The 113576-nt window shown below is 48.5% G+C and carries 115 protein-coding genes, 11 tRNA genes, 2 rRNA genes, 1 pseudogene, 3 riboswitches and 1 other annotated feature (1 of these 133 running past the window's edge); of the genes and pseudogenes, 44 read left to right on the top strand and 85 right to left on the bottom strand.

What is annotated here, in order from left to right; all coding sequences use genetic code 11:
• On the top strand, positions 1 to 361 hold the final stretch of the coding sequence (locus CKW00_RS06095) for a DMT family transporter (RefSeq protein ID WP_095821834.1). 557 nt of this gene lie to the left of the window's left edge; 361 of the gene's 918 nt are visible here — the last part of the coding sequence; its start codon lies off the left edge, out of view; its stop codon occupies positions 359 to 361.
• Positions 362 to 415: 54 nt separating this feature from the next.
• The gene (locus CKW00_RS06090; protein WP_095821833.1) at positions 416 to 1273 is read left to right on the top strand and encodes a DegV family protein; all 858 of its coding nucleotides are present in this window, start codon (positions 416 to 418) and stop codon (positions 1271 to 1273) included.
• A gap of 67 nt (positions 1274 to 1340) precedes the next feature.
• Here CKW00_RS06090 and CKW00_RS06085 read toward each other — a convergent pair whose 3' ends face one another.
• From CKW00_RS06085 to CKW00_RS06070, 4 genes are all read right to left on the bottom strand, one after another.
• A complete protein-coding gene (locus CKW00_RS06085; protein WP_095821832.1) occupies positions 1341 to 2615 on the bottom strand; it encodes an MFS transporter in 1275 nt (424 codons plus the stop codon).
• Positions 2616 to 2751: 136 nt separating this feature from the next.
• A complete protein-coding gene (locus CKW00_RS06080; RefSeq protein ID WP_095821831.1) occupies positions 2752 to 2988 on the bottom strand; it encodes a glutaredoxin family protein in 237 nt (78 codons plus the stop codon).
• Between the two features lie 35 nt (positions 2989 to 3023).
• Entirely contained in the window at positions 3024 to 3656 is a 633-nt protein-coding gene (locus tag CKW00_RS06075) for an SDR family oxidoreductase (protein ID WP_095821830.1), read from the bottom strand.
• 93 nt (positions 3657 to 3749) lie between these two features.
• Positions 3750 to 4214, bottom strand: coding sequence for a MarR family winged helix-turn-helix transcriptional regulator (locus CKW00_RS06070; protein ID WP_076571850.1), 465 nt, complete (start codon positions 4212 to 4214; stop codon positions 3750 to 3752).
• A 138-nt stretch (positions 4215 to 4352) separates the two neighbouring features.
• On the opposite strand from CKW00_RS06070, the gene CKW00_RS06065 reads away from it, so the two are divergent.
• The gene (locus CKW00_RS06065) at positions 4353 to 4985 is read left to right on the top strand and encodes a class I SAM-dependent methyltransferase (protein ID WP_095821829.1); all 633 of its coding nucleotides are present in this window, start codon (positions 4353 to 4355) and stop codon (positions 4983 to 4985) included.
• Here the strand turns inward: CKW00_RS06065 and CKW00_RS06060 are convergent.
• Positions 4964 to 5884 carry a diacylglycerol/lipid kinase family protein gene (locus tag CKW00_RS06060; RefSeq protein ID WP_095821828.1) on the bottom strand — a complete coding sequence of 307 codons (921 nt, stop codon included), beginning with the start codon at positions 5882 to 5884 and terminating at the stop codon, positions 4964 to 4966. The genes CKW00_RS06065 and CKW00_RS06060 overlap by 22 nt on opposite strands.
• A gap of 171 nt (positions 5885 to 6055) precedes the next feature.
• On the opposite strand from CKW00_RS06060, the gene CKW00_RS06055 reads away from it, so the two are divergent.
• The 4 genes from CKW00_RS06055 to CKW00_RS06040 all read left to right on the top strand — a co-directional run bounded on the left by CKW00_RS06055 (position 6056) and on the right by CKW00_RS06040 (position 9803).
• Complete coding sequence (locus CKW00_RS06055) at positions 6056 to 6715, top strand: hypothetical protein (protein WP_233129728.1); 660 nt, start codon at positions 6056 to 6058, stop codon at positions 6713 to 6715.
• A 24-nt stretch (positions 6716 to 6739) separates the two neighbouring features.
• The gene (locus CKW00_RS06050) at positions 6740 to 7975 is read left to right on the top strand and encodes an efflux RND transporter periplasmic adaptor subunit (RefSeq protein WP_095821826.1); all 1236 of its coding nucleotides are present in this window, start codon (positions 6740 to 6742) and stop codon (positions 7973 to 7975) included.
• A gap of 171 nt (positions 7976 to 8146) precedes the next feature.
• Positions 8147 to 9148 (top strand): LLM class flavin-dependent oxidoreductase, encoded by a 1002-nt coding sequence (locus CKW00_RS06045; RefSeq protein WP_095821825.1) that lies wholly within the window; start codon positions 8147 to 8149, stop codon positions 9146 to 9148.
• 4 nt (positions 9149 to 9152) lie between these two features.
• On the top strand, positions 9153 to 9803 hold the full coding sequence (locus tag CKW00_RS06040) for a VOC family protein (RefSeq protein ID WP_095821824.1): 651 nt from the start codon (positions 9153 to 9155) through the stop codon (positions 9801 to 9803).
• 98 nt (positions 9804 to 9901) lie between these two features.
• Here CKW00_RS06040 and CKW00_RS06035 read toward each other — a convergent pair whose 3' ends face one another.
• The 5 genes from CKW00_RS06035 to CKW00_RS06015 form a co-directional block, all read right to left on the bottom strand.
• Positions 9902 to 10219: a thioredoxin family protein gene (locus CKW00_RS06035; RefSeq protein ID WP_076571862.1), complete on the bottom strand. Its 318-nt coding sequence runs from the start codon at positions 10217 to 10219 to the stop codon at positions 9902 to 9904.
• 23 nt (positions 10220 to 10242) lie between these two features.
• The gene (locus tag CKW00_RS06030) at positions 10243 to 11058 is read right to left on the bottom strand and encodes a DUF368 domain-containing protein (protein ID WP_095821823.1); all 816 of its coding nucleotides are present in this window, start codon (positions 11056 to 11058) and stop codon (positions 10243 to 10245) included.
• A 57-nt stretch (positions 11059 to 11115) separates the two neighbouring features.
• Positions 11116 to 11724: a metal-dependent hydrolase gene (locus CKW00_RS06025; RefSeq protein WP_095821822.1), complete on the bottom strand. Its 609-nt coding sequence runs from the start codon at positions 11722 to 11724 to the stop codon at positions 11116 to 11118.
• A gap of 105 nt (positions 11725 to 11829) precedes the next feature.
• Positions 11830 to 12246, bottom strand: coding sequence for an organic hydroperoxide resistance protein (locus CKW00_RS06020; RefSeq protein WP_095821821.1), 417 nt, complete (start codon positions 12244 to 12246; stop codon positions 11830 to 11832).
• A 79-nt stretch (positions 12247 to 12325) separates the two neighbouring features.
• Positions 12326 to 12595 carry a YkvA family protein gene (locus tag CKW00_RS06015; RefSeq protein WP_095821820.1) on the bottom strand — a complete coding sequence of 90 codons (270 nt, stop codon included), beginning with the start codon at positions 12593 to 12595 and terminating at the stop codon, positions 12326 to 12328.
• 93 nt (positions 12596 to 12688) lie between these two features.
• On the opposite strand from CKW00_RS06015, the gene CKW00_RS06010 reads away from it, so the two are divergent.
• Entirely contained in the window at positions 12689 to 13258 is a 570-nt protein-coding gene (locus tag CKW00_RS06010; RefSeq protein WP_095821819.1) for an NADPH-dependent FMN reductase, read from the top strand.
• 121 nt (positions 13259 to 13379) lie between these two features.
• Here CKW00_RS06010 and CKW00_RS13900 read toward each other — a convergent pair whose 3' ends face one another.
• From CKW00_RS13900 to CKW00_RS05990, 4 genes are all read right to left on the bottom strand, one after another.
• The gene (locus CKW00_RS13900) at positions 13380 to 13988 is read right to left on the bottom strand and encodes a lytic transglycosylase domain-containing protein (protein ID WP_374704057.1); all 609 of its coding nucleotides are present in this window, start codon (positions 13986 to 13988) and stop codon (positions 13380 to 13382) included.
• A 96-nt stretch (positions 13989 to 14084) separates the two neighbouring features.
• Complete coding sequence (locus tag CKW00_RS06000) at positions 14085 to 14291, bottom strand: zinc ribbon domain-containing protein (protein ID WP_095821818.1); 207 nt, start codon at positions 14289 to 14291, stop codon at positions 14085 to 14087.
• Between the two features lie 22 nt (positions 14292 to 14313).
• Positions 14314 to 15642, bottom strand: a complete 1329-nt coding sequence (locus CKW00_RS05995) for an FAD-dependent oxidoreductase (protein ID WP_095821817.1) — start codon at positions 15640 to 15642, stop codon at positions 14314 to 14316.
• Between the two features lie 120 nt (positions 15643 to 15762).
• A complete protein-coding gene (locus tag CKW00_RS05990) occupies positions 15763 to 17211 on the bottom strand; it encodes an aldehyde dehydrogenase family protein (protein WP_095821816.1) in 1449 nt (482 codons plus the stop codon).
• Between the two features lie 153 nt (positions 17212 to 17364).
• Here CKW00_RS05990 and CKW00_RS05985 point away from each other — a divergent pair, with 153 nt between their 5' ends.
• Genes CKW00_RS05985 through CKW00_RS05975 form a run of 3 tightly spaced genes read left to right on the top strand, consistent with a single transcriptional unit; the run spans position 17365 to position 19065 of the window.
• Complete coding sequence (locus tag CKW00_RS05985) at positions 17365 to 18258, top strand: cation diffusion facilitator family transporter (protein ID WP_095821815.1); 894 nt, start codon at positions 17365 to 17367, stop codon at positions 18256 to 18258.
• Entirely contained in the window at positions 18251 to 18544 is a 294-nt protein-coding gene (locus tag CKW00_RS05980) for an ArsR/SmtB family transcription factor (protein WP_095821814.1), read from the top strand. Before CKW00_RS05985 ends, CKW00_RS05980 begins: the two co-directional genes overlap by 8 nt.
• Positions 18545 to 18558: 14 nt before the next feature.
• Positions 18559 to 19065, top strand: a complete 507-nt coding sequence (locus tag CKW00_RS05975) for a GNAT family N-acetyltransferase (RefSeq protein WP_095821813.1) — start codon at positions 18559 to 18561, stop codon at positions 19063 to 19065.
• A gap of 42 nt (positions 19066 to 19107) precedes the next feature.
• Here CKW00_RS05975 and CKW00_RS05970 read toward each other — a convergent pair whose 3' ends face one another.
• Positions 19108 to 19533, bottom strand: coding sequence for a pyridoxamine 5'-phosphate oxidase family protein (locus CKW00_RS05970; protein WP_008590999.1), 426 nt, complete (start codon positions 19531 to 19533; stop codon positions 19108 to 19110).
• 158 nt (positions 19534 to 19691) lie between these two features.
• On the opposite strand from CKW00_RS05970, the gene CKW00_RS05965 reads away from it, so the two are divergent.
• The 3 genes from CKW00_RS05965 (at position 19692) to CKW00_RS05960 (ending at position 21272) form a co-directional block, all read left to right on the top strand.
• The gene (locus CKW00_RS05965; RefSeq protein WP_095821812.1) at positions 19692 to 20066 is read left to right on the top strand and encodes a carbonic anhydrase; all 375 of its coding nucleotides are present in this window, start codon (positions 19692 to 19694) and stop codon (positions 20064 to 20066) included.
• A 26-nt stretch (positions 20067 to 20092) separates the two neighbouring features.
• Positions 20093 to 20218, top strand: a complete 126-nt coding sequence (locus CKW00_RS13895) for a hypothetical protein (RefSeq protein WP_257997878.1) — start codon at positions 20093 to 20095, stop codon at positions 20216 to 20218.
• A 151-nt stretch (positions 20219 to 20369) separates the two neighbouring features.
• Positions 20370 to 21272 (top strand): DMT family transporter, encoded by a 903-nt coding sequence (locus tag CKW00_RS05960; protein ID WP_095821811.1) that lies wholly within the window; start codon positions 20370 to 20372, stop codon positions 21270 to 21272.
• Here CKW00_RS05960 and CKW00_RS05955 read toward each other — a convergent pair.
• Positions 21217 to 21906, bottom strand: coding sequence for a class I SAM-dependent methyltransferase (locus CKW00_RS05955; RefSeq protein WP_095821810.1), 690 nt, complete (start codon positions 21904 to 21906; stop codon positions 21217 to 21219). The genes CKW00_RS05960 and CKW00_RS05955 overlap by 56 nt on opposite strands.
• Before the next feature lie 80 nt (positions 21907 to 21986).
• A riboswitch (cobalamin riboswitch) is annotated at positions 21987 to 22163 on the top strand.
• A 131-nt stretch (positions 22164 to 22294) separates the two neighbouring features.
• On the opposite strand from CKW00_RS05955, the gene CKW00_RS05950 reads away from it, so the two are divergent.
• The 4 genes from CKW00_RS05950 to CKW00_RS05935 all read left to right on the top strand — a co-directional run bounded on the left by CKW00_RS05950 (position 22295) and on the right by CKW00_RS05935 (position 28105).
• A complete protein-coding gene (locus CKW00_RS05950; protein ID WP_095821809.1) occupies positions 22295 to 24481 on the top strand; it encodes a ribonucleoside-diphosphate reductase subunit alpha in 2187 nt (728 codons plus the stop codon).
• Positions 24482 to 25098: 617 nt separating this feature from the next.
• Positions 25099 to 26133: a ribonucleotide-diphosphate reductase subunit beta gene (locus CKW00_RS05945; RefSeq protein ID WP_095821808.1), complete on the top strand. Its 1035-nt coding sequence runs from the start codon at positions 25099 to 25101 to the stop codon at positions 26131 to 26133.
• A 220-nt stretch (positions 26134 to 26353) separates the two neighbouring features.
• Positions 26354 to 26695 (top strand): P-II family nitrogen regulator, encoded by a 342-nt coding sequence (locus CKW00_RS05940; RefSeq protein ID WP_095821807.1) that lies wholly within the window; start codon positions 26354 to 26356, stop codon positions 26693 to 26695.
• A gap of 30 nt (positions 26696 to 26725) precedes the next feature.
• Positions 26726 to 28105 carry an ammonium transporter gene (locus CKW00_RS05935; protein ID WP_095821806.1) on the top strand — a complete coding sequence of 460 codons (1380 nt, stop codon included), beginning with the start codon at positions 26726 to 26728 and terminating at the stop codon, positions 28103 to 28105.
• A gap of 122 nt (positions 28106 to 28227) precedes the next feature.
• Here the strand turns inward: CKW00_RS05935 and CKW00_RS05930 are convergent, their stop codons facing one another.
• Positions 28228 to 28887 (bottom strand): uracil-DNA glycosylase, encoded by a 660-nt coding sequence (locus tag CKW00_RS05930; RefSeq protein WP_233129727.1) that lies wholly within the window; start codon positions 28885 to 28887, stop codon positions 28228 to 28230.
• 82 nt (positions 28888 to 28969) lie between these two features.
• Between CKW00_RS05930 and CKW00_RS05925 the strand changes: the two genes are divergently transcribed.
• Complete coding sequence (locus CKW00_RS05925) at positions 28970 to 31072, top strand: MMPL family transporter (RefSeq protein ID WP_095821805.1); 2103 nt, start codon at positions 28970 to 28972, stop codon at positions 31070 to 31072.
• A gap of 117 nt (positions 31073 to 31189) precedes the next feature.
• Here CKW00_RS05925 and CKW00_RS05920 read toward each other — a convergent pair whose 3' ends face one another.
• From CKW00_RS05920 to CKW00_RS05895, 6 genes are all read right to left on the bottom strand, one after another.
• Positions 31190 to 32182 (bottom strand): sodium:calcium antiporter, encoded by a 993-nt coding sequence (locus tag CKW00_RS05920; protein ID WP_095821804.1) that lies wholly within the window; start codon positions 32180 to 32182, stop codon positions 31190 to 31192.
• A 16-nt stretch (positions 32183 to 32198) separates the two neighbouring features.
• Entirely contained in the window at positions 32199 to 33683 is a 1485-nt protein-coding gene (locus CKW00_RS05915) for a phytoene desaturase family protein (protein ID WP_095821803.1), read from the bottom strand.
• A 16-nt stretch (positions 33684 to 33699) separates the two neighbouring features.
• Positions 33700 to 34233 carry a methyltransferase family protein gene (locus CKW00_RS05910; RefSeq protein ID WP_095821802.1) on the bottom strand — a complete coding sequence of 178 codons (534 nt, stop codon included), beginning with the start codon at positions 34231 to 34233 and terminating at the stop codon, positions 33700 to 33702.
• Between the two features lie 320 nt (positions 34234 to 34553).
• Positions 34554 to 34772 (bottom strand): hypothetical protein, encoded by a 219-nt coding sequence (locus tag CKW00_RS05905; RefSeq protein WP_008590973.1) that lies wholly within the window; start codon positions 34770 to 34772, stop codon positions 34554 to 34556.
• A gap of 118 nt (positions 34773 to 34890) precedes the next feature.
• A complete protein-coding gene (locus tag CKW00_RS05900) occupies positions 34891 to 36204 on the bottom strand; it encodes an O-acetylhomoserine aminocarboxypropyltransferase/cysteine synthase family protein (protein WP_095821801.1) in 1314 nt (437 codons plus the stop codon).
• A 105-nt stretch (positions 36205 to 36309) separates the two neighbouring features.
• A riboswitch (SAM riboswitch) is annotated at positions 36310 to 36420 on the bottom strand.
• Between the two features lie 76 nt (positions 36421 to 36496).
• A complete protein-coding gene (locus tag CKW00_RS05895; protein ID WP_095821800.1) occupies positions 36497 to 37639 on the bottom strand; it encodes a trans-sulfuration enzyme family protein in 1143 nt (380 codons plus the stop codon).
• A 579-nt stretch (positions 37640 to 38218) separates the two neighbouring features.
• Here CKW00_RS05895 and CKW00_RS05885 point away from each other — a divergent pair.
• Positions 38219 to 38791, top strand: coding sequence for an SCO family protein (locus tag CKW00_RS05885; RefSeq protein ID WP_095821798.1), 573 nt, complete (start codon positions 38219 to 38221; stop codon positions 38789 to 38791).
• Between the two features lie 41 nt (positions 38792 to 38832).
• Here CKW00_RS05885 and CKW00_RS05880 read toward each other — a convergent pair whose 3' ends face one another.
• Positions 38833 to 39729 (bottom strand): DUF1002 domain-containing protein, encoded by an 897-nt coding sequence (locus CKW00_RS05880; RefSeq protein ID WP_095821797.1) that lies wholly within the window; start codon positions 39727 to 39729, stop codon positions 38833 to 38835.
• A gap of 101 nt (positions 39730 to 39830) precedes the next feature.
• Here CKW00_RS05880 and CKW00_RS05875 point away from each other — a divergent pair, with 101 nt between their 5' ends.
• On the top strand, positions 39831 to 40259 hold the full coding sequence (locus CKW00_RS05875; protein WP_095821796.1) for a DoxX family protein: 429 nt from the start codon (positions 39831 to 39833) through the stop codon (positions 40257 to 40259).
• A gap of 68 nt (positions 40260 to 40327) precedes the next feature.
• Here CKW00_RS05875 and CKW00_RS05870 read toward each other — a convergent pair whose 3' ends face one another.
• From CKW00_RS05870 to CKW00_RS13770, 4 genes are all read right to left on the bottom strand, one after another.
• A complete protein-coding gene (locus tag CKW00_RS05870) occupies positions 40328 to 41470 on the bottom strand; it encodes an acyl-CoA dehydrogenase family protein (protein ID WP_095821795.1) in 1143 nt (380 codons plus the stop codon).
• A 317-nt stretch (positions 41471 to 41787) separates the two neighbouring features.
• Positions 41788 to 42936 carry an AI-2E family transporter gene (locus tag CKW00_RS05865; protein WP_095821794.1) on the bottom strand — a complete coding sequence of 383 codons (1149 nt, stop codon included), beginning with the start codon at positions 42934 to 42936 and terminating at the stop codon, positions 41788 to 41790.
• Between the two features lie 281 nt (positions 42937 to 43217).
• A complete protein-coding gene (locus CKW00_RS05855) occupies positions 43218 to 44015 on the bottom strand; it encodes an SDR family NAD(P)-dependent oxidoreductase (protein ID WP_332889042.1) in 798 nt (265 codons plus the stop codon).
• A 213-nt stretch (positions 44016 to 44228) separates the two neighbouring features.
• Positions 44229 to 44375, bottom strand: a complete 147-nt coding sequence (locus CKW00_RS13770) for a hypothetical protein (RefSeq protein ID WP_008590955.1) — start codon at positions 44373 to 44375, stop codon at positions 44229 to 44231.
• Between the two features lie 320 nt (positions 44376 to 44695).
• On the opposite strand from CKW00_RS13770, the gene CKW00_RS05850 reads away from it, so the two are divergent.
• The gene (locus CKW00_RS05850) at positions 44696 to 46171 is read left to right on the top strand and encodes a catalase (RefSeq protein WP_095821791.1); all 1476 of its coding nucleotides are present in this window, start codon (positions 44696 to 44698) and stop codon (positions 46169 to 46171) included.
• Between the two features lie 163 nt (positions 46172 to 46334).
• Here the strand turns inward: CKW00_RS05850 and CKW00_RS05845 are convergent, their stop codons facing one another.
• The 4 genes from CKW00_RS05845 to CKW00_RS05830 form a co-directional block, all read right to left on the bottom strand.
• Positions 46335 to 47618, bottom strand: a complete 1284-nt coding sequence (locus CKW00_RS05845) for an LLM class flavin-dependent oxidoreductase (protein WP_095821790.1) — start codon at positions 47616 to 47618, stop codon at positions 46335 to 46337.
• An 87-nt stretch (positions 47619 to 47705) separates the two neighbouring features.
• Entirely contained in the window at positions 47706 to 48458 is a 753-nt protein-coding gene (locus CKW00_RS05840; RefSeq protein WP_095821789.1) for a 3-oxoacyl-ACP reductase, read from the bottom strand.
• A 143-nt stretch (positions 48459 to 48601) separates the two neighbouring features.
• A riboswitch (TPP riboswitch) is annotated at positions 48602 to 48702 on the bottom strand.
• 78 nt (positions 48703 to 48780) lie between these two features.
• Complete coding sequence (locus CKW00_RS05835; protein ID WP_198951622.1) at positions 48781 to 49728, bottom strand: ABC transporter permease; 948 nt, start codon at positions 49726 to 49728, stop codon at positions 48781 to 48783.
• A complete protein-coding gene (locus tag CKW00_RS05830; protein ID WP_095821787.1) occupies positions 49712 to 50623 on the bottom strand; it encodes an ABC transporter ATP-binding protein in 912 nt (303 codons plus the stop codon). Before CKW00_RS05830 ends, CKW00_RS05835 begins: the two co-directional genes overlap by 17 nt.
• Positions 50624 to 50752: 129 nt before the next feature.
• Here CKW00_RS05830 and CKW00_RS05825 point away from each other — a divergent pair, with 129 nt between their 5' ends.
• On the top strand, positions 50753 to 51880 hold the full coding sequence (locus CKW00_RS05825; RefSeq protein WP_095821786.1) for a conserved virulence factor C family protein: 1128 nt from the start codon (positions 50753 to 50755) through the stop codon (positions 51878 to 51880).
• Positions 51881 to 51893: 13 nt separating this feature from the next.
• Complete coding sequence (locus tag CKW00_RS05820; RefSeq protein ID WP_095821785.1) at positions 51894 to 52322, top strand: BrxA/BrxB family bacilliredoxin; 429 nt, start codon at positions 51894 to 51896, stop codon at positions 52320 to 52322.
• Positions 52323 to 52451: 129 nt separating this feature from the next.
• On the opposite strand, the gene ileS is transcribed toward CKW00_RS05820, so the two are convergent.
• Positions 52452 to 55541 (bottom strand): isoleucine--tRNA ligase, encoded by a 3090-nt coding sequence (gene ileS / locus CKW00_RS05815; RefSeq protein ID WP_095821784.1) that lies wholly within the window; start codon positions 55539 to 55541, stop codon positions 52452 to 52454.
• Between the two features lie 127 nt (positions 55542 to 55668).
• Positions 55669 to 55886: a binding site (T-box leader), on the bottom strand.
• Positions 55887 to 56062: 176 nt separating this feature from the next.
• Here ileS and glsA point away from each other — a divergent pair.
• Both glsA and CKW00_RS05805 read left to right on the top strand, forming a co-directional pair.
• A complete protein-coding gene (gene glsA / locus CKW00_RS05810) occupies positions 56063 to 57010 on the top strand; it encodes a glutaminase A (RefSeq protein ID WP_095821783.1) in 948 nt (315 codons plus the stop codon).
• Positions 57000 to 57446, top strand: a complete 447-nt coding sequence (locus tag CKW00_RS05805; protein ID WP_095821782.1) for a DUF4385 domain-containing protein — start codon at positions 57000 to 57002, stop codon at positions 57444 to 57446. Before glsA ends, CKW00_RS05805 begins: the two co-directional genes overlap by 11 nt.
• Before the next feature lie 197 nt (positions 57447 to 57643).
• Here the strand turns inward: CKW00_RS05805 and CKW00_RS05795 are convergent, their stop codons facing one another.
• From CKW00_RS05795 to glcP, 3 genes are read right to left on the bottom strand one after another with little or no spacing between them, the layout of a single operon-like run.
• A complete protein-coding gene (locus CKW00_RS05795; RefSeq protein ID WP_095821780.1) occupies positions 57644 to 58498 on the bottom strand; it encodes a PP2C family serine/threonine-protein phosphatase in 855 nt (284 codons plus the stop codon).
• The gene (locus CKW00_RS05790) at positions 58495 to 59514 is read right to left on the bottom strand and encodes a LacI family DNA-binding transcriptional regulator (RefSeq protein WP_095821779.1); all 1020 of its coding nucleotides are present in this window, start codon (positions 59512 to 59514) and stop codon (positions 58495 to 58497) included. Before CKW00_RS05790 ends, CKW00_RS05795 begins: the two co-directional genes overlap by 4 nt.
• An 18-nt stretch (positions 59515 to 59532) precedes the next feature.
• On the bottom strand, positions 59533 to 60912 hold the full coding sequence (gene glcP, locus CKW00_RS05785; RefSeq protein WP_095821778.1) for a glucose transporter GlcP: 1380 nt from the start codon (positions 60910 to 60912) through the stop codon (positions 59533 to 59535).
• Between the two features lie 233 nt (positions 60913 to 61145).
• Between glcP and CKW00_RS05780 the strand changes: the two genes are divergently transcribed.
• From CKW00_RS05780 to CKW00_RS05765, 4 genes are read left to right on the top strand one after another with little or no spacing between them, the layout of a single operon-like run.
• Complete coding sequence (locus CKW00_RS05780; protein WP_095821777.1) at positions 61146 to 62321, top strand: galactokinase; 1176 nt, start codon at positions 61146 to 61148, stop codon at positions 62319 to 62321.
• A gap of 1 nt (position 62322) precedes the next feature.
• On the top strand, positions 62323 to 63312 hold the full coding sequence (gene galE / locus CKW00_RS05775; protein ID WP_095821776.1) for a UDP-glucose 4-epimerase GalE: 990 nt from the start codon (positions 62323 to 62325) through the stop codon (positions 63310 to 63312).
• A gap of 15 nt (positions 63313 to 63327) precedes the next feature.
• Complete coding sequence (galT, locus tag CKW00_RS05770; RefSeq protein WP_095821775.1) at positions 63328 to 64803, top strand: UDP-glucose--hexose-1-phosphate uridylyltransferase; 1476 nt, start codon at positions 63328 to 63330, stop codon at positions 64801 to 64803.
• 23 nt (positions 64804 to 64826) lie between these two features.
• Positions 64827 to 65849 carry an aldose epimerase family protein gene (locus CKW00_RS05765; RefSeq protein ID WP_095821774.1) on the top strand — a complete coding sequence of 341 codons (1023 nt, stop codon included), beginning with the start codon at positions 64827 to 64829 and terminating at the stop codon, positions 65847 to 65849.
• 212 nt (positions 65850 to 66061) lie between these two features.
• Here CKW00_RS05765 and CKW00_RS05760 read toward each other — a convergent pair whose 3' ends face one another.
• Together CKW00_RS05760 and CKW00_RS05755 are read right to left on the bottom strand one after the other, a co-directional pair.
• Positions 66062 to 66631, bottom strand: coding sequence for a histidine phosphatase family protein (locus CKW00_RS05760; protein WP_095821773.1), 570 nt, complete (start codon positions 66629 to 66631; stop codon positions 66062 to 66064).
• Entirely contained in the window at positions 66628 to 67620 is a 993-nt protein-coding gene (locus CKW00_RS05755) for an NAD(P)/FAD-dependent oxidoreductase (protein ID WP_095821772.1), read from the bottom strand. The genes CKW00_RS05760 and CKW00_RS05755 overlap by 4 nt, the downstream gene beginning before the upstream one ends.
• Positions 67621 to 67799: 179 nt before the next feature.
• On the opposite strand from CKW00_RS05755, the gene chrA reads away from it, so the two are divergent.
• Positions 67800 to 68975 carry a chromate efflux transporter gene (gene chrA, locus CKW00_RS05750; protein ID WP_095821771.1) on the top strand — a complete coding sequence of 392 codons (1176 nt, stop codon included), beginning with the start codon at positions 67800 to 67802 and terminating at the stop codon, positions 68973 to 68975.
• 62 nt (positions 68976 to 69037) lie between these two features.
• On the opposite strand, the gene CKW00_RS05745 is transcribed toward chrA, so the two are convergent.
• From CKW00_RS05745 to CKW00_RS05715, 7 genes are all read right to left on the bottom strand, one after another.
• Positions 69038 to 69847 carry a PAS domain-containing protein gene (locus CKW00_RS05745; RefSeq protein WP_095821770.1) on the bottom strand — a complete coding sequence of 270 codons (810 nt, stop codon included), beginning with the start codon at positions 69845 to 69847 and terminating at the stop codon, positions 69038 to 69040.
• Between the two features lie 36 nt (positions 69848 to 69883).
• On the bottom strand, positions 69884 to 70480 hold the full coding sequence (locus CKW00_RS05740; protein ID WP_095821769.1) for a flavin reductase family protein: 597 nt from the start codon (positions 70478 to 70480) through the stop codon (positions 69884 to 69886).
• Between the two features lie 144 nt (positions 70481 to 70624).
• Positions 70625 to 71449, bottom strand: coding sequence for an aldo/keto reductase (locus tag CKW00_RS05735; RefSeq protein ID WP_095821768.1), 825 nt, complete (start codon positions 71447 to 71449; stop codon positions 70625 to 70627).
• A 56-nt stretch (positions 71450 to 71505) separates the two neighbouring features.
• The gene (locus tag CKW00_RS05730; protein ID WP_095821767.1) at positions 71506 to 72345 is read right to left on the bottom strand and encodes an SAM hydrolase/SAM-dependent halogenase family protein; all 840 of its coding nucleotides are present in this window, start codon (positions 72343 to 72345) and stop codon (positions 71506 to 71508) included.
• A 260-nt stretch (positions 72346 to 72605) separates the two neighbouring features.
• Complete coding sequence (locus tag CKW00_RS05725) at positions 72606 to 73094, bottom strand: DUF1189 family protein (protein WP_233129725.1); 489 nt, start codon at positions 73092 to 73094, stop codon at positions 72606 to 72608.
• Between the two features lie 2 nt (positions 73095 to 73096).
• Positions 73097 to 73387 carry a DUF1450 domain-containing protein gene (locus tag CKW00_RS05720; protein ID WP_008591192.1) on the bottom strand — a complete coding sequence of 97 codons (291 nt, stop codon included), beginning with the start codon at positions 73385 to 73387 and terminating at the stop codon, positions 73097 to 73099.
• The gene (locus CKW00_RS05715; protein ID WP_095821766.1) at positions 73350 to 74162 is read right to left on the bottom strand and encodes a riboflavin kinase; all 813 of its coding nucleotides are present in this window, start codon (positions 74160 to 74162) and stop codon (positions 73350 to 73352) included. Before CKW00_RS05715 ends, CKW00_RS05720 begins: the two co-directional genes overlap by 38 nt.
• A 278-nt stretch (positions 74163 to 74440) precedes the next feature.
• On the opposite strand from CKW00_RS05715, the gene CKW00_RS05710 reads away from it, so the two are divergent.
• Positions 74441 to 75103, top strand: coding sequence for a type 1 glutamine amidotransferase domain-containing protein (locus tag CKW00_RS05710; protein ID WP_095821765.1), 663 nt, complete (start codon positions 74441 to 74443; stop codon positions 75101 to 75103).
• Positions 75104 to 75160: 57 nt separating this feature from the next.
• Here the strand turns inward: CKW00_RS05710 and CKW00_RS05705 are convergent, their stop codons facing one another.
• Complete coding sequence (locus CKW00_RS05705) at positions 75161 to 76279, bottom strand: NAD(P)/FAD-dependent oxidoreductase (RefSeq protein ID WP_095821764.1); 1119 nt, start codon at positions 76277 to 76279, stop codon at positions 75161 to 75163.
• 107 nt (positions 76280 to 76386) lie between these two features.
• On the opposite strand from CKW00_RS05705, the gene CKW00_RS13670 reads away from it, so the two are divergent.
• Entirely contained in the window at positions 76387 to 76557 is a 171-nt protein-coding gene (locus CKW00_RS13670) for a hypothetical protein (RefSeq protein ID WP_158221281.1), read from the top strand.
• A 24-nt stretch (positions 76558 to 76581) separates the two neighbouring features.
• Here CKW00_RS13670 and CKW00_RS05695 read toward each other — a convergent pair whose 3' ends face one another.
• Positions 76582 to 76995 carry an RDD family protein gene (locus CKW00_RS05695; protein WP_095821763.1) on the bottom strand — a complete coding sequence of 138 codons (414 nt, stop codon included), beginning with the start codon at positions 76993 to 76995 and terminating at the stop codon, positions 76582 to 76584.
• Between the two features lie 85 nt (positions 76996 to 77080).
• Here CKW00_RS05695 and CKW00_RS05690 point away from each other — a divergent pair, with 85 nt between their 5' ends.
• The gene (locus CKW00_RS05690; protein WP_095821762.1) at positions 77081 to 77599 is read left to right on the top strand and encodes a YiiX/YebB-like N1pC/P60 family cysteine hydrolase; all 519 of its coding nucleotides are present in this window, start codon (positions 77081 to 77083) and stop codon (positions 77597 to 77599) included.
• Between the two features lie 46 nt (positions 77600 to 77645).
• On the opposite strand, the gene CKW00_RS05685 is transcribed toward CKW00_RS05690, so the two are convergent.
• The 4 genes from CKW00_RS05685 to trxB form a co-directional block, all read right to left on the bottom strand.
• The gene (locus CKW00_RS05685; protein ID WP_095821761.1) at positions 77646 to 78569 is read right to left on the bottom strand and encodes an MBL fold metallo-hydrolase; all 924 of its coding nucleotides are present in this window, start codon (positions 78567 to 78569) and stop codon (positions 77646 to 77648) included.
• Between the two features lie 135 nt (positions 78570 to 78704).
• Positions 78705 to 80414, bottom strand: a complete 1710-nt coding sequence (gene cydC, locus CKW00_RS05680; RefSeq protein ID WP_095821760.1) for a thiol reductant ABC exporter subunit CydC — start codon at positions 80412 to 80414, stop codon at positions 78705 to 78707.
• Positions 80411 to 82141 carry a thiol reductant ABC exporter subunit CydD gene (gene cydD, locus CKW00_RS05675; RefSeq protein WP_095821847.1) on the bottom strand — a complete coding sequence of 577 codons (1731 nt, stop codon included), beginning with the start codon at positions 82139 to 82141 and terminating at the stop codon, positions 80411 to 80413. Before cydD ends, cydC begins: the two co-directional genes overlap by 4 nt.
• Positions 82142 to 82314: 173 nt before the next feature.
• Positions 82315 to 83268 carry a thioredoxin-disulfide reductase gene (trxB, locus tag CKW00_RS05670; protein WP_095821759.1) on the bottom strand — a complete coding sequence of 318 codons (954 nt, stop codon included), beginning with the start codon at positions 83266 to 83268 and terminating at the stop codon, positions 82315 to 82317.
• A gap of 143 nt (positions 83269 to 83411) precedes the next feature.
• On the opposite strand from trxB, the gene CKW00_RS05665 reads away from it, so the two are divergent.
• The 3 genes from CKW00_RS05665 to CKW00_RS05655 all read left to right on the top strand — a co-directional run bounded on the left by CKW00_RS05665 (position 83412) and on the right by CKW00_RS05655 (position 86949).
• Positions 83412 to 84620 carry a Bcr/CflA family efflux MFS transporter gene (locus CKW00_RS05665; RefSeq protein WP_095821758.1) on the top strand — a complete coding sequence of 403 codons (1209 nt, stop codon included), beginning with the start codon at positions 83412 to 83414 and terminating at the stop codon, positions 84618 to 84620.
• A gap of 62 nt (positions 84621 to 84682) precedes the next feature.
• Positions 84683 to 85537 carry a dimethylarginine dimethylaminohydrolase family protein gene (locus CKW00_RS05660; RefSeq protein WP_095821757.1) on the top strand — a complete coding sequence of 285 codons (855 nt, stop codon included), beginning with the start codon at positions 84683 to 84685 and terminating at the stop codon, positions 85535 to 85537.
• A gap of 188 nt (positions 85538 to 85725) precedes the next feature.
• Entirely contained in the window at positions 85726 to 86949 is a 1224-nt protein-coding gene (locus CKW00_RS05655; RefSeq protein ID WP_095821756.1) for a carboxylate--amine ligase, read from the top strand.
• Between the two features lie 240 nt (positions 86950 to 87189).
• Here the strand turns inward: CKW00_RS05655 and arsC are convergent, their stop codons facing one another.
• The 6 genes from arsC to CKW00_RS05625 all read right to left on the bottom strand — a co-directional run bounded on the left by arsC (position 87190) and on the right by CKW00_RS05625 (position 92329).
• Positions 87190 to 87609 carry an arsenate reductase (thioredoxin) gene (gene arsC, locus CKW00_RS05650; RefSeq protein WP_180962638.1) on the bottom strand — a complete coding sequence of 140 codons (420 nt, stop codon included), beginning with the start codon at positions 87607 to 87609 and terminating at the stop codon, positions 87190 to 87192.
• A gap of 15 nt (positions 87610 to 87624) precedes the next feature.
• Positions 87625 to 88917 (bottom strand): arsenic transporter, encoded by a 1293-nt coding sequence (locus tag CKW00_RS05645; RefSeq protein WP_095821754.1) that lies wholly within the window; start codon positions 88915 to 88917, stop codon positions 87625 to 87627.
• Positions 88918 to 88935: 18 nt separating this feature from the next.
• Positions 88936 to 89280: an ArsR/SmtB family transcription factor gene (locus CKW00_RS05640; RefSeq protein WP_095821753.1), complete on the bottom strand. Its 345-nt coding sequence runs from the start codon at positions 89278 to 89280 to the stop codon at positions 88936 to 88938.
• A 110-nt stretch (positions 89281 to 89390) separates the two neighbouring features.
• Positions 89391 to 89594 (bottom strand): copper chaperone CopZ, encoded by a 204-nt coding sequence (copZ, locus tag CKW00_RS05635; RefSeq protein WP_008591150.1) that lies wholly within the window; start codon positions 89592 to 89594, stop codon positions 89391 to 89393.
• A gap of 38 nt (positions 89595 to 89632) precedes the next feature.
• Positions 89633 to 92005: a heavy metal translocating P-type ATPase gene (locus CKW00_RS05630; RefSeq protein WP_095821752.1), complete on the bottom strand. Its 2373-nt coding sequence runs from the start codon at positions 92003 to 92005 to the stop codon at positions 89633 to 89635.
• Positions 92006 to 92017: 12 nt separating this feature from the next.
• Positions 92018 to 92329 (bottom strand): metal-sensing transcriptional repressor, encoded by a 312-nt coding sequence (locus CKW00_RS05625; RefSeq protein ID WP_008591145.1) that lies wholly within the window; start codon positions 92327 to 92329, stop codon positions 92018 to 92020.
• Between the two features lie 149 nt (positions 92330 to 92478).
• Here CKW00_RS05625 and CKW00_RS05620 point away from each other — a divergent pair, with 149 nt between their 5' ends.
• Together CKW00_RS05620 and CKW00_RS05615 are read left to right on the top strand one after the other, a co-directional pair.
• On the top strand, positions 92479 to 93135 hold the full coding sequence (locus tag CKW00_RS05620; RefSeq protein ID WP_008591142.1) for a DUF4396 domain-containing protein: 657 nt from the start codon (positions 92479 to 92481) through the stop codon (positions 93133 to 93135).
• A gap of 111 nt (positions 93136 to 93246) precedes the next feature.
• Positions 93247 to 93510 (top strand): hypothetical protein, encoded by a 264-nt coding sequence (locus CKW00_RS05615; RefSeq protein ID WP_095821751.1) that lies wholly within the window; start codon positions 93247 to 93249, stop codon positions 93508 to 93510.
• A gap of 411 nt (positions 93511 to 93921) precedes the next feature.
• Here the strand turns inward: CKW00_RS05615 and dhaM are convergent, their stop codons facing one another.
• From dhaM to dhaK, 3 genes are read right to left on the bottom strand one after another with little or no spacing between them, the layout of a single operon-like run.
• Entirely contained in the window at positions 93922 to 94305 is a 384-nt protein-coding gene (gene dhaM, locus CKW00_RS05610) for a dihydroxyacetone kinase phosphoryl donor subunit DhaM (RefSeq protein WP_095821750.1), read from the bottom strand.
• Positions 94306 to 94308: 3 nt separating this feature from the next.
• Positions 94309 to 94929, bottom strand: a complete 621-nt coding sequence (gene dhaL / locus CKW00_RS05605) for a dihydroxyacetone kinase subunit DhaL (protein ID WP_095821846.1) — start codon at positions 94927 to 94929, stop codon at positions 94309 to 94311.
• Between the two features lie 14 nt (positions 94930 to 94943).
• A complete protein-coding gene (gene dhaK, locus CKW00_RS05600) occupies positions 94944 to 95939 on the bottom strand; it encodes a dihydroxyacetone kinase subunit DhaK (RefSeq protein ID WP_095821749.1) in 996 nt (331 codons plus the stop codon).
• A 449-nt stretch (positions 95940 to 96388) separates the two neighbouring features.
• Here dhaK and CKW00_RS05595 point away from each other — a divergent pair, with 449 nt between their 5' ends.
• Positions 96389 to 97018 (top strand): response regulator, encoded by a 630-nt coding sequence (locus CKW00_RS05595; RefSeq protein WP_095821748.1) that lies wholly within the window; start codon positions 96389 to 96391, stop codon positions 97016 to 97018.
• Positions 97019 to 97100: 82 nt separating this feature from the next.
• On the opposite strand, the gene CKW00_RS05590 is transcribed toward CKW00_RS05595, so the two are convergent.
• Complete coding sequence (locus tag CKW00_RS05590) at positions 97101 to 97331, bottom strand: hypothetical protein (RefSeq protein ID WP_095821747.1); 231 nt, start codon at positions 97329 to 97331, stop codon at positions 97101 to 97103.
• Between the two features lie 196 nt (positions 97332 to 97527).
• Between CKW00_RS05590 and CKW00_RS05585 the strand changes: the two genes are divergently transcribed.
• Entirely contained in the window at positions 97528 to 98481 is a 954-nt protein-coding gene (locus CKW00_RS05585; RefSeq protein ID WP_095821746.1) for a sodium:calcium antiporter, read from the top strand.
• Between the two features lie 76 nt (positions 98482 to 98557).
• On the opposite strand, the gene CKW00_RS05580 is transcribed toward CKW00_RS05585, so the two are convergent.
• From CKW00_RS05580 to rocF, 11 genes are all read right to left on the bottom strand, one after another.
• Positions 98558 to 98914 carry a DUF4870 domain-containing protein gene (locus CKW00_RS05580; RefSeq protein WP_008591125.1) on the bottom strand — a complete coding sequence of 119 codons (357 nt, stop codon included), beginning with the start codon at positions 98912 to 98914 and terminating at the stop codon, positions 98558 to 98560.
• Between the two features lie 82 nt (positions 98915 to 98996).
• The gene (locus CKW00_RS05575; RefSeq protein ID WP_095821745.1) at positions 98997 to 100355 is read right to left on the bottom strand and encodes a hypothetical protein; all 1359 of its coding nucleotides are present in this window, start codon (positions 100353 to 100355) and stop codon (positions 98997 to 98999) included.
• A gap of 107 nt (positions 100356 to 100462) precedes the next feature.
• Entirely contained in the window at positions 100463 to 101218 is a 756-nt protein-coding gene (locus tag CKW00_RS05570; protein WP_095821744.1) for a DeoR/GlpR family DNA-binding transcription regulator, read from the bottom strand.
• Between the two features lie 65 nt (positions 101219 to 101283).
• On the bottom strand, positions 101284 to 102420 hold the full coding sequence (locus CKW00_RS05565; RefSeq protein ID WP_095821743.1) for a thiolase family protein: 1137 nt from the start codon (positions 102418 to 102420) through the stop codon (positions 101284 to 101286).
• Positions 102421 to 102567: 147 nt separating this feature from the next.
• On the bottom strand, positions 102568 to 104370 hold the full coding sequence (gene glmS / locus CKW00_RS05560) for a glutamine--fructose-6-phosphate transaminase (isomerizing) (RefSeq protein WP_095821742.1): 1803 nt from the start codon (positions 104368 to 104370) through the stop codon (positions 102568 to 102570).
• Positions 104371 to 104823: 453 nt separating this feature from the next.
• Positions 104824 to 106173, bottom strand: coding sequence for a phosphoglucosamine mutase (gene glmM, locus CKW00_RS05555; protein ID WP_095821741.1), 1350 nt, complete (start codon positions 106171 to 106173; stop codon positions 104824 to 104826).
• A gap of 18 nt (positions 106174 to 106191) precedes the next feature.
• Positions 106192 to 107151 (bottom strand): CdaR family protein, encoded by a 960-nt coding sequence (locus CKW00_RS05550; protein ID WP_095821740.1) that lies wholly within the window; start codon positions 107149 to 107151, stop codon positions 106192 to 106194.
• Complete coding sequence (cdaA, locus tag CKW00_RS05545; protein WP_095821739.1) at positions 107144 to 107962, bottom strand: diadenylate cyclase CdaA; 819 nt, start codon at positions 107960 to 107962, stop codon at positions 107144 to 107146. Before cdaA ends, CKW00_RS05550 begins: the two co-directional genes overlap by 8 nt.
• Before the next feature lie 91 nt (positions 107963 to 108053).
• Positions 108054 to 108710 carry a zf-HC2 domain-containing protein gene (locus tag CKW00_RS05540; protein ID WP_095821738.1) on the bottom strand — a complete coding sequence of 219 codons (657 nt, stop codon included), beginning with the start codon at positions 108708 to 108710 and terminating at the stop codon, positions 108054 to 108056.
• Positions 108711 to 108723: 13 nt separating this feature from the next.
• Positions 108724 to 109287, bottom strand: a complete 564-nt coding sequence (gene sigW / locus CKW00_RS05535; protein ID WP_008591105.1) for an RNA polymerase sigma factor SigW — start codon at positions 109285 to 109287, stop codon at positions 108724 to 108726.
• Between the two features lie 152 nt (positions 109288 to 109439).
• Complete coding sequence (rocF, locus tag CKW00_RS05530; protein WP_095821737.1) at positions 109440 to 110351, bottom strand: arginase; 912 nt, start codon at positions 110349 to 110351, stop codon at positions 109440 to 109442.
• A gap of 380 nt (positions 110352 to 110731) precedes the next feature.
• Here rocF and CKW00_RS05525 point away from each other — a divergent pair, with 380 nt between their 5' ends.
• From CKW00_RS05525 to CKW00_RS13820, 3 genes and pseudogenes are all read left to right on the top strand, one after another.
• Complete coding sequence (locus CKW00_RS05525) at positions 110732 to 111268, top strand: response regulator (protein WP_095821736.1); 537 nt, start codon at positions 110732 to 110734, stop codon at positions 111266 to 111268.
• Positions 111157 to 111630, top strand: a pseudogene (locus tag CKW00_RS13825) (GGDEF domain-containing protein); the annotation flags it as partial. The gene CKW00_RS05525 and the pseudogene CKW00_RS13825, both read left to right, overlap by 112 nt.
• 72 nt (positions 111631 to 111702) lie before the next feature.
• The gene (locus CKW00_RS13820; RefSeq protein ID WP_332889043.1) at positions 111703 to 112116 is read left to right on the top strand and encodes a response regulator; all 414 of its coding nucleotides are present in this window, start codon (positions 111703 to 111705) and stop codon (positions 112114 to 112116) included.
• 75 nt (positions 112117 to 112191) lie between these two features.
• Here CKW00_RS13820 and CKW00_RS05510 read toward each other — a convergent pair.
• From CKW00_RS05510 to CKW00_RS05450, 13 genes are all read right to left on the bottom strand, one after another.
• A tRNA-Ala gene (locus tag CKW00_RS05510) sits at positions 112192 to 112264 on the bottom strand.
• A 2-nt stretch (positions 112265 to 112266) separates the two neighbouring features.
• A tRNA-Gly gene (locus tag CKW00_RS05505) sits at positions 112267 to 112341 on the bottom strand.
• A gap of 10 nt (positions 112342 to 112351) precedes the next feature.
• Positions 112352 to 112424 (bottom strand) — tRNA-Lys (locus CKW00_RS05500).
• A gap of 40 nt (positions 112425 to 112464) precedes the next feature.
• A tRNA-Gln gene (locus tag CKW00_RS05495) sits at positions 112465 to 112536 on the bottom strand.
• 45 nt (positions 112537 to 112581) lie between these two features.
• Positions 112582 to 112664, bottom strand: a tRNA-Tyr gene (locus CKW00_RS05490).
• A 17-nt stretch (positions 112665 to 112681) separates the two neighbouring features.
• Positions 112682 to 112757, bottom strand: a tRNA-Thr gene (locus tag CKW00_RS05485).
• Positions 112758 to 112763: 6 nt separating this feature from the next.
• A tRNA-Val gene (locus CKW00_RS05480) sits at positions 112764 to 112839 on the bottom strand.
• Positions 112840 to 112848: 9 nt separating this feature from the next.
• Positions 112849 to 112923 (bottom strand) — tRNA-Glu (locus CKW00_RS05475).
• A gap of 16 nt (positions 112924 to 112939) precedes the next feature.
• A tRNA-Thr gene (locus tag CKW00_RS05470) sits at positions 112940 to 113011 on the bottom strand.
• A gap of 4 nt (positions 113012 to 113015) precedes the next feature.
• A tRNA-Asn gene (locus CKW00_RS05465) sits at positions 113016 to 113090 on the bottom strand.
• A gap of 4 nt (positions 113091 to 113094) precedes the next feature.
• Positions 113095 to 113171, bottom strand: a tRNA-Met gene (locus tag CKW00_RS05460).
• Between the two features lie 14 nt (positions 113172 to 113185).
• Positions 113186 to 113300 (bottom strand): 5S ribosomal RNA (gene rrf / locus CKW00_RS05455).
• Between the two features lie 52 nt (positions 113301 to 113352).
• Positions 113353 to 113576 (bottom strand): 23S ribosomal RNA (locus CKW00_RS05450); the annotation flags it as partial.

Here is a 113576-nt window from a genome sequence, read left to right as displayed (position 1 = left end):
CGTCTACGGTATGGCGGCCGTGGCGTTACTTATTTACAACCTTCCCTCTCCCGCTTCGCTTTCGGGCTATGACGGGAATCAGTGGCTCGTCTTCCTGGCTCTTGCACTCATCCCCACCTTCCTCGGCCACTCTTTGCTGAACTGGTCGTTAAAATGGGTGAGCACGTCCAAAATATCCATGGCCGTTCTGCTCGAACCTGTCGGAGCTTCCATACTCGCATACTTTCTCTTCGGGGAAAATCTGAGCTGGACACAGCTCCTCGGCGGGGCCGTCGTCATCTTCGGACTGATGATTTTTCTGTTGAGCACGAGCGTAAAAAGAAAACCGACCCTGACGTATTCTGCGAGGAAACGGGGGTAAGTTTCTGTTACAATTATTATATTATCAACTTTAAGAGAGAGCAGGTGAACCGTTTTGACAGTTCAAATCGTTATCGACGGGGGAGCTGACGTTCCTTCCTCTTTCATTGAAAAACATGACATCAAAGTAGTTCCGCTCAACCTTCATTTTGGCGAAGAGGAATACAAGACCGGCGTCGACCTCGATCTCCCTGAATTTTACAGGAAACTGAAGGCGGCCGATGAACTTCCGCGCTCTTCGTCTCCGAGCCCGAATGATTTCTACGAAGCGTTCAAAGCCGTTCCGTCTGACGTGCCGATTCTGAACCTGGCCCTGACGCAGGGACTGAGCAGTACGTACGAGCATGCGGAAATGGGTAAAAAAATGCTTCTGGAGGAGGAACCGGACCGTACGATCGCCGTCATCAACACGAAGACTGCTTCCTGCGGTGTGGCTCTTCTGGCAGACGATGCCGTAAAAAGGATTAATGAAGGGATGGCTTTTCCGGATCTTGTCGCCCATATGGAAGAGCGACTGGAGAAGGCGACGACCCTCTTCGTTCTGAAGACGCTCGAAAACGTCATCAAAGGCGGACGGCTGGACCGCGTGAAAGGGGCCATCGCCAAAACCCTCAATATCAAACTGCTCATGAAAGGGACCGAAGAAGTGGGTGACATCGACGTTACGGAAAAGGTGCGCGGAAGCAAAAAAGCGGTACGCCGCCTTGTGGAACAGATCGGGGAGTATACAAGTGACTTCGAAAACAAAACGATCGCCATTTCCCACTGTAATGATGAAGAGAATGCAAAAGCCCTGCTGGAAAGAATCCAGTCCACCTATCCGTTCACGTCATCGATCATCACCGAAATGGGGCCTCTGATCTCCACGTATTCAGGAGAAGGCGGTCTCGTCGTGGCTTTTTATAAAGACTAGGCAGCTCCAGCATAAAAAGCGGGCGGTCCGGGAAACATACCCGGCAGTCCGCTTTTTATGCTTACATTCATTCCTCGCCGGTCACTCCGTATTCGAGAGGGTCCGGTTTCGGAGACAACAGAGCGAGAATCACTGCCGTTACCGGAAAGATGAGGATAGCGAGTATGGCCTCCTGATAACCTCCGAACAGATCGTAAAAAATACCGAAAGGAAGCGGGCCGAGGGCCGACCCTATGACCATGACCGTCTGCGCCAGACCTTTGATACTCCCGAGGTGCGTCCGGCCGAAATAATTGGGCCAGACGATATTAAGGGCTATCCTTTCAAATCCGTTCACCGCTCCCCACACTACCGCGAAAGAAAAAGCGAGAAGGGTGGAGCTTGTGAAAAAGAGGAGGACGAGCGAAAGAATGTGCCCGAAAAAAGTGATGGCCAGTATGTAATGTATGGAAAAACGGTCCGCCAGGTAACCGGTAAGAAAAGTTGTCGGAAAACCTACGACCGCCATCACGGTAAGTATGGTTGCCGCTATACCGACTCCGAGACCCTTCATATCCATAATTGATACGACGTGGAAGGTGACAGCCGTGTTCACGAGAGCCGGCACCATAACACAGAAGAGGATAAACCAGAACGTCCTCGTCTGCATCGCCTGTTTCAACGTCCAGCTCACTTCGCTGATTTCACCGCTGATCTCCTCTTCCCCCGGTTTTTTATGTGGCGTTCCGTCCGGAAGGGCCCCGACATCTTTCGGCTGATTGCGCACCAGCCATACAGTTACCGGAATGAACAGTACCAGAATGGAGACCCCGAGAATCACCCACGCACTTCGCCACCCGAACGATTCGATGAGCCATGCGTTCAAAGGCGGAAACAGGGCGGAGCTTGCGAAAGTACCGACAGCCATTACGCTGAGGGCCCGCCCTCTCTTTTTGATGAACCACTGGGGAACCAGGGTATTCGGCACCAGTGTCATCGATCCCTGCCCGAGTAACCGGATCAGAAAGAAGCCGACGAACATCATGACCGGGGCGGTGATGGCCGAGTTCCAGAACAGAGCCAGCGCTAATCCGGTACCTACCCCGATCATCATGACCCGCTGACCGAAACGATCGACCATTCTTCCTACCGTAAACAAAGTGATACCTGCCACCAGTGTAGCGGCCGAGTACAGCCCGGACACTGTTGAACGGCTGAAACCGAAGTCTTCGATATAGTAGTCGATAAAAATGGAATTCGAATAGGTCTGTCCCGGCCCGGAAAAGAACACACTTAATGCGGCCACGAAGACGATTACCCATCCGTAATAAAATTTCGTATGTATCGGCGGTTTATTATTCATAGACTCCCCCTCTTTTTCCTGTCTGTCCGCTACAAGTTGTCCGTTTTCCTTCAGACCACCATTATATTCTTTTTCAAAGGTAAAACAAACCTTTCTGTCGCATAAAAAAAGAGACAGAGTTTCGTCTGTCCCCTTCCTAAGCGCCCACTTTTTTCTTCAGTTTGTTTTCCTGTACACCCAGTACCCGGTCGTCTCCTATAAACGTAACGGGTGTACCGTAGATCCCCGCTTCCTGCAGCGTTTTCAAATACCCGGGGTCCTCGGAAAGCATTCTTTCTTCGTAGGTCACCTCCCAGGAATCAAGCATGTCTCTCACTTTGTCACACTGGCCGCACGGTCTGCTCGTGTACAGCACAATACTTCCCTCACTCATTATTTAACCCTCCAGGTCGTCCCATTTTTTCTATATCAGTGACGAAACAAATCTTCTACAAGTGTGTCGCCTTCCACTACATCAAAACTTCTGTTTTCCGCTTTCGGCTGCATCAAAGCTTCAACGAGCACGGAGGCTACATCATCTCTGGAAATGGAATTCCCTCCGTTCACGTGTTCATTAAGGAATACTTTCCCCGTTCCTGCCTCGCTGGTAAGCGGTCCCGGCCGGACAATAGTATAAGGTACGCCTGACTTTTTCAGGTATTCATCAGCTCTATGCTTGGCAAACAGGTAGTGCTTGATTTCGCGGCTCCCCGCTTCCGGACGGTCGGCTGCCATGGAACTAAGCATGACAAACCGCTGCACTCCGAAATGTACAGCCCGGTCTACCGCTTTGATCGCACCTTCCTGATCGATTATAATCGTCATCTCGGCCCCGGTATCCTGTCCGGAGCCCGCTGCGAATATTACGGCGTCGACGTCCGCATAGGCAGACTCGAAATCTTTTTCCAGATCCCCCATCACGGCGGTTACACCCTGCTTCTCAAACATCTCCTTCTGCTTTTTATTCCTGACCATAGCTACAGGTGTATAAGCCGTCCTGCTCAATTTATCCACTACCAGCCGGCCTACTTTCCCTGCAGCACCGATAATGAGCACATTCATCCAAGTACACCTCCCTGCCATATATCTATGCCTGTCCTTACCCTTTCCCGGCGTTACAGAAACCCAAACAAAAAAAGCAGGAGAACTTCCCTCCTACTTTTTCAATTCATCGGCGTGCATCCCCAATTTTTTTATGAGAGGAATAATCTGTTCCTTCTCTTCAGTCGTAAGCCCTCCCATAACGGTTTCAAGGCGCTTCCAGTGATCAGGGAAAATACGGTTCAAAAGCTCTTTTCCTTTTCCGGTGATTGCAGCATAAGTGATGCGGCGGTCCGTAGGGCAGGGCACACGTTCAAGATAGCCTTTCTTTTCGAGCTTGTCCACTACATACGTAATACTGCCGCTTGCGAGAAGAATCTTTTCTCCGATTTTCTGAAGCGGCTGCTCACCCTGGTGAAAAAGCAGTTCCATCACTCCGAACTCCGTAGGGTTCAAGCCATGTTTCTGAATGTCATCCTTGGCAAGATCAGCGACCGCTCTCTCCGCCTTCGCCAGCACTACGAACAATTTAAGAGAAGGGTCCTCTTTTTTCTTTCTGTAAAGTTCCTGTTCATCCATGGCCTTTCGTCCTCTCCTGTTATTATCGTTACTAGCAAGTATAGATATCCTCATTTACTATTGTCAAACCTGTTGCCTTGAGTGCGTATGTGTCATAATGAATATATACTCATTACGGGGGGAAGGCGGTGGGAAGGCGTGCTTAAAGATACGGGAGAAAGAGTCATACCGGAATTCATGAAACCCGAAAACAATATGCTTCTCGAACATATGGCACGTTACCAGTTTGCTCTGCGCTATATGTATGGAAGGGTATTGGACCTTTCCTGCGGGGCCGGGTACGGTACACACATGATTGCCAAAGGAAGGAAGCGAAAAGTGAGGGAAGTTATCGGAGTGGACATAAATGAAGAAATCATCCGCTATGCCAGGGGGAGATACTATCATCCGAATTCTTCCTTTCACGTCTATAACGCGACCGGGGACACTCTTCCGGAGGAACTCGGTACTTTCGACTGTATCGTCAGCTTTGAAACACTTGAACATATCGCGGAAGAGGAGTTGCTCCTCCGTAACTACGATCGTCTTCTGAAACCGGGAGGAACGCTTCTCGTCTCCACCCCCTTCGGTCAGGGAAGAGGAAAGCCGACCCGCTCCCCCTTCCACGTCCATCAGCTTACATCGGAAGAGTTCAGAGATTTGTTCACAGCATACGAACGGACTTCTTTTTACTATCAGGAAGGAGTGCTGATAGAACCGCCACGCGAAAATGTGAGCTATCCGCTCGGAATCGCCGTCGCTTTCAAACCTCACTCCTCAAAAGCTACGTGAGTTCCGCTGTTGCCGGTAAGGAAGGACAGGTGTTTCGGGAGGAGGGTGATTTCCGAAGGAGTCTCTCCTTCGATCTCCCCGTCCCGGTCCACCTCTTCCACCGGATCCGTCGTGACTTTTATGTGAGAAGCTTTTTTGTACTCCAGCTCCCGGAAGTTCTCTTCCTTCGTCCACGGACGATTCATCGTCATCAGTTCCCGGAACAGCCGGAAGTTCGAATCTTTGATGACCATTACGTTGAAATAACCGTCATCGAGTTTCACTTCGGGGTCCGGAACCTGGCGGGTGCCGATAAAAGCACCGTTCATTACCATAAGCATCACGGCTTCTCCTTCCGTCTTCCGGCCGTCGATTTCCAGCTGATACTCGAACGTCTCCGCCCCGCTCATCGTTTTGAAAGCACTTATGAAGTAGCTCAATACTCCGAGACTGTCCTTCTGTTCCTCATCAATATTATACGACGTTCTCGTAACCAGGCCTATACCCCAGAAGTTTGCAAAATAGCGGCCGTCCGCTTTGCCGATGTCGACCGCTTTCGTTTCCCCGTTCACAAGCGCCTGGGCGGCCTGGTTCAAATCCATCGGAATGCCGAGCATTCTCGCAAAATCGTTGCACGTCCCTGCCGGCAGTACGCCGAACCTGGGAGGATTTTCTTCTTCTGCAAAGATATTTACACATTCATGGACCGTACCATCCCCGCCCAGGATAAAAAATACGTCGATGTCATCTTTGTACCGTTTCGCCGTCTCATGCAGATCTTCGATACTCTCCGTCTGGACGGTGCTCAGTTCTTTTACCGCCTCTGCAAGCACCGGCAGCACCTGGGATAAATTATGTTCGATTTCGGACTGACCGGCGTTCGCCTGATAAATCAGTAAGCCTCTGTCAAAACTAGCCATGTCATGTTCCTCCTTAAAGGTACGCTATGGATAGCATTTCCTTTCCAGCCCTTCTTTAAACAATAGGCGGAGCAAAGACAGTTGGAAGGCAACTGGTAAGTTATAGTAAATTCAGTTAAAATGGTTTCATACTACACTTAGACGAAAAGGATGGACTCAATGGTATATTCTGTGAACTTATGGAAAATGTTTTTCAGGCATGATGATGAACTGTGGAAACTGGATGAAGCGAAGAAAACGCGGAAGGTATGGCTCACCCTTATCTTCCTGCTTGCTGCCACCATCCTTACATTCGTCTGGACAGCCTGGATCGGACTCGGAACAGCTCCTGTCTCGGCGAACATGACCGGCTTGAGCCTTTTTGAATATGAATGGCGGAAAGCCTGGTTCATGATCGGAAGAATCGGCTACTCCCTGCTGTTTTTCACTTTTATCCTTTTCTTTTCCACTCTGATTTTCTGGCTGTTCAACAGTGCTTCCTATAAAAAAATCCTGATCGTACAGATGAATGTTCTGCTTATCATGCTTCTGGAGCGTATTACCTGGATACCTTTACTTACATATGCGGGACTGGACTGGTCCCTCTCCCCTCTGTCCTTCGGGATAATCGCTTCTTATTTTACAGAACAGACGTGGATCATCAGCTTCGCCGGAGCGGCTTCTCTTTTCCAGCTGTTCATCATCCGGTTTCAGGCTTCCTCCCTGAAAAAGATTTCCGCTACCCGCCCGGTGTGGATCTGGACAGGCCTCATACTGTGGCACCTTCTATTGTGGAGTGGAGCGGCAGCCTTGAGTTTTTACGACCTGGAACTTGTTTACCTGCTGAGATAAAAGAGAAAAGAAAGAGGTGTACATATGAAGAAAAAGAAGAAAATCCAGAGACGTATAATCGGAACAGCGGTAATCCTGTTCATCGCAGCGAACATCCTGCTCGTCTTTTTCGACCACCAGGACAAAGTAGCCGAAAAATCCTATGTAAAAGAATGGTCGCGCAGTTTCACTGCAGACGTTTCTGAATACGTGGAAACAAAAGGAATGTTCGCCTCCGCTGACCGGCAGGAAGTGTACTTCGATAAAGAGAAGGGGAGTTTCAGCGGCTTTCTTGTCCAAAAAGGAGACAAAGTCGAAAAAGGAGAAGAGCTGTACGAGTATGAAGTAAAAAATTACGAAGCCGAGCGGAAAGAACTGGAGTCGGAGATTACGCTTCTGGAAGAGGAAATCAGGGCCATCGAAGACTATCTCAGAGACGTCAGGTTCTACAGCATCGAGGAGCCGGATACCGACATAGAAGATGAGAGTTACGATTATCCCGCTCCTTCCACTTACGTAGAAACCGAATTCGAAAAGGAAGAACAGACAGCGGAAAAAGAAATGGAGCTTGCCCGGAAAGAGGCCGAGCTGGCTATGTTCGAAGACCGGCTGAATCAGCTGGAGCAGGGAGGCGAGACGATAGCCGTCACCAGCACGTTCGAAGGGACAGTGTCCGACGTAGCCGAAACTCTCAACAACCCCGTACTTACTATCCAGTCCAGCGAACTGCTTATTCAGGGGAAACTTTCCGAATCCGATAGAACAGAAGTCTCGGAGGGAATGCCCGTACTGGCGAAGACTCCGGAGGGGGACAGAATCGCGGAAGGTAACGTCTCACTCCTCCATAAATTCCCCGAAGAGTCCGGTCTGGAGGAAGAAAGCAGCTACGGATTCGAAGCGGCTATCAACACAGACACCGAAGAACTCCTTGCCGGATATCACACCAATCTGGACATCATTACAGCCAGCTCCCCGGAGACGACCGCTGTATTCGAGAAAACTCTCGTTACAGAGACCCCTCCGTTTGTCTGGATAATGAATGAAGAGGGGATTTTAGAGAAAAGACCGGTGACGACCGGATTGAGCGAAGGGGAAAAAACAGAAATAACGGAAGGGATGCAGCCGGATGAGTGGCTGGCGGTAAAGAACAAAGGGACGCTCACCGCCGGCACCCCGTTCGTCTCTCCTCTCGACACCGAACACCTGGACATGAAGCGTCTCTTTTCCGTAGATCCGGAAACGATGTTCACTTACGGACTGCTCGGTCTTATAAACAGATGACACCCAAGCCGCCCGTATCGCTACACTTTCATAATCCGCCCTCCCTTCCCGTACGGGGAGGGTCTTTTGTTTGCATTTCCCGGCTCCCGGTGCCACGATTAAAGTAACGCTTTTCCTACAGGGAAAGTCAGCTTTTTATTACTTTTTACACAAATGAAAGGAACGATACTTATGAAACTGAGTGTATTGGATCAGTCACCGATATTATCAGACTCGGATCCGCAGGAAGCTATGAGACAGACGACGGAACTCGCTGCTCACGTCGATCGGCTCGGCTATCACCGCCTCTGGGTCTCTGAACACCATAGTACGAACAGTCTGGCGGGCTCCGCCCCTGAGATCCTGGCGACCCACCTCGCCGCACATACGAAACGCATTCGCGTCGGGACGGGAGGAGTCCTCCTCCCTCACTACAGCGCCTATAAGGTAGCGGAAAGTTTCCGCGTCCTTGAGACGCTTCACCCCGGCCGTATCGACCTTGGTGTCGGACGTGCGCCGGGCGGCATGCCGAACGTCAATCTGGCACTGAACCGCGGTAAACTTCCAAGAGTCGAGGATTACCCGAAACAGGTGGAGCAGCTCATGAGTTACCTGCACGGAGAAGACCCTGCAGGAATGAACATTTACGCCACTCCAAAAGGAGATACGTCCCCCGAACTCTGGATGCTCGGATCCAGTGGAACGAGTGCCCGCCTGGCAGCGGACCTCGGTACTTCCTACTCGTTCGCCCATTTCATCAACGGGCACGGGGGTATGGGCGCGATGGACAGGTACAACAACCATTTCACCTCCTCCATCCAGCAGACGGAACCTGCAGGAAACGTCTCTGTATTCGCCGTGTGTGCGGATACACAGGAGCGGGCCGAATATCTGGCTTCCAGCCTTGATCTGGCGCTTCTGCTGATTGAACAGGGAGGCGTACGTCATCACTTCCCGACACCGGAAGAAGCGTTCAACTACTCCTACTCTTTCTTCCAGCAGGAAAGAATCAGGGAAAACCGGAAACGGATGGTAGTAGGAGATAAAGAAACGGTGAAACAGGAGCTGGAATCTCTTGCCGATGCCTACGGAGTAGATGAAATAATGGTGAACACCATCGTCCACCCGTTCGAAGAAAGACTTCATTCTTACGAACTGCTTGCAGATGCTTTTAACCTGACACAGGAGGGATAGTACCATGCTTGCAATCGACCATATCGTCATTACAACACCCGACACCGAAAAAGAGAGGCTTTCCTTCACTTCCCGCTACGGCCTTCAGGGAAAAGAGGGAGGCGCACATCCGGACTGGGGGACGCATAACGACCTCTGCTTTTTCGATAATCGTTTTTATATCGAGTGGCTCGGAGTGAACGATACCCTGAAAGCCGAAAAGTCCGAAAACCCTCTCATACGTCAGATGCTCCAGGAGCCTACCGGAGGTACTATCCAGATTGCTCTCCGCACCGACGCTATGGATGATTTTCTGGAGATGTACGATCGTCAGGGAATCGAGTACGAAGGTCCTTTCCCCGGTTCCCGGGAGCAGGAAAACGGGTCACTGCTTGAGTGGCGCATGCTTTTCCCTGCCCACCCGTCCGTGCCGCTGCCGTTTCTGATCGAATGGAAAGGGGATAATTTTCCTCAGGATCCCGTCTACATCAACCCTCTCGCAGATACGACGGTCGAATACGGGACCGGACTTGACCGTAAGGCGAGTGCGGAAGTATTCAGGAAAATGTTCGGCTTCCCCGATGACGGTTCGGAATCATTCCATTTATCGAACGGTCAGCTCTTCGTTACGGAGCAGACTTCCATCACCACCTATCTCGATCACATCATGCTGTAGCTGCAGGAATTTTTCCTGCAGCTTTTTGTTACCGGCATTATTCCGATTCAGGCCAAAAAAAGACCCGGGTGTTTCCACCGCGGGTCCTTTCTCCATTATTAAAGAGTTTCCTGGAGAAAACTTTCCACTTCCTCCGGAGTCTTCGCATTGGCGCTGTGCAAGTGACCGATTTTTTCGCCTTTCTGGAAAATGAGGATGCTCGGGATCCCCATTACTTCATACTTCTCGGCGATGTCCGGCACCTGATCACGATCGACTACGAACCATTCGTACGTGTTGTATTCTTCCAGAATGTCCCCGATAAACATATCCATCCGTTTGCAGTCCGGGCACCAGTCCGCTTCGAATTTCAAAATGACCGGCTCTTCCGATTCGATTGCAGCCTGAAACTGCTCTGTAGTATTAAGTTCTTTCATAATTATCCCCTTTCCTCTCTCTGTTATTTATACTCTACACGACCAAGTCCCCACGCGGCAAGCAAACCGCCCACGAACGCAAGGATGCTGATAAGCACCGGAAAAGCACCGGCAGGCACTCCCGGAAAGATGACCGTCACCGATCCGAGAACGAGCCCGATGATCACACCGTACGTTCCGGAAGGATAGTGATCGAGGAAGAACTTCACGATTTTACTCATGACGATGATACCGACCACGATACCCGCTCCGACAACGGCCATAACGTCCAGCTGGAAGTTTGAAATCCCTTCGATGACCGTGGCGTATACTCCGATGATCAGGAGAAGGAAAGAGCCGCTGATTCCCGGCAGAATCATCGCACTGCTCGCAATCATCCCCGAGAAGAACAGGAGAATATAAGCACCTGTCGACAGATTACTCATCGCCCCTGACTCTTCAGGCTGAAAGAAGGCGAGCGAACTGACGAGCACGACCCCTATAAGCATCAGAATATAGTGCTTCGTTTTGAACTTATGTTTCACATCCGCCTTGTGGCTGAGAAACGGAAGTACTCCGATAATCAGACCCAGAAAGAAAAACTTCGTCTGAGCGGGATAGTGTTCGAACAGCCATTCGATCAGATTCGCAAGCATAAGGATGGAAGTTATGATTCCAATCCCCAGCGGCAGAAGAAATTTCAGGTGACGCTTCCATTCTTTACTGAAAAAACCGTTCACCGCTTCGATCAGACGGTCGTATATCCCCAACACTACGGCTATCGTGCCTCCGCTCACCCCGGGAACAACGTCGCTCGCTCCCATCATGAGGCCTCTGTATATATTTTTCCATTCCCACATACGTCAGTACTCCTTTGTATTCATTTATAGTTACCTGTTTCATTGTACCAAACTATTCTACAAAGCCAACAGTAAGTACCATACATTTACAATTACGAGGAGAAAGGTAAGAATCTTCTCGACGATAGATCCCGTTCTGAACGTAATGAAAAAAGAATAGTGAGTTTTACTGAAAGGGTAGAATAGGGGGATGCCCCGTTTCGTAATGTAGTCGGCGAACAGATGGGATGCACTTCCCGTAATCAGACCACCGAAATAATACCACGGCAGACCGAGCAGCCACTGGACGAAATAGCTGTACACACCCAGAAACAGGAGGAAGAAAAGAGAGTGGGTCATCTTCCGGTGTCCGCGTATCATGAGAAGCACAGGGAGAAGCAGCATCACGAACGTCTTCAGCGGTTCTCTATATGTATCAAAAAAGGAAGGAGCGAACAGGTAGACGATAAGGGTAATCGTGAAAATGGTGATAAGAATTCTCCAGAACTTCTGCCCGAGTTTTGAACGGGGAGTATCGATATCGGGTACGAGAGCCCCGAATAGCACAAACAGAAAAAACGCTATTACTTCCAGCGGTCGCTCGGGAAGGAACGGAAGAGCGGGCAGCATCGTTACGGCTGCTACGCCAAACGTGAAACCGACAACCTGGTGGCCTGGTGCCATCATATTAAAAACCTCTTTCCCCAAAGCATACATTCGCCCTTTATCATACCTTATTTTTTGCACATAAAAAAGTCCGGACGCACGAAACGTCCGGACCTTTACAGCATACTATTCAGCTTTTACGTTCAGTTCCACGTTAATGTTACCGCTTGTCGCTTTGGAGTAAGGGCAGACTTTGTGAGCTTCATTAACAAGCTCTTCCGCTTCCTCCTGGGATACGCCTTTCACTGAAACGTTAAGGACGACCCCGATTTTAAGTCCTCCATCCGAAGAATCTTTCATCAGGCTGACGTCACCTGTGATTTCGGAATCGATATCTTTTTTCTTCTTGTCCGCTACCAAATTCAGCGCACCGTCAAAGCATGCAGAATAACCTGCTGCAAAGAGCTGTTCCGGGTTGGAGCCTGTTTCATTACTTTCTCCCGGCTGTGCCAGATTAAGATCAATCAGGCCGTCATCGGATTTTACGTGACCGTTCCGGCCGCCTTTTACCGTTGCGTGAGCTGTGAACATTACATCGCTCATAAATGAATCACTCCTTGAATTTGATAATTTCTCTTCCCTTCTGTTGTATACCTTATAAACGGAAGGGTTAAACATCCGCTCACAACTTATACTCTTCTTTCAGGGAAGCGGGAGCCATCTGTACGATCCGCTGCAGGATGAACGTCAGTACCGTCACGTCATCGATCACCCCGAAAAATATCAGGAAATCGGGGATTACATCCCAGGGAAACAGAAAATATAAAATCACGAACAACAAAGCCCCTGCTTTCTTCGCTCCCTTCACTTCCCCGGAGCGGAAAAATGAAAGCAGAAACGGAATCGACTTCCGGAAGTTGAAAAGGAACCTGATTCTTCTCCACAGCCTCATAAACCTCACCCCCCATTTTTCTTAATTGCCTATGAAAGTTGTATGCTTTACTATATTAAGTAGAAGTGTGTCTCTCGTGAAGGAGGAACGAATGTGAATATTGTATTACTGAACGGTACGCTTACCGGTACAAAAACGGAGCGGATGCTGTCCCCCGTGGAAACCTATTTAAAAGAAAACGTACCTGGCATAACGATAAATAATATAAATCTGAAACACTATAACCTGCAATTCGTCGATGGCCGGCCCCCTGAGGAGTACAATGACGACATGAAGGAACTGATCTCTTCCATTGAACGGGCCGATGGCTACGTCATAGCCACCCCCGTGTTTCAGGGAGGAATACCGGGAGCGCTGAAAAACGTGTTCGATGCTATTTCCCCGCTCGCTATGCGTTACAAACCTGTTTCCATTATTGCCGTCGGCGGCACACTGCAACACCATCTCGTCATTGAGAACCAGCTCAAACCGGTTCTGGACTACTTCCGGTGCCTTATCACGCCAAACTATGTCTATGCTCACCCCGGACATTTTACGGAAGATAAACAGCTGGAGAATGAAGAAGTGAAAAACAGGCTCATTGAAATGTCGCAGATTTTTCTCCGCTATCTCGAGATGGGGCGGGACCTCTCCCCTTACAGAGCAGACGTAAAGAAAGCCTAGAAAATGTTGTGTGACAAAGCTCCGGCGCGAAGCAAACCGGAGGTCCGTCGTTTGATCTCAGGACACAAAGAAACCCGAATATAAGTTATTCGGGTTTCTTTGCATCCAATACTTCCGCTGATTACACGATATTCAGAACCTTATTCACGTAATTCTTCGTTTCCTGAAAAGGAGGGATCCCGCCGTATTTATCCACGTTGCCGGGGCCGGCGTTATAGGCTGCAAGAGCCAGCTGCTCATTTCCGTCGTACCGGGAAAGCATATCACGTAAGTATTTTGTGCCTCCCATAACGTTTTCTTCCGGGTTCATCGGATCCCTGACCCCGAGGGCGTCAGCCGTGCCGGGCATCAGCTGCATAAGTCCCTGTGCTCCTGCATGACTTACAGCTTCCGGGTTGAAATTCGATTCAGCCTGTATTACGGAACGTATGAGATCTTCCCGCACCCCGAAACGCTCGGAAGCTTCACGGATCAGACCGTCCACGTCACTCTTTCCGCTTTCTTCTTCACCGGAGATTTCCGTAATAGGAGGTGCCTGGACACCGATAAAAATCTGAACCGGTGTCTGTGCTTCTTTCTCCTCCGCTGAAGACAGCAGCGTTTCCATAGAAGCCTTCAATATATTTTGAAACAACATCTGCTGCAGACCGGCTCCCGGACTTTCCGCTCCTCTGTTTCCCTGAAAGTTCCTCGTCGCCTGCATCTGCATCATGGATTGGAAATCATTCATGTTGATCAATAGCCATACCTCCGCTGTATAGTGTTTCTTCTATCATACTCGAGCGACAGGAATTGGACAACTGTTTTCAGGAATTAACTTCCATTCTCACTTTCCGAAAAAAAGGTCGAACACGTTATAATCCTCCGAAACATCTCTATTATAAAATTCCGAGTACCCGCAGTTTTCGCAGGAAACTACGATGAAATCGTTACTTTCCGTATCGAACATCTTTGAAACGCCCGGACCGTTCATTGTCACTTCCTTCATTCCGGCTTTCGTACTCCCGCATTTCACACAGCCTTTTTCAGCCATTGTTATCTTCCTCCTTCCGATTTTATTTCACACGTCTTGCCGCCTGCTGCAAAGCATCCCATACGCTATTGTAGGGAGGTGCGTAAGCAAGGTCGAGATCAAGCAGGTCTTCTGCGGTCATTTCATTGTAAAGAGCGGTGGCCATAACATCGATCCGTTTGTCCACGCCATAAGGTCCTATGATCTGTACTCCCAGAAGCTTTCCGGTCTCCGGTTCTGTGAGCATCTTTATCGACATCGGTTCTTCATCGGAATAATACCCGGCAGCGTTTGTTGCTTCAATGTACACTTTTTCCACCGGTATATTTTCTTCCTCCGCCTCCTTTTCCGAAAGGCCGGTCTTGCCTATCGTAAGATCGAAGAACTTCAGAATGGACGTCCCCACGATCCCTTTAAATGACCTGCGGTGGCCGCTCAACACCAGTCCGGCAATACGCCCCTGTTTGTTGGCATGAGTACCGAGGGGAATAAAATCATTCCTTTTCTTCAGTCGGTGGTACTGCACAGCGCAGTCTCCTGCTGCGTAAACGTGCGGAAGATTCGTCTCCATGAAACGGTTCACTTCGATAGCTTCGTTCTTCGCAGTGTAAATGCCTGTCCCTTTCATAAAGCTTGTGTTAGGTGTGACACCCGTAGCCACAACAACGAGGTCGGTTTCAAATTCTCCCTGTTCCGTCACGACTTTCTGCACATACTCTTCCCCTTCAAGTCTTTCCACCGAGCTGTTCCGGGTTATTCTCACACCCTGCTTTTCGGCTTCTCGTTGTATCAGTTCGCCCATATCACCATCGACCATGGAACCCGGGTAATCACTCCGGGTAATGATGTGGACATCTTTGCCGATTTCTCTGAAGTTCTCGGCTACTTCAAGACCTATATAACCACTGCCTATTACCGTCACTTTCTTCACTTCCTCGGAAAGGTCCGCCATAATCTCTTCCGCATCCGGTATCGTCTTCAGGGCGTGCACCCCTTTGAGATCTTTCCCTTTCCACGGAGGGAGCATGGGACTGACCCCCGAAGCCACGAGAAGTTCATCATAACTTTCTTCGAACTTTTCACCGTCCTGATTGATACCATACACTTTGCGTTTACTGCAATCCACAGAAGTGACCTCATGATTCACTCTCGCATCGATACCGTATTTATCTCTGAACGTTTCCACGTCCCTGGCGATCAGGTCGTCCGTCGAAGGTACGGCCCCGCTGATGACGTAGGGAAGACCGCACTGACCGTAAGAGTAGACCTCCCCTTTTTCGAGCACTACCACCTCGGGGTTTTCCGTTTTTCGAACTACCTGCATCGCTGCGCTCATCCCTGCAGCATCCCCGCCAATTATAACTAATTTCACAACGTAACCTCCTAAGTATAAAAGTGAAACCATCCGTAATGGGAACCGCGGCCCGGGGAGAGAGGACTCACCGTATGGAACCGCGGACTTCCGGATGGTTTTTAAAAACAGTATGACTCTTTAGAAAGGAAATTCGCGATACCCGTTCATGACACCGATCCATTTTACTGTCGTGAACTTATCGAGGGCCCATTCTCCACCGAAACGGCCGATACCGGACTGTTTCTCACCGCCGAATGCTACGTGTGCTTCGTCGTTTACAGACTGGTCGTTGACGTGGATCATACCTGTTTTCACCTGTTTGGCTACTTCTACACCACGGTATACATCTTTTGTGAATACTGAACCGGAAAGCCCGTAAGGAGTACCGTTCGCGACTTCTATCGCTTCTTTTTCACCGGAAACTTTAATGACTGACGCTACAGGACCGAACACTTCTTCTTTCGCCAGTGCTTTTTCGTTATCCATATCAGTCAGTATGGTCGGAAGCAGTACGTTTCCTTCCGCTTTACCTCCGGTCAGCAGTTTGCCGCCTTCCTGTACCGACTGATCGATGCCTTCAAGAATACGATCCACCTCGTCCTTGGCAATCAGAGGCCCTACCATCGTCTTCTCGTCCTGCGGATCACCGTACGGGAGGCTTTCCACTTTTTCCTTGAATTTCTGAACAAACTCATCGTGTACATCTTCATGCACAACGAGACGATTCAGAGACATACAGATCTGGCCCTGGTGTAAATATTTGCCGAATACGGCCGCTTCGACAGCTCTGTCCACGTCCGCATCCTCAAGTACGATCATAGCGTTGTTACCACCGAGTTCAAGAGCTGTGTCCTTGATGTTTTTCCCGGCCAGTTCCCCGATGTGACTTCCTACTTCCGTGGAACCGGTGAAAGAGAACATTTCAGGAATCGGATGAGTGATGAATTCATCACCGATCTCAGAACCTCTTCCGACTACTACGTTGACAAGTCCTTCAGGGAAACCTGCTTCTTCCGTAAGTTCCGCAAGCAATAGACCGGAAGTGACCGGAGTGTGGGAGGCCGGTTTAATGACTACGCCGTTCCCGCTGGCGAGTGCGGGGGCAAGTGAACGGGCTGTTAAGTGGAACGGGAAGTTCCATGGCCCTATTACACCGATTACGCCTTTCGGATCACGATACACCCTGTTTTCTTTTCCGGGAGTGTTGGAAGGGATGATTTCCCCTTTCATGCGTGTCGGAAAAGAAGCTGATTCCGTAATGATATCGAGAGCCGCGCTGTATTCTACTTCCGCTTTCACCCGCGTGCTTCCGGCTTCCGTAATCAGCCACTCCACGATTTCTTCTTTTCTTTCTTTGACCAGATCGATCCATTTCAAAAAAATATCCCGCTTCTCTGCAGGAGTTTTCTCTTTCCACTGCTGCTGGGCCTGTGCTGCAGCTTTGTAGGCTTTATCCAGATCTCCGGCACTTGCAGAGGGAATAGTTGCAATTACTTCATCATTGTAAGGGTTTCTATTTTCAATAGTTTTGTCGCTCGAGCCTTTGACCCATTCTCCATTTATATATTGATTAGTGTATGTCTTCATAATTGTTATCTCCTCCGTAACCATATTCAGTCTGTTTATTCACTTTTATAGATACTTTCAAACATACCCCCACAGGATAAGCAGCTGGAACGTTTGTAAGATTTGTATTATATGTTATTATATGAACATATAGTCATATAAGGAGGCGTCTCAATGTCACACCACCACCATCATCATGAGACCACCGGAAATATTAAGGTCGCTTTTTTCCTTAACTTTTTCTTTACGATCATAGAATTGATCGGTGGTCTCCTCACAAACAGTATCGCTATCATCTCTGATGCTCTGCACGACCTCGGAGACTCTCTTTCGCTCGGTCTCGCCTGGTTTCTTCAGAGATACTCGAATAAGGATCAGTCAAACAACTATTCTTTCGGTTATAAACGCTTTTCCCTGCTGGCGGCCCTGATTAACAGTGTCGTACTGATTACGGGCTCCATTTTCATCCTGACGGAAGCCGTCCCGAGGCTGTGGAATCCGGAGACACCGAATACCCTCGGAATGATAGGTCTCGCCGTCCTCGGAATCATCGTTAACGGCGTAGCTGTCTTCCGGCTCCGCGGCGGAGATTCCATGAACCAGAAAGTGATGTCATGGCACATGCTCGAAGATGTTCTCGGCTGGGCAGCCGTGCTGGTCGTCGGAATCGTAATGACTTTCTTCGACCTGCCTATCCTGGACCCGCTTGCTTCCATCGGTATTACGCTATTCATCCTTTACAACATCGTAATCAATCTTATCAAAACGATGCGACTTTTCCTTGAAGCAGTACCGGAATCAGTGGACTTTGACAGGATAACGAGAGAGATCCGCAACGTTCCAGAAGTCAAATCCGCCCACCATACCCACCTGTGGTCTCTGGACGGGGAAAACCATGCCTTTTCCACTCACGCTGTGGTAGCTGCGGAAACGACGAAGGAGGAAGTGTGCAGGGCGAAAAAATCGATCACTTCCATCCTTGAAGATATCCGGCTGGATCACATTACAATTGAAATAGAATACGAAGACGAACTATGCAGTATAGCTGAGGAGGATAAACATGAGTGACTCTGTTACAGAAGAAACGATACAGAAAACGGCCGACACTTTTAAAGTGCTGTCCGATCCGACGAGGATCCGGATTCTGCATTATCTCTGTCAGAAAGAAGCGTCGGTCTCCGACATAGCTTCCGAGCTCGACCTGAAACAGTCCACCGTCTCTCATCATCTGCGCACCCTCAAACTCTACCGGCTGGTGACGCATCGCCGGGAAGGGACAAGTATTTACTATACGTTCAAAGACGATCACGTTATGCAGACGCTGGAACAGATGATCGACCACAATGAAGAATGACAGGAGAGATGACTATGGAATTCAGAAAAGCTGCCGCAGAAGACGTCGCGGAAATCATACCTATCATACAGGCTGCCCAGCAGCAGTTCCGGGAACAAAACATCAGCCAGTGGACGAACGGTTATCCCGATGAAGCAACTATAATGGAAGACGTCAGGCGCGGAGAAAGTTACGTACTCACTGAATACGGTGAAATTGTTGCGAGTACGGTCATCTCCCCCCGCGAAGAAATGACCTACCGTACCATTTACGAAGGAGAATGGATGAGCCGGGAAGATTATCTCGTCATCCACCGGCTTGCAGTGAAGAACGATATGAAAAAACAGGGTCTTGCCTCCCTTCTGTTAAAAGAGACAGAAAAGATGGCCCGTAACAGTTCTATTCCGAGCGTGAAAGTGGATACGCACGAACAGAACGTACCGATGCAGCAACTGCTTCTGAGCCACGGCTATGTCTACTGCGGGGTCATTTATTTAACAGAAGGAAGCAAACGGCTGGCCTACGAAAAACTGGTGCAATAAAATCAAAAAAGCGCGACGACAAAGTCGCCGCGCGCATTTTCTTTACATATCCAGCTGTTGTGGAGTTTCATCACTTTCATTCATGAGGCGGATCGTTTCAGGGAAGATCTCAAGTACGATATAGTCGGGATCTTCTTTTCCGCCGAGCCAATGTTTCATATGGTCGTTCCACACGCGGTCTTTGATGTCCTGGTCATCACGAATGTTGGCCTGACCCTGGATTTCAAGGAATCCGTCTCCATAGCCTTCCCCTTCATATCCGAGAAGGATGTGGACGAACGGGTTCTCGTCGATTTCTTCCGCTTTGTACGTTTCTCTGTCCGTCGGAGTGAATAACGTCAGATTCTCGTCGTGCTGAAACGTCATATAACGGGTATGAGGCTTATTATTTTTAACAGTGGCCAGCGTACCTACGTTATTATCCTTCATAATACTGCTGATATGCTGTTTCAATTCTTCCTGGTTCATATTACATTCCCCTTTCGACTGCTTTGAATTCTTTACCCACTATTACCTTTCTCCTTTCTTTCTAAACTTTGGAAATTCGCGGGAGTTTTTTTTCGTCAAAAAATTCGCTATAATTAAATGGCAATCGGGTAAACGTTATACACAAGGAGGAATTGTCAATGTCATTTGCTACTTCAATTAACTGTATGGACGGAAGAGTCCAGCTTCCGGTCATCAACTGGATGAAAGATACATACGGGGTGGAATACATCGATATGGTTACGGAAGCGGGCCCCAATAAGGTCCTTCTCGAAGGCAGTGCCGGCCAGCTTGAGGAGATCAAGAAAAAAGTTCTTGTCTCTACAGAGAAACATGGATCGGGAACAATCACCATTGCAGGGCATCACGACTGCGCTGGGAATCCGGCGGACCGCTCCCAGAAGGAAAAAGAAATAAAACGTGCCGTGGAACTGATTGAAACGTGGGACCTCGGAGCCGAAGTCGTCGGCCTTTATGTTAACGAAAACTGGGAAGTGGAAGTCGTAACTGAGTAACTCTTATCCAAAAAAGGAGGGGTATTGTGGAAGAATTCGTCGGCTACTGCGCTTCCTGCGGAAAAGAAGTTTATTGTAAGGACGGATTCCTGGACGGCATCGTTACGGAAGATAAACAGCTGTACTGCTTTGCGTGCGGAGAAGACAAATAAAATACCGGCCTCTGTTTCAAGAACCTCCGATGAGCAATTCATCAGAGGTTCTTTTAAGTGACCGGCGACTTTCCGAATTCTTATTCTCACACCTGTAACGAACTGGTAAGATGGAAAGAACTATTACTTATTAGCGCGGGAGGCGGGTACCATGAGCAGAAACATGTCAATGATTTCCATCGCAGCCGGGGCTGCCCTCTGGGGGATCATCGGTCTGTTCGTCACTTTTCTGTACGACTACGGCTTCACCCCTGTCCAGGTGGTGGCCGTGCGGGTAAGCAGTGCCGCTCTGCTGCTGCTCATTTATACATATTTTAACGGGAAGAAAGACCTGCGGATTAACTGGAAAGACAGCCACTATTTTATCGGCACCGGTATCATCAGCATCGTATTCTTCAACCTCTGTCTATTTATAGCCATGGAGGAAACTTCCATCGCTGTCGCTGTTACCCTGTTGTACACCGCCCCCGCCTTCGTTACGATATTTTCCCGGTTCCTGTTCGGAGAACTCTTTACCGGAAACAAAATTCTCGCACTCGCCATCACGCTCATCGGCTGCTCGCTCGTCGTCGGGCTGATTCCGTTTTCCGATTTCAGTCTCTCCCTGTACGGGGTACTGGCAGGGCTCGGGTCCGGATTCTTTTATGCGTTATACAGCATTTTTGCAACGTACGCCCTTCGTAAGTATTCTTCGGTAACGGTGACGGTGTATACATTCGTATTCGCAAGCATAGCCATTCTCCCATTTGCCGGACTTGGTGATATCAAAAGCACTTTCACTCTTCCCGCTGTCTGGCTGAATATCGGCGGCATAGGTCTCTTCTCCACCACTCTAGCCTTCCTGCTGTACACGAAAGGGCTTGAGAAAATCGAGTCGAGCCGGGCTTCGATTATAGCCACCATTGAACCGGTGGCAGCCACGCTCCTCAGTTTTTTCGTCTTCCGCGAAATTCTGACTTCGTGGCAGCTGGCCGGTTTCATTCTTGTAGTGACAGCGGTCATCCTTGTTCAGAGACGTCCCCGTTCGTCTTTCGCAAAGCGAAAAGCGTCATGAAGGAGACCGCCTGTTCCAGCATAGGCGTGGAAAGATTATCCGGAGCTCCTTCTTTAGGTACGGAAGACATCCCCTCCACCGTCCACCCGTGAGTGCCGGCCAGACGTTCGAATTCCCATGGCATCATCGTATTGCATACGATATCTTCCCCTTCAAGTCTCGGATAACTGTTACTTCTCGGGCCGGCAGCAGGACCAAGGATACCTGCAACCATTACCCCTCCAGGTTTTACAACCCGGTGGATTTCCTTCAAGCCGTGCAGGGGTGATGCGACCCATTCCAGACAGTTGATGGCCATCACGCTGTCGAATGTCGCATCTTCAAAAGGGAGGTCGGCAAGATCGGCCTGCTGGAAGTGGATACCGCTCCAGCGCTCTTTTGCCATTTCGATCATTTTCGATGAAATATCGATACCGGTCACATTGTACCCTGAGCGTCTCAGCATCTCGCTCCCCTCTCCATCGCCACATCCGATATCAAGAACCTCAGCTCCTTCAGGTACGAAGGACTGCATAAATGGAAGAACCGTTTTTCTGCTTCCTTCCTTCCACATTTTTTCACTTCTCTGACCCCAGTTTCCGGAAAAATTATCCCACTTCTCTTCCGCTTTCTCATGCCATCTTTTATCGATCATTATTTTTTCCTCCTTGTTATTTCATTTAATCTTATGTATGATAGAATCAATATATAGTAATTATATTTTAAAAAACACAATATATAGATTGAAAAACAGATGCTCACAGAGCTTAATAGGGAATCCGGTAAGAAACCGGAGCTGCCCCCGCAACTGTAAGTATCCGCGAAACAGCATCTCCACTGTAGATTACTACGGGAAGGGCTGGAGTAAGATCGGATACGAGCCAGGAAACCTGTCTGTTTTTCATCGGAAAGTTTCACCTTTTTCGGGGTTGGAGAAGATGAAACGATGATGCGTACATATTTCGTGTCATGGTTTCATCCGCTCCTGTCCAGGGGGCGGATTTTTTTATTTTTTATAAAGGTACTTGAAGGAGGACTTACTTATGTCAGCAACCGTAACAGCGGACTGGAAATATTGGCTCGAACAGCTTCAGAGCACATTCCCGGATCTCGATTTTTCAAAAGTCTACCCAAAAATCACAGACGGCACTTCCGTCGTTCTGGAAACACTCGCGGAGATGGACGAAACCGAACCGGATTGGACCTACGTCGCCGCCCGGGCCCATCTGGAGACGATGTACACCGAAGCGATGAAAAACCGGCGGACGGATAGTCCATATACCGACCTTTACGGACTGATGGAAGCGCTCGTCCAGGAAGGGATTTACGACCCGTCCCTGCTCACCCATTATACCAAAAAAGAAGTGGAGGAGCTTGAATCTCTGCTCGACCGTAATAAAGACCTCCAGTTTACTTACATCGGTCTGAAGACACTGGATGACCGCTATCTTGCAAAAATGAAAGATGGGAAGACGATGGAACTCCCTCAGGAAAGATGGCTGATCATTGCGATGAATCTTATGGCCGGGGAGAGTTCCTCCTCACGCCTTCATTACATCGAAGAGGCCTACTGGGCGCTCAGCAACCTTTATATGACTGTGGCTACCCCGACTCTCGCGAACGCCGGGAAATCCCACGGCCAGCTCAGTTCCTGCTTTATCGAAACGGTGGACGACAGCCTGCAGTCGATTTATGACAGCAACACGTCCATTGCGAATTTGAGCAAGCATGGCGGCGGTATAGGAGTCTATCTTGGCAAAATACGCTCACGGGGAAGTGATATACGAGGCTTCAAAGGCGTCTCCTCCGGTATCCTCCCGTGGATGAAGCAGCTGAACAATACGGCAGTGAGTGTCGACCAGCTCGGTCAGAGACAGGGAGCCGTCGCCGTCTACCTGGACGTCTGGCATAAAGATATCTTCTCTTTTCTCGACAGCCGCCTGAATAACGGGGACGAACGCCAGAGAACCCACGATCTGTTCACCGGAATTTCCGTGCCTGATCTTTTCATGGAAGCCGTCCGGGACAGACAGGACTGGTATTTGTTCGACCCTCACGAAGTGAGAACGAAGATGGGCTTCTCTCTGGAAGACTCTTTCGATGAACAGAAAGGAGCAGGAACGTTCCGCGACCGCTATGAAGCCTGCGTACGTGAGCCGGAACTGTCCAAAGAGAAGGTACCGGCCATCGATATTATGAAACGCGTCATGATCGGACAGCTCGAAACCGGCACGCCGTATATGTTTTACCGGGATGAAGTGAACAGGAAAAATCCGAATAATCACGCCGGCATGATTTACTGCAGTAACCTGTGTACGGAAATCACCCAGAACCAGAGTGCCACGACGCAGACGGCCCAGTACACGGAAAACGGACAGATCATTACCGTGCACACCCCTGGAGACTTTGTCGTCTGCAACCTTTCGAGCATCAACCTCGGCAAAGCCGTACCGGCGAATGCTCTTGAAAGACTTGTGCCGATCCAGGTGCGGATGCTTGATAACGTGATCGAAGAGAACCACATCCCTGTCCTGGAAGCGGAACGGACGAACAAGCGCTACCGCGGCATCGGCCTTGGTACGTTCGGGTGGGCGCATCTATTGGCGCAGAATAAAATCGCCTGGGAATCGGGGGAAGCCGTCCAGTACGCCGATGACCTTTACGAAAAAATCGCCTATCTGACTATCGGGGCGAGTGCTGAGCTCGCCGGGGAAAAAGGGAGTTATCCTCTGTTCGAAGGGTCCGACTGGGAAACAGGTGCCTTTTTCGAAAAACGCGGACTGGCATCAGACGAGTGGAAAACACTCGCTTCGGAGGTGAACAGGAACGGACTGAGAAACGGCTATCTTATGGCGGTCGCTCCGAACTCGAGCACTTCCCTTATTGCCGGAAGCTCTGCCAGTATCGATCCGATTTTCAAAAAATTCTATTCGGAGGAGAAGAAAGACTTCAAGATTCCTGTTACGGCCCCGGATCTGAACCCGGAAAATTACTGGTACTATAAATCAGCCCATGACATCGACCAGCATACGAGCATTGCTCAGAATGCCCGGAGACAGAGGTATATCGATCAGTCCATCTCATTTAACCTGTACGTACAAAATGACATCCATGCCAAAGATTTATTGAACCTTCATCTGGACGCCTGGGCTCAAGGATTGAAAACGACGTATTACACACGCTCCACCTCCGGCAGCACCTATGACGAATGCGAAAGCTGCTCTTCATAAATAAAAGCGGAAACTTCCGGGTAGAAGCGCTGACATAAGCCGGGAGCTTACTTTTCGGGTGGCCTTCCCCGAAAATAAGATTACGGCTTATGGCGGGAGCTTCTGGAAGTTGAAGCTGGATAAATAAAAGCGGAGCCATTCGCTTAGAAGCTCTAAGATAAGCGGGCGCTCCGGGGTTCGGATGAACTGTTCCGAACGAGGAGAGACCACTTATCTTGTGGGCTTCTGAATGGCGCAGCTGGATAAAATAAAAGCGGAAACTTCCGGGTAGAAGCGCTGACATAAGTCGGAAGCTTACTTTTCGGGTGTGGCCTTCCCCGAAAATAAGATTACGGCTTATGGCAGGAGCTTCTGGAAGTTGCAGCTGGATAAACAAAAGCGGAGCCGCCCGCTTAGGAGTTCCGGGCTAAGTAGGAGATTCGTTTTTCAGGGGACTTTTCCTGAAAAAGAAGCTACTGCTTAGACAGCGGACTCCTGGGTGGTGAAGCTGGATAAAACAAAAGCGGAACCGCCCGTTCAGGGGTTCCAGGTTAAGCGGGAGGCTCAGGGGGATCCCCCCATTCCCTTAGCCTTCCGCTTAGCCTTATCATTTTGAATTCTGAAAGGAGTCTATACTTATGACTATAGAAAAAAGGACACTCGTCGATTACGATGCTCCGAACCGTTCCACCGGTATTATAAATGGAAAAACATCCAACGTTCTTAATTGGGATGACACCAGATTCGCCTGGGCTTACCCTATGTATAAAAATATGCTGCAAAACTTCTGGATTCCGGACGAAATCAATATGAGCAACGATCTGAAGCAGTGGCCGGAGCTTTCCGACCGCGAACAGCAGTCTTTCAAAAAGATTATCGGCCTCCTCGCTTTTCTCGACTCTATTCAGACGGATTACTCGGGGAAAATCGCGGACTATCTTACGGACTCGAGTCTCGCGGCACTGATGCAGGTGCTCTCTTTTCAGGAAGTCGTACACAACCAGTCGTATTCTTATATCCTCTCCACTCTCGTTCCTTCAGCGGAACAGGAGGAGATTTTCGATTACTGGAAACACGATCCGATTTTGCAGAAACGGAACCAGTTCATTACGGACGGGTATCAGGACTTTATCGATGACCCTTCACCGGAGAATTTCCTGAAATCCTGCGTTTATGACGTTGTTCTGGAGGGGCTGTTCTTCTATGCCGGATTCGCATTTTTCTATAACCTGGCCCGCAACCAGAAGATGGTTTCCACTTCCACTATGATCAACTACATCAACAGGGACGAACAGATCCACGTCCACCTGTTCTCACGTATCTTTAACGAAACGCTTAAAGAACAGACGCAGCTGAATGATGAGGAATTCCGTCAGTTCACGACAGAAACTTTTCGGCAGGCAGCCGAACTTGAAATTGAATGGGCTCACCACATTATCGGAGAGGACTTCCCGGGTATTCCGATGATGGATCTTGACAGCTACATCCGCTTTACAGCCAACACAAGAGCCCAGCAGATGGGAGCCGAACGACCGTTTCCGGAGCACCGGAAAAACCCGATGCGCTGGATACGCGCCTATCAAAACGTCGATGAAGGGAAGTCCGATTTCTTCGAACAGAAATCAAGGCAGTACACGAAAGTTTCGGAAGATAATGGATTCGATGATTTATAAGAGATAGGCTTTTATGCCTGTCTCTTATTTTTTAAGAAAAAAATATAAAGCTTCAACACCCTACTTCTTCAACAATGAGAGCCCTTACAAACATTCCCCTTTTAAACTAATGTCAGCTTTCCTTACATAATTAAATTGATTTTTCTAAATATTTTGTGTATAGTAACTTTAAGCTTACTTAAGATGTTAGGTAAGTTAACATCAAAGGAGGGATTTTTAAATGAAAAAGATCGAAGCAATTATTCGTCCCGAAGCATTTCAGCCTTTACGACACCATTTGGACCAGCTAGGTGTGAAAGGGATGACAGTTTCAGAAGTTGCAGGGTGTGGCCAGCAAAAAGGGAAAGAAGGGATCTTTCGGGGAACAAAGTATGAAATTAAATTGTATCCAAAAGTGAAGGTGGAGATGGTGGTCGATGAACACGAAGTCGATCCTATCGTAGAAATAGTCATGGAAATCTGCACGACGAATGAAGCGGGAGATGGAAAGATATTCATTTCCGCAATTGAGGAAATATACCGTATCAGAACCGCCGAAAAAGGAAAATCTGCCCTCATCTAAAAACTACATTAAGGAAAGGTGATCAGACTCATGAAAAAAATTATCCCTCTGTTATTGTTGTTGACATCAATATTCCCGGTAATTGCCAGTGCTCAGACCATCTCTCCAGAAGCTGCTATCGCTTCCATAGATATGGCCTGGGTCATGATTGCCGCATTTCTTGTGTTTTTCATGCACGCCGGTTTTGCTATGGTGGAATCAGGATTCACCCGTTCTAAAAACGCTCTTAACATTTTAATGAAGAACTTTATGACTATATCGATCGCTTCTATTCTTTACTTCTTAGTAGGATATGGAATTATGTTCGGAAACTCTGGAGGAGGATTCATAGGTCTGGACGGCTTTCTTCTTAGCGGCCATGAAGATCAAATCGGGTTCTTTGTGTTCCAGGCGGTGTTCGCCGCAACTTGTGCCACTATCATATCCGGCGCTGTTGCTGAACGTATGAAACTCAGTGCCTACCTGCTACTCACTCTACTGATGACTGGACTTATCTATCCTATTGTTGGACATTGGGTCTGGGGTGGCGGGTGGCTTTCCGAACTTGGGTTTGTAGACTTTGCCGGTTCTACCGTCGTTCACATGACAGGTGCCGCAGGAGCATTGGCGACCGTTATGTTCCTCGGTCCACGACTTGGTAAATATTCCGGAAACCGCACCAATGTCATCCAGGGGCACAATATCCCCCTCGGAGCGCTAGGTGTTTTCATTCTCTGGTTTGGCTGGTTCGGTTTCAACGGAGGCAGCACATTAGCAGCTGACCCTTCCCTTGTACCATCGGTCATAGCAGCCACCCTTTTATCCGCTTCCGCCGGAGTCGTCGCTTCAGCAATGTATTCTCAAATTAAATTCAAAAAAATCGATGCTTCACTTACTTTGAACGGCGCACTGGCTGGTCTGGTAGGTATCACTGCAGGAGCTGCTGACCTTTCAGCGACAGGAGCGATCATCACCGGATTCATCGCCGGCATCATCCTGGTAGAAGCAGTGCAATTGTTTGATCGTGTATTTAAAATCGACGACCCTGTCGGAGCAATCGCAGTGCACGGAATATGCGGGGCATGGGGGACGCTTGCAGTTGGGTTGTTTGCTACAAACGGAGGCCTTTTCTACGGAGGAGGCGGCGAATTGTTATTTATCCAGACTGCAGGGATAGTAGCTGTAGCGGTCTGGACGATGGCCGCAACGTCTATTGGTGTCTTCATAATCAAAAAGACTATTGGCATCCGTGTATCGCAACGTGAAGAAATCGCCGGTCTCGACTTTTACGAACATGGTGCTTCCGCTTATGAACGATCGGGTAGCATTTTCAATGAAAATACCCCCCAAACCGTGGATGGCGACTTTGGAGTCGGACTACTGAAACGCTTGAACAGTATTGATCACAAAGAAAACAATACTGTTCATTAAAGTGAGGTTTTTAATAAAAAATCCCTCCTTTACTTTAAGAAACGAACTCTCGGTGAACGATCTTTTAAGTGCAATAACTCCCCCTGATTTTTCCTTTCGGAAAATTCAGGGGGAGTTTATCGTTACAGATAGCTTTTTAAACGATCAAGAGAATCATAAATGGAGTCTCGTATTCCCGGGTTATAAAACACGGCCGCCGGATGATACAACGGGATGACGATATATTTTTCGTCAGAAGGAATATACGTATCCTGGTCCCGGTCATATCTCAAAATCGGTGTCTCCAATCTTTCACCGATCACTTCGGAAATTTTTCCTTTTTCGTCCACAAGTCTCTGATACGCGACTCCCCCAAGCAGAAGAATCACTTTCGGTTCGGCTGTCTCTATCTGTAAATCGAGAAGTTCCGCATGAGCTTTCACTTCTTTTTTGTTCGGTTTCCGGTTCGCCTTCCGCTTTTCTTCCGAGTTCGGTCGTTTTTCCCACTTGTATGGTCTGCTTCTCACAGCACTCGTAATGTAAACATCGTCCCTCGTCCAGCCAAGATAGGACAGCTGTTTATCCAGTTCCTTCCCGGCTCTTCCTGTGAAAGGCTCCCCGTCATATACTTCATTCTCCCCAGGGGCTTCCCCCACCATCATAATCTCCGCCGGCACCGGGCCCTTGCCGAGCACGAACCCTTCTGTATCAAAAGGTTCAATATTCCGTTTCGCTCTCTCTATTACTTCTTCGGGTAAATCCATAACTATCACCTCTTCTTCCACCTTTCCCCGATTTCTCATGCCGGTAACTCTTTATATTTTATTTCTTTCCTTCGGATGAGTACAATTAGGAAAGGAGTCTAAGAAAAAAGGAGTAACTTTTATGAAAAAATTAGCACATGGCATCGTGAAGCTTCGGGCCTTATTACTGACCCTCTGGCTGATAGCTTTTGTTGTACTTGGATATTTCGCCCTGGACCTCCCCTCGCTCCTCGAAGGAGACGGTTTCCGCACAGACGGAGAATATGAAGAAGTTCAGGAAATACTTACAGATGATTTCGATCGTCCCGAATCGACCATCCTCGTGTTATTCGAGCAGGCGGACGACGGAAAAATAGAAGATACGCTTACAAGCATAGAAGATTTGAACATAGCATCTTCCATTCAGTCACCCCTCGACGTGGAGGATATGTATAAGGACGACACCGCTTACGCTGCCGTCAATTTTAATGAAGAAAGTACGGAACTCACCGAAGAAATCTCGGAAATCCGTTCCATTACGGAAGATACGTCCGGAGTAACACTGACCGGGGAGCCGGTCATATCGGAAGACATCAATAAAGCCAGTCAGACGGATTTGAAAAATGCTGAACTGATCGGTCTGCCTTTCGCTTTACTGATTCTTCTCATAGCTTTCGGAACGTTGACGGCTTCAGTGCTTCCTCTGATTATCGGAGGAGTGACGGTAGTTTCAGGATTCGGATTTCTGGCACTTGCCGGGGAAAGTATTTCCCTTTCCGTATTCATACTGAACATCGCTCCGATGATCGGACTTGCGCTGAGTATCGACTTCGCCCTGCTGTTTATCAACCGTTACCGGGAAGAACTGGCCCGTCAGTCCATTGATGACGCTATTGTGACGACGATCCGCACGGCCGGCCGTTCCATCATCTTTTCTGCGGTCTGTGTATTCATCGGACTCGGGGCGATGAGTATCATTAACGTAGACATCTTCCTGAACATAGCGCTCGGAGGAACTATAGTGATCACTCTCGCCGTGTTCACGTCACTTACGCTTCTCCCCGGTCTCCTGCGGCTGCTCGGACCGAGAATCAACAAGCTGCGCGTCCTTCCTGCAGAGAAAGACACCGTACCGCGCTGGAGAGCTTTCGCTAAACGTATTATGAAGCGTCCGGTAATGACTGCGCTCTTATCTCTCATTGTTCTGCTTATCGGTGTTATTCCGATCTCGAACATGAGCGTCTCTATCCCGACGATTGACGCGCTGCCCGAAAGCTACGATTCGAGGAGTGCCTACGAAACGATCGAAGATACTTTCCTCAGCGACTCCGACAGTACGATTCAGGTAGTCGTCAACGAAGAAAGAGACTGGCTCAGCAAAGAAGGACTCGAAGAGATGAAAGAGAAGGTCGATACTTATTCGGATCCCGGGGTCGTGGATAGCGTAGACTCCCTATATTCGGCGGCCGATGTCGGATCATCGGAGGAATTGTACGCTGCCCTTCAGAACCCGCAGACGAAAAGCGCTCTTGAACCGGCTATTGAACAGTTCATCGCCGGTGATAAGCTTCTCCTTCCGGTCCATCTTTCCGTAGCCGACAATTCGGAAGAAGCTCAAAGCCTTGTCAGAGAGTGGAAAGATGAGAAAGAGGCGCGCATCGGCGGCTCTCCTGCTTTCAACCAGGAAATATACGATGAAATATTCGATAAACTGCCGCTCGTACTGACCATTATTATCGTTTCCACCTTCTTTATTCTGATGCTCGCCTTCCGGTCTATTTTAATTCCGATCAAAGCGATTCTTATGAATATTTTAGGTCTTGCTTCCACGTTCGGTATTCTCGTGTGGCTCTTCCAGGGAGGCCATCTCGGTTTGAACGAGTCGGACATTGCTCTGATTCTCCCGGTCATCGTCTTCAGCCTTGTATTCGGTCTGAGTATGGACTATGAAGTATTCCTCATATCAAGAATGAGAGAATTTTACCTGGAAACGAAAGACAATCACTACTCCACCGTGGAAGGCGTGGCGAACACGAGTAAAATCATAACGTCCGCTGCCCTGATCATGATTGTGATTACAGGAGCTTTCGCCTTCACCGGTGTAGTTCCCGTCAAGCAGATTGGAATCGGGATAGCCATCGCTATCTTTATCGATGCTACGATTATCCGTCTGTTGCTCGTACCGAGTCTCATGAAACTTTTCGGACACTGGAACTGGTGGTTCCCGTTCGGCAGGAAGAAATAGGTTTACAGAGGGCAGATTTCAGGCTGCAGCGGTTCAGACGGGCAGTCCGCCATATAAAAAGCAAAAAACCGAGCCCCTGATCAGGGGTTCGGTTTTTTTATATTGTTTCGTACTTTCCTATTTCATCTGGAACGAAAAGAATGTTACGGCGAAGTAAAGAACTATAATCAAAAAAGAAGGTATCATGTACGTAAACTGGTACTTCGGGTTCTTTCTGGAAATACTGACCAGAAATAGAAGCACAAATACAATCGATGCTATAGCTACAATTACGTTGACCCGGCTCGATTCACTGAAAAGATTTCCCCGGAAATACATTACATCAGTAATGGCCAGGATAAGGATGTTAAAGGCATTACTGCCGATCAGAGAACTGATGGCAAGATTGTAGTTCCGCATTTTCAAAGCGGTACCGACACTCGACGCATCCGGCAAAGAGGTGCTGATTGCGACGAGGAAAGCTCCTATGAATGAAGAGCCGAGCCCGGTGATTTGTGCTATTTCCTCAGCCGTAACTGTTAAAATGCTTCCCATAATCATAATGGCAACGCTGAGACTTACAAAACGGGTGAGTACCTGTTTCTTTGTATAATGCCGGTATCTATCCTGTTTCTTTTCGTTCTTCACTTTACGTCCCTTGTATTCCGTACGCTTATTGATCAGCCGGGCTCCGATTGCATAGAATAAAACCAGAGCTACCGAAGAATAACTTATGTGAAGAAACGGGGTGGGCAACGGGAAAGATACGGCAACTATAACGATCATAGTAAGAAAAATGACGAGATAGGCATACAATTTACTTTCCACCGTGGCCCGGGTCATAATCTCATGTTTTCGGTAAATAATATCGAAGACGGCAAGTCCTAAAAGGTTGAAAAGATTACTCCCTATCAGATTACCGACTGCAAGACCCGGCGTATCGATGAAAACTGCAGTTACACTAGATGTAAGTTCCGGAAGAGAAATAGCTATGCCGATTACAGCTCCCACAAAAGTAGAGGTCGCTTTTGTTTTCTCCTTTACTGCATCGCCGAACACTGCAAGATTGGAAGCTATGAAAAAAGTGGCGATTGCAGAAACAAAAAACCCTAAAAATATGAGGACTGCCATAAACGTGAACTCCTAACTATTGTTGTTTGCTTTTGATTAAATCCGCCGTCAGTTGGCCGGACAGCGTGACCATCGGCACTCCGCCTCCCGGATGCGTGGAACCTCCGGCAAAGTAGAGATTATCGTAAAGAGCGCTCTGAGCCGGGACTTTAAAGCCGCCGTTCGACTTCTTGTCCGCTACGACACCATAAATCGAACCGCCGTTTGCCCCGTACAGAGATTCGAGATCTTCCGGTGCGAACTGGTATTCAAAATCGATGGAGTCCTCGAGACCTTCAAGCCCCATACGTTCAAGTTTCTCAATGACCGTCTTTCTGTATGCTTCCCAGTCCCAGCCTTTCCGCTTCTTCGTTTCCAGGGGAGGCACGTGGGTGAGAACGAACAGATTATCCTTCCCGTCCGGGGCCTGGGTTTCATCCGACCTGGACGACACACCTATATAGACGGTCGGGTCTTCAGCCGGCTTCCCTTTATCGAAAATTTCCCTGAATTCCTTCTCGGGGTCGTCGGAGAAGAAGAAGTTGTGGTGTCCGAGCTGTTCGAACTTTTTGTTCGTTCCCAGTAATAATACAAGCCCCGAAACTGTCGGTTCGTACTTTTTCTCGAGCTGCTTCGCTTCTTTCTTCCCTTTCTTCGTGCCATCAAGGTACCGGTACGTAGGAATCGCCTCCAGGTTGGAAACGACGACATCCGCTTCCATCGTACCACTGGCAGTAGCTACACCGGTCACTTCTTCTCCCTTTGTCACTATGTGAGAGACAGATGTCTCAAGATGAACGTCTATTTTCAGTTCTTCCATCACTTTACCCATTGCTTCCGCAATCTGATACATGCCTCCTTCGACATAATGGATGCCGAGCCCCAGCTGCACATACGCCAGCTGGTTCAAAATTGCGGGTGCGGAGTAGGGATTGGAACCGACGTACATTACGAGGAAATTGAACAACTGTTCCAGATGCTTGTTGTCCAGATGCTCCTGGTTCGCTTTAGCCACCGTTTTCATGGGATCCATCTGCATGAGCTCTTTGAAAGAATGATGTTTTCTGAGATCGCCAAGACCCGAGATGCTGTATTTGTAGAAGCTTTTCAGGCAAAGATCATACATATCCTGACTGTACGATAAGAAGCTTGTCAGTGAACTGTTCGGGCGGTCCGTCACCTTGGCCATCTCCTGAAGCATCGTAGGCAGATCACCTGTTACGTCAAGCTGTTTGCCATCTTCAAAAAAAGTCCGCCACTGAGGTTCGACCCTTTTTATAGTTATGTAATCGTGGATGTCACGATGCACGCTTTCGAACAGCTGCTCGAGGACCCAGGGCATGGTGAGGATGGAAGGTCCCGTGTCAAAAGTGAACCCTTTCCCGGATCTCTGATTCAGTTTTCCGCCGATATTTTCGTTTTTCTCGAGAACCGTTACATCATAACCGTCCGCCTTCAATCGTATAGCTGCCGACATACCGCCCAGACCTGCTCCTACTACTATCGCTTTCTGATTCGCCATACTTAGCACCTCCATATTAATAAAGAAAAGGGATCAGCCTATATCTTCTTCTGCACCATTGCACATACTCATCACCATGCTGTGCCCTCAACATCGCCTCTTCAAGTGTAATTCTGTATATAAGACTTGCGGCTATAAGAACGCTTCCGACGAGAAGTCCGAACAGACTGCCGTTACTGAGCGCAAAACCGATGACAATACTTAACAGCCCGGTGTATAGCGGATGACGCAATATGCGATACGGGCCGCTGCTGACCAGATGATCACCTTCTCTTACGCTTACGTTCCTTGTGAACTGTTCTTTCAAATGCATAATACCCGAAAGACGCAGCGTTACGCCGGCTCCGTAAAAAAAGAGACCCGTCCATTTCACTGCCGGGATGTCCACTTTCCACATATCGACTCCAAGAATCACTGCCACTGCTACGAGCATGGCTGAAAAGATATACCAGAAAGATACTTTCTCCGATTGCCGGGACGCGGGCGAGGAGTATACGAGGAACTCCATCAGCCACACCAGGGAAACAGCTCCAAACAACAATTCGATCATGGCCCACGCTCCTGACTGTAGCCGGTTCCTTCCCGTTTCCCTAAAGCGGACAGCTGCAAACCTTTCCTTTGCAACAATAGAAATACATACGTATATTCATACAGGAGAGGGGACATCCATATGGCACTGCTTTATTCGCTGGGCATTATTTTAACCGTACTGGCGACTTTCTTCATCATTTTTAAAAAGCTGACAAAATTAAGCTATATCGTTTTTTCTGTAATTTTAATATTTTATCTTCTGCTGCTTGTACTAAGCCCCTGGTTTCTTTTGTAACATAAATATACCAAAGAAAAAGCGAGCCGTCTGAACGGACTCGCTTAGCGGTTGCGGGAGCGGTTGATCGCTTCCCGGATGTGATACAGTTCCGCAAACATTGCTGCAGCAAATACGAGAAGCATGCTGAGCAGTACGGAAATGATGAAGATGGATCCATCCAGATCAAATCCCAGTACTCCTGCAAAACCGATTAATCCACCTATAATAAGACCTATTGCTGCGAACAGAACAATCTTTTGAAACGTCAGCGAATAAAACATGACTTCACCCCATTTTGTAAACTGGACTCTTACCTATCCTTTCCCCTAAATGTCCAGATGCAAAACCGGTGCTTTTCGGACGCATACATTATTTCGCGTTCAGGCGCAGCCCAAAGTCTCAGGACTCCCCTACAGCTACTCCAGACCTCGCTTTCTTAATCGATTCATCCAGATCATTGATGATATCCTTCACCGATTCGATACCTACGGACAAACGAATCAGTTCTTCTGACACTCCGCTCGCTGCCAGTTCTTCCACGGAGAGCTGCTGATGGGTAGTGGATGCCGGGTGAATGATCAGAGACTTCGCATCTCCCACGTTCGCAACGTGAGACCAGAGAGAGACGTTATCGATCAGCTTCCTTCCGGCGTCTCTTCCCCCTTTAATACCGAAGTTAACGATAGCTCCGTAGCCGACTTGCAAATATTTATCGGCAAGTTCATGCGCCGGATGCTCCTGAAGGCCCGGATAGGATACCCACTCCACATCCGGGTGCGCCTGCAGATGCTTCGCCACTTTCAGGGAATTTTCCGCATGACGTTCAATGCGTAAAGACAGTGTCTCCAGCCCCTGAATAAGAAGGAAAGCGTTTTGAGGACTGAGGCACGCTCCCATATCCCTGAGAAGCTGCACCCGGAATTTAGTAGCAAATGCCACTTCCCCGAGGTCTCTCGAATAAACGAGACCGTTGTAGCTGTCATCCGGCTCCGTGAAGCCGGGGAATTTCCCGTTCGCCCAGTCGAAGGTCCCTCCGTCCACGACTACCCCGGCTATAGCTGTCCCGTGACCGCCGATCCATTTTGTCGCCGAGTGGACGACGATGTCCGCCCCCCACTGCAGCGGTTTGCACTGGACCGGACTCGCGAACGTATTGTCTATAATCAGAGGCACTCCCTGTTCATGGGCAATTTCGGATACTTTTTCAATATCAAGCACGTGCAGGCTCGGGTTACCGATCGTCTCCGCAAAGACCGCCTTCGTTTTCTCCGTAATCGCCTTTTTGAAGTTCGCGGGATCTTCCGGATCGACGAATTTCACCTCAATACCGTAACGCGGCAGCGTTTTTGCAAATAAGTTATACGTTCCTCCGTACAGGTTACTTGCCGCCACAATCTCATCACCTGCTCCGGCGACGTTCAGTATGGAATACGCAATAGCGGACATTCCGGAAGCGGTAGCCACAGCAGCCGTACCGCCTTCTAAAAGAGCGATTCTTTTCTCGAAAACATCTACGGTCGGGTTGCCGATTCTTGAATAAATGTTTCCGGGCTCCTCGAGACCGAACAGGTTCCTGGCGTGCTCGGTATCATCAAATACGTAGGATGTCGTCTGATAGATCGGTACGGCTCTCGAACCCGTTGCCGGATCGACCTCCTGTCCCCCGTGCAGGGCAAGCGTGTCCAAATCGTAATTCTTAAATTGCTCAGTCATGAAAAATCCCTCCTGTATAATATATGACAGAGGGTCCGAGTGAGGAGATATAAACAAAAACCCCTTCGATAAGAAGAGGTTTACGTTAAATATATTTACATCCTCCCCTTATCTCTCAGACCTCTAAGATCTGTAGGAATTGGCACCTTTTCAAACCGATGTTTGAAGGTTGCCGGGCTTCGCAGGGCCTAGTCCCTCAGCCGCTCTTGATAAGAGTCGCTATTCAATTAAATGGTATGCTTTGCATTATATACGGAAGCATCCGAAAAAGTCAACAATTTTTAGAAAATTCTTATTTAGAGGCTTCGATCGCCTGTTCCAACTGAGCGGAGATATCGTCCGAACTCTCAATCCCGACAGAGACCCGGACAACGTGGTCGTCGATTCCGAATCTTTCTTTATCTTTAGCGGAAAGGGCACGATGAGACGTCCGGGAAGGAACGGAAACGGTCGTTTCAACTCCGGCAAGACTCGGCACAATTTTGATCCAGCCGAGCGTCCGGTAGAAGGTGTTCATCTCTATAGATTTATTCAGAGCTATCGTAACGATGGCGCCGTTGCCTTCTGCCGATACGTTTTCCGGGTAATAAACCTTCTCCACATCTGCATTTCTCTGCATGGCATCTGCAAGAGCCTGAGCGTTCCGGGACTGTTTATCCATACGGATTCCCAACGTTTTCGTACCGCGATACGTCAGCCATGCTTCAAACGGACTCAGGTTAGAGCCGAGGGAGACGATCTTTTGGCGTGCTTTCTCCACGAGCTCTCTTTCTCCCGTAAGTACTCCTGCTGTCGCATCACTGTGACCGCCCAGATATTTCGTAGCGCTGTGTACGACGAGGTCGGCGCCCTGCTTCAGTGGCCTCAGCAGGTACGGCGTGGCAAACGTATTATCTATCATGATTTTCAAGTCATTTTTTTCGGCTATTTCCTGAAGAACCGTCATATCCTCCACCCGGAGAAACGGGTTCGTCACCGATTCCGAATAAAGCAATTTCGTGTTCGGACGTATTTCCCCTTTTATGCTTTCCTGGTCACGGAAAGATGTGAGCGTTACTTCAATACCGAGAGAGGGCAATTCATGAGAGAGAAGATTGTGCGTCCCGCCATACACATCCTCAGCAGCTACGATATGATCACCGGGCTTTACGACGGAAAGAATTCCCGCAAATATCGCTGCCATGCCTGAAGCTGCAGCAACTCCCGCGCTTCCTTCTTCAAGAGCAGCAACCCCCTCGGCCAGCTCTTCCGGATTCGGGTTTCTTTCCCTGGAATAAAGGTAGGATGTCTCTCCTTCATAATACTTCTCCAGATCATCCAGATCCTTGAACGTAAAAGCCGAAGTCTGGTAAATAGGCGTCGCCTTACTGTGGACAGCAGCCGTCTGGTCAGCTTTATGATGAACAACTTTAGTGAAAAATGATGAATCTCTCATGAATAAACCCCTCCGCTTATCGTTTCGTAACAGTATATCTGCACATCGAACAGGTGTAAAGAAAAGCGGAGCCATTCGCTTAGCAGTTCTAAGATAAGCAGGTACTCCGGGCTTCGGGTGCTCTATCCCGAAACAGGAGGGCCAGCTTATCTTACGGACTTCTGAATGGCGGAGCTGGACAAAAGAAAAGCGGAGACTTCCGTTTAGAAGCGCTGGCGTAAGCAGGAGGCTTACTTTTCGGGTGCCCTATCCCGAAAATAAGGATACTGCTTAGGTCACGAGCTTCTGGAAGTTGCAGCTGGACAAAGAAAAGCGGAAACTTCCGTTTAGAAGTTCCGGGCTAAGCTGGAGGTTCGCTTTTCAGGCGGCCTTTCCTGAAAAAGAAGCTACGGCTTGGACCGCGGACTTCTGGGTGGTGAAGCTGGACAAAGAAAAGCGGAGACTTCCGTTTAGAAGCGCCGGCGTATGCAGGTCAGGGAATGTGGAGAAAAAGTGAAAGTTCTCAATTTGTTCATTGTACATCGTCACGCGAGTAGTTACACTAATAAAAGATACATATGGAAAGGAGCTTCATCCCCATTGAAAAAACTATGGATTTTAATATTATTCACTTTATTCCTTGCCGCATGCGGCCAGAAAGAACTTGAAGATCCGGTAGACTGGGAAACCGGCAGTCTGGAAGCCACTACCCACGAAAATAAATCCTTCAGTATGGAAGATATGGAAGGAAAAGTCTGGATCGCTGACTTCGTCTTCACTTCCTGTAATACCGTGTGCCCGCCTATGACAAGAAATATGGCGCAGCTCCAGGACAAGCTGGAAGAAGCAGGGGTGGACGCGGAAATCGTTTCCTTCAGTGTCGACCCTACCGTCGATGATCCGGAAACACTGCAATCTTTCGGTGAAAAACAGGGAGCAGACTTTTCCAACTGGACTTTCGTCACCGGTTACGATCAGCAGACCATCGAATCGTTCGCCAAAGAAAGTTTCCATATTATCGTAGATAAGCCGGAAGGTGAGGAGCAGGTAACTCACGGTACTCAGTTCTTTCTTGTTGACGAGAAAGGTACAGTGAAGAAATATTATGACGGAATCCAGGACGTCCCTTACGAACAAATAGTAGAAGATGCAGAAATAGTGGAAAACAATTAGAAAAGAGAAGAGAAGCGCCTGTGGAGCGCTTCTCTTTACTGTCAATTCAGAATCGAATCGATGAAATTGCGAAGGGACCGAAAGAAGTCCTGGACAGCTGTCTTCATGTTGTTCCAGAATCCTTCGTCATTGATGAGATCCTGGAAGCCGCTGGCCAGATCATCCAGCTGACTCTGCATTTCATCAAAGTTTATATTCAGATTTCTCATCTGATCGAATAGATCGGTCAGCCTTTTTCTGTCTTCCGGACTGAGCTCGATTTGCAGTGAATCAAGCTGCGTCTCTACAATCTGCTTCACCTCTTCCCGGGTGGCAGGGTTCTGCTCGGCAATAGCTTTCTTGATTTCCGTAAGCAGACTGCTGATTTCATCCTGACTTATTCCTTCTTTCTCCCCGATGGAAGTGGCTACATCCAGTTCTTCACTTGCCACCTGCATCCGGTCTTTATCGAGAGAAGCACCTTTCGCATCGTACGCTTTGTAAATGCCTGTCAGTGCCGAATGGCCGCTCACAGCGACTGATGAAGCTACAAGCACCTCAGCGTTTTCCACTCCCGCTGTCAGCAGGGCGTTTTCGTACATCTCCCGGGTAACTTCTGTAATGTTGTCGGGACTTACAATATCGACATTCAGCCCGCCGCTGTCCTGATGAATGATTTTTACCGAGGAGTACATGTTGGAATTGGGATTTCCGCCGATATATTCGGCTATATCCTGGCCTGTCACTGTAAATTCGTCCAATTGTTCATGTTTCGAAGTCTCCAGCAGGTCACTGACGTCCGACCTCTGGCTTTCAGATAAGGCATCTCCATACACTACAATAGGCAGACCGAGTTTCTCATTAATACTGTTGGAATTCGAAGCCTGTACAGAAACGGCGGCAGAAAGGAACATCACCAGCGCAACGCCCGTAAGCAGCCAGTATTTCATTAGTTTCATCGTTAATCTTCTCCTTAAAAAAATGTAATAGACCTATACTTATTATAACCGAACTGAGTGAATAACAGTATTATAAATCCAACACGAAAGGATTGTCTCCGATGATCAAAACGATCGGCCTTTACTTATTTGCAGGCGCGCTATTTTCCGCAGGGATTCTTCACTTTATTTATGACAGCGGGTTTGCGGCTATGATTCCCGAATTTCTCCCTTTCCGCTACGAGCTCGTTTATATTACAGGAATTACGGAATGGCTGCTCTCCCTTCTGCTTATTTTCCCGCATACGAGAAAGGCGGCGGGGCTCGCCACAGCCGTATTCCTTGTCTTAGTTCTGCCGGCTAACATTTACGCAGCCATCCAGCAGGTGCCGGCTCCGTGGACGGAAAATACCAGTCTCACTGCTCTTTGGCTGCGACCGCTTTTCCAGCCTCTCCTAATATGGTGGGTCATATACGTAACGAAAGATTCCCCGTGGCGCCGTACGTACGATACATTTGAGAAGAATGTCGGGGACAGAGAGACGCACTAAACTGAATTCGAATAACAAAAGAGGACCTCGACCGGCCCTCTTTTATTTTATGCTCATTTCTGCAAAAATTATACGTTTTTGGCGAGCATGCTGATGACAGCGTCGTCCATCGGCGGATTATGAAGACCTGCCCTTACATCTCTGTAATATTTTTCGAACGGCTGACGCCTGGAAAGGCCGCGGCCTCCGGTGATTCTCATAGCGAGATCCACCACTTCCTGGGCGGCATTGGTGACCGCCAACTTCACGGCCCCCAGTTCCTCTGCCCATTCGTTTCTCCGTTCCGGATATTCATCCCACTTCCTTGCTGTATCATAGAGGAAACTGTGAGCCTGCAGAAGTTTCCACTCCATCGTCCCGATTTTGTCCTGAATATGAGGCACTTCGCTGATCGGGGTGTCGAGACTGTTCGGCTGAAAATTTTTCGCAAATTCCACAGCTTCGTTCCGGGCTCCTACAGCGATTCCGAGATAACAGGCCGGTATGTGAAGCAGCCATCCTTTTGGTACAGGAGGCTTCGAGGACTTCGTTTCCACCAGAGCGTCCACCGGAATCTTCACATCCTCCATCAGCAGATCGTCGCTCTCCGTACCTCTCATGCCGAGTGTGTCCCATGTTTTCTCGACGGACACGCCCGCCGTCTGTTTCGGGATAAGGAACCAGCCTATCGTATCGATGTCTTCCACGTAAGAAGAAACAAGATAATAATCAAGATGATCGGCAAGAGAAGCGAACGTCTTCCTGCCGTTCAGTATATAGCTGTTCTCTTCCCTTCTCGCCACAGTCTCCGGCATGCCGCCACGTGTCGGACTTCCGGTAGCCGGTTCGGAGGCGATACGGTTAAGTACTTTCTGTTCCCCGGCCACTTCTTTCATCAGCCGGTCCAACCTTTCTTCCTGCCACGGTCTTTCATCCCGCAGTTCCATCATGACTCCCATGTGCCAGCCGATGGAAAGAGCGACAGAACCGTCCCCTTCGGCGATTTTCTCCTGCATCAGCAGAAATTCGTACAAAGTTATGTTTTCTCCTCCCAAGTTCTGTACCAGAGGCAGAGAAGGATACTGTTCCTCTTTGATTTTGTCCATGACCTCGTCCGGAAAGGAAGCCTTTTCGTCCGCTTCTTCGGCATGCGCATAAGCCGTTTCTTTAATTCGTTCCGCTTTTTCGATGAGACTGGCCTGTCTTTCTGTAAATATCCATTTCGTAAGCACTATATCCTTCTCCTCTCCTTTTTCGTGTATTCATAAACCAAATTTTTTCCAAATAAAGACGCTCGTGATGAGCGTCTTTATTTCCCCTCTGAGAGCTTGTATACTTTTTCCACTTCCACACCTATGTTACGCAAATCGTGAATCAATTCATCCAGTTTTTTCACTGTTGCCTCACCTCATCCAAAAAAAGTATGACCGTGACCCCTCTACTGTGTATACGAAAAGCAGACCTGAACGTTTCAAATTTGTCTTTATTTTCTTTCCCTCTTCTTCTGCTGTTAAATCTTTTTTTCGGAAAAAAGATGATTTTTTTGAAACTAAAGGTCGTATTTATCGTTTCCGACTGCAAATTTGTTGTAACGTCTCTGGAACCAGTGGAACAAATGTGAAACGATAACTTTCAATATCGCATACCCGGGGATGGCCAGTATAATTCCGATGATACCGAACAGATGGCCGGCAGTGAGCAGAACAAAAATGATCGTGACCGGATGGACGTGGAGCCGTTTCCCCATGATCTGCGGGGAAATGAACTTGCCTTCCAGAAGCTGAACTACAGTCCATACGAGTACAAGCTTTATAAGCATGAACGGGGAAGTCACGAGCGCAATAATGAGTGCGGGAGTGATTGCTATCGTAGGTCCGAGATAGGGAACGACACTCGTCACGCTGGCGATCCCCGCAAGAACTACCGGGTAATCGATGCCGATGATCAGAAATCCGATGTACAGCATGAGACCGATACAGAAACTGACGATAATCTGCCCCTGGATATAGGCAGCCAGTTGCCGGTCGATATCCCGGAACATCTCTTTCATTTCCGGCCGTGTACGGGGTGGAAGAATGCGCAGCATCGCACCCGGAAGCTTATGGTCATCCTTGAGCAGGTAAAACAGGATGAAAGGCAGTGTAATGATAGCGATAACTATAGTAGTGACCGCCGATATAATACTCGTAATTCCGGAAAGCGCGTCCCCGATATAAGTACTCAAGTTTTCGGGAAGGTTATTCAGCGTCTGTGAGAAATCACCGAACAGATCGTTATAATAGGAGGCGAATATGGAGTTTTTAAGCCATTCGTCCAGCCCTTCCGCCACCTGCATAACGTAATCAGGCAGTTCCTCCACCATTTTCATGAACTGTTGCTCAAAAAACGGAATGACGAGAAAGACGAGCAGGGTGATCAGCCCCGCAACGATTATGGTGGTGATCAGTATGCCCCAGATGCGGGGGATACCGGTTTTTTCGAGCAGGGAGATGACAGGTCGGAGCAGATAGTATACGACGGCGGCCAGAATGATCGGTAGTGCTACCGTCTCTATAAAAACGAACAACGGGTCGAATATAAAGGATATATTCGAATACACGGCGATGTTCACACCGATGAGCAGAAGCACTCCAAGTATGTAAAGAAGTCCCCGGCCCCCGAAAAAGCGGACTACTCTCGATTTATCCCATTCTTCCAAAACTCTCCCCCCTTTTATCTATTTTCTGTCTACAAGTATAGCAAAAGTCATCTGCGGATACTAAAAAGCCTGCAGTATAAAATAAAATAAGCGCCGGTTCCACGCTTATTTTATAATGACCGGACCGCTTCAGCGCTTTCTTCTCATAAACTTGCGGATAAGCGGATAGAGCATCGGTCCATATTTGATTATTCGTTTTAAAAGACGTCCCACAAACGTCCCTCCTTTTAATGAGCTCGGTTTTTCTTAAAAATATAATTCCCTTTATACGGAAATACAAACTATCTCATGACACTTCCCCCGGATATTTTCACCGACTCCCCGATAATGTTTTCGGAAGCTTCGGAGAGGAGAAACAGAATCGTACCGGCCACTTCCCCGGCAGTCGTAATCCTTCCGGACGGATTTCCGGACTTGGCCAGTTCCCACTGTTCCTCAAAACTCCGTCCTTCCCTCTCGGCTTTTGCAGCGACGGCCTTCCGCCCCATTTCTGTATCGACGAAGCCGGGTGCTACGGCGTTCACGCGGATATTGGAGCGGATCGCTTCATGGGCAAGCGACTGGGTGAATCCTGTCACGGCAAATTTGGAAGCGCAGTATGCCACGTTCCCGTGCGTCCCTCTCAGACCGGAAAGGGAGGAGAGGTTGACGATGGCTCCTTCTTCCCTCTTTTTCATTTCCGTGTAAAATTCCTGAGTGAGCAGAGTCAGCGAGAAGAAATTCACTTCCATCGCTTTTCTCAGTTCTTCTTCCGGAATATCCTCAAGGTAATAAGTGCTGAGGACGCCGGCTGAATTCACCAGTCCATATACCGGGAGAAACTCAAGAGACTTCTCGACCAGCTCCTGCCGATCCGCTCCCTGATTAAGGTCTGCCATCACGATCTGCGTTTCCCCTTTTCCATTTTCACATTCCTTCTGTACTTCCTCTAATCTTTCCCGGTTTCTACCCGTAAGCGTAACCGACGCTCCGGCTCTCGTCAGCTGAATGGCCGTCTCCCTGCCGATTCCTCTGGACGCTCCGGTGACTACTATATGTTTCCCTTCAAAAGCATTATCCGCAAATAGCAATTTCTCCACTCCTATCTGTTATTTCTTCTATCTATATCCTGAAGAAGCCGTACGTAAACTATTACAGCAAAGACAGCGGAGCATTTTATACATAAAAAAATCAGCGTCCTGAGCATTTTTTGCTCACTCAAAGACGCTGACCTAATGACTTTCGTTTATTAAGAGTCCTAAACAGAACTGCTTATTTTTTCTCATAGAGTTAACTCCACCACTGCATCACCATTACTTGCGCTTGTTAGGCTTCCGGAACAATTTACCGCTCCGTGTCTGCTTCACACCCGAAGTTGGTTTTGCATTTTCTTTAGCGACTGGATTCTTTTTGAAATCTTCCTCAAAAAGTTCACGGGCTTTTGTGTACAGTAGTGTCATATATTTTCCCTCCTTTATTCAGTTTATTACAGGTTCCGCTTCCACCACAGACAAGAGTGGAAACCGATTTCCTGTGGTTCCCCTAATATAATCGATAGCCCCTTTATTGTAAAGAAAAAAATCCTATATTTTTTAAGAAAATACTCCCCTCTTATTCCCTTTTTTTAACACACATAATCCTCCCCTCATAACCCCCTCTCCCAAAGCATCTGCTACATTATAAAGAACCCTCTATTTAAAATCATTATAAAAAAACATTGATTTTAAACGGGCATTTGTTATAATGAATATTGTAGAAATTATACAGGAGGTTTTGGATTATGACAGATAAGAACAATCGTCTTACTACCTCGAGCGGCGCACCCGTTGGAGACAATCAGAACTCACTCACAGCCGGTCGTCGCGGTCCTGGATTGATTCAGGATGTACACCTGCTGGAAAAACTGGCCCACTTCGACCGCGAAAGAATTCCTGAGCGTGTCGTACATGCCAAAGGTGCCGGAGCTTACGGTACATTCGAAGTAACAAATGATGAAATTTCCAATTACACAAAAGCTGACTTTCTCAGTGAAAAAGGGAAAGCGACGGATATGTTCATCCGTTTCTCCACTGTCGCAGGGGAATCCGGTTCAGCCGATACCGTCCGTGATCCGCGCGGATTCGCCATTAAATTTTACACAGAAGAAGGAAACTACGATCTTGTAGGTAATAATACCCCTATCTTCTTTATTCGCGATGCCATCAAGTTCCCGGACTTCATTCATACGCAGAAGAGAAACCCTCAGACAAACCTGAAAGACAAAAACATGGTATGGGACTTCTGGTCTCACTCCCCCGAGTCTCTTCACCAGGTGACATACCTTCACGGAGATCGCGGCATCCCCGCTACTTTCCGTCACATGAACGGGTACGGCAGTCACACTTACAAGTGGGTGAACGCCGAAGGAGAACCATTCTGGGTTAAATATCACTTCGTCAGTGACCAGGGTGTGAAAGGTCTGGACGCTTCCGTTGCGGATGAAATTGCCGGAACGAATCCCGACTATCACACGGAGGATCTCTTCAACGCTATTGATAAAGGTGATTTCCCTTCCTGGACGCTATACGTACAGATTATGCCATTTGAGGATGCGAAATCATACAAATGGGATCCGTTCGACGTTACGAAAATATGGTCTCTGAAAGACTATCCACGTATCGAAGTCGGTAAAATGACGCTCAACCGGAACCCGAGAAACTATTTCGCCGAAGTGGAGCAGGCTGCACTTTCCCCGGCTCACTTCGTACCCGGCATCGAAGCTTCTCCGGACAAAATGCTTCAGGGCCGCCTGTTCTCTTATTCCGATACTCAGCGTTACCGTCTCGGCGTAAACCATGAACAGATCCCTGTAAACCGTCCGAAGAACGAACAGAACAACTATCAGCGTGATGGTTACATGCGCGTCGACGGTAACGGAGGAAGCAATTACAATTACGAACCGAACAGCTACGACCATCTTCCGAAAGAAGATGACACGTCGAAAATCAATCCTTTCGAAGTGGAAGGCTATGCCGACAGCGTACCTTATCCGGACCACGATCACTATACGCAGGCAGGAGATCTGTATCGTCTGATGAGTAAAGATGAGCAGGATCGTCTCATCGATGCCATAGTAGGTCATATGGAACCGGTGACTTCAGAGGAAATCCAGCTTCGTCAGATCGCTCATTTCTACAGAGCCGATCCTGATTACGGAACCCGCGTCGCCGAAGGTCTCGGCCTTCAGGTGCCGGATGACGTAAAAGAAGAAAAATAATTAAATGAAATTGGGGTGAAGTCCCCTTTGGAATTACCACAAACCGCCTATCATCTTTTCGAGATGATAGGCGGTTTTGATTTTTTCATCAAAGGAGTACTTCGAATTATTTCCCAGGCAATAAATCTTAAAAGTCGGTTAATTGAATGTACTTAACAAAAAGCTAAGTTAAGCCCAAATGCTCTCGGAAGGTATGACCTTCGTAAGATTTTCTGAAAATCCCTCTTCTTTGCATTTCCGGTACAACCAGCTCTACAAAGTCTTCCAAACTGTCCGGTAACACAGGAGGCATAAGGTTAAATCCGTCTGCGACTCCGGCTTCCAACCACGCTTCCATCCGATCCACTATTTCTTCCGGCGTACCTACCAGCGTAAAATGCCCACCCCCGGCGTTAAGGTATCCTAACAGTTCCCTTACCGTCGGATTAGTATCTTTGATAATTTCCAGTATAGTTTCGTACCTTCCTACCGGTCCGGAAAAATCCTCTACCGGGGGCAGTGCAGGCACCTTTTTATCGATCTCCCAGTTTGAACAGTCTTGCTGAACAAATAGTCCCAGCCGTTTCAAAGCTGTTTCTACAGGCAACTTTTCATCTAATTCTGTTTTTTTGGCGCGAGCTTCTTCCCGGGTCCTTCCTACGTACGTGACCAACCCCGGAAAGACCTTTATATATCTACCTTCGTCCCAGTCCTTGTCCAACTGTTCATCAAGTTTTTTCCGGAATTTTTTTGCCTGGTCTAAATTCCATGCTACCGAATAAACGGCATCTGCATATTTTGAGGCTAAGGAAAGTCCCTGTTTCGATGCCCCCGCCTGCATCGCCACAGGCTTCCACTGGGGACTCCCTGGAGTCGTAGGAGGCCCCTTCACTTTAAAATAAGTACCGTGGTGCTCAACGGGATGAATGTTCTCCGAATTGATCAAACGATTCTCTTCCCGATCCTTCAGAAACTCATCACTTGTCCAGGACAGGAATAGTTTATCCATTACCGCAGCAAATTCTTCAGCTTTCTCATATCGCTCATCGTGAGAAGGCAACTCTTCCATGCTGTGGTTCATCGCTTCCGCATCTCTCATTGAGGTCACAAGATTCCACCCCACACGCCCTTTCGTAATATGGTCGAGACTTAACAGTTGTCTCGAAGCAGTGAAAGGGTTCGAAAACGTACTTGAAATTGTTGAAACTAAACCTACATGAGTCGTCACTTGGGAGATAGCTGTTAAGTTAACCACGGGGTCCAGCCAGAAAGCCGGCATTTCACCATCATTACCGGCGGGGAAGGATTGGTTATCCGCAAAGAACACTGCGTCGAAACATCCCCTTTCAGCCATCTGTCCCAACATCTGATAATAGGAAACTTCCCCAATGAACTCCACACTCGACTCAGGCATTAACCATGCCGCCTGGTGATGACCACAACCGTACAGCAAAACACCTATGTGCATTTGTTTCGATTGAATTTCTCTAATAATGACGCCTCCACAGAAAATATAGTATTTTTCATTATTCGATTTCGAATAGTTCAGCCTACCTCAATTCATTGTCTGACCGCCGTCCACTGTTATATTCTGCCCTGTAATCCCCCCGGCTTTGTCAGAAGATAAGTAAGCAATCATCCCCGCTACTTCCCTGGGACTGGTAACTTTCTTCAGTGCAGTCGCCTGGGCGATTAATTCAAATACTTCCGGAGTAGTTGCGGAACTGGCGTCCGTTGTTTTTAACAGACCGCCTGAAACTACATTTGCCCTTACCCCATACTGCCCCAGTTCAGCAGCTATATTACGTGTGAAACCAATCAGACCGGCTTTCGCAGTTGTATATTCATGATAAGGTACTACAGGGTTCTGGTATAGATTAGTACCAATATTAATGATACTTCCATTTTGTCGTTCAATAAATTGAGGAAGAACACTTTGAACCGTATTAAACGCGGCCTTCAAAGTCCCATCCAGCTGCTTTTGGTAGTCCTCCCACGAAAGGTCAGCGAACGGCTTCTGGTTATCGGGGTCAAATTTAAAATCTACGAGAGCATTATTGACTAAGACATCAATTTGCCCGAAGTGTTCCGTTGCTTTCTTTACTAATTCATCAACTTCCTGACGATTTCTGACGTCGGCACCAATAGCTACAGCGTTCTCCTCCCCCAGCTCAAAAACGAGCTCTTTGGCAGCATCTTCGTTTTTAAAATAATTTACGATCACTTGAAACCCTTGTTGTACCAGCTCTCTTGTAATAGATGCCCCTAACCCTCTGCTGCTGCCTGTTACTAATACCGTTTTGCTCATTACAACCACTCCCATCTTTTAGTTTCACTGAAACTTAAATAATAAAGTTGTAGATAAAATGAAAAATGCGCAACTCCCCAAAAGGAAAGTTGCGCAAATACAATAATCACATACTAATAAACAGACAACATGGTCTTTTGTATGCATCAGTTTCTACACTTTCCTACGCTAGTGTGAACTAGTTCAGGTTCAAAGGGTCTGAGTAAATACTCATCTCAGTCAGATAACTCCCCTAGTGATTATATTTAAGTTACTCTCAATGTATAGTTGTTTGAAGATTATGTCAAGATTGGTCAGGACGCTCACGATTTTCTTCACAACTCTAAGTACTCGTAACATCCCGTTTTGTAAATACGAGCCAGGCGGCTCCAAGAAAAACGAAGAAATAGACGACCAGTACCGAAACGGAAAAAGTCATAGTCAAATCTTCGATTAACGGTGTGCCCGTGACAAACTGGTTGAGATCCGTATTAGCGAAAAGAATATATTTCGCCCATTCTTTGTCGGCGAAAAAAGTGACGATCGAGTTCCCGCTCAGCATCAGGAAGACAGCCGCTCCTATAGCAAGCGCGCTGTTACGGAACACGGCAGAAATCATGAAAGCGAATGTTACCATCATAAGCAGATTCACCGAGGAGAAGCCATACTGCATAAGAGAGAAAGCCATGATAGAAGCGTCTTTCACTTCCCCGCCCTCCATAAATACGTATGGGTCCGTCCATGAACCGAGACCGAACAGTAAGGCCCCGAGCCCTATCGATAATACAAACAGACCGACGAGAAGCATCAAGGCGAACAGCAGCAGAGTGATGAACTTGGAGAATAGAATTTTCGTACGTGACACCGGCCGGATAAGCAGCAGCTTAATCGACCCCCAACGGAATTCGTTAGCGATACTGCCTGCAGCTATGATGATCGTAAACAGACTGATCAGAGAGACGAACATCCGGTTTTCCTGTACGAACTTCCATCCGGTGAACTCATTCGGAGCGATGTTATTCTCAATCCGGTATTCGTTCATCTTTATCTGGTCCTGTCTGAAACTGGCTGTGGACGGTGTTTCTTCCATCTGTTTCTTCATTTCTTTGTTTTCCTGCTGCAGCTCCTGCTTCCAGTCGCTTCCGTACTGCTCGGAGGAAGATGGATCGGTCGTCATAAATAATGCAAACCCGGTAATCAGACAGACAAACAGTATAATTCCTATCCACGTAGAGCGCTGAGCGAAAAGTTTCATCCATTCGTTTCGGATCAGATTAATCAATGACACCATCTCCAATCACTTTCAGGAATTCGTCTTCAAGCGTTTTCTTCTCGGTATAAATACTATAAATGCTGACATTATTCTCAACCAGCTTCGTCGTAATATCCGGAATCCGGTCTTTCTCAAGCACGATGTGGCAGCTCTGCTTTTTCGTAATCACATTTTTCGTCTCTTCCTTAAGGATGCGCTCTACCACATCAAGCGGAGTCGCTTCGATACTGACTTCCATTTCCGCATCTTGGACGGCGTCCCTGACAGACTGGATATCGACCAGCTCTCCGTTATGGATGACTCCGAACCTGTCACACATCAGTTCCATTTCGGATAGGATGTGACTCGACACGATGACAGCCACGTTTTCCACTTTGGCAAGCCGTTGTACATACGCCCGTATTTCTCTCATTCCCGAAGGATCGAGTCCGTTCGTCGGTTCATCAAGAATCAATACCGAAGGACGGTGCAGCAGAGCCTGGGCGATACCGAGCCGCTGGCGCATTCCGAGAGAATATTTCTGCACTTTATCGTTGATCCGTTTCTCGAGACCGACGAGCTGAACGACTTCCCTGATTCTTTCTTCCGTTACATCTTTTCCCATTCGGGCAAAATGCACAAGGTTTTTCCAACCGCTCATAAATGGGTACATCTCGGGATTCTCCACGATCGCCCCGACCTGTTCCATCGCCTTATTCCTCTGTTTATGTACGCTGTTGCCGGCAATAACGATATCACCGCTGCTCATACTCATAAGACCTACCATCATACGGATCGTCGTCGTCTTACCCGCTCCGTTCGGTCCGAGAAATCCGAACACTTCCCCGGGAAAAATTTCAAAACTCAGGTCCTTGATGACGTGATGAGAACCGATTGTCTTGTTCACTTTTTCAAGCTTCATTATGCTCTCCATGCTAAATCTCCCCTTTCCACCCCCTGTATACGAAGGACTTGGAAAAATGTTTCATTTTTTCGTCGAAAACTTGAATGATAGAAGTCACTCTGAAACTTTGATATGATACAAATAACGGAGGTGCTATGCATGAGGATCGTATCTATCGAACCGACCCCCAGTCCCAATTCGATGAAAATCAATTTAGATGAAAGTCTGCCTCAAAGCGAGACATACAACTATACAAAAGACGGAGATATATCTTCTTTCCCTTCATGGGCCCGTCAGCTTTTTGACATAAATGGAGTGAAAGGGATTTACCATGTGCTGGACTTCCTTGCTCTTGAACGTCATCCGAAAGTATCATGGGAAGACATCCTCCCGGAAGTACGGGACGCTCTCGGTTCAGATGAAGGACTTCAGGGCGAAGCTTCCCGCGAAGAGCCTGAGGAGAGTTTCGGGGAAGTTCAGGTATTCATTCAGAAATTCCGCAATATCCCGATGCAGATCAAGCTGCAGGACGGGGAAGCGGAAACGAGAGTGGCCCTCCCCGAGAGGTTCACAAACGCAGCCATGAAAGCGTCCGAAGCTTCCGAAAACATGATTATGGAACGGAAGTGGGAGGAGGACGCCTCCCGCTACGGAGATGCAGAAGAAGTAGGCCGGCAGGTGCAGGAGGAGATTTCCGCGAGTTATGACGAAGAACGTCTTGCCCGCCTGGTGGAACTCGCTTTCCGGAATGAAACCGAGAAACAGGAGAGTCCGGTTACACTTTCCACACTGGATGATTCCGACTGGAGGATACGTTATCAGGCGCTCGATCAGATGCACCCGACGCTTGAAGATTTACCCGTACTCCATAAAGCATTGCATGATGAAAAAGCTTCGATAAGAAGGCTTGCGACTGCTTATCTCGGGATGATCGAAGATGAGGAAGTACTCCCTTATCTCTATGAAGCGCTTTTTGACAAGACCGTCACCGTCCGAAGAACCGCCGGGGACTGCATTTCCGACATCGGCTCCACCGATGCCATTCCTCATATGATTAAATCCCTGAAGGACCCGAGTAAAATCGTCCGCTGGAGGGCAGCTATGTACCTTTATGAAGCAGGGGACGAAACGGCGCTTCCTGCTCTTCAGGAAGCAAAAGATGATCCGGAATTCGAAGTGCGCCTGCAGATCCGGATGGCCATCGAACGAATCGAAGGCGGTCACGCAGCGGAAGGATCCGTCTGGTATCAGATGACCCAGGCTACGAAAACGAAAGAAAATAAATAAGGGGGCGTTTACCATGAACGCATATGAAGCTTATATGAAAGAAATTTCCCAGCCGATGAGAGACGAATTGACGGAAGCCGGTTTTACGGAACTCGTATCTCCGGAGGAAGTGGACGAGTTCATCAGCTCTGTGAAAGGCACATCTCTCGTCGTTATCAACTCGGTTTGCGGGTGTGCCGCCGGACTGGCCCGTCCTGCAGCTATCAAATCTCTCAAAAACGATAATCGTCCTGAGCACCTCGTCACCGTGTTCGCCGGTCAGGACCGTGAATCGACGGCCCGGATGCGCGATTATCTGGAAGGATATGAACCTTCCTCTCCTTCCATGGCGATTTTAAAAGACGGCCAGGTTATGCATTTCATTCCGCGCGAGCACATTGAAGATTATGAAGTGGAAGAAATCGTGGAGAACCTGACAGAGGCTTACGATAAGTACTGCTGAGGATATAACTGAAAAATACTGAACAAAAAAAGCGTACCTGGTGGAATACTTTTCCATGAGGTACGCTTTTTTATTTATTTTCACATTCACCGGACTGCTGCTCCGGATTGGGAACGGGAGGTGTTTATCTCACGTCTGAATCTGAAGCTTCAGTTTATGACTGCTTACTTCGAATTCTTCCATGTCCTCTGTTTCCTGCAGGTCGAGCTCATTGACCAGTACGTTGTCACGGATGACCTGCTCGTTTTCCTGTATCGCCTTTCTCACATCTTCGTCTCCTGCAATAGCTATGTTCACGCGAAGATCGATCGGCAGGTCTTTCTGCTTCCGTACGTCCTGGATGACACGGATCACTTCGCGGGAAAGACCTTCAAGGCGAAGTTCTTCCGTAATAGTCGTATCAAGCACTACGTGGAATTCCTGGTTCGATCCCATCGACAGTCCGCTGTCCGCTACTCTTTCAGCGATCAGAAGGTCCATCGGAACTTCGATGTCCCCGTCTTCTGCCGGGACTACCGCTTTCTGATTCGTCACGATATCAGCTGCCTCTTCATCAGAGAGCGATTCCAGGTATTTCTTCACTGTATTGACGTTTTTCCCTAACTTAGGTCCGGCTTCACGGAAATTGAGTTTAACTTCATACCGGATAAGGTCTTCGGAAGATTCTTTCACTACGACATCTTTCACGTTGATTTCCTCTGCGATAATAGAACGGTACTCTTTAAGTGCGGCGCCGCGATCCTGATTGACCGGGATGACCGTCAGTTCAGCCAGCGGCTGTTTCGTCTTGATCGCTTCCGTATTACGTACACCCCGGGCAAGTTCCACTACCTGAAGGACTGCATCCATGTCTCTCTCCAGCTTCTCATCGACGCGATGCTCTTCACGCTCAGGGAAAGGAGCGAGATGGACACTTTCGCCCGTCAGGTTCATATGAATATCGTCCGCTACGAACGGAGTGTATGGAGCAAGCAGACGGCTAAGACCTACGAGCACTTCACGAAGTGTGGAGTAGGCAGCTTTTTTCGATTCACTCATTCCGCTTTCCCAGAATCTGTTACGGGAACGACGGATATACCAGTTACTCACTTCATCGACTAGTTTCTCGATTTCCTTCGCAGCTTTTGTAAAGTCATACTCATCAAGTCCGGTTCTCACACGGGCCGCCACAGTGTTCGCGCGGGAAATGATCCAGCGGTCCAGGAGCGTCTTCTCTCCTGTATCCTCCGGATCATACTCGTAGTTATCGATATCTGCGTACAGTGTAAAGAAACCGTGCGTATTTACTAACGTATCGACGACTTTCGATTTCGCTTCGGAGACGACACGCTCGGAGAAACGTTTATTGTTCCAAGGAGCACTGTCGGCAAGAAGAGCCCAGCGGAAAGCATCCGCTCCGAATTTATTTACGAGATCCATCGGGTGGAGGGCATTCCCTTTACTCTTGGACATCTTCCTGCCGTGTTCATCAAGAATGTGGCCGGTGGAAAGAACCCGTTTGTACGGAGCTTTCCCTGTGAACATCGTGGATACGGCCATCAGGCTGTAGAACCAGCCGCGTGTCTGATCCACCCCTTCACAAATAACGTCCGCCGGGAACTGCTTATTGAACGTTTCTTCATTCTCAAACGGGTAGTGGTACTGGGAAAACGGCATCGATCCGCTGTCAAACCACACGTCGATCACTTCCGGGACGCGGTCCATCGTGCCGCCGCATTCCTCACAGGAAAGCTGGATACGATCGACATAAGGTTTATGCAGCTCGACATCCGTCACTTCTCCTTTCGCTTTGGAAAGAAGATCCGATTTACTTTCCGGAGCGTGCTGGTGACCGCATTCATTACAGATCCAAACGTTCAGAGGCGTCCCCCAGAAACGGTTACGACCGATGTTCCAGTCCACCATATTTTCAAGGAAGTTTCCGAAACGACCATCTTTGATATGATCCGGGTGCCACTCCACTGTCTGGTTATTTTCGATGAATTTATCTTTCATCTCCGTCGTTTTGATGAACCAGCTTTCGATCGCATAATAAAGGAGCGGCGTGTCACAGCGCCAGCAGTGCGGGTAGCTGTGCTCATATTTCTCCTTATTATACAGAAGCCCTTCTTCCGACAGATATTTCACAATGTCCACGTCACAGTCTTTGACGAATCGTCCCTCGAATGGAGGGATGTCGGAAGTATAGCGCCCCGCTCCGTCCACGACGTTGAAGAAAGAGAGATTATTTTCTAGGACGAGGTTATAGTCATCCTCCCCGTAGGCAGGTGCAATGTGTACGACTCCCGTACCGCTCTCCGCGTTTACAAATTCAGCGGAAACGACAGTATGTCCCCGCTCCGGTTTTACAAACGGGAATGGTGCGATGTAATCGATTCCTACGAGTTCGCTCCCTTTGTGTTCGGAAATGATTTCGTAATCTTCTCCCATCACTGTGTCCGCAAGATCGCGGGCTACGATAAACACTTCATCGTGCTGTTTCGCTTTGACGTAGTCGAGTTCCGGATGCACGGCAAGTGCCACGTTCGCCGGCAGTGTCCATGGCGTCGTCGTCCAGCCGAGGAAGTATTCATTCTCCGCATCCTTCACTTTGAATTTCGCCGTGGCCGACAGATCTTTTACATCTTCATAGCCCTGGGCGACTTCGTGGGAACTGAGAGTCGTCTGGCAGCTCGGGCAATACGGTGTAACCCGGTGACCTTTGGAGAGGAGACCGCGTTTGTGCAGGTCGGCGAGGATATACCACTCACTCTCGATATAATTATCTTCAAGCGTGACGTACGGATCGTCCATATCGAGCCAGTACCCGATCGCTTCCGTAAACTCCCGCCACTGTTTCTCATATTCGAACACGCTCTTCTTACACTGTTCGATGAACTTCTCCACTCCGTATTCTTCAATTTCCTGTTTACCGGAAATACCGAGCTGTTTTTCCACTTCGATCTCCACCGGGAGACCGTGTGTATCCCAGCCGCCTTTACGGATAACCTGGTAGCCGTTCATCGTCTTATAGCGGCCTACGAAGTCCTTGATCACCCGGCCGAGGACGTGCCCGGCATGGGGAAGACCGTTTGCTGTCGGAGGTCCTTCATAAAAGACGAATGTTTCATTACCTTCCCGCTCTTCCATGGAACGGTTGAACACGTTTTCTTCCTGCCAGTAATCTTTTACGCGATTTTCGCGTTCGATTGCCACTTCTTTCGTATTGACTTTACGCATTTCCTCTTCACCTCACGTAATTTGTTGGAGTAAGGAACCCTGTCCCCCAGTCTCTCTTTCCATTAAAAACGCTCCCGGACGAACCGGGACCCCAGAAACACAGGTATAAAAAAACCGCCCCTTATATAAAAGGGACGGAGTCATTTCCGCGGTACCACCCGAATTCCGCACGTGTGCGGCACTTTGAACCATCGTGGGTAACGGTCACGTAACCGGCGGCATCTACTCATTTCAACGACGCTTCTCCAGGATGATCTTCCCTTCTTCTCCACCTGTCACCTTCCACCAGCCGGTGATTCTCTTGGGATGGGCAAAAGAACGTACTCTTCCTATCGCAGAATTTGTGTATATTCTATGCTTTCTCATAATAACATGAAACGCAGTTTTATACATAGTATTTTACCTTTTTTATTAAGAAAAGCAGGCATAGAACGGTAAAAATGAGGGTACACTTTAAAAAAATGAATGATTCGTGCACATCTACTATACTCTTAAGTCATTCAATAAAGGAGAATTCACTTATGGCTCAATTATCCAATCAGCTTCTGGAACAGATAGTGGAAGACAGTCTTCCCTACGCATCAGACGGGGAAGTAAGACCGGTCATTCCTATGTATGACGATACGAAAAAAGACGTACTGGGAGTTACGGTCTGGACCGGTGAGGAGTATTTCCATGCCGGGAGGACCGACTTGTACGTTCCGATGCAGAGCACGGCTAAAATCGTTACGCTGATGCTCGCGCTGAACGACTTCGGGAAGAAGCGCGTATTCGATATGGTCGGTATGGAACCGATGGGAGACTTCTTCAACTCGATCGGTCAGCTGGAAAGACACCAGACGGAAAAGCCGTTCAATCCTATGATCAATGCCGGCGCTATCGCCACTGCCGCTCTTATTAAAGGAGGTTCCGTCGAAGAACGTTTTGAAAGATTCATGACATTCATCAGACAGATCACAGGAAACCCCGATTTAGTGATGAGCGAAGAGATATATGAAGCGGAGAAATCAAACGGAGCCCGCAACCGTGCCCTCGCTTATTTTATGCAAAGTACGGGAGCAATGATTATGGCTCCTGAGGAAGCGCTCGATCTCTATTTCCGTACCAACGCTGTCATGATGTGTACCGAGGATTTCGCCCGGGTCGGTCACTTTATGGCTAACGAAGGCCGGGATCCGGAGACGAACATCCGCCTCATTTCACCGGAACACTTAAGAACGGTCAAATCTATTATGCTTACGTCCGGGATGTATAACTCGTCCGGTCAGTTCGCTGTGGAAGCGGGGTTCCCACTAAAAAGCGGGGTCTCCGGAGCTATTATCGGTGCTGTACCCGGACGTATGGGTATAGGAATCATCGGTCCGGCGATTGATGCCAAAGGAAACAGCACGGCCGGAGGCGCCCTCGTCAAATCGCTTTCCAATGAGCTGGATCTGAACATGTTCGGGGTGATCGAACATGAGCTTTGATTATGATCTCGATTTCGATAATATCGACTTCCGCAAGAATCCCGAAAAATACCGGGTGGGACGAGGCGAGCAGGGCGTCCTGCTCGTGGAACCCTATAAAAGCGAGATTCTCGCCCACTGGCGCTTCAAGACTCCCGACATTGCCCGGGAATCTTCGGAGGCTATCTACAATATGTACCTTGATTACAAGAAGAATAACGAGTTTGTCGGCATGGACATGGCCCGGAAATTTCTTCAGATGGGATACACCCGTTCCAGACGATACGCCAATTACAAAGGCGGGGAAAAGTACGATGAAGACGGAAACGTGAAAGAACGTGATATAGATGAAGAAAAAGCAGAGTCCGCCCGGATTTTCGAACAGAAATGGATCGAAGTCCGGGAAGACGAAGAATATCTGGCTATGAAAAAGCAGCACCAGAAAAAATATGGATGAAAAAAGAAGCCGCGGCAGAGCTTCACGGATGGAACAGAAGGAGACGACTGACCTCCTCCCTCTTTCTATCCCGCTCTGCATATGACGGCTCCACAAAATCCAACGTTATTTCAGTGCTCCACATCTGTGTGCATTATCCGGAAAAATACCTTAAAGAGTGTTTTACCAGTTCCAGTCCCGGCAATTAAATGCTGGAGTTACGACTCCATTTCTATTAAAACGGCTGTCTTGTCATCCATCATTTTCAGACGAGGGTATGTTATACACTCGGGATCATTATTCTCTCTTTCCTCCACTTCACTCACTAACCTGTCCAGCCCGTGCTGAAAAGCAATGGCGGCCGCCTGCTCCCAGCCATCGGCTTCCTCAAGCCCCGTCGGCATCATCAATCCGTCACTCAACAAAAGAACTCCAGTGACCTTTTTCAAGGATAACCTGCCACTTTCCAGGTGCTTCACTGCTTCTTTACTACCGTCTATTACACTGTACCCCGCATCCGTGTTTAACAGGGAACGGTTTTCAATTAAAGTTGAACGGACTGCCTTTCGGGCTTCACTGATAGGTGCTTTTTTATTCTGTCCGCTTCGCATTTCCACAATCTCATCGATTGCTTTCCGGTCAAAATGACTGAGCAGATCATATGTGACTGTGCGTATATCTCCGTCTCTATACTGTAAAAAAATCATACAGTCGGCGGCTTGGGCGTACGTCAGGGACAATCGTTCCCTATCTATTGAAATCGCTGCAAGAGCACAGGTACTCCGCTTTCCCTTCGGCACATCATTAATTTCTGCTGCATCACCTGAACCCAGCCAGTTCAACGTTTCTTCTGCAACCTGCAGGTTAGCAGCTTCGACGAGTTCGTCAAACAGCTCCTCTCCTGTAGCTGAAGCCAGCGTATCCCGGACGGCATGAGAGGCAATGTGACCGGGGACACCTTCAAGCCCTGTCGCCCCATCAATTGCAGCGAATACCCCCGCCTTTTCATTCACGACGTAAGCATCCTCATTTGTGTTTTCATTCCCTTGTTTGTTTACAGTACTGATTCTCATGTCAGTTCTCCCTGCGGCTCTGTTTTTTGACAGCTTTCCCTGATAATCAGTTCCGTCCCCAACGTTACTTTTTTGGCAACCGGACGCTGTTGGAAAACCCGTTCTTTCAGCAAACTCACTGCGGTCTCCCCCATCATTTCCGTATAGACTTTGACAGTACTTAAAGACGGCGATATATATTTTGCCACACTGGAATCATTGAATCCGATTAAACTGACCCGCTCCGGTACCGAAATGGAATTATCACGTAGCGCGCGCAGCGCCCCGATAGCAATGGAATCATTCGCGCAAAAAAATGCAGTCGGCAGATCATCCTGCAGCGTGCGTACAGCCTGATTCATCATCTCGTACCCGGCATCCACCGCGAAAGCACCTTTAAAGCAGTATTTCTTATCAAATAGCCCCTGTGTTTTCATGTAGTCACGAAAACTCTCGTATCTTGGGTCCATCAGCACTTCGGAGCCCCCGGGAGGCTTTTCTTCACCAGCCAGCATCCCTATTTTTGCATGTCCCTCTTCTATAAAGTGAGACAAAACACTGCGGGTGGACTGCTGAAAGTCGGCGATAACAGAATCACACGAATTCAGTGCACGTATATTATCAACAAAACAAATGTTGGAGCACCATTCTTCCAGCTGTTTCATTTGCTCATGTGAAAACTTGCCAATAGCAATAATCCCATTCACTTTAACGTTGAGGTTATTGTCCGTATTTTGAAACAGCCTTATATAATCATACCCCTCACCTTCCAGCTTCTTTTCCACACCCAGCCTGATTGAGTAGTAATAAAGGTCGTTCAGCTCTTCTGTTTCGGTGTACCACTGAACGATGGCTATTCGCATGTGCTGCTTTGTTTTTTTGTGAATGTGTTTTTTATAATCAAGCAGTTCGGCAGCATCGAAAATGCGCTGTTTTGTTTCAGGACTTACCGATAGTGTCGGGTCATTATTCAGCACACGTGAGACGGTGGCAATCGAGACATTCACATTAGTTGCTATATCTTTTATCGTTGCCATTTCTTCAACTCCAATCGCTTAGTTATGCATACCGCCTGCCTCATTAGCTTCTGAAGCCGAGGTACGTGTCCGCAAATCAGCTTCAATTTCTTCCAGACTGCGACCACGGGTTTCCGGAAGGTATTTCACAACAAAGAACAGTGCGCCGATGCCGATCACTGCGAAAATCAGGAATACCTGTTCAATCGCCATAATTTCAGTCAGCAGCGGGAAGAATTGTGCGACAAGCAGACTTCCGATTGATAATGCCAGAGCGGCAATACCTGTAGCCGCACCCCGGGCACGCATCGGGAATAGTTCCGGAAGCATAACCCATAGTACAGGTCCCCACGTGAAAGCAAAGAATACAATAAACAATGTCAGACAAGCGACAATAATCCAGGCAGTAATATCTGAACCGAGTCCAATTGTCCAAATCAGACCGGCCATAATAATTAATGAGCTGACCATCCCGATATTACCGGTGATCAACAGCTTTTTCCGATCGATTTTATCGATGATCATAATAGCAAATATAGTAACGACCACGTTCACAGTCCCGATACCGACTGTTCCCAGGATGGATGTTACATCACCAAGCCCCGCTTCATTGAAAATGGTCGGTGCATAGTAAATGATAGCATTAATACCGATGATCTGTTGTAATAATGCGAATACACACCCAATAATCAGCGTCGGACGCAGCCATGATGACTTCAACACATTCCACGTGCTGTCAGAAATACGGTTGATTTCAATCATCTCATCGATTTCTTTTTCTATCTCATCCGGTTTCCGCGTCAGCTTCATAACACTGCGGGCTGCTTCCTTGCCACGGTTTTCAAGCAGCCATCTCGGACTCTCCGGCATAAAAATGACGCCGACCATCAACACGATGGACGGTACGACAGCAAGCCCGACCATCCAGCGCCATCCTTCGATAGCTGCGAAAGCGTAGTTTACCAGATAGGAAGAAAGAATACCTATCGTAATCATCAGCTGATTCAGAGAACTGAGGGAACCGCGTGATTCCGTCGGCGCCATCTCGGACAAATATACGGGAACGATTGCGGTAGAACCGCCAACAGCAAGTCCGATAATCAACCGGCCGACAACGAGTGTCATCATATTCGGAGCAAACGCCAGCGTAAGGGCACCGATTATAAAGACAACGGAGATCATAAACACGAGCCTGCGCCGACCGAATTTATCCGATAATGGTCCACTGGAGCCAGAACCGAATATTGCTCCTATCAGCATGGAACTGACTACCAGTCCTTCTGTAAAACTCGTCAGCGGGATGTCGTCTTTTATATATAAAAGAGCACCGGAAATAACCCCCATATCATAACCGTACAAAAGACCCCCTAAAGCACCGAGGAAAAATATCATTTTTTTACCTATTTTTTTACTGACCATTGCCGAAACCTCCTAAGTTTTTTTAATTTGATTTTAGTATACGCTTTCATAAAAGTTATGTAAATAGCTATTTTAAAGCCAAGATAAATAGTGACTCTTGTTTGCATAACAGATTTTCAGTAAAATTTTATTATTTTTTACTAAAATAAATCGATTTTTTTATTGTGTAAGTCGAAACACTATAGTAAATTGAAATTAGGAATTGTAAGCGTTTAATAAACAGGAGGGGTCCCATGACTAATCTCATCCGGAAATTTCAGGAGATATTCAACAGCGATGAAACCCCCCGCACATTTTTTGCGCCGGGGCGTATTAATTTGATCGGTGAACATACCGACTATAATGGAGGTCACGTTTTCCCCGCATCAGTTTCTTTCGGAACGTATGCGCTGGGAATAAGACGTAAAGATACTGTACTTCGATTCTATTCGATGAACTTCCCGGAAACAGGTATGATCGAATGCGACCTGGCGGATCTGAGTTATGATGCGGAGCACGACTGGGCGAATTATCCGAAAGGGATAATCAAATACATAACCGCACAGGGGCATAATATCGATCACGGTGCTGACATTTTGTATTACGGAGACATTCCAAACGGTGCAGGCCTGTCGTCTTCTGCATCGATAGAGATGGCGACCGGTGTACTGCTGGAATATTTATATGAGTTAGCTATTGACCGTATCGACATGATCAGGCTCGGTCAGCAGGTTGAAAATGAATACATGGGTGTAAACAGTGGCATCATGGATCAGTTTGCAGTTGGTATGGGCAAAAAAAATCACGCTATTCTATTAGACTGTCAAACGCTCAACTACCACTATGCACCGATTGAACTGCACCACCATTCGATTATCATTATGAATACGAACAAGCAGCGTACACTGGCGGAGTCGAAATACAATGAACGGCGCCAGCAGTGTGAACAGGCACTGTCCGATTTAAATAGCGAACTGTCCATCGAAAGTCTTGGTGATTTATCGAATGAAGAATTCATCCGGCACAAACACCTCATCAAAAATGAGGAGGACCGGAAACGGGCAAAACACGCCGTTTCAGAAAACGTACGTACGCTTGAGGCATTAGAAAAACTTCAGGACGGCGACCTTAACGGATTTGGCCGATTGATGAACGCTTCCCACGGATCGCTGAAAAATGATTATGAAGTTACCGGAATTGAACTGGATACCATCGTGGAAGCGGCCTGGGAACAGGATGGCGTTATCGGCGCACGCATGACCGGTGCAGGATTCGGCGGATGTGCAATCGCCATCGTGGAACAGGAGAGTATCGATTCTTTCAAAACAAATGTAAATGAAATCTATTCGAAATCGATTGGTTATGAACCGACCTTTTACACCGCGGCAATTGGCGACGGTGCTAAAGAGATAACGAAAGGGGTGCGCTGAAATGAGCATACTTGTGTTAGGCGGAGCCGGATACATCGGCTCCCATGCGGTTTATCAGCTTGTGGACAAAGGTGAAGATGTGGTTGTAGTCGATAATCTTGCCACAGGACATAAAGAAGCGATCCATCCGAAGGCAACCTTTTATGAAGGGGATATCCGTGAAATCGACTTCCTTCGCGACGTATTCGAAAAGGAAACGATCGATGGCGTCATGCATTTTGCTGCCAATTCCCTAGTAGGCGAATCCATGGAAAAACCGCTTCAATATTTCGATAACAACGTATACGGCACTCAGGTTTTATTGACAGTGATGGTTGAACACCACGTAAGAAATATCGTGTTCTCATCGTCTGCAGCAACGTATGGCGAACCGGAGTCCATTCCGATTACCGAAACTATGCAGCCAAACCCGGCAAGCACATATGGCGAAACAAAATTGACTATGGAAAAACTCATGAAGTGGACCGAACAGGCTCATGGCATAAAATATGTATCCCTGCGATATTTTAATGTGGCAGGGGCAAGAGAATCAGGGGAAATCGGTGAGGATCATCGTCCTGAAACACATCTTGTGCCCATTATTCTTCAGGCCGCTCTCGGCCAACGCCAGAACATTACTATTTTCGGGGATGACTACAATACAGAAGACGGTACTTGCATCAGGGACTATGTCCATGTCGAGGATTTGATCCAGGCACATATTCTTGCGATGAACCATTTAAGAAATGACGGCGCCAGCGACATTTTTAACCTTGGCAGCAGTCGCGGGTTTTCGGTAAAAGAAATGGTCGATGCAGCACGGGAGGTAACAGGAAGAGAAATCGAAGCTGAAATCGGTGAACGACGGGCCGGTGATCCAAGCGTATTAATCGCAAGCTCGGAGAAAGCCAGAAATATGCTCAATTGGAAGCCTGAACGGACAGCAATCACAAAAATCATGGAGGACGCCTGGCAGTGGCATGTAAATAATCCAGGCGGATATCAAACTTGAGAGGAGCATATCAACATGGCTTACCAGCATCTTGAGAAACTGATTCGTAAAGCGACGGAAGTCGGATTAATCAAAGAAGCAGATCAAATCTATGCACGTAACCAGATCATGTACTTGCTTAATCTGAAAGGGGAAACTGCTGCAGGCCCCTCTTTGCACGATGACGACAATATCCCGGATATACTTGATCAGTTGGTAACTTACGCTGTCCGGAACCATGTCATCGATGACGTTTTTGACGAGAAAGAAATCCTGGCAGCGAATATCATGAATTGTCTCGTTGCCCGCCCATCAACCGTTAATGCCATCTTTCAGGAAAAATACGCACAAAACCCGGTCAGGGCCACGGATTACTTTTATCAGCTCAGCAAAAACAGCAATTATATTCAGATGAAGCGAATCAATAAAAATATCCATTTCACGGCTGCCACGGAGTATGGAGAGCTCGATATTACCATCAATTTGTCGAAGCCTGAAAAAGATCCGGAGCAGATCAGACGGGAACGCGAAAACAAACAGCAAGTCGATTATCCGAAATGCGTTCTTTGTGTCGAAAATGAAGGATACGTCGGTCGAACCGGTTATCCGGCCCGGGCCAATCATCGGGTCATCAATGTTCCATTGCTCGGGGAAAACTGGTACCTCCAGTACTCGCCCTACGTTTATTACAATGAACATAGTATAGTGCTCGCCGAAGAACACCGGGACATGAAAATTAATAAAAAGACATTTGCACAACTGCTCGCATTCATCGATAAATTTCCGCATTATTTTATCGGATCGAATGCCGATCTGCCGATTGTCGGCGGATCCATTTTAACGCATGACCATTTTCAGGGCGGCAGATACAGGTTCGCTATGACCGATGCGAAAGAAGCGTTTTCTTTTTCACTCACCGATTTTTCCGGAGTTTCTGCCCACGTGCTGCACTGGCCTTTATCAGTCATCCGGTTAAAAAGTACGGAAAAAGAACAGTTGCTTGATGCGGCCGACCATATTTTACAAACGTGGAAAGACTACTCGGATGAGTCGGCAGCGATCAAAACTTTTTCCGGCACTACTCCACACAACACTATCACACCGATAGCACGAATGCGGAACGGCGTTTATGAGCTTGATCTGGTTTTGCGCAACAATCGCACGTCTGATGAGCATCCATCGGGTATCTTCCACCCGCATGCTGATGTCCATCATATTAAAAAAGAGAACATCGGGCTGATTGAAGTAATGGGTCTCGCCGTCCTCCCGGCAAGGTTGAAAGATGAACTCACTGAAATCAAATCGTACCTTCTGGGAGAATCAGGTAATGTGGCGGACTATCACGAAGAGTGGGCACAAACCATTAAACAAAAACACGGTACGCTCACCGACACTGCAAAAGCGGAAAACGTTTTGCAGAAAGAACTTGGGATTAAATTTTCAAAAGTATTGGAAGATGCCGGTGTGTTCAAGGATGAGTCAACATTAAAGCGCTTTATTAACACACTGTAAAACAGAGGGGCAGGTGAAGGAAACTGTATATCACAAAGGATGATATATACGGCGATTGGCAGGAGTATACCCTCGAAAATGATCATGGTATGTCGGTTTCTATACTGAACTATGGCGGGATTATTACAAAACTCATAGTTCCGGACCGGCACGGAAAAACTGAAAATGTCGTCCTCGGGTATAAAAATTATGCAGACTATGCTCATAATACTAATTATTTAGGGGCCCAGATCGGACGTGTGGCCGGAAGAATCAAAAACAGCAGCTTCCAGCTCAACGGTAACACCTATGTATTGACGAATAATGAAGGTAACCACCATCTGCACGGCGGTTCTGACGGCTTTCATCAGGTAGTTTGGGATGCAGAAACGTTTCAGTCAAAAAATGAAGCAACGCTTGTTTTAAATCGAACAAGCGCACATATGGAAGAAGGCTACCCGGGTAATCTGGACGTATCGATTACGTATACCCTGAACAATGCCAATGAACTGACGCTCAGCTACGAGGCGAGTTCTGACCAGGACACTCCGGTCGCTCTGACAAACCATACGTATTTCAATTTAAGCGGAAACAGAAGAGATACGGTGCACAATCACCATGTCGAATTTGAAAGCGATTATTTCGCGGAACTCGACGAGGAACTTATACCGACCGGCAGATTAATGGAGCCGACTGGCACACCTTTTGATTTCAGAAACGGCCGATCGCTTGGAGAGGGGCTGAAACCGGACACAGCCCAGCAAAAAATTGTCGGTAACGGCTACGATCATTATTTCGTTCTTGGGAAAGAGAGGACAATAAAAGTATTGGAACAGAGTTCCGGGCGAAACATGGAGATTCGCACAAATCAACCCGGCATGGTGCTGTACACCGCCAATGGCCTTGATGCCGGGCTTGCATTAAACAACGGACCCTCCCAAAAATACGCAGGCGTTTGTTTTGAAGCCCAGGCACACCCCGCGGCCTTGCACCACGAAGGGTTCCCCGGTGTGATCGCAGCTTCTGGCGAGACGTATACCAGCTATATTACGTATTCATTTAAATAAAGTCTGTCGGGAGGAGTTGCCGTTGAGCAGAAGAAGGCACCCGGCCTCCCCGCATCGTGAGTATGACATCGTATGCGGCGGTTCAATAAGTTGAGTCCGCTCTCTTTAAAAAAGGATACTGGCGTATTGGCCAGTATCCTTTTCCTATATTTCCCCGTCCTCGAGCCTTTACGGAGTAATTTATTTCCCCGGAAATTTTTACGAAGAGACATTCAGGAAAGATGAGTGACCTGATTGTAATCGTGGACTTTCCAGATCCCTTCCATAAATTCGATATTCGTGAGGCATCCGTTCAGAAGCTTGAAGCGGTCGGCTCCGATTTCCCCATCGGAGATTTCCGTCAGTATTGCGTTAATAACCGCGCCGTGGGCAACAAGCAGCACGCGGCGATCCGGAAATTCTTCCACCAGGTGACGGACGCCCGTCATCACCCGATTTATGAAAACCTCCTTGTCTTCCTGACCAGGGTACTGTTTGTCCGGATATGCGGCCAGTCTCTCCTCCTCGGGCATTCCTTCTGCTTCCCCGAAGTGGCGCTCCCGGAATTCTTCCATAACGATAAGGGGCAGGTTATGCCCCTCCCCGATAATTTCGGCTGTGTGCTTCGCTCTTTCCAGCGGGCTTGTCACCAATACGTCCCAGGCGTCGTCTTTCAGATAGTCCCGGCACAGTTCCGCCTGTGAAACTCCCTTATCGTTCAGCGGGATATCCGTGCCTCCCTGAAGTTTCTTTTCCCTGTTCCACATTGTTTCTCCGTGTCGTACGAGACAGATCGATGTCATTCGTCCATATCCTCCCCGGGCTTATGGTGTTTGTAAACGACCGTACTGTAAACTTGAGGGGGTGCTTTCGGGTTCAGCAGCTGTTTCACACTGTTCACGGCTGTCATGGCTTCGGACATCCCCGAGGCGAGAAGCATCGTTTTCCCGGGGTAATAGGCAGCATCTCCGCACGCGAATACCCGGGCTCCGCTCGTTTTCATTTCCGTATCCACGGTCACTCTTCCTTTTTCCACTTCGAGCCCCCAGTCTTTGTATACACTTTTACCGATGCTTACCCCTTCGTATACGAGAAGGTGGTCCGCTTCGATACTTTCCCCGTTGGAAAGATGAATACGCATGAGAGCTCCCGATTCTCCCTCGAGATCGTCGATTTCCGTATTACGGAATACTTTCACGGAAGAGGCAGCGAGCTGTTCCTCATCGTGTTCATAAACCGCCCGGAATGTTTCGTCCCGGTTGATGAGACTGACGGCGGCCGCTCCTTCTTTTTCCATTGTAAGCGCCCAGTCGATTCCGATGCGGAAGTTGGAATATACGGCGATCCGCTTGTTTTTGAAGCGTTTCCGATTTTCAAGTGTATAGTGGATGGAGTAAGGCTCGAATTCTTCTCTTTTCTGAAGAGGCAGCGGCACCGTGTCATACGCCCCGAGTCCGGAAGCGAGGATGACACTGAGAGCTTCGTAATCGCCTTTATTCGTCTTTACGACGACACTGCCTTCTTTTTCTTCCAGATTTTCGACAATGACGTCCGTCTCTATTTCCGGAGCCAGCAGCTCCGCCTGTTTCTGCGTTTCAAAAACAAAGTCCTCACCTGTAATTCCGTTGAAACCGGGCACGTCATAAAGTTCTTTCTCCGGATAGAATACTTTCGCTTTTCCTCCCGTTTCCTCGTGGTACTCGAGCACCAGCGTGTCCATATTCCTCATACAGCTGTAGTAAGCGGCATAAAGCCCGCTTGTTCCTCCACCGATTACAATCACATCTTTCATATCTCAACGCCTCCGATTCTTATTGATAATTATTTTCAATTTTAAACAAAACTTAACCGTTTTACAACGTTGACAGTGTTCGCCCCGCATCGTATATTGTAGGTTGACCTCCTGAGGAGGAGAAAATTCCGTTCTTCTCTTTTTTGAATAAAAGCGGTCTCGAGAGGAGCCTTTTCCATATGAAGAACAGTAACAGACATCTCTTTGAGATAATGAAATCATCCATTCGTCTCGGCCTTACTTCCTTCGGCGGCCCCGTCGCTCATCTCGCATACTTTAAGGAAGAATACATCGACCGGAGAAAATGGCTCGACGAGAAGACGTACGCCGATATCATCGCACTTTGTCAGTTTCTTCCCGGTCCTGCTTCCAGTCAGGTGGGTATCTCCATCGGTATGCTGCGGGGAGGACTTGCGGGCGGCATGATCAGCTGGTTCGGATTTACCATGCCCTCCGTGGTTCTCCTTGTCCTTTTCGCGTTTTTATACCAGAATTTCCAATTGGCGGATGCTCCGTTCATCCATAGTTTAAAAGTAGTCGCTGTCGCCGTCGTGCTGCACGCTCTGATAGGGCTCGGCAAAAAACTGACGCCGGATTTAAAAAGGCAGACGATTGCAATCGTAGCGGCCTGTCTTATGCTCCTTTTCCCGTTCGCGTGGATGCAGCTCGGAATCATAGGGGCAGCAGGTATAGCCGGGAGTTTTCTGTTCAAAAAAATAGCAGATACAAACGCCGCCCCCTTCCCCGTCACTTTTTCGAAAAAGGCGGGGGCGGTTGCTCTCGCACTGCTTGTCTCCCTTCTTCTGGTACTGCCTGTTCTTGCGCGGCAGACGGACCACATCCTGATGCAATTATTCGATACCTTTTTCCGGGTCGGTTCTCTCGTATTCGGAGGAGGGCACGTCGTACTTCCTATGCTTGAACGGGAAATCGTGCCGTCAGGGTGGCTGAATGTCGATCAGTTTCTCGCCGGCTACGGGGCAGCTCAGGCTGTACCCGGGCCGCTGTTCACTTTCTCAAGTTATATCGGAACCATGATCGAGGGTGTAAGCGGAGCGGCCATCGCGACAATCGCCATGTTCCTTCCGTCTTTCCTGTTCCTGATCGCTGCTTTGCCTTTTCTCAGCGAGCTGCGGAGCCACCCGGGATTCCAGGGGGTGCTGATGGGAGTGAATGCAAGCGTCGTCGGTATTCTGCTGGCCGCTTTCTACGACCCTGTCGTGACAAGCGCTATTCAGTCGAACGCTTCTTTCGCTCTCGCACTGGTACTCTTTTCCCTCCTTCACTTTTTCAAAGTACCGGCCTGGGGTGTAGTACTGATCGGAGTTGTGACAGGCAGTTTTCTATTCGCCTGAGGCCGTATAAAAAAAGACCGGAAGAAAGGCAGGTACCTCTCTTCGGTCCGGTCGAATGAAGGTTATATCTGAATGTCATTTCTGATTCTTTCAAGCGCCTGCTTGACGGATGTATAACTTCTCAGGGAAAGCTCGCTGAAATTGGCGTAAGGCGTGCTTCCCATAGCAAATTTCGGGGTGACGCCGCTCAGTATGAGAGTAGTTCCCATCAGGTTGAGAAGCTGATTCAGCTGATAGATTCCTATATGTATTTCTTCATTGAAGAAGGAAACTCCGGATAAATCAAGAATCAGGTAGTCCTCTTTCTCTTCCTGGACGTGGTTACTGACAGCATCAAGCATCTGCTGGAGACGCTCGTCGTCCACATTCCCGATCAGCGGCAAAATAGATACCCCGTCCTCCACCGGTACAATAGGTGTGGAAAGCCGCTTCACTTCCGTGGAATAATGTCCGACGAGACGCTCTGCTTCCACTCTTTTCGTCACATCCTGCTGTACTCCGACGAAGAAATCCTGGTCCAATTTTTCGATGAAAACAGTATAAATCTGCAGTTCGTTCCAGAATTCGGAGCCGTCTTTATGATAATTTCGAAGTTCCACTTTCACATTTTCTTTGTTATCAAGCGCTTTCCGAATTTTGTCCAAGTTCTCTTCTCCCGTATCCGGTCCCTGAAGAAAGCGGCAGTTCCGCCCAAGTACTTCCTTCGCCTCGTATCCCGTGAGTTCTTCAAATCCTTTATTCACATAAACGACCGGTGTGTCCACCTGCTGCGGGTCGGCAATGACGACCCCGACACCCACACGGTCCACAGCAGCCCGGATGAAATCGTTCTGCTGCATTACTTCCAGCTCATCGAGTGAATAATATTCCATAATGGTTCTCCTCCTGTCCTGTTCTTTCTATATATTTTATTCCGGAAGCTGATCGGTTGGCAACGGAAAAAAGTCCCGTACGAAAGTGTAATCCCCGGCCATGCGGCCGATGGCCTGAAGCTTATGAGGATCCACTTTATCCTTCTCCATATAAATATCGTCACGTAAATGATAGCCGATGACTTCTCCCAGAATCAGATTCGATGTACCTATTTCCACTACCTGCGTCAGCCTGCACTCGAAACTCACCGGAGAAGCCATGACGCGCGGCGGACGTACGTAAACACTTTCCGCTTCCGTAATACCCGCCACTTCGAATTCATCTTCCTCCGCGCTGTAATACCTGCTCGTTTCGTGCATGGCGTTCGCCAGCGGTTCGGACACGATGTTCACTACAAACTCTTCCGTTTCTTTTATATTGAAAGCCGTATCTTTCTCCCTTTCCCGTTCACCGACGGAGATGGCAAGCGTCAGCGGGTCCATCGAAGCTACCGTGAAAAAGCTGAAGGGAGCAAGGTTCTTTCTTCCGTGTCCATCCATGGAGGAAACCCAGGCGATCGGTCTCGGAACGATGGCCCCTTTCACAAGCTTCCCCATATCGTGATCGTTAAATTCATTCTTATGTAAAATCATGAAAACACCTTCCTTCCCTCACCCGGAATCCATTCCGGTTCTGCTTATCCAAGTATATCAGATTTTCGGACCGCGTTATTTCGTCATATAATTTTTTCCATAAAAAAACGCGGGCCGTCTCGCCCGCGTTGTCCACCTCGTGCATTATTTTGCGTTCATGTCCTCCGGCCGCGGACCGAGTCTCGTACCGCTGTCCAGGCTGTTCAGTTTCTCCATCTCGTTCTGCGTCAGCTCAAAATCGAACACGTCGAAGTTCTCTTCGATACGGAAAGGAGTTACAGATTTCGGAATGACTACCCGGTTGTTCTGCAAATGCCAGCGCAGAATAACCTGAGCTCCTGTTTTATCGTGATTTTTAGCGATTTCCTGCACATAATGATTCTCAAGCACTTCCCCGCCCTGCATAATAGGACTCCATGCTTCCATTTGAATACCGTGTTCCTCACAGAAGTCTTTAATATCTTTTTGTGCGAGGTAAGGGTGGCATTCCACCTGGTTCACCGCAGGTTTCACGTCACATTCATCGAGAAGACGCTCCAAGTGACTGATATCGAAGTTACACACACCTATCGCCCGGGCTTTCCCTTCTTTCTGAAGCTTCTCCATCGCTTTATATGTTTCCACGTAGTCATCATATTCCGGAGTCGGCCAGTGAATGAGATAAAGATCCACGTAGTCGGTGCCCAGTTTAATAAGGCTCTCTTCAAAGGCTTCGAGCGTTTTTTCGTATCCGTGATTACTGTTCCAGACTTTGGTCGTAATGAACAACTCTTCTCTCGGGATATCGCTCTTGGCGATCGCTTCTCCTACCTGACCTTCGTTCCCGTAGATGGCTGCCGTGTCAATGGAGCGGTAGCCGGTCTGAAGTGCTTTCGTTACTGCCGGTTCCGCATCTTTCGTTTCTACCTGCCAGAGCCCGAATCCAAGCTGCGGCATCGAGACATCGTTATGTAGCTGTACGTAATTCATGTAAAATCTCCCCTCTCTCTTTTTTTCACTATACCCATTTTACTACACCTTTCAACCTACAAATTTCTGAAAAGAATGTGCCAGTCCGGTCCCGTGCCCACATCGTAGGCTTTTGCGAAAGAACCCTGATTGATGGCTACAGCAAGACGGTCGAGGGAATTGATGTATACGAGAGGCTCTCCTTTATGCGTATCCGCAAATGAATGACCGAACGTCATCAGCTGGTGAAAATGCTGCCGTCGCCCATGCCCGATCGTAACTTCCACGGAATCGCCGTGAGTAATACCCAGTTGATGAAAAGCTTCGCGCGGCACATTCGTCCACAGATTCCCGAACTGGATATCAAGAATATCTACCGTACCCTCAATCTTTTCCCCGTCGACTTCCGGATAATGAAGAGGGAGGGAAATAAAAGAATCTGCGGGTAACCGCGGACCCACATCTTCGTAAGTAATCGTACCTGATGCGAGCCGCGCACCTGTGTAGGCGTAAATATCCCTTCCGTGGAACGTGTAGCTCTCCCCGGAATTCGGCAGACGATTCGTCTGCTCGTCAATCTCACGCAGCTCCACGATCGTTTCCGCCTCATGAATATGGGTGAGCGTCCCATTGTCCGGAGTCACTATGTAATGACCGCCTGCGGTTTTTGCTACGACGCTTTTACGTTTAGAACCGACGCCCGGGTCAACGACGGATACGAACACGGTCCCCTTTTTCCAGTATCCCGCTGTCTGCCACAGCCGGTACGAGGCCTCCCATATGTGAAAAGCCGGAATCTCGTGCGTCAGTGTAAACAGCTGCAGCTGTTCATCAACGGAATGGGCCACTCCGTACATAGCACTGACAGCACCATCACTTATACCGAAATCAGACTGGAACACCAGTGCACTCTTCATCGCTATCCCTCCTCTTTGTAATGTTCCATTATCTTACCTTATCCTCGCTCCGAACCCAAGTAAAAATTCGGTGGCGGGAGCTGTATAGTGACCTTCAGCTCCGGTTTTTCTTCCTGAAGGGCACGATTATCAAGGAATCGTGCCTTTCCCCTTCCCTGCTCCCCTCCGAAAGTAACGATTAGACGGGAATCGTGACCTTCGGAAAGCGAAATGCCGGCTCAAGGTCACGCAAAAGGATCCACAGCACAAAAAAAGAAGCGTCAGGGACGCTTCTTCGGATACACCGTTATCATTTTATAAAGCAAATAGCTGATCGGAGTAATGAATACAAGTACTGTTACGTAGTCCGGGAGGCCAATATAAGTCGATAACGTAGAAAAAACGAGCGGAAGTGTGAGGGCATACGCTGTCATCTTCCAAACCTGCTGGTACCGCAGCTTTCTTTTCAGTACTTTGGAAAGAAGGAGCCCTCCCCCGGCGATGACAGTTACACCGGCTACAATTAGAAAAATGATCAGCAGCGGGTAAAAAACGAGCGCCTGCGCCATATAGAGACCTCTCGCCACTTCGGTCAGTTCTTTTTCGAACGTCGTGATAGCACTGTAGATGTTAGGGAGAAAAAGTACAAGAAGCAGCACGAACAAATAGCCAATCGTGCTGGTGATCCCTTTTCTATTCAGTTGAAAGAGTGCCTCTTTTTTCGGAAGGCGCAAGCTGAGTTTCAGTGACTCCATCTGTTCCACGTCCATTTCTATTCTGTGAAAGCTGCAAGTTCTTCATCTATCTGTTTACGGATCTTGTCCATCGCCTGTTCTGCGGAATGGCCGAAGACCCGTTTGTTGTTTACAAGAGCGTAAGGTTTAATGGCACAAAGACCGCAATAGGACAGGCAGTCGCTGATCAGCACATCCACTGCCGGATACTCCTCTTCCAGAATCCCTTCTGCGTCTATCGTGCTCAGTAAGTTGCTGTCGCATATTTCTACAAGTACTACCCCATGGGAGTCAGTCTCCTTTTCTTTGTTGTAATCCCAAAACTTCACGTGCGTCGACTTCGTCCTGTTTCATCTGTTCCACCAGCGCATCGAGACCGTCAAAATCGACTTCTCCCCGCATGTGCCTTAAGAAAGAAAGTGTGATATCTCTATCGTAAATGTCTTCCTGAAAGTCCAGAATATATGCTTCCACTTTATAGGTGGTACCTTTCACCGTCGGACGGTATCCGGCACTGATCAATGCATAATAACTCCTCGGTGTCTCTTCGTGAATGAGAAGAGACCCGATGTAAACGCCGGGAGCGGGATTTACGTATTCACCCGCACCACCAAGATTTATTGTAGGAAACCCGAGCTCACGACCAAGAGCCTGTCCTCTTGTGACCGTCGCTTTCATGGCATAGGGACGGCCCAGTTTGGCTGTGGCGGCTTCCACTTTTCCTTCTTCAATCAGCGTCCTGATTTCCGGAGCCGATACATGTTGAATGGAAAAGACTTCAGCATCACGGACAGCTGAATTTTCTTCTTCTATTATAACATGCGAGGGTGCAAGTGTTTCCACACCCTGCCTGATATTCTCTTCATCCGATTCTTTATAATAAAAGTCTATGCCGAAAGACTCCAGCAGTTCTTTTTTATGATGAAAAGGGGTGAGCAGCCGTTCTTCTTTTACGGAAGTATCAAGTACCGCTATCTGATGCCCCCGTTTACGGGCCTGGCGCAATAAATTGTAATGACCGAGATGCATTCCGTCAAAATCGGCAATTACGAGCGTCAGCGGACCCTCCGTTTTCTGAACTTGTGACCAGTCATTTGTTTCCATGGAAACCGTCCCCTTCTTCTAATGTTACATACAGGTTAATTTAATCAGCCTTTCCCTGTGTATGCAAGCCACATGCACAAAGAAAAGCGGAAACTTCCGGTTAGAAGTCATAAGATAAACAGCCCCTCCGGGCTTCGGGTGCTCTGGCCCGAAACAGGTGGGACTGGAGTTCTGAATGGCGGAGCCATCTGTTCAGCAGCGATTGTTTAACATTTACGGCAACTTGGGTATACATAGGTTGTGAGCAACAAACCAGAAAATAAGGAGTGTTTACAGATATGAGTAAGAAAGTACTAATGATTGTAACGAACCATGATAAAATCAATGAAGACACACCGACAGGTATCTGGCTTTCAGAATTCGCCGAAGCCTATAACGAATTCAAACAGCACGGCTTCGACGTAACGGTAGCCAGCCCAGGCGGCGGTCAGTCTCCGGTAGACCCGAACAGTGTAAGCGATGATGAACCTCAGGAGAACCTGGACGCTAAACCGATGCTTGAGAATACGACTCCGATTGACAGTCTGAACGCAGAGGACTTCGACGCCGTTTTCCTTCCAGGCGGTCACGGTACAATGTTCGACTTCCCGGATAACGAAAAACTTCAAAGCATGCTGAGAGAAACGTACGAATCCGAAAAACCACTGGCTGCCGTATGCCACGGGCCTGCTGCTCTCGTGAACGTAAAACTTTCGGACGGACAGTATCTCGTACAGGGCAAAAGCGTAAATGCGTTTACGGACGCGGAAGAAGCGGACACTACGCTTGATCAGCATATGCCTTTCCTTCTTGAAAGCAAACTGCGGGAACGTGGTGCACATTTCCTTTCCGCACCGAACTGGTCCGAGCACGTGGAAACAGACGGCAAGCTGATCACCGGTCAGAACCCTCAATCTACAGTAGCAGTAGCGAAAGAGTTCGTACGTACGCTGCAAAACTAAAACGTGTCTCCCTAAACAAAAGCGCGATTTCCTCCATTTGAGGAAATCGCGCTTTTTCTATTCCATAATCTGTTCAACTGTATAATCCGACGGATCCAGTTCCGTTTCCTCACCGGTGACAAGCCGGGCGAGCTCCGCCCCGATGTACGGACCTGCCGTGAGACCCGAAGCACCGAGACCGTTAGCGATATACAGACCTTCCACACCCGGCGCTTTCCCGTACACGGGCATCGATCCGGGAGTGTAAGGACGGAAACCGATTTTCGCAGCGTGGAACTCCATATTCTCAAGGCCCGGCGCCACCTCGATCATTTTACTGATGATCTCCTGGAGCAACGAAGCTCTCACCCCGTGATCGAATCCTTCATCCGAGGACTGGGTGGCTCCGCTGACAATCCTGCCGTCTTCAAAGGTGAGCATATATTTATTGCCCGGCGGAAGCAATACCGGCCAGTTTCCCGTATCCGCTCCCGGCATATCAAGGTGAGCGATAAGTGCTTTCTGAGGTTCGGCTTCCACGTGAAGTCCAAGCGGGGAAAGCAGTTCCTTCGCCCAGGCGCCGTTAGCCGCAATCACCTGGTCCGCTTCGTAATGAGTGCCGTCCACGCTTGCGCCATAGACCCGGTTTTCTCTATACAGAAGTTCCGCCGACCCTTCTACAAACGCAACGCCGAGTTTCTTCCCGGCACGAATTAACGCATCCCGGACTTCCCGTCCGTTCACCCGGGCCGCCCCGCTCACATGGACACCTGCGTAAGCTTCATCCAGAGGCGGGAAATATTCTTTCGGCTTCCCGTGGTCAAGATACGTGACTTCCCCCATCTCCGGGGTATATTCCTTTTTGGCTAAGGCCCGTTCATACATATCCCGGGCCTTCTCTTCTTTCTGGTGCATTTTTATGGCACCGACCTGCTTGTAGCCTGTATTCGTCTCTCCCATATCTTCAAGTTGCCGGACTAGTTCGGGGTAGTAACGGGCTCCCCCCGAGGCTAAACGATACCAGCGTTTGTTCCTTCTTAAGGAAAGCCAGGGACAGATGATCCCGGCCGCCACCGCAGTAGCCTGCCCGTCATCGTTACGATCGATCACCATTACCTCTTTTCCGGCTTTCCGTAAGTGATAGGCAGCGGAAGCACCAAGAATGCCTGCACCGATCACAATATAGCGCTCTGTCATAATGTCACACCTTCTTCTTAAATTTACACATAACGACATTGTACAGAAAGAAGAAGGCAACCTCAATCAGAGGGATGTCGGAGCCGGGCGCGTTTTTGTGCAATGTAATGATAGAAAGCTATCTCGGAAATGAAAACTGCGACGAAAAGCGCACCGACCAAGGGAAGCGGGCTGTCAATGATAATGAACAGAACCAGAAAGAAAACGAAGGCCGTTATACCTGTCACCACGGGCACTTTCATAATGGTAACCTCCCTTTAATGAGCGTGTATTACTAATAAAATACCACGACAGGGAGGAAGTTAACCCTCTCCGTCGTGGATGACTTGTGTACCGGCTATCAAATCATGTATCGCTCGTTTATCATCGCGCAAACCTACCATAAAGGCACTGACGATCACACCGATACCAATGGTGAGAACGTAGACGATTCCTGCCACTACGAGACGAAGCAGCATGTTGACGATGGTTACATCCTCCCCGCTCACTTTTACGATACGGATGCCCATCAGCTTCTTCCCTATGACGTACCCCCGCCAGAAAACCGGAAGCAACAGGGAGTAAAGAAATGATAGCGCATCGAGCGCAGATCCTTCCCCTGCTCTGGTGATATCCCCGTAAACGAGGAAGGCAAGAAGCGCCAGAATAATTCCGATAATCAGCGAGTCAAGAATACTCGCTCCCAAACGGACCCAGAAGCCTGCCGGCTGTTGCATATGTAACCCTTCCTTTCTGATTGTCTTCTCTCTCCTTCTCCTATACGATAGACAAAACGAAACGTTTCAAAAGGAGCCAGAACCCATGAAAAAAATCATAGCCGGACTCGCCACTTTTTTAAGCGTCTTCCTCTTTTTTAAACCTCGAAAAGTGGCAGCCCCGACGTCACGCCCCGGGCTGCAACCGGGTGATCTTCTGTTTTCACCGATTGGTGAGAAAGATTCTTTCTATATAGGTCACGTCGGAATCGTCACAGAAGATGACTGCGTCATCCATTCCATTCCAAAAGGTTTAAAAAAAGACGAAGCCGATCACTTTTTCCGCAAGTTTGCACGTCTTTCCCTGTACCGGGCCAGGGATGAAGAAGCCGGGGTGCGGGCAGCCGCTTTTGCCGAGCGTATTTACGAATCGAACCCCCGGGCCCCTTACCGGTTTTTCACCGATCTGAAAGATACCGGTGATAAACAGTACTGCACCAAACTGGTATGGCAGGCGTATTACTACGGAGCAGGGATAAAACTAAATAACTATCCCCTCTTCGCAAGAGCTCTCCATCCGGAATTCATCAAAGACCTGCGGCATCTATATAAAGTCAGAACATAGGAAAGAGCGGCCTCCCTGGTAGGACCGCTCATTCTTATACATTTTTCTAACTTTCTTTCTGTTTATAATCATACATTCCCATCGCACATACTTTCATATCCAGACGAAGAATATCATAAACGTCGTGATCGTCCGGCACTCCCTTTTCCCTCAAATATCCGGAAACTTTTTCAAGCAGGCGGCTCTCCATCGCTTCTGCAGAATCCTCCTGTCTGAGAGTTTCCACGAATACGGAAAGCCAGTCTTTCACCTGAGTCAGTGCTTTTTCCGGCTCCTCTGTCATACCGTAGTGACCGAAATAGAGACGCGCTGGTCTCATGTGGCGGAAGCGCTGGATCTGTGCCGTCATCTCTTCCGGATTAAACTGGTTCGGAGACGTGGAAGGCAGATAAAAAGTCATGCCTTCTACCTGGTGATATCTGATCCCGGCCGTATCCCCGGTGAAAATACCATCGGTCACGGGGTCATAGATACCGAGGTGGTGTTTGGCATGTCCTGGGGTATCAAAGAATTTGAGCTCTCTTGTGTCATCGATTGTGAGCACGTCCTCTTCCCCTTTTTCAATCACTTTCTCCTCCGGAACGGGATGAATCGGTGCAAACAATCGGTCGAAGTCTTCGCCGTAGACGGCTCTCGCTCCCTTAATAAGCCGGGAAGGATCCACGAGGTGGCGCTTCCCCTTCGGGTGGACGATGAGTTCTGCATTCGGACAGGACTCAAGCAGCAGTCCCGCTCCCCCGGCGTGATCCAGATGGACGTGGGTCACGATGACATATTTGACATCCTCAAGAGAAATATCGAGAGAATCGAGGCCCTCTCTGATTTTTTCGACAGAAGGGGCCGGGCCGGTTTCAACCAGGGTCACGTATTTGTTGTTAAGAACGTAAGTACCGGTTCTGCCTTCAAATCCCATATCGTATCCGTCAATCAGATACGTGTCATATCCTAAATTGACTGGCTGTTCATTCATAGTAATCCCTCCTCTCTTCATACTACTAAAAAATGGATGCCTTTGTAAGGGCTTTCCTTACAGATACTTCTATCTCCCCATGCCGGACCACATAAAAAGATCGCCTTTCCGAAAAGAAAGACGATCTTTTTCTTATTAACCGATAAGCGTATTTTCAAGCTGTTTCATTCTGTAGAAGTACCCTTTCCTCTCCATAAGTTCCTCATAACTTCCTTTTTCTATCACCTGTCCCTGTTCAACGACGACAATGTTATCCATCTGTTCAAGCCCTTTAAGATTATGGCTGATAAGAATAACGGTATCCTGAGCCGCTGTTTCCCAAAAGTCCTGCATCAGTTCGCTTTCGGTAAGGGCGTCCACCGAGGAAAACGGTTCGTCAAGAATCCACGTACGGGCCGGCTTCAGGTAAACCCTGGCCAGCGCAAGTCGCTGCTTCTCTCCTCCTGAGAGGTTTCCTCCTTTTTCCTCTACCGGATGTTCAGGGGACAGATGCGGCAGTTTCACGCGCTCAAGCACTTCCTGCATTTTACGGTCATCGGCGTCTTTATCGGCAAGGAGAAGGTTATCTCTGACCGTCCCGTAAAAGAAATGGCTTTCCTGCAGGATAGCGTTCACTTCTTTCCACACGCTTTCCTGACTCACCCTCTGCATGTCTTCCCCCTGTACTTTTATAAACCCTGCTTCGGGCACGTCCATAGAAAGAAGGAGCTGCTGGATCGTCGACTTCCCTGACCCGCTGGCGCCGACGATGGCCGTTTTGGAGCCGGCAGGAAAAGAGATAGTCGCATCCTGAAGGGCAGGAGTCAGACTTTCCGGAAACGAGTAAGTTACGTTCTCCATGGAAAACGAAAGCGGTCCGGATGATTCGAGAGAGACATCGCCCGAGTGTCTGCCGGTCCGTCCGGGAAGGGAGAACAGGCGCTCCGCTGCGTTTCTGTTATCTTCCAGATGCCTCGGCACGTTCGCCATCGGCCCGGCATCTTCAAACACCATAAGAGAAATCATGATGAACATGGCAAGGAAAATCCCGTCCAGCTCCCCGGCTCCGATCTGCCAGACGGAAACGAGTACGACAGCCCATGTCGCTGTCAGAGAAGCCAGCAGGTTCCAGCCTTCCCCGCCAGCCATTTGCAGCTGCTGCCGTTCATGAGCGGCTTCGTATTTCTCCATCGATTCCCTGAGCTCTGCCTCTGTTTCTTCCTGTTTCTGATATATTTTCAAATCACGGAAGCCGTACAGCCACTCCGCAAGCTTCGTGGAGAGAATACCACGGCCTTCTCTCACGGAATACTGGCTCTTCCGCTGTTTCAGAGTAGCTATGAACGGAATTACCACTCCTACGATGACCAGGCCGAGAAAGAACAGCAGAGCGAGCATCCATGAGAAAAATGCAGTGAAAATGATAGTACTCAAAAATACGATGAGAAGCACAATCGGGGGGTAATAGACCCGCAGGAAGAAGTTCTGCAGGCTCTCCACGTCCCCGATGACCCGTGCGAGAAGATCCCCGCTCCGGTATTTCCGGAATATGTGCGGCACTTCCGGTTCAAGCAGTTCAAAAAAACGCGTCCGGATATGACTTAAAATCGTGAAGGTGGCCCGGTGCGAAAACAGCCGTTCCACATACCGCCCGAGCGCTCTTGTAAAACCGAACAGTTTCACCATGGCGATAACGATAATGAGCGTATAAAGAGGCGGAGCGAGAGCAGCTTTTGAAATGAGGTATCCGCTTGCGCCGAACAGCCCCACTGTCGTCAGGCCGGCCAGCACCCCGAATACGATGGAAAACCATATATCCTTCTTTTCTCTTGCTACGAGAGCCAATACAGTTCGCAGTTCTTTCATTGCACTTCCACTCCCCGGCTCGCCGTCGTCATCCGGCGGTATTCATCTACGGTGCCGAACAGCTCTTCATGTGTTCCCTGACCTGCCACGCGGCCGTCTTCCAGAAACAGTATTTCATCCGACTCCCGTATAGTATGCAGGCGGTGGGCTACCGTAATCATCGTTGCCTGCTGCGACAATTCCGTCAGCGATTCGCTCAGAATACGTTCTGTCTCCAGGTCCAGCCCGGTGGTAGGTTCGTCGAGAAGAACGATGTACGGATCCTTAAGAAAGGCCCGGGCGAGCGCCAGCCGCTGCTTTTCTCCTCCGGACAGACCTCTTCCTCCTTCACCTAAAAGCGTGTCCATCCCGCGCTCTAGTCGCTGCGTCAGCTCGTACAGACCTGCTTTTTCAAGTGCAGTTTCCACTTCCCCCGCGGCAGGACGTCTTCCGGCACCGATGATAATATTCTCTTCCAATGTTCCCGAGAAGATGTAGGGATCCTGGGATATATAGCTGACGTGATTCATCCATTCATCCTCGCGGTACTCGTGCAGGTCCTCCTCTTCCACCTCAATCGTTCCTTCTTTCACCGGCATCAGTCCGCTGATCAGGTGAAGGAGCGTCGATTTTCCGGAACCGGTCCGTCCGGCAATTGCAAGGTTTTTCCCCGGCGGCAAATCTACGCTGACTGGGCCGGTGTGAAACCCGTCTTCTCCGTAGCGGTACGTCACGTTACGAAGCGTGATGTGAGGCGGGCGGGATAAACGAAGCTCTTTCTCCCCCCACTGCATCTCGTCTTCCGGTTTATTGATTTCCTCAAAAACCTTCGACGCTGCTCCCATGCTTGTGCGACCCGTATGAAAAGCGAAACCGAGCTGCTTCAGATAGTTATAGAACTCGGGCGCGAGAATAAGAATGAAAAAAGCTGTGAAAAAGTTCATATTTTCAAATATGATCAGCTGCAGAGCGATTTCAAGAGCAATGAGCCCGATGCTCAACATAGAAATAAGTTCCAGCATGAGAGATGACACGAACGCCGTTTTCAGCACTTCCATCGTCGCATCGCGGAACCTCAGACTGCTGGTTTCAATCGTCTCTTTCTGGACTTTCGCTTTACGGAACAGCTTCAGCGTGGTCAGACCCTGCAAAATATCCAGAAACTTTCCGGAGAGCGCGTTCATTTCTTCCACCTTCTCCTCCGACTTCTCTTTCGTTTTCATCCCGATGATAATATAAAAAAGCGGGATGAAAGGGGAAGTCGCAAGGATGATGAAGGCAGAATTCAAATGAATCATTGCAATCGTGATAAATAGGAAAAAAGGGACGATCAGCGACTGTATCACTTGAGGTACATAGCCGCTGAAATAACTGTCCGTCTCTTCCACTGCATCCATGAACACGCTCACCCGTCGCCCGGCCTCCACCTGTCCGGATTCTCCGACGGAGGCTCCAGATATTTTGTGAAGCAGCCGTTCTCTCATCATACGTTTGGCTCCAGAGGCCAGCCGGACCCCGGTACGGGCTATCGCAGTACTGACACCCGTACGGAGCCACAATACTCCGAGCAGGAGTGTCAGCGGTACGAGCACAGCCGACAGACCTCCCCCTTCTATAAAAACGCGGTCCACGATTGTGACGAACAGATACCCCTGCCCGATAATGCTTAAAGTCAGCAGCAGGGCAGCGAGAATAATCACCGAAACTTTTTTCCACTCTTTTTTTAACAGCAGATTCCATTCTTTCATTCCCGTTACCGCCTTTCCAACGTGAATCATTTCACAATTAATTATACGCGATACAGCAGGGAATTTAAAGAAAAGCAGATCTTCCTCATGCACGTATGAAAAACCGGTCCGGGAACGTTCCACCATGTATGATGTACCGCATCCGGACCGGTTCAGTGCTCTATTTTTTTATGTTACGACAAGGTCTGACTCCAGTCGATGACCGCTTCACCTTCCAGAAAACGTTCGGCATCCATCGCTGCCATGCACCCTGTACCGGCAGCTGTAACCGCCTGACGGTACTTCGCGTCCTGCACATCGCCGCAGGCGAATATACCATCTACGTTCGTGTTGGTCGTTCCGGGCTCCACGAGCAGATATCCTTTTTCGTCCATGTCCAGTTTCCCTTTCACGAACTCCGTATTCGGATTGTGGCCGATAGCTACGAATACTCCGTCCGTTTCAATAACTTCTTCTTCTCCCGTTTCCTTATCCTCCACTTTGAGTCCGCTGATTTTCAGACCGTCCGACTGCATTTCCACCGGTGTCTTATTAAGTGCCCACGTTATTTTCTCGTTGGCTTTGGCACGGTCCTGCATGATTTTGGAAGCTCTCAGTTCGTTGCGCCGGTGGACGATCTGCACTTCCCTTGCAAACTTCGTCAAAAAGTTCGCTTCTTCCATCGCGGAATCTCCGCCCCCGACTACAACCAGTTTCTTATCGCGGAAAAAGAAGCCGTCACACGTAGCGCAGGTGCTTACGCCTTTCCCTATGTTCTCTTTCTCCCCGGGAATTCCGAGCATTTTGGCGGAGGCCCCGGTAGAGATAAGCAGGCTTCTCGTTTCAATATCCTCCATACCGTTGATTTTCAGTTTGAAAGGGCGGTCGGAAGTATCCACCTCTTCCACCCATCCTCTTTTGAATTCGGCTCCGAAACGTTCGGCCTGTTTCTTCATATCATCCATCAGCTGCGGACCCATAATACCGTCCGCAAACCCGGGGTAGTTCTCCACTTCCGTAGTCAGGGTAAGCTGCCCTCCCGGTTCCGGTCCTTCGATGACCAGCGGTTCCATATTCGCGCGGGCCAGGTAAATCGCTGCTGTAAGTCCTGCAGGTCCTGTGCCGAGTATAACTGTCTTATATGTCATAAATGACCCCTCCTATAAATCTTCCTACTCCCCCATACCCTCCTCGGTAGAAAAACATTCATTTTTTTATGGGTAAGGGTTAGCATATTGTGACACAGAGGTATAAAATGGAGGGATATAACGACAAAAGAGGTGTTCAATCCATGTTACATAATCCGACCGGAAAGGAACGTTTCGGCCTGGCCCTTCTGCTTGGAATGCTGGGGATTATGGGGCCGCTCAATATAGATATGTATTTACCGAGTTTCCCGGGAATCGCCCGGGACCTCGCGACGACCGCTTCCATGGTCCAGCTGAGCTTAACCGCCTGCCTCATCGGACTTGCGATAGGTCAAATCGTTGTCGGCCCCATCAGTGATGCTTCGGGCAGAAAAAGACCGCTCACAGTTTTCCTGTTTCTGTTCGCTATCGCATCCCTGCTCTGTGCGCTTGCTCCGAATATTTATATTCTCATCATCGCAAGATTTCTCCAGGGATTCACGGCCTCCGCAGGAGTCGTCCTGTCCCGTGCTGTCGTCCGTGACGTGTTCGACGGGAGGGAGCTGACGAAATTTTTCGCTCTTCTGATGGTCATCAATGCTACAGCACCGATGATTGCACCGATGGCCGGCGGAGCGATTTTATGGTTCCCTTTTTCTTCATGGCACACGATTTTTTACTTTCTCTCCTTACTCGGCCTGATTATCGTATTTACCGTGACGTGGAAACTGCCGGAGACGCTCCCGAAAGAAAGAAGGACCCCGAGTTCCGTCGGTGCTTCCGTAAAAACGATCGGGCGGCTGCTCGTGGATCGCTCCTTCATCGGCTACGCTCTCACAATCGGCTTCGTTCACGGAGGAAGCTTCGCCTACGTATCGGGTACACCGTTCGTTTATCAGGGGATCTACGGAGTGAGTCCCCAAGTGTTCAGTATCCTGTTCGGAATTAACGGGCTTGCCATTATTACAGGGAGCTTTCTGATCGGACGTCTCGGAGGGATCATCCACGAGCGGAAACTGCTCCAGACCGCCGTCATTACTGCTGTGGCTGCGACGTTTTTTCTCCTGATCATGACGATCACGAAAGGACCTCTGCCCACTCTCGTCATATCCATCTTCATTTATATGACTTGCATGGGGATGGTACTTACCAGTACTTTTACCCTGGCTATGGAGAAACAGGGGCACCGGGCCGGGAGTGCAAGTGCCGTACTCGGCATGCTTCCTCTCCTGTTCGGGGCTGCCGTTTCACCGCTCGCCGGACTGGATGAATCGACAGCCGTGCCTATGGGGCTCATTCTGTTTTCGACTTCCTCACTCGGCCTCGTTACTTTCTTTACGTTAGCCCGGCCTTACGCAGTCAAAAAGGTCTGAACGTTTGACAGGAAGCCCGAGGGGGAAAACAGAGGTACCTTAACTCAGGAGGAGAAGAGCTTATGGAAGAAACTGCACCCCACTCCCGTGTAAGCTGTACCAACGAATACGGCTCTTTAAAAAAAGTGATTGTCACCCCGCCCGATTATATGAAAATAACGGAACCGATCAATGATACACAAAAGCACTATAAAAATTCGAACATAAACCGGGAACGTGCCGCCGGTGAACATGCCGGTTTCCTGGATATACTGCGAAAAAACGGAGTTGAAGTCCTTGAGTTATCGGCTTTCCCGGATCTCCCCGAACAGGTTTTCACAAGAGATGTTGCTTTTGCTGTCGGAGAAAGGCTGGTCCTCGCTTCTATGGAAGAACCCGTACGTCAGGGCGAATCCGAAAGACTGAAAGAATGGCTTGATATGTACTCCATCCCTTATGAAAGTTCCCCGGACGGTCACATTGAAGGAGGCGACGTTCTCACAGACGGGGACGTTATATGGGTGGGACGTGCCAAACGTACATCCAGCGACGCAGTGAAAGATTTGAAGAAGAGGTTCCCCGGCTATTCGGTCGAACCCCTGCCGCTGGAAGAAGACATACTTCACCTCGACTGTGTCCTTTCCATCCTGGATCAGGAAACTGCCATCGTTTATCCTCCCGCTTTCTCAGAAGGGGGACTCCGGAAAATTAAAACCCGGTATCCGGTTACGATACCGGTCACAGAGAACGAACGGTTTTACATGGGACCTAACATCCTGTCTCTCGGAAACCGCACCGTAGTCAGCCTCCCTTTCCAGGAAAGAATGAACAACGAATTACGTTCACTCGGATTCCACGTTATCGAACATGATTTTTCGGAAATCATTAAATCAGGCGGTTCCTTCCGCTGCTGCACCCTGCCGCTGATCAGAGATTGAAAAGGCGCACCCTGCTTACCCCTGAATTCCTGCACCCAGTGTTTTCATAAAGGGGCAAAGTTGTCTAGAATGTAAATGAAAACGATGTTACAATAATTCTTGGCTTACCAACCGTTTATACAGGAGCTTCCGGACTATTATTTCAGTTCGGGCTTTTTATCTATAAAATAATGAAAAAGGAGTCCATTATGCTCAAACAACAACCATTTATCCCCGTAGTCCTCGGAGCGAATATCGGCACGTACAGCATCGTCCGCTCCTTTCACGAAGCCTATAATGTAAAGTCGATCAGTCTTTCCAAACAGACTGCAGGACCGATAGACAAGTCGTCCATTATTGTCCCTATGACAGAAAAGTCGATGGGAGAGGAAGATGTTTTGCTCGCCAAATTGAAAGAAATCGGCAGCATGTACCCTGATCAGCCGAAAATACTTATTGGAAGCAACGACTGGCATATTGAATCCATCGTTGATTTCCATGGAAAACTTGGCGATGACTGGGTTATTCCGTATGTGGACAATCAGACGCTTCAAAAAATAATCCATAAGACAAGTTTCTACGATATTTGTGAAAAAGTAGGAGTCCCTTACCCGAAATACACCTATTTGAATGATGATGCATCTCCGGGCGACGATGTGAACTTTTCCTTCCCCGTGGTTATAAAGCCTACCGACCGGGCCCTGTATGAATCAACCGATTTCGAAGGTAAGAAGAAAGTATTCATATGCGAGAACCGGGAGGAACTTGAGGATGTCACTGCCAGACTTAAAAAAGCCGGTCTTCATAAAAGTGTCATCCTGCAGGAATATGTACCGGGTGATGATTCAGCAATGAGGATATTGACTTTGTATGTGGGTCAGGATGGCGAAACGAAGTTGGCGTCGTATGGCCAGGTGCTGCTGGAAGACCACACACCCGGTGGCAGAGGGAACCCTTTGGCTATAAGAACGTTCAGTAACGACGAAGTAGTCGAACATGCAAAGAAAATCGTGGAACATACCGGTTTCACAGGAATTGCGAACTTTGATATTAAGTATGACCAAAAAGACGGAAAATATAAGTTTTTCGAACTGAACCCCCGTTTGGGACGAAGTAACTATTATATGACAGTTGGAGGACACAACCCTGTAGAATATTACGTAGAAGAGCATCTGCAGAAACGGGAGATCACTCCTGTGAAAGCGGAAAATGAAAAGCTTTATACGGTCGTTCCCAAGAAGCTTTTGTTGAAATACATCGCAGACAGCGAACTCAAGAAGACGATAAAGAGAATGTTCAAGGAAAATAAAGCCATAAACCCTATGTTTAACTTCAGTGTGGAAAAAAGCCCCAAACGACGCTTCTACGTATATGCTTCCACTATGAACTTTTATAAGAAATTCAAGCAGCACCCGCCTTTTGAAAAAGAATAAGTTCCCAATAGAACCAAACAGAGGCACCAGAACCGAACAATAGTTTTCGGTTCTGGTGCCTCTGTTATTCATTAAATCATGGTCACAGACGCGGGGGCGGCTTTTCGTGATCCAGCTGCAACTTCCAGAAGCTCATGTCCTAAGCAGTACACTTATTTTCGGGATAAGGCACCCGAAAAGTAAGCCTCCTGCTTAGGCCAGCGCTTCTACCCGGAAGTTTCCGCTTTTCTTAATTTTTCTTTATGCTTCTTCGTCGGCGAATCGTTTTATTCTTTCTTCGATTTCATCACGCACCCGGCGGAAGACTTCCCACTTCTCCTCTTCCGTTCCTTCTGCACGTGCCGGATCATCGAAGCCCCAGTGATAGCGTACCACCTGAACAGGGGTCATCGGACACTTGTCATTCGCATCCCCGCACAGGGTGATCGCGTAAGCGGCGCGGTTCAACAAGACGTTATCGATAACTTCCGACGACTGTCCGCTGATGTCTATCCCTTTTTCCTCCATCGCCTCCACAGCTTTCGGGTTCAGTCCGTGTGCCTCAATTCCTGCTGATTTCACTTCATACTTGTCACCCAGATACTTTTTACCGAAACCCTCCGCCATCTGACTGCGGCAGGAGTTTCCCGTACATAAAAAGTAAATTACCGGTTTACTCATAATACATTCCCCTTTCTAAAGTATAAATGTGAGCCATAGATACAATCCGAACAGCGTAATGAACAGGACGGGGACGGTCAGTACAATTCCTACTTTGAAATAGTACCCCCAGGAAATACGGAACCCCTTCATAGACAGTACGTGCAGCCACAGAAGCGTAGCCAGCGATCCGATAGGAGTGATTTTCGGACCGAGATCGGAGCCGATAACGTTCGCATATATAAGAGATTCCCGAATCGCCCCGGAAGTATTCGTCTCCGCTATAGCCAAAGCATCGATCATAACGGTCGGCATATTGTTCATAACCGAGGAAAGAATCGCCGCAATGAAGCCCATCGACACCGTAGCAGAGAACATACCCTGGTTCGCCGCAGCCTGGATGACACCGGCCAGTACGTCCGTCAGTCCTGCATTACGGAGTCCGTACACGACGATATACATGCCGAGAGAGAAAAACACGATAGCCCACGGCGCTCCTTTGACCACGGTCATCGTCTCGACAGCACTGCTTCTCCGGGCCATCAGCAGGAAGAAGAGAGCGATGATGCCGGCTATGATGGAGACCGGAATGCCGAGCGGTTCGCTGATAAAATACCCGATGAGCAGGAGACCGAGCACACCCCAGGACATACGGAACATCGCGTGGTCCCTGATCGCTTCTTTCGGAACTTTCAGCTGACTCAAATCATAATTCTCCGGCATATCTTTACGGAAAAATACGTACAGCACGATTATACTCGCAAGCAGCGAGAACAGATTCGGTATAATCATCCGTGACGCATACTCGACGAACCCTATGTCGAAAAAGTCTGCAGATACGATGTTCACCAGATTACTTACGATAAAGGGAAGGGAAGTCGTATCGGCAATGAAGCCGCTGGCCATGATAAAGGGAAGAATCATCGCTTCTTTGAAATTCAGATTCCGCACCATCGCCAGTACAATCGGTGTAAGGATCAGCGCGGCCCCGTCGTTAGCAAAAAGAGCCGCTACCACTGCCCCTAGCAGCGTTACGTACACGAACATCAACTTTCCGTTCCCTTTAGCAATCCGGGCCATATGTAAAGCTGCCCATTCGAAAAAACCGATTTCATCCAAAATTAAAGATATAAGTATAACTGCTACGAACGCAAGCGTTGCATTCCAGACGATTCCCGTTACGTCCAGCACATCACCGAAATCCACCACTCCCAGTAGCAGGGCCACTATCGCCCCGGCACAGGCGGTCCATCCGATTCCGAGATTCTTCGGCTGCCAGATTACGAGAACCAGCGTTGCAAGAAATATCGCTGTTGCAAGTATTGCCAAAACATCGTCATCCTTCCTCTATTTACATTCAATTCTTTTTCCCTGTCTCTCAAGTTCTGCAATCTTTTCCGATTGGTCCGAGACGTGATCGATGACACCCAGGACTAGATCATACGCTTCATAGCTCTCATTCAGGGAATAGAACACCCACTGTCCCCGACGGTCTTCCTTCACGATCTTTGCATCACGCAGTTTGCGCAGATGCTGACTTACAGAGGGCTGACTCATTTCAAGCACTTCCGTGAACTCACAGACACAGCACTCCCCATTTTTCAGCATGCCGAGAATTGTAAGACGAGCTTTATCTCCGAGGAGTTTTAAAGCGGGCACCGCCTCTTCTATTTCCAGTCTTGTTTTCTTCAAACCTTCACCCCTCCCCCATTATATAATCATATAATTATATAAGTAAATAACTTTTTATTTTCATAAAAATTCCCCGGGCGACTTCAAATCGCCCGGGGGTGCTCTGTCTATTATTTTACGTCATACCCCTGCTCTTCCACAGCATCTTTCATCTGCTCGTCCGTAACTTTTCCTTCTTCATACGTTACGTCCACTTTGCCAGTGTCGAGGGATACCTGAACTTCCTTTACACCGTCCAGTTCAGCAAGTGCCCCTTTAACTGCAGATTCACAATGTCCACACGTCATACCTTCAACATTCAATGTTTTTTCCATTATTATACCTCCTTGATAGTAGTTAAAGTCTTAAATGATTAAGCGACTTTTTTTCTTCTCAGTCTCAGCGAGTTGGAAACGACGCTGACAGAACTGAAGGCCATAGCCGCACCTGCCAGCCACGGTGCCAGAAGGCCGAGAGCCGCAATCGGAATACCTGCCGAGTTGTAAAACAGTGCCCAGAACAGGTTCTGTCTAATATTCTGCATAGTCAGGTTACTCAAATCGACGGCTTTGGAAAGCAGTTCCAGGTCGCCTCCGAGGATAGTCACATCCGCCGTTTCGATGGCAACGTCCGTACCGGTGCCGATAGCTATACCTATATCGGCTGCTGCAAGTGCCGGAGCATCGTTAATGCCGTCTCCTACCATTGCAACATGTCTTCCTTCTTTTTGCAATTGTTCCACGTGAAACGCTTTCTCTTCCGGAACGACTTCAGCGATAACTGTATCTATACCTACCTGACGGGCGATGGCCTGAGCCGTTTTTTCATTATCCCCCGTCAGCATGACAAGATGGATGTTTTTATCGTGTAGTTTCTTCAGAGCGCTTTCCGCTTCCGGCTTCACCTGGTCGGCCACTGCAATGATACCTCGAACCTCGCCGTCCAGTTCTACGAACATAACCGTTTTTGCTTCTTCTTCCCAACGGGCTGCCTGTTCTTCATAATCTGCAGTACCTTCTTCCATCCACTTCTTCGTTCCCACGCGTACTGTCTTTCCGGCAACGGTCGCCCGGATACCTGCCCCGGGGATCGCTTCGAAATTCTCTACAGGTTTCCTGTCGATATCTTTCCGGTAAGCAGTAATCGCTTCGGCAAGCGGATGTTCGGAATAGGATTCTGCACTGATCAGATACTCAATCGCTTCTTCATCCAGCTCAATATCCGTAACTTCCGGTTCACCTTTCGTAATCGTACCCGTTTTATCAAAGACGATCGTGTCCAGTTTGTGTGTCGATTCGAGATGCTCGCCGCCTTTGTACAATATCCCCATCTCGGCACCTTTACCCGTGCCTACCATGATGGAGGTAGGAGTGGCGAGCCCGAGTGCACAGGGACAGGCGATAACGAGCACTGCAATAGATGCTTCAAGCGCAAGCGGCAGATCTCCCGGGGCTACGATACCGAACCAGACCCCGAAAGCGACGACCGCAATCCCTACAACGATTGGGACGAAATAACCAGAAATCACGTCTGCCATCCGCTGTATCGGAGCTTTGGACCCCTGTGCCTGTTCGACGACCCGGATAATTCCGGCGAGAGCCGTGTCTTCCCCGACTTTTTTCGCCTTCATTTTGACCGTTCCATTTTTGTTGATGGTGGAACCGGTCAACGTTTCGCCTGCCGATTTACCGACCGGGAGCGCTTCTCCGGTCAGCATGGACTCGTCTACAGAAGTTTCCCCTTCGACCACGATACCGTCGACGGGTATTTTTTCGCCTGGACGGACGAGCACGATGTCATCCACCTGCACCTGGTCCACCGGAACCTGCACCGTTTCTCCGTCTCTTACGACCGATGCTTCTTTTGCCTGCAGCTCCAGCAGTCCGGAAATTGCCTGAGTCGTTCTTCCTTTGGCAATTGCTTCAAAATATTTACCGAGTAAAATAAGCGTAATCAATACGGCACTCGTTTCGAAATACAGATGAGGGTCATACCCCGGATTACCGATGGTACGTACTCCTTCCACTACACTGTAGAAGTAAGCGGCACTCGTTCCGAGGGCTACGAGAACGTCCATGTTCGCTGACTTATTGCGCAAGTTGTTGTAAGCGCCCCGGTAAAATGTCCACCCGATAACGAACTGTACAGGAGTAGCAAGCGCCATCTGGAACCACGGATTCATCAGCAGAGCCGGAAGCTGCATACCGAATAAATGAGCGAACATAGTCAGAAGTAACGGAGCCGAAAGAAGACCTGAAACGATAAGCTTCTGCTTCTGCTTCGTTATTTCTTTTTCTTTATTGGACTGTTTCTCTTCTTCGGAAGCACGGAGGGCTGCATCATAACCCAGCTTTTTGATTTTAGCTATCATGTCATCTACGGACAAAGCCCCTGGACGATATTCGATCGTCCCTGTCTCATTAGCCAGGTTTACCGTTGCATTTTCCACCCCATCCGCCTTATTCAGCACTTTCTCGATACGATTGGAACAGGCGGCACATGTCATTCCGCTAATATCCAACTCTACCGTATCTTTTTCGACTCCGTATCCGAGTTTCTCAATACGTGCTTCAATATCGTCCATATTCACACTTGAAGCATCATAGTCGATACTCGCCTTTTCCATAGGAAGGTTTACCTGGGCGTTCACACCCTCCATTTTGTTCAGTGACTTTTCAATTCTTGTAGAACAGGCAGCGCACGTCATCCCGGTGACTCCGAGATTCACATGTTTTTCTTCACTCATCATTCCACCTCCTTATTTCCCGAACTGTTTCATCACTTTCATAAGTTCGTCTATGGCTTCTTCTCCTTCCCCTTTCTTAATGGCGTCCGCTACGCAGTGATGCGTGTGGCGTTCCATGAGAGAATGCCCGACTTTGTTCAGGGCGCTGTCGATAGCAGATATCTGCACAAGAATATCTACACAGTATCTGTCGTCTTCCACCATCTTCTGAATACCGCGTACTTGCCCTTCGATCCTTTTTAATCTATTCAATACTTTCGCTTTTTCATCTTCCGTACGTGGAGTTACAGGTTCTTTACCGCTCTGTACAGGTAATTCTTCCATAACAACTCCCTCCTTTACTTAATATAATACCCCGTATAGGTATGTTTTTCAACTGAATCGCTTATTCTTTCCTTTAAAAATAACGTTATTTCATCACCGTTTAAAATATACGGCGTATGGGTATCAAAAAAAAGCAAGGAGGAATATTTATGCTTACAATAATCTCATGGATCGCCCTCGGTATCGGGTTGCTATCTTCATTGATCATTGCTGTCGATGTATACAGACATCCGCAGATGATGAAAATTATGAACGTGGTATGGCCCATCAACGGATGGTTCTTCGGTCCATTCGCTTTATGGACGTATTACCGCTGGGGCCGTCTGAAAGCGAAAGATAACGAAAGGAAAGACGAGCGGGGAAAAGCGGCTAAAGTTTTCCTCTCCACCAGTCACTGCTCAGCCGGATGCACTCTCGGGGATGCCGTCGGTGTCCCGATTGTGGCCGTCACAGGAGCGGCGATTGCAGGCTCTACCCTGTTCGCTCATTACGCGGTGGAATTTATTTTAGCTTATGGATTCGGAATTGTTTTTCAGTATTTAGCTATCCATCCTATGAGTGAAAATAATACGACGATGGACTCACTGAAAGCCTCGGTCAAAGCAGACTCGCTCTCTCTGATCGCTTTTGAAATCGGAATGTTCGGGTGGATGGCCATCGTACATTACCTTCTTTTCACGGAACCCCCTGTTCCTACGGAAGCCACCTACTGGTTCATGATGCAGATAGCCATGATTCTCGGGTTTATCACCAGCTATCCGGCTAACTGGTGGCTCGTTCGGAAAGGAATTAAGGAAGAAATGTAGTTTTTTTCTTTTTTTTCAAAATAAAATGTATGTATTTGAGTTGTTTTTTATCAGAATATTTCGTAAAATCTTATTTATAACTTAAATCCGAGACGAAAAAGGAGAGATTTTATGACATCTCAACAATTGCACACTCTATACTACACTTGCCCGGTCTGCGAAGGTTCCGGGAAATATACCGAATACGATGATGGAAAGGCAAGTATGCTTGCTGCCCACTATTTCGAAGTAACGGATAAGCAGGCGGAGGAAGTATGGGCTCAGGCTTTCAGTGAAACAAGCTACGAAATCGACTGCACTGCCTGTCACGGTACCGGCACCCGCCTGAACGCCGAAGGACAGGAAATGTATCAATTCCTCCAGCAACATGCCTAAAAGAAAAGCGGAGCCATTCGCTTAGAAGTTCTAAGATAAGCAGGTACTCCGGGCTTCGGGTGCTCTGGCCCGAAACAGGAGGGCCAGCTTATCTTACGGACTTCTGAATGGCGGAGCTGGACATAAAGAAAAGCGGAAACTTCCGGGTAGAAGCGGTGGCGTAAGCAGGAGGCTTACTTTTCGGGTGACTTTCCCCGAAAATAAGTATACGGCTTAGGACATGAGCTTCTGGAAGTTGCAGCTGGATCAAAAAAAGCGGAACCGCCCGTTTAGAAGTTCCAGGCTAAGCAGGAGACTTACTTTTCGGAGGCTCTTTACCGAAAATAAGTCTCCTGCTTCGGGCACGGCCATATTAAAACAACAGGCTCCATCCATTGATAAACTATGGATGGAGCCTGTTGTTTATTTTGTTTATTCCAGGCGAAAACTTTTCCGCAAGGAAGCTATTATCTCCTCTGCAGTTTTGCCCATTCCTGCTTCAATAGCCGCCACATACCCGCCTTCTACAAGGGGGATGTCTTCAGCCACGTGGCATCTTTCCGTGTCCGTCAATTCTACGGCCATTTCGGCATTCATACCGGCACTTCCGATGTCATACAAAAGCAGCACGCCGTTTCCATCGTCCGCTTCTTCCACAGCCTGCTGGATTTTAGGAGCACTGGTGCCGATATCACCTTCCTCGGTGCCCCCGGCAGGCACGACCTTCACATTTTTAACTGCCTCTGAAATGATATCCCGGGTACCTTCGGCGACTTTGGGACTGTGAGAAATCAGTACAATTCCTGTATTCGCCATTGTTTATTCCCCTTCCTTCCAGACATCTGCCAGCGCCTGGAATAAATAGAAGGAAGAAGTGGAGCCGGGGTCGATGTGACCTTTGGAACGTTCCTGCAGGTAAGCGGCCCGTCCTTTTGTGGCTACCGTATCCTTCGTACCTTCCATCGCCTTTTCCGCTACTTCCACTAATTTTCCGGCATTGACGTTTTGTCCGTTCTTCAGGAAATCTGCAACGGGGTGCCATACGTCGATCATCGTTTTTTCTCCCTGTTCCGCTTTCCCGCGCTGTTTCATTCCGTTCAGCGCTTCTTCCACTGCCCCGGCGAAATCAGCCTGAGTTACGGACGGCTTATCTCTCAAAAACATGGACATTTTCAGAAAAGCAGTTCCGTATAGAGGACCGGATGCTCCCCCGATTTTTGACATAAGGACAGTGGCGGTATCTTTGAACACCCCTCCGACCGTTTCGTACTCCGAACTGCTGACTTTGGCTTCCGCTTCCTGGAACCCCCGGGACATGTTCAGCCCATGGTCACCGTCTCCGATAGCCTGATCCAGTTCCGTAAGATACTCTTTATTCGATTGTACGAGGGCATTTGTTTTCTCCACCCACGTTACTGCCTGTTCTACTGTCATTACCATCATTTCAAGACCTCCTATCTGTGAAACGCAGGGGCTGCTGCCTCTGCATCAAGCAACTGTTTCATTTCTTCATCGACTTTCATCAGTGTTATCGAAAAACCGGCCATTTCAAGAGAAGTCATATATTCCCCGACAAACGTATGGGTGACATTTATGCCTTTCTCGCTCAGTTTACTGTGTACGTAGCGGTTTACTATGAACAGTTCGGATTCTGGAGTCGCTCCGAGACCGTTAACCATGACCGCTACTTCCGATTTATCGAAATCAACACTGTCTTCCAGAACTTTTTGAAGCAGTTCTTCGGCAATATCATCAGCAGGAGCAATCTTTTCCCGCTTCGTTCCCGGCTCTCCGTGTATGCCGATTCCCACTTCCATCTCGTCATCTTCCAGCTGGAAATTGGGTTTCCCCGCCCCCGGGATGGTACACGGCGACAAAGCCACTCCCATGGATCTCGTATTAGCTACTACTTTTTCAGCCGCTTCTTTCACCTCTTTAAGGGATCCTCCGGCCGCTGCTTTAGCTCCGGCTATTTTATGGACAAATACTGTCCCTGCAATCCCCCGGCGACCGGTAGTGAAAGAGCTGTCCTCCACAGCGACGTCATCGTTGACGATCACCTGTTCCACGGAAATACCCTCCGCTTCTGCCATCTCTCTCGCCATTTCAAAGTTCATGACGTCACCGGTGTAGTTTTTGATGACCAGAAAAACGCCCTGGCCGCTATCTACGGCACGTATTGCTTCTATCACCTGATCCGGCGTCGGGGAAGTGAACATTTCCCCTGCCACTGCCGCATCAAGCATACCTGGTCCTATATAACCGGCGTGCGCAGGCTCGTGCCCGCTTCCTCCTCCACTTACAATCGCAACTTTATTGTCGACCGGGGCATCCTTTCTTACGAGCACCGTCGTACCCTCCAGATTTCTTACCTGTTCCGGGTAAGCCAGTGTCATCCCCTCAAGCATTTCCCTCACTACATCATCAGGGTTGTTAATCACTTTTTTCATAAACGATTTCCCCTTTCCGTTTGTTAAAAAAACACACGACAATCTAAGGTATACTTAACGATTGTCGTGTGGTCTCCACTTCTGTCACACTTTTTAACTTATACATTTACTTTATATCCACTTGCAAACGGTGTCAAACATCAGGCCGTGGTAAAAAAATCCAAAAAAAAGACCCTTCCCTGGCGAATAATGAGAAAGGTCAAATTCCCACTCTCCCGTTAAAATAGCTGAAACATTTCTGAACGAAGAAACGACTCTCCCACAAGTCTTCCGTTCAGTATATCTATTATAATGTTTTTTTCTAGTAAATTTAACCTACTTAGGATAAAATATGACTAGGTATTACAAAAATTATGACAATTTAAACAACGATTGATTTTAATCCAGGCAAAAGCGTAATTATTTTCTATGTTCCACCTGGAACCTTAATAGAAAAGGGAGAGGTATGTATGAAACCGATTCGCATACTGGTTGCTGATGATCATGCTGTCATTCGCGATGGTTTCCACACGATTTTGTCCACGGATAAAGATATAGAAGTTACCGCCGTAGCAAAAGACGGGACGGAAGCTCTGGTACAGTTGAAACAACACAAACCTGACGTCGCCCTTCTCGACTGGGATATGCCCGGTATAAATGGAATGGAAGTTATGCAGAAGGCTATAGAGGAAGAGCTCCGTTCAAGTTTCATCATCCTCTCTTCCTACCACGATGACCAATTAGCCATTGAGGCTTTCAAAAAAGGCGCAAACGGCTTTTTATTGAAAAACAAGGAAGCCGAGAACATCATTTTAACTGTAAAAGGCTGCGCAAAAGGAAAATTGGTTTTTCCTGCCGAATCCGCCGCCGGCCTCCGCCGTTCCCTGATCATTAAACACAATAATATTTTCTCCTCTCTCTCCGAAGCTGAAGATGAGGTCCTTGCGTGTGTAGCCGAAGGAATGAAAAATAAAGAGATCGCAGAAAGCCTTTATCTCTCGGAAGGAACCGTACGAAACTATATAAGCTCCCTGTACAAAAAACTCAAAGTAAAAACTCGAAGTGAAGCGATATCTCTGTACAAATCCCGGCATTATTAAAAGAAAAGCGGAGCCGCCCGGTTAGAAGTCACGGACTGAGACAGAACAGACATACAAACAAAAGAAAGCGTACCCCCGTTCATCAGACAGGGAGTACGCTTTCTTTGATTTCCTGTAAGACCTCGTCATACCTTTCTGGTTCCAGCATCAAATCACGACTCCAAAAAGTCTCCATCCATGTCACAAGTTCTTCTTTTGAATTGAAAACTTCACCGCTCCGATCGAAATTCTGAATCATATACCTGCCGTTATCTTCATCCGATACCACTAAACAGGGAAGGGCACATTCCGTCGTCATGAACTCGTACTCCATGTCACCACCTCCTGCAGGCTCTTTCTTTATAATATACCCGTTTATGGAATTTTGAACCCACGGGAAGAGCCTCTACCGGTAACCTTCGTTGTATTTTCCACGAAATCGGCTCTTTCCCGCTCCCTAATAAATTGACGCTCCTTTTCCACTTCGCTATAGTTAGGAATAGTTATTTCTACAGTGCAGGAGGGTCAACATGAATTTTGTCATATTCACTGCGGCTGCGATAGTCGTCATTTTTGCAGCGATTCAATTAAACAAATACGGGGACGTCATCTCCCAGAAATCCACGTGGAGCGGAGCTATGGTGGGCACCCTGCTTATAGGCGGAGCCACTTCTCTGCCTGAACTGACCACCAGTCTGACTGCCGTCTATATCGACAATGCCGACATAGCCGTCGGAAATATGCTCGGGAGTAACGTGTTCAACGTCCTCATCCTCATGATTTTCGATTTTATTTACCGGAGACGGAAGGTTTTCAATACCGTAGAGCAGAGTACCCATCTCCCCGTCGCGTATACGGGGCTCGTGATGACAGCTCTCATTTCTGCCGCACTTCTGTGGAGAAGTGCGCCGGAACTGTTCAACGTGGGAATCGAAATGTATCTGCTCGTCGCCATCTACATTGTTGTAATGAAAACATCCGGGAACCCGGAAGAAGAGGCGGACGAGCCGACTTCTTCCATCACTCTGAAGCAGGGGGTGACCCGCTTCATCATAGCGGCTCTGGTCGTTTTTGTGGCGGGTAGCGCTCTCGCTGTCTACGGGGATCTGATCGCCAAGGAAACCGGAATGAACGCAAGCTTCGTCGGGAGCTTTCTGATCGCCGCTTCCACGTCTCTTCCCGAACTGGTGACCGTTCTGGCTGCTTTCCGGATTATGAACTACTCGCTCGCCATAGGCTCGATTCTTGGCAGTAACCTTTTCAATCTGCAGCTGTTGGTCATCACCGACATTTTCTACAGAAAAGAAGCTATTCTGAACGTTGCCGATCCTTCTAACATTACCGTTGCCCTGCTCGGTCTTGTAATGATCGCCCTTACCATCTTCGCGCTGCAACGCACAGCCGTTAAGCGTGTCAGCGTCTATGCCATACCTTCCGCCGTAACTATTATCCTGTACTTTACAGCTTCTTATATCATGTTTTAAAATGCAGGCAAAAAAACAAACGCGTTTTCCGAAAGGCACACTTTGGGAAACGCGTTTTTGTATTAGTCCGAAATAGTTACTTTATCTTTTTAACCTGACCTTCCGCCATGTCCCCGACTACCGGGAGATGGTAGCGTTCTTTGTTATAGGCTTTGTACATAAGGAAAACCCACAGAACCAGAGAAACGGGGGAAATCAGAAGACTGATAAGCCAGCCGATGAGAGGGATCATTCCCACGACAAGTCCGAGGATGAAAATACCCCCGAAAACGATAGTCGACTGCATGGCATGGAAGCGGATAAAGGAACTCTCTTTCTCGATAAGCAGGAAAATGATTCCCGTGATGAATCCGAGCAGATACGTCAGGAGACCGCCGATGTTCTCTTCAAGACCAGTGGAGGAAGATGCCGGGGGACGTGTGTCATTCGCCATTGTTTTAACTCCTCTCCTTTTGGAAACTTGAAAAAACTGAATTTTCAAAATATATGTTTATTATACACCATTTATTTTCTTCTCACAAGGAAAGTTTCCGTATCTGCTTCTCCAATTCCCGATAGGAAGCCGCCTCTTTCTCTTTTCCCAGTTCTTTATAAATTTTAGCCAGCCACTGGACCGGCCCGACTTTCTCCGGAGACATTTCGGAAGCGTACTGAAAGCATTCCAGCGCTTTTTCTTTCCAGTCGAATTCGTAATACAAAGTTCCGAGGTCTTCCATGCGGTCGAGGTCTTCCTCCCACATTTCCATAAAGGATAACTTCTCTTTCAGTTCCTCCGCTTCGACCCCCGTCCTGCTGTCGAATGTGTCTCTGATTTCCCCGGGGGAGTAATGAGGAAGAGTGTTGCGGATAAGAGCTTCGAGCAGAGGGGGTTCCTCTTCCGTACCATGTTTCAATATTTCCCGAAGAAATCTTTCCCACGCCGGAAGGGAGGTAAGACCCGGGTTTTTTGAAAGGAGTATGTCTTCCAACATCCCGCGTTCCCGACTGCTTAAAGATATCTCTTCTTCCCCCGTCAGCAGAAATGCATCATTCAGCCTTTGCGCCGCTAAATACCCTGAAAAAAGCAGCTGTTCCACTTCCCGGTCCTCCGGCACAAGTTCCAGAGCATGCTCGAGTATACGGAGCCGCTCTTCCGGAGAGAAAGCAGAGGCCAATTCGGATTCATACTGGCCCGGTACGATGGTTTTTTTCTGCATCAGGAGAAGGAGAAAAGCTGTAAATTCGAGTCGGGTTTCACTTGGCAACATGGACAGTAAAGATTCATCACGATTGTGGAAAAGGTATTTTTCAGCATACAGAGGGTCTTTTTCCCATAGCTGTTCCGCGGGGAGATCGTAGATTTCTTCGAATTTCTGGAACTGGAGATCATGGGATAGTTCTTTTACGAAGCGATGACGGGGAGCGAAATCCATCAGGAGCCGTATAATCCGGTAGGAATGGAACATTTTTCCCTGACGGCGGACTTCATAAAAAAGGGTTTTGATTTCCTGGAGAAGTTTCTTTTTCGGAAGGAAGGATTCCAGAAAAGTAAGGATATACGCCTGCTCCTGGTTCGTATACTTGCCGGAGAGGTGCTGGAGCAGTGAATTATACGTGGAAGCCGGGAAACGGCCACTGCCGTTCAAATGATCGATCAGCGGGTGCGGAGCTTCGCATACCAGACCGTGACGGAAAGCACGACCGATGAACGAATTGTATTTTATCTTTTTTGCCTGTACGGCTGTTACGTACTGTTCTTTGTAGAAAAACAGATAATACATACTCCTGCCCTGCACTGCTTCCACTATTTGAGCACGTTCATAATATACGGCTCTCAAAGGTTCTACGACACGCTTATCCTTATTTTGAGAAAGAATCCATTCCTGTTCATTCATTATTGAAACCTCCCTTGACTTTGCTACACAATAACACATTCGCTTTCATCTATACAAAAAAAGACTGGCCGTTACGCCCCAGAACAGGTTACGCCGGCCGGACTTCTTTACGTGGCGATTATCCACTCCACGTTATATTCATCAAACACGTCCTTCATGAAAGAGGAAGGCTCCCTGTCTGTAAGAACCTTATCCACTCCTTTAAGGGAAGAGAACGTGTAAAACCCCCGTTTTTCCAGTTTGGAATGATCAGCTACTACAATCACTTCGTCCGCTCGTTTCATCATCATTTTCTTCACGTAACCATCTTCCTCATGATAACTGGACAGACCTTCTTCAGAAATCCCGAACGTCCCGACGAACAGTTTATCCGCATAAAATTCCTCCAGTTTTGCAAGTACCGAAGGACCGTAAAGAAACCGCTGTTCTTTATTCAACTGACCGCCCAGAAGATTGATGTCGGCGTTCGTTTCGGCCAGAAGTTCCGCTGCATAAATAGAGTTAGTGACGGCCGTGAACCGGGGGACGTCAATGCAGGCAGGAATGGCCTGTACAGTCGTGGACGTATCAAAAATGATGGAATCTCCTTCACGAATGAGGGAGGCGGCAGCCCGGGCAATTTTTCTTTTTTCTACACTGAATTTCTGAAGTCTGTCTGTGTACTCCATACGTCCCTTACCGGATTTCGGGAGGAGGGCGCCCCCGTGCATACGAACGACCTCTCCGCGCTCCGTCAGTTTCACAAGATCTCTTCGGGCAGTATCGCGGGACACCTGAAAATATGAGCATATCTCTTCCAGGCGGACTCTCCCCTGTTCACGGATCATTTCTACAATTCCTTCCAGCCGTTCTTCCTGATACATAGCATCACCTTTAAGTATTTATAAGTAATTGTAAGTTATTTTAAGTATTTGTGCAATAGGAAACGTTACAGGCGCTCAATAATCGTAGCGTTCGCTGTTCCACCGCCTTCACATATAGCAAGTAATCCGTATCTGCCTCCCGTCCGTTCCAGGCGGTGCAGCAGCGTCGTCATAAGTTTTGTACCGGTAGCCCCGAGCGGATGACCAAGAGCGATAGCCCCTCCGTCTTCGTTCAGCTTCTCAGGGTCCGCTTTCGTATCTTCCAGCCAGGCCAGCGGCACGGAAGCGAAAGCTTCATTCACTTCATACGTATCCATATCTCCGATCGTCATTCCCGCTTTTTTCAGCACTTTCTCTGTAGCCGGGATAGGACCTGTAAGCATCAGTGTCGGATCGGATCCTGCAACGCTTCTCGCTATGATCCTTGCCCTCGGCTTCAATCCGAGCTCCTCCGCCTTTTCCCGTGACATGAGCAGTACGGCGGAAGCTCCGTCACTCATCTGGCTGGCGTTCCCCGCCGTTATCACTCCGTCTTCGGTAAAAACGGGAGAAAGTCCGTTCAGCACTTCCGTGGTGGAACCTTCCCTCGGCCCTTCGTCTCTGTTGAACACAGCCCCATCTTCCAGCTCCAGGGGAAGAATTTCTTTATCGAATCTCCCGTTCTCCTGGGCCAGAAGCGCCCGTTCGTGACTCGCGGCTGCGAAGGAATCCAGATCATTTCTCGAAAAACCCCATTTTGCGGCAATTTTTTCTGCCGAAATCCCCTGATTCACTATTTCATATCTATCCGTCAGCATAGAGCTGGGAGCGACATCCCGGTAATTGGAAAACATCGGTTCCCGGGTCATGCTCTCGACGCCTCCGGCCACTACGACATCCATATCTCCGCTCATAATAGCCTGTGAGGCGAAATGAACCGCCTGCTGACTGGACCCGCACTGGCGGTCGATGGTGACCCCGGGCACGGTAACAGGAAACCCTGCCATGAGACTCGCATTTCTCGCCACGTTCCCCGCCTGCTCTCCGGTCTGTGTGACGGCTCCCAGTATGACGTCCTCCACTTCCTCCGGCAGCACTCCGGAACGCTCCATCAGCCCTTCAAGCGTTTTGGACGCGAGCTCATCCGCCCTCATATTACCGAGATTCCCTTTTCTTTTTCCGACAGCTGTGCGCAGAGCTTCCACGATAACTACTTCTCTCATGATAACTTCCTCCTTTTTCCTGCTTTTCTCTATAATTCGTCATCGACGTGTGCGCACCTTCTTTTTTTGCGAGGAAAAGTCTTTATGAGTCTTTTGCCTACACAAAACCCCCGTTATTCTCCTCGGAAAATAACGGGGGTTTGTCTATTATTCTACTGTTACACTCTTCGCAAGGTTTCTCGGTTTATCCACGTCACAGTCACGGTGAAGAGCTGCATAATAAGCGATCAGCTGCAACGGAATGACGGATGCAAGCGGCGTCAGCAGATCGTGTACCTTCGGAATAGCGAACTCGTCGCCCTCTTCCTCGATACCTTTCATACTGATGGTGAGAGTATTCGCTCCGCGGGCTTCCACTTCCTGCACGTTGCCGCGGATCGACGGGCTGACGCTTTCCTGGGTCGCAAGAGCGATCACCGGTGTCCCTTCTTCGATCAAAGCAATCGTTCCGTGCTTCAGTTCTCCACCGGCGAAGCCTTCCGCCTGAATGTAGGAGATCTCTTTCAGTTTGAGAGCACCTTCCACGCCGACGTAATGATCGATACTGCGTCCGATGAAGAAGCAGTTGCGTGTTGTGGAAAGATATTCCCGAGTCAGGTTCTCAAGTTCTTCCTTCTGGTCTGTCAATGCTTCCATGGCGTTCGCTGCAATGCCGAGTTCCTGCATCGGATCGAATTCAAGTTCGATACCTTTGGCACGGGCGGTGTCGACCGCAAGGATGGCAAGGACAGCTATTTGAGCCGTATATGCTTTCGTGGACGCTACAGCGATCTCAGGCCCCGCATGCAGATGAAGCGTGTAGTCCGCTTCACGGGAAAGGGTGGAGCCCGGAACGTTCGTAAGCGTCAGTGCCGGATGACCCAGTTTCTTCGTCTGAACGAGCACAGAACGACTGTCCGCCGTCTCCCCGCTCTGGGAAATGAAGACGAAAAGCGGTTTCTCGGACAGAAGCGGCATGTTGTAGGAGAATTCACTCGCTACGTGGACCTCTGTCGGAATGCCGGACATTTTCTCCAGGAACTGCTTACCTACAAGGCCGGCGTGATAGCTCGTTCCTGCAGCAATTATATAAATACGGTCGCATTCTTTCATTGCTTCACGCACTTCCGGATCGAGTTTGATGCGGTCGTCCTCATCCTGATACTCCTGAATGATTTTACGGATGACAAACGGCTGTTCATCCACTTCTTTCAGCATAAAGTGAGGATACGTTCCTTTTTCGATATCCATCGAGTCGATTTCTGCGGTGAAGGACTCTCTTTCGACCTCGGTGCCGTCAAGTTTCTCAACAGTCACGTCTTCACGTTTCACGATTACAATTTCCTTATCCATAAGTTCCATGAATTCGTTTGTAGCCTGAAGACCGGCCATGGAGTCACTGACGACCATGTTGAAGCCGTCGCCCAGGCCTACGAGAAGCGGGCTCTTGTTTTTTGCGACATAAATCGTATCTTCGTCCCGTCTGTCGATAAGGGCCAGGGCGTAGGAACCGCTCAGAAGTTCAACCGCCTGACGGAACGCTTCTTTCGTATTGTCAGTCTTACGATGAAGCAGTTCAATCAGCTGTACGATGATTTCTGTATCCGTTTCACTCTTCAGCTCAACGTCTCCGAGGTACTCTTTACGGATCTGGTTGTAGTTCTCGATTACACCATTATGGACGATCGTGAAGCGTCCGGAGTCGCTCTGGTGAGGGTGGGCATTCTCTTTGCTCGGCGCACCGTGCGTCGCCCAGCGTGTGTGGCCTATCCCGAGAGTCGCTTTCACGTTCGGGTCCACTTCTTCACGTAAAGCGGCAATTCTGCCCTTCACTTTAAAAACGTGCAGCTCTTCACCCGATAACGTAGCGATTCCTGCCGAGTCATACCCGCGATATTCCAATTTCTGAAGACCTTCGAGCAAAATGTCCTTCGTGTCATCCTTACCAATATATCCTACAATACCACACATTGTGATGTCCTCCTCTAATAAGGAGCAGTCACCACCACCAGGGGCGAGACTGCCCCTTTCCCTGTTATTTTTGAACATTTTGTCCCTGCGCGTTGGACGAAGAGTCGCCTCTACGGTTTAGCACAGAAACAGTCGGTTGAAATGTCGGCAACCGGGAGGTATCCGCCGAATGATCTCGATGAACCTCCACCTCGTCAACTGCAGATAAAACATCCTGTTCTGCAGTCCTGGCGCTTTACATTAATTATCCCGCGCTGCTCCTTTCTTTTCTATAATGAATATGCACCTTGTTCATTTAACCATTTTTTCCTCAATTAAACATATCAGTGCAACACTCTTATTCTACTCGAGGATAAAATGAAACGTCAATCTTTTTTGCATAAAAGCGCAGAAGTTCGACTCCCATCAAAAAAGCAGCGCGGACGTTTTTTCGTCCGCGCTGTTTTCAGTATGTTACGACTGCATTCCAAGCTCTTCTTCGACTACTTCCACTACTCTCGTCACGTAGGCTTCGCATTCCTCTTCCGTAGGAGCCTCAGCCATAATACGGACGAGCGGCTCGGTGCCGGAAGGACGAACGAGAACACGACCACTGTCGCCCATTTCGTTTTCCACTTCCGCAATTTTTTCCTGGATCCGGTCGTTTGTAAAGACCGCTTTTTTATCTGTCACTTTAATGTTTTTAAGTACCTGCGGGAATTTTTCCATTTCCTGGGCCAGGACCGAAAGCGGCTTGCCGGTGTCCCGGACCACGTTTACCAGCTGCAGAGCGGAAAGGATGCCGTCCCCTGTAGTATTATGGTCGAGGAAAATAATATGGCCGGACTGCTCCCCGCCTAAATTATAGTCGCCTTTGCGCATCTCTTCCATAACGTAACGGTCGCCGACGGCCGTCTTGTCACTCGTGATCCCTACTTTTTCGAGTGCCTTATAGAACCCGAGATTGCTCATTACGGTCGAAACGACGGTGGATTTGTTGAGCATCATCTGTTCGTTCATGAATTTCGCACAAATATACATAATGCGGTCGCCATCCACGAGCTGCCCCTTTTCATCCACCGCAATCAGACGATCTCCGTCTCCGTCAAAGGCGAGTCCGATATCCGCTTTCTTCTCCTTCACCAGTTCCTGAAGTGCTTCCGGACTGGTAGACCCGCATCCTTCGTTGATGTTCAGCCCGTCCGGGGTGGAACCTATAGAGGAGATCTCCGCTTCCAGGTCCGCAAACAGATGGGAAGCGATGGAGGACGTGGCCCCGTTCGCACAGTCGATAGCGATGTGCATGCCGTCGAAGTCGTGGTCCACCGTCTTCTTCATATGCTGCATATACTTCTGGACACCTTCGAAATAGTCATTGATCTGACCGAGGTCGCTGCCGGATGGACGCGGCAGTTCATCTTCCTCCGCATCAATCAGTGCTTCAATCTCTTCTTCCTGTTTATCCGAAAGTTTAAAGCCGTCCGAACCGAAAAACTTGATGCCGTTATCTTCCACCGGATTATGGGAAGCCGAAATCATGATTCCCGCTTCCGCCTGCATAGCTTTCGTCAAATAAGCGACTCCGGGTGTGGAGATAACTCCGAGACGCATAACTTCTGCCCCGATGGAGAGCAGGCCGGCTGCAAGAGCGCCTTCAAACATCTCCCCGGATATACGTGTGTCTCTCCCGATCAGCACTTTCGGTTTCTCCTGCCCTTTCGTCAGCGCATAACCGCCAAACCTTCCCAATTTGAATGCAAATTCCGGGGTCAATTCCTTGTTTGCGACTCCTCGCACCCCGTCTGTGCCAAAATATTTACCCATGACTCTGTCCCTCGCTTCCTACTCGTTTGTAATTTCGATTTTTACTTCCACTGTCTCGGGTTCGATGGAGACCACGCCGTTTGGAACTTCCAATTCCACATCCTTACTGGTGGTTTCCTCGAGACCCTCCGTATTAACAATACTTCCACTGACCTGATTGATATCATCAAGAACCTCTTTCGGTCCGTAAATAGTCGCCTGCTCGACAGATGAGGTGATTTTATCCACCTTCACACCGTCTTTCACCCCTCCTTCGGCCCGAAAGGCTACAGGTACTTCTTTTTTACTGCGGGATACAGGAACGTCGACAGTCACCGAAGCCGGTTCCACAATCACATTCAGTTCGTTCCCTTCCTCGTCATATACTTTAACGGGCGTCTCCCTCTTCTCTATCGAAGTGTCCACGCCTGCCAGATTAACGATCGATTTCACGACCGCCACTTCCGAGAGGACAGAAGCCGCTCCCGTCACTTCCACGGTGGAAGGATTGATATCAGCTTCTCCTACTTCGAACTCACTTCCCATCTGGCTTTCATTTATAAAATCCGCACTTATATTATGTGTCTCGCTCATCCGGCGTTCTATCGTAACTTCGACGGTTTTGGGTTCCACGTTCACCTGCACCTGATTCGAAATTCCGGAGTGCTGGATACGCACCTCATGAACACCGGCGCCGAGACCGTTCAATTCCACGTAAAGGGAAAAGTTCTGCTGACGGGCAGCCGGAGCGACCTGACTCGTAGGACCTTCAAGCATAACGTCGGCCACCTGCGGTACACCGGTCACTACAAGTTCCTCGTCCTCGAGCTTGATATCCACCGGCACGTTTTCCGCCATTTCTTTATCCGTAGAACTTCCGTTCAGAAAAGTCGGGTCTGTCCCCTCCGTGCTGTCCTCACTCACGGAAGCCCACATGAGGATGGCGAGAAAAAGGGAGAGAATTCTTATAAACCACGTGCTGCGTAACCATTTATCCATTCTTCTTCCCCCTCCAGTTCCACGATTTGTTTGCAGGGGTCTTCGAGGTCACATCAAGAGCGGAGTGCAGTATTTTTCTAAGAGATTCCTCATCCAGATTCCGCTGCAGCTCTCCGTTGACCGTACAGGACATATTCCCGGTTTCTTCGGAGACAATAATGGTCAGCGCATCGGTCACCTCACTGATTCCCATCGCCGCACGGTGCCTGGTACCAAGTTCCTTGGAGATGAAGGGGCTTTCCGATAGCGGCAGATAACAGGCGGCCGCCACAATTTTATTGCTTTTCAGTATGACCGCCCCGTCGTGAAGCGGAGTATTCGGTATGAAGATGTTCGTAAGCAGTTCGTTCGTCAGTTCCCCGTGCACCGGGATACCGGTTTCTACGTAATCTCCCATACCCGTTTCTCTTTCAATGGTAATCAGAGCCCCGATACGACGTTTTGCCATATAGTTGCATGACTTAAGTATCGCTTCGACGGAACGCTCCGTATTTTCCTCCTCCGCCGAGCTTCTGCTGAAGAAACTTCCTCGTCCCAACTGTTCCAGTGCCCGCCTGAGTTCAGGCTGGAACAATATGATAATAGCAAGAAAACCCCAGGCGATCGCCTGCGACATAAGCTCCCGTAATGTCGTAAGTCCAAACAGGTTACTGAGCAGCCAAATTCCAAGGATGAGAAACACACCTTTTAACAGTTGAACAGCTTTCGTTCCTTGAATAAGCATAATCAGCTTATATATGATGAACCAGACCAGGGCTATGTCGATGGCGATTACGATATAATCGAATAACGTATGAGCCTCACCAAACATGCCGACACTTCCTTCTGTATGAATATCGATCTCAGAAACTTTTTTAATTATATCATATTTGCCATTTCAAAAGAAAAGAATCACCGGGGTGTTATTCCGGTGATTCCTCTCCCATGGAAAAAACTTCTTCTGCGAAATTTCTTACGTGGTACCACATCCATTCGAACACCTGGTTCACGTAGTTCAGCTCTCCACTCACGTAAGCCTGTAGTTCTTCGCCTTCCGTGGCTTCCCTGGAAGTGTCTCCTTCTATCAGCCGGCCGTTTATCAATGTTACATCCCCGTCGACATGTCCCTGGACCTTCAGATCTCCGTTCCGTACCACCAGATCGCCTTCCACCGTAATATCTTCCGGAACGACTACCGTTCCTTCTTCAATGACCACGCCTTCCTGCTTGGAAACCGTAACCTGATCTTCCTGGTTCCACGCAGAGAAGATTCCGCTGGCCATAAGAAGCACAAACACGGCTGCTGCCGAAACGAGAGGATGGTGGCGGAACCACTGGACCCACGTAGTACGTTTCCGGTTGCGCGGCAGCTCACTCATTACCCTGTCCGTGAAGGAGGAAGGGGCCGTGACTCCCGTCTTATCCGAAGCCAGCGTATCCGCTCTTTTCAGTTCATGAAAATGTTCCTGGCATTCCTCACATCGCTGCAGATGGTTCCCGAGGATCCTCTGCTCCTCTTCTGTCAGCGACTCATCCAGATATTTATGCATCAAGTATATCATGTCGTTATCGCACTTCATCTATTTTCACCCCTTACACATTCCGAAGCTTTTTACGTAAAATTTCTCTGCCGCGGTGAATTCTCGTTTTCACCGTTCCAACCGGCATATCAAGTACTTCAGCTATTTCCTGAAGGGATAATTCTTCGAGAAACCGTAAAACGATCACACTTCGGTATATCGGAGGGAGAGCGGTTATTTCTCTCTGTATATATCCCCGCAGCTCAAGGTTCTCCACCTGTTCCTCCGGCAAAGCTTCATCCGTCGCCAACTGGTCATGCATACTCAGACCGTCTGTCCCTTTTATATCAGCGTCGAGGTGATAATCGGGTTTTTTCTTTCTGATCCGGTCAATCGTCAAATTCGTCGCAATCCGGTACAGCCACGTAGAGAACTTTCGTTTTTCATCAAAGCTCTCGATGTTGGTGTAGGCCCGTATGAACGCTTCCTGAGCCAGATCCTCCGCTTCCTGACTGTTGCCGATCATACGGAAGCATACGAAATACACTTTGTTTTGATAAAACGAGACTACGTCCTCAAACGCCTGTACGTTACCTTTTTTCACTTCTTTGATTCTTTCTGCTATGAAAGTTTCCATCTCACTATACCTCCGCTTTCACTGCGGTTCTTATATGTACGAATAACTCGTCCGAAAGGTTTCATCGCATTATTTTTTAAAACGGGGACAGGTGCCGCTTGTTCATTATAACAGCCTGCATCCAGGGGATGCAGGCTATTGTATCAAAAACTTTATGTCAGCTTCTCACCGAGCATGGAGCCCATAAGCCCCACCGCCATGGAAGCCGTTTTATTTTTTTCATCGAGGATCGGGTTCACTTCCACGAATTCTGCGGAAGTGATTCTTTCCGAGTCATGCAGCATCTCCATCGCCAGATGACTTTCCCGGTAACTGAAGCCGCCCATGACCGGTGTTCCTACTCCAGGCGCTTCTTCCGGATCCAGACTGTCGAGGTCGAGGCTCAGGTGTACGCCGTCCACTTTGCGGGTTTCCAGATAATCAAGAGCATCCTGCATCACCTGCGACATACCGAGACGGTCCACTTCATGCATGCTGAATACTTTAATGCCTTTTTCCCTGATCAATTCCCGTTCCCCTTCGTCCACGGAACGTGCACCGATAACAACGATGTTTTCAGGTTTCAGTTTAGGCTGATATCCGTGGATATCCGTAAGACTCTCATTACCTATCCCTATACTTGCAGCGAGCGGCATTCCGTGAATATTACCGGAAGGAGAGGTTTCTCCGCTATTCAAATCCGTGTGGGCATCATACCAGATCACACCAAGATTCCCGTAATGTTTCGAGATACCGGCAAGTGTCCCCATGGCGATGCTGTGGTCGCCTCCGAGCACAAGAGGGAATCGTCCTTCCTGAACGATGTCATCCACCTTTTGCGCGAGCGCAACGTTGCCCTCTCTGACTTCTTTAAGATTACGGAGGTTCTCTTTCTCACTTGTTTCTTCCGTTTCTTCGGAAGGTTTGGAAATGACCAGGTCTCCGAGGTCTTCTATATCATATTTCAACTGTTCCAGTCTTTCAATTACTCCCGCATAGCGGATGGCACTCGGGCCCATGTCCACCCCCCGTCGGTTTTGACCGAGATCCATAGGTACTCCAATGATCGACAACTTCCTGTTCATAAACAATTCCTCCTTCATCGGGCTGCTTTCTATTGTAGCTAAAATTCACACAATGACTCAACTGCACATTTTTGTGCATAAACATGCGTTTTCCTCCGGTTTCAAAATAACGTTCCGTCTATTATAATGGTAGGTATAACCAATAGAACGAACAGCTACTTGCAGGAAAGGTCGTGCCCTATGAAAACAGCCTCGCAGTTACTATGGGAAGGGATTGAAAATAAGATAAAAGACTGGCAGGCCCGCCCCTTTGTCGTGGAATACGACCTGGCCGACTTTCTGGAGCGGACGAGAGAGCAGCTTCAAATCATGGAGTTTACGGAGGCGGAACAGCTGACGGAAAAGTTTCTTCTCTTCCTTGACCGAACCGGCACGAAGAGATGGGAAAAATCAGAATGGAGACCGTCGCTGCGACAGATACAGACGGAATTCCCTCTCCACTCCGTACAACGGAGGACCGGTTTCCCGACACGAAGTTACCGCTGCTGCTTATCATTGACGATGATATTGAGCTCATCACTTTTATGAAAGATTTCCTGGAGCAGCATGGATACCAGGTTCTTGCATCGCTTACCGGAAAAAAAGGTCTCGAACTATTTTATGATCTTCACCCTGACCTTGTGCTGATCGATTACATACTTCCGGATATTGACGGGGTGGCTCTGCTGACTCAAATCGTTGAGAAAGCCCGTAATGAATTCACCCCTGTCATCATGGTCAGTGCGCACAATTCAAATGAACACAGGGCTCTCTCTTTTAATCTGGGGGCGACTGATTTCATCGGAAAGCCGATCAGAACCGATGTATTGCTTCCATTTCTGAAAAACCGTCTTGCCTCGCGGGAACAGATTCTTGCCCATATTCTGCAGGACGAACTGACCGGCGCCTTCAATCGAAAGTTTTTAGAGAAAAACTGAAGGAGCAGTCGGCTCTTTCCCACAAGGAAGGCGGGTACACCTTTTCTGCGGCCATGGTGGATCTCGATCATTTTAAAAAAATCAATGACACTTACGGCCATCACACAGGGGATCAGGTTCTGGAGACCTTTGTGAAAGTATTTGAGTAGATGAAAACATCAGGAGAGACGATCAGCCGTTATGGTGGTGAAGAATTCGTCGTGATTTTCCCGGGTGCTTCTGCACAGGAGGCGGATGCACGAGTGGAAGAATGGAGAAATCGCTTTTCCTCCATTACATTCACTTCAGGGGACGAACAGTTTCACGTCCATTTCTCGGCAGGAATCGCGCAGATTTCGGAGGCCCCCGGAGGAGAAAGCATCCTCGAACAGGCAGATAAAGCTCTGTATCATGCTAAGAGGACCGGCAGAAACCGTACTGTTTCCCATCCTCACATGCCGGCTTCTGCTCTTGATGCAGAGATGATTACACTACTCATCGTCGAAAATGATCCGAGCGTGCGACAGCAGCTGGAAGACTTTTTCTCCACCCGCTCTTTTATCAGTGATAAACCGGTACGGGTCATCACTTTCCATACCCGACAACAGTTTCTCGAGGAAGACTGGTATCATCCGGAAGAGGATTATGTATTGCTGCTGGCAAGTTCTATCGGTATCGATACCCTGCCTTTTCTCAAAACGAAATACGATTTCCGGAACGTAGCGGTTATGATTATGACCGGAGAAGAGGAAACGGAAAGAGTGGAAGAAGCACTGAGAGAGGAAGCCGAAGATTATCTGTTGAAGCCTTTCCGAGTGGAAGATCTCGGCGAACGGCTCGACGGCGTAGCCGATAGAATGTTCATATAACTCATACAAAAAAGGAGTTTCTCCGCGAGAAACTCCTTTTATTTATCTATTCGTTTATAAAAAGTGAAATTGTAATGGAGCCTAGCGGGATCGAACCGCTGACCTCCTGCGTGCAAAGCAGGCGCTCTCCCAGCTGAGCTAAGGCCCCGATGGAGCGGGAGACGGGATTCGAACCCGCGACCCCCACCTTGGCAAGGTGGTGTTCTACCGCTGAACTACTCCCGCAATGAAGCAGTGAGCCATGGAGGGCTCGAACCTCCGACCCTCTGATTAAAAGTCAGATGCTCTACCAGCTGAGCTAATGGCTCGTAACAATAGAAAATTCGTTACTGAAAAAAATAAAAAAGGCTGGGCTAGCTGGATTCGAACCAGCGCATGACGGTACCAAAAACCGTTGCCTTACCGCTTGGCCATAGCCCAACAATTCTGTAATCAAAAAGCTTCACAAATGGAAACATAAAAAAGTGGAGGGAGCAGGACTCGAACCTGCGAACCCGATGGGAGCGGATTTACAGTCCGCCGCGTTTGGCCAACTTCGCTATCCCTCCGTAATAAAGGACTCTGCTGGTGCCGGCCAGAGGACTTGAACCCCCAACCTACTGATTACAAATCAGTTGCTCTACCAATTGAGCTAGGCCGGCCGACTATGGTGGAGGATGCAGGGCTCGAACCTGCGACCCCTTGCTTGTAAGGCAAGTGCTCTCCCAGCTGAGCTAATCCTCCGGGGTATGGTGGTGACCCGTACGGGATTCGAACCCGTGTTACCGCCGTGAAAGGGCGGTGTCTTAACCACTTGACCAACGGGCCTGGTTTCGTTTACGAGAGCTTCCAGCCGGATTTGAACCGGCGACCCCTTCCTTACCATGGAAGTGCTCTACCACTGAGCTATGGAAGCAATTTGGCTCCACCGGTAGGATTCGAACCTACGACAAATCGGTTAACAGCCGATTGCTCTACCACTGAGCTACGGTGGAATATTGGTTGCGGGAGCAGGATTTGAACCTGCGACCTCCGGGTTATGAGCCCGACGAGCTACCAGACTGCTCCATCCCGCGCTGATAAAAAAACGATGTGGCAGCGCCCTACTCTTGCGGGGGGTAACCCCGACTACCATCGGCGCGGAAGAACTTAACTTCTGTGTTCGGCATGGGAACAGGTGTGACCTCTTCGCTCTTGCCACCACATCTTTAGAAGGAATGAACCTTCAAAACTGGATAAGAAACATACGACCAACGTATAGAGAAGATCTCGATGGATTAGTATCCGTCTGCTGCACGTGTCGCCACGCTTCCACACCGGACCTATCAACCTCTTCGTCTCAGAGGCATCTCTATAAAGGGAAATCTCATCTCAAGGGGGGCTTCATGCTTAGATGCTTTCAGCACTTATCCCGTCCACACGTAGCTACCCAGCAATGCTCCTGGCGGAACAACTGGTACACCAGCGGTGTGTCCATCCCG

The sequence above is a fragment of the Salimicrobium humidisoli genome (genome assembly GCF_002295105.1).
GTDB lineage: Bacteria > Bacillota > Bacilli > Bacillales > Halobacillaceae > Salimicrobium > Salimicrobium humidisoli.
This window is presented reverse-complemented; position numbering and strand designations above follow the sequence as displayed.

Bases quoted from the DNA above. Each gene is read 5' to 3' on its own strand.
- CKW00_RS06085 (WP_095821832.1), bottom strand. From the start codon at position 2,615: ATGAATAATAAACCGCCGATACATACGAAATTTTATTACGGATGGGTA.
- CKW00_RS06080 (WP_095821831.1), bottom strand. From the start codon at position 2,988: ATGAGTGAGGGAAGTATTGTGCTGTACACGAGCAGACCGTGCGGCCAG.
- CKW00_RS06075 (WP_095821830.1), bottom strand. From the start codon at position 3,656: ATGAATGTGCTCATTATCGGTGCTGCAGGGAAAGTAGGCCGGCTGGTA.
- CKW00_RS06070 (WP_076571850.1), bottom strand. From the start codon at position 4,214: ATGGATGAACAGGAACTTTACAGAAAGAAAAAAGAGGACCCTTCTCTT.
- CKW00_RS06060 (WP_095821828.1), bottom strand. From the start codon at position 5,884: ATGGCTAGTTTTGACAGAGGCTTACTGATTTATCAGGCGAACGCCGGT.
- CKW00_RS06050 (WP_095821826.1), top strand. From the start codon at position 6,740: ATGAAGAAAAAGAAGAAAATCCAGAGACGTATAATCGGAACAGCGGTA.
- CKW00_RS06045 (WP_095821825.1), top strand. From the start codon at position 8,147: ATGAAACTGAGTGTATTGGATCAGTCACCGATATTATCAGACTCGGAT.
- CKW00_RS06040 (WP_095821824.1), top strand. From the start codon at position 9,153: ATGCTTGCAATCGACCATATCGTCATTACAACACCCGACACCGAAAAA.
- CKW00_RS06035 (WP_076571862.1), bottom strand. From the start codon at position 10,219: ATGAAAGAACTTAATACTACAGAGCAGTTTCAGGCTGCAATCGAATCG.
- CKW00_RS06030 (WP_095821823.1), bottom strand. From the start codon at position 11,058: ATGTGGGAATGGAAAAATATATACAGAGGCCTCATGATGGGAGCGAGC.
- CKW00_RS06025 (WP_095821822.1), bottom strand. From the start codon at position 11,724: ATGATGGCACCAGGCCACCAGGTTGTCGGTTTCACGTTTGGCGTAGCA.
- CKW00_RS06020 (WP_095821821.1), bottom strand. From the start codon at position 12,246: ATGAGCGATGTAATGTTCACAGCTCACGCAACGGTAAAAGGCGGCCGG.
- CKW00_RS06015 (WP_095821820.1), bottom strand. From the start codon at position 12,595: ATGAGGCTGTGGAGAAGAATCAGGTTCCTTTTCAACTTCCGGAAGTCG.
- CKW00_RS13900 (WP_374704057.1), bottom strand. From the start codon at position 13,988: ATGAATGATTTCCAATCCATGATGCAGATGCAGGCGACGAGGAACTTT.
- CKW00_RS06000 (WP_095821818.1), bottom strand. From the start codon at position 14,291: ATGGCTGAAAAAGGCTGTGTGAAATGCGGGAGTACGAAAGCCGGAATG.
- CKW00_RS05990 (WP_095821816.1), bottom strand. From the start codon at position 17,211: ATGAAGACATACACTAATCAATATATAAATGGAGAATGGGTCAAAGGC.
- CKW00_RS05985 (WP_095821815.1), top strand. From the start codon at position 17,365: ATGTCACACCACCACCATCATCATGAGACCACCGGAAATATTAAGGTC.
- CKW00_RS05980 (WP_095821814.1), top strand. From the start codon at position 18,251: ATGAGTGACTCTGTTACAGAAGAAACGATACAGAAAACGGCCGACACT.
- CKW00_RS05975 (WP_095821813.1), top strand. From the start codon at position 18,559: ATGGAATTCAGAAAAGCTGCCGCAGAAGACGTCGCGGAAATCATACCT.
- CKW00_RS05970 (WP_008590999.1), bottom strand. From the start codon at position 19,533: ATGAACCAGGAAGAATTGAAACAGCATATCAGCAGTATTATGAAGGAT.
- CKW00_RS05965 (WP_095821812.1), top strand. From the start codon at position 19,692: ATGTCATTTGCTACTTCAATTAACTGTATGGACGGAAGAGTCCAGCTT.
- CKW00_RS05960 (WP_095821811.1), top strand. From the start codon at position 20,370: ATGAGCAGAAACATGTCAATGATTTCCATCGCAGCCGGGGCTGCCCTC.
- CKW00_RS05955 (WP_095821810.1), bottom strand. From the start codon at position 21,906: ATGATCGATAAAAGATGGCATGAGAAAGCGGAAGAGAAGTGGGATAAT.
- CKW00_RS05950 (WP_095821809.1), top strand. From the start codon at position 22,295: ATGTCAGCAACCGTAACAGCGGACTGGAAATATTGGCTCGAACAGCTT.
- CKW00_RS05945 (WP_095821808.1), top strand. From the start codon at position 25,099: ATGACTATAGAAAAAAGGACACTCGTCGATTACGATGCTCCGAACCGT.
- CKW00_RS05940 (WP_095821807.1), top strand. From the start codon at position 26,354: ATGAAAAAGATCGAAGCAATTATTCGTCCCGAAGCATTTCAGCCTTTA.
- CKW00_RS05935 (WP_095821806.1), top strand. From the start codon at position 26,726: ATGAAAAAAATTATCCCTCTGTTATTGTTGTTGACATCAATATTCCCG.
- CKW00_RS05930 (WP_233129727.1), bottom strand. From the start codon at position 28,887: ATGAGAAATCGGGGAAAGGTGGAAGAAGAGGTGATAGTTATGGATTTA.
- CKW00_RS05925 (WP_095821805.1), top strand. From the start codon at position 28,970: ATGAAAAAATTAGCACATGGCATCGTGAAGCTTCGGGCCTTATTACTG.
- CKW00_RS05920 (WP_095821804.1), bottom strand. From the start codon at position 32,182: ATGGCAGTCCTCATATTTTTAGGGTTTTTTGTTTCTGCAATCGCCACT.
- CKW00_RS05915 (WP_095821803.1), bottom strand. From the start codon at position 33,683: ATGGCGAATCAGAAAGCGATAGTAGTAGGAGCAGGTCTGGGCGGTATG.
- CKW00_RS05910 (WP_095821802.1), bottom strand. From the start codon at position 34,233: ATGATCGAATTGTTGTTTGGAGCTGTTTCCCTGGTGTGGCTGATGGAG.
- CKW00_RS05905 (WP_008590973.1), bottom strand. From the start codon at position 34,772: ATGTTTTATTCGCTGACGTTTCAAAAGATTGTTCTGTTCGCAGCAATA.
- CKW00_RS05900 (WP_095821801.1), bottom strand. From the start codon at position 36,204: ATGACTGAGCAATTTAAGAATTACGATTTGGACACGCTTGCCCTGCAC.
- CKW00_RS05895 (WP_095821800.1), bottom strand. From the start codon at position 37,639: ATGAGAGATTCATCATTTTTCACTAAAGTTGTTCATCATAAAGCTGAC.
- CKW00_RS05880 (WP_095821797.1), bottom strand. From the start codon at position 39,729: ATGAAACTAATGAAATACTGGCTGCTTACGGGCGTTGCGCTGGTGATG.
- CKW00_RS05875 (WP_095821796.1), top strand. From the start codon at position 39,831: ATGATCAAAACGATCGGCCTTTACTTATTTGCAGGCGCGCTATTTTCC.
- CKW00_RS13770 (WP_008590955.1), bottom strand. From the start codon at position 44,375: ATGACACTACTGTACACAAAAGCCCGTGAACTTTTTGAGGAAGATTTC.
- CKW00_RS05850 (WP_095821791.1), top strand. From the start codon at position 44,696: ATGACAGATAAGAACAATCGTCTTACTACCTCGAGCGGCGCACCCGTT.
- CKW00_RS05845 (WP_095821790.1), bottom strand. From the start codon at position 47,618: ATGCACATAGGTGTTTTGCTGTACGGTTGTGGTCATCACCAGGCGGCA.
- CKW00_RS05840 (WP_095821789.1), bottom strand. From the start codon at position 48,458: ATGAGCAAAACGGTATTAGTAACAGGCAGCAGCAGAGGGTTAGGGGCA.
- CKW00_RS05835 (WP_198951622.1), bottom strand. From the start codon at position 49,728: ATGGTGTCATTGATTAATCTGATCCGAAACGAATGGATGAAACTTTTC.
- CKW00_RS05830 (WP_095821787.1), bottom strand. From the start codon at position 50,623: ATGGAGAGCATAATGAAGCTTGAAAAAGTGAACAAGACAATCGGTTCT.
- CKW00_RS05825 (WP_095821786.1), top strand. From the start codon at position 50,753: ATGAGGATCGTATCTATCGAACCGACCCCCAGTCCCAATTCGATGAAA.
- CKW00_RS05820 (WP_095821785.1), top strand. From the start codon at position 51,894: ATGAACGCATATGAAGCTTATATGAAAGAAATTTCCCAGCCGATGAGA.
- ileS (WP_095821784.1), bottom strand. From the start codon at position 55,541: ATGCGTAAAGTCAATACGAAAGAAGTGGCAATCGAACGCGAAAATCGC.
- glsA (WP_095821783.1), top strand. From the start codon at position 56,063: ATGGCTCAATTATCCAATCAGCTTCTGGAACAGATAGTGGAAGACAGT.
- CKW00_RS05805 (WP_095821782.1), top strand. From the start codon at position 57,000: ATGAGCTTTGATTATGATCTCGATTTCGATAATATCGACTTCCGCAAG.
- CKW00_RS05795 (WP_095821780.1), bottom strand. From the start codon at position 58,498: ATGAGAATCAGTACTGTAAACAAACAAGGGAATGAAAACACAAATGAG.
- CKW00_RS05790 (WP_095821779.1), bottom strand. From the start codon at position 59,514: ATGGCAACGATAAAAGATATAGCAACTAATGTGAATGTCTCGATTGCC.
- glcP (WP_095821778.1), bottom strand. From the start codon at position 60,912: ATGGTCAGTAAAAAAATAGGTAAAAAAATGATATTTTTCCTCGGTGCT.
- CKW00_RS05780 (WP_095821777.1), top strand. From the start codon at position 61,146: ATGACTAATCTCATCCGGAAATTTCAGGAGATATTCAACAGCGATGAA.
- galE (WP_095821776.1), top strand. From the start codon at position 62,323: ATGAGCATACTTGTGTTAGGCGGAGCCGGATACATCGGCTCCCATGCG.
- galT (WP_095821775.1), top strand. From the start codon at position 63,328: ATGGCTTACCAGCATCTTGAGAAACTGATTCGTAAAGCGACGGAAGTC.
- CKW00_RS05760 (WP_095821773.1), bottom strand. From the start codon at position 66,631: ATGACATCGATCTGTCTCGTACGACACGGAGAAACAATGTGGAACAGG.
- CKW00_RS05755 (WP_095821772.1), bottom strand. From the start codon at position 67,620: ATGAAAGATGTGATTGTAATCGGTGGAGGAACAAGCGGGCTTTATGCC.
- chrA (WP_095821771.1), top strand. From the start codon at position 67,800: ATGAAGAACAGTAACAGACATCTCTTTGAGATAATGAAATCATCCATT.
- CKW00_RS05745 (WP_095821770.1), bottom strand. From the start codon at position 69,847: ATGGAATATTATTCACTCGATGAGCTGGAAGTAATGCAGCAGAACGAT.
- CKW00_RS05740 (WP_095821769.1), bottom strand. From the start codon at position 70,480: ATGATTTTACATAAGAATGAATTTAACGATCACGATATGGGGAAGCTT.
- CKW00_RS05735 (WP_095821768.1), bottom strand. From the start codon at position 71,449: ATGAATTACGTACAGCTACATAACGATGTCTCGATGCCGCAGCTTGGA.
- CKW00_RS05730 (WP_095821767.1), bottom strand. From the start codon at position 72,345: ATGAAGAGTGCACTGGTGTTCCAGTCTGATTTCGGTATAAGTGATGGT.
- CKW00_RS05725 (WP_233129725.1), bottom strand. From the start codon at position 73,094: ATGGACGTGGAACAGATGGAGTCACTGAAACTCAGCTTGCGCCTTCCG.
- CKW00_RS05715 (WP_095821766.1), bottom strand. From the start codon at position 74,162: ATGGAAACAAATGACTGGTCACAAGTTCAGAAAACGGAGGGTCCGCTG.
- CKW00_RS05710 (WP_095821765.1), top strand. From the start codon at position 74,441: ATGAGTAAGAAAGTACTAATGATTGTAACGAACCATGATAAAATCAAT.
- CKW00_RS05705 (WP_095821764.1), bottom strand. From the start codon at position 76,279: ATGACAGAGCGCTATATTGTGATCGGTGCAGGCATTCTTGGTGCTTCC.
- CKW00_RS13670 (WP_158221281.1), top strand. From the start codon at position 76,387: ATGATAGAAAGCTATCTCGGAAATGAAAACTGCGACGAAAAGCGCACC.
- CKW00_RS05695 (WP_095821763.1), bottom strand. From the start codon at position 76,995: ATGCAACAGCCGGCAGGCTTCTGGGTCCGTTTGGGAGCGAGTATTCTT.
- CKW00_RS05690 (WP_095821762.1), top strand. From the start codon at position 77,081: ATGAAAAAAATCATAGCCGGACTCGCCACTTTTTTAAGCGTCTTCCTC.
- CKW00_RS05685 (WP_095821761.1), bottom strand. From the start codon at position 78,569: ATGAATGAACAGCCAGTCAATTTAGGATATGACACGTATCTGATTGAC.
- cydC (WP_095821760.1), bottom strand. From the start codon at position 80,414: ATGAAAGAACTGCGAACTGTATTGGCTCTCGTAGCAAGAGAAAAGAAG.
- cydD (WP_095821847.1), bottom strand. From the start codon at position 82,141: ATGAAAGAATGGAATCTGCTGTTAAAAAAAGAGTGGAAAAAAGTTTCG.
- trxB (WP_095821759.1), bottom strand. From the start codon at position 83,268: ATGACATATAAGACAGTTATACTCGGCACAGGACCTGCAGGACTTACA.
- CKW00_RS05665 (WP_095821758.1), top strand. From the start codon at position 83,412: ATGTTACATAATCCGACCGGAAAGGAACGTTTCGGCCTGGCCCTTCTG.
- CKW00_RS05660 (WP_095821757.1), top strand. From the start codon at position 84,683: ATGGAAGAAACTGCACCCCACTCCCGTGTAAGCTGTACCAACGAATAC.
- CKW00_RS05655 (WP_095821756.1), top strand. From the start codon at position 85,726: ATGCTCAAACAACAACCATTTATCCCCGTAGTCCTCGGAGCGAATATC.
- arsC (WP_180962638.1), bottom strand. From the start codon at position 87,609: ATGAGTAAACCGGTAATTTACTTTTTATGTACGGGAAACTCCTGCCGC.
- copZ (WP_008591150.1), bottom strand. From the start codon at position 89,594: ATGGAAAAAACATTGAATGTTGAAGGTATGACGTGTGGACATTGTGAA.
- CKW00_RS05630 (WP_095821752.1), bottom strand. From the start codon at position 92,005: ATGAGTGAAGAAAAACATGTGAATCTCGGAGTCACCGGGATGACGTGC.
- CKW00_RS05625 (WP_008591145.1), bottom strand. From the start codon at position 92,329: ATGGAAGAATTACCTGTACAGAGCGGTAAAGAACCTGTAACTCCACGT.
- CKW00_RS05620 (WP_008591142.1), top strand. From the start codon at position 92,479: ATGCTTACAATAATCTCATGGATCGCCCTCGGTATCGGGTTGCTATCT.
- CKW00_RS05615 (WP_095821751.1), top strand. From the start codon at position 93,247: ATGACATCTCAACAATTGCACACTCTATACTACACTTGCCCGGTCTGC.
- dhaM (WP_095821750.1), bottom strand. From the start codon at position 94,305: ATGGCGAATACAGGAATTGTACTGATTTCTCACAGTCCCAAAGTCGCC.
- dhaL (WP_095821846.1), bottom strand. From the start codon at position 94,929: ATGGTAATGACAGTAGAACAGGCAGTAACGTGGGTGGAGAAAACAAAT.
- dhaK (WP_095821749.1), bottom strand. From the start codon at position 95,939: ATGAAAAAAGTGATTAACAACCCTGATGATGTAGTGAGGGAAATGCTT.
- CKW00_RS05595 (WP_095821748.1), top strand. From the start codon at position 96,389: ATGAAACCGATTCGCATACTGGTTGCTGATGATCATGCTGTCATTCGC.
- CKW00_RS05590 (WP_095821747.1), bottom strand. From the start codon at position 97,331: ATGGAGTACGAGTTCATGACGACGGAATGTGCCCTTCCCTGTTTAGTG.
- CKW00_RS05585 (WP_095821746.1), top strand. From the start codon at position 97,528: ATGAATTTTGTCATATTCACTGCGGCTGCGATAGTCGTCATTTTTGCA.
- CKW00_RS05580 (WP_008591125.1), bottom strand. From the start codon at position 98,914: ATGGCGAATGACACACGTCCCCCGGCATCTTCCTCCACTGGTCTTGAA.
- CKW00_RS05575 (WP_095821745.1), bottom strand. From the start codon at position 100,355: ATGAATGAACAGGAATGGATTCTTTCTCAAAATAAGGATAAGCGTGTC.
- CKW00_RS05570 (WP_095821744.1), bottom strand. From the start codon at position 101,218: ATGTATCAGGAAGAACGGCTGGAAGGAATTGTAGAAATGATCCGTGAA.
- CKW00_RS05565 (WP_095821743.1), bottom strand. From the start codon at position 102,420: ATGAGAGAAGTAGTTATCGTGGAAGCTCTGCGCACAGCTGTCGGAAAA.
- glmS (WP_095821742.1), bottom strand. From the start codon at position 104,370: ATGTGTGGTATTGTAGGATATATTGGTAAGGATGACACGAAGGACATT.
- glmM (WP_095821741.1), bottom strand. From the start codon at position 106,173: ATGGGTAAATATTTTGGCACAGACGGGGTGCGAGGAGTCGCAAACAAG.
- CKW00_RS05550 (WP_095821740.1), bottom strand. From the start codon at position 107,151: ATGGATAAATGGTTACGCAGCACGTGGTTTATAAGAATTCTCTCCCTT.
- cdaA (WP_095821739.1), bottom strand. From the start codon at position 107,962: ATGTTTGGTGAGGCTCATACGTTATTCGATTATATCGTAATCGCCATC.
- CKW00_RS05540 (WP_095821738.1), bottom strand. From the start codon at position 108,710: ATGAAGTGCGATAACGACATGATATACTTGATGCATAAATATCTGGAT.
- sigW (WP_008591105.1), bottom strand. From the start codon at position 109,287: ATGGAAACTTTCATAGCAGAAAGAATCAAAGAAGTGAAAAAAGGTAAC.
- rocF (WP_095821737.1), bottom strand. From the start codon at position 110,351: ATGAACAGGAAGTTGTCGATCATTGGAGTACCTATGGATCTCGGTCAA.
- CKW00_RS05525 (WP_095821736.1), top strand. From the start codon at position 110,732: ATGGGAAAAATCAGAATGGAGACCGTCGCTGCGACAGATACAGACGGA.
- CKW00_RS13820 (WP_332889043.1), top strand. From the start codon at position 111,703: ATGCCGGCTTCTGCTCTTGATGCAGAGATGATTACACTACTCATCGTC.